The organism is Microbacterium aquilitoris, from assembly GCF_031932285.1.
Lineage (GTDB): Bacteria > Actinomycetota > Actinomycetes > Actinomycetales > Microbacteriaceae > Microbacterium > Microbacterium aquilitoris.
In genome coordinates this window covers 730,345-845,687 of the sequence record NZ_JAUZVT010000001.1, presented here as the reverse complement: position 1 = coordinate 845,687, position 115,343 = coordinate 730,345, and the positions used below count along the sequence as shown (strand labels likewise).

The 115,343-nt window shown below is 70.7% G+C and carries 96 protein-coding genes (2 of these 96 only partly in view); 39 read left to right on the top strand and 57 right to left on the bottom strand.

What is annotated here, in order from left to right:
- Positions 1 to 360, top strand: partial view of a cryptochrome/photolyase family protein gene (locus Q9S78_RS04040; RefSeq protein ID WP_311868986.1) — the 3' end only. The gene continues 1,005 nt to the left of window position 1, outside the view; 360 of the gene's 1,365 nt are visible here — the last part of the coding sequence; its start codon lies beyond the left edge, outside the window; its stop codon occupies positions 358 to 360.
- Between the two features lie 97 nt (positions 361 to 457).
- On the opposite strand, the gene Q9S78_RS04035 is transcribed toward Q9S78_RS04040, so the two are convergent.
- From Q9S78_RS04035 to Q9S78_RS04020, 4 genes are all read right to left on the bottom strand, one after another.
- Complete coding sequence (locus Q9S78_RS04035) at positions 458 to 1,795, bottom strand: ABC transporter substrate-binding protein (RefSeq protein WP_311868985.1); 1,338 nt, start codon at positions 1,793 to 1,795, stop codon at positions 458 to 460.
- A gap of 80 nt (positions 1,796 to 1,875) precedes the next feature.
- Positions 1,876 to 2,775 carry a carbohydrate ABC transporter permease gene (locus Q9S78_RS04030; protein ID WP_018185587.1) on the bottom strand — a complete coding sequence of 300 codons (900 nt, stop codon included), beginning with the start codon at positions 2,773 to 2,775 and terminating at the stop codon, positions 1,876 to 1,878.
- Complete coding sequence (locus Q9S78_RS04025; protein WP_311868984.1) at positions 2,772 to 3,707, bottom strand: carbohydrate ABC transporter permease; 936 nt, start codon at positions 3,705 to 3,707, stop codon at positions 2,772 to 2,774. The genes Q9S78_RS04030 and Q9S78_RS04025 overlap by 4 nt, the downstream gene beginning before the upstream one ends.
- A complete protein-coding gene (locus Q9S78_RS04020) occupies positions 3,704 to 5,719 on the bottom strand; it encodes a beta-galactosidase (protein ID WP_311868983.1) in 2,016 nt (671 codons plus the stop codon). Before Q9S78_RS04020 ends, Q9S78_RS04025 begins: the two co-directional genes overlap by 4 nt.
- Positions 5,720 to 5,940: 221 nt before the next feature.
- Here Q9S78_RS04020 and Q9S78_RS04015 point away from each other — a divergent pair, with 221 nt between their 5' ends.
- The 3 genes from Q9S78_RS04015 (at position 5,941) to Q9S78_RS04005 (ending at position 10,720) form a co-directional block, all read left to right on the top strand.
- Positions 5,941 to 6,975: a LacI family DNA-binding transcriptional regulator gene (locus Q9S78_RS04015; RefSeq protein ID WP_018185590.1), complete on the top strand. Its 1,035-nt coding sequence runs from the start codon at positions 5,941 to 5,943 to the stop codon at positions 6,973 to 6,975.
- A 165-nt stretch (positions 6,976 to 7,140) separates the two neighbouring features.
- The gene (locus Q9S78_RS04010; RefSeq protein WP_311868982.1) at positions 7,141 to 9,624 is read left to right on the top strand and encodes an alpha/beta hydrolase-fold protein; all 2,484 of its coding nucleotides are present in this window, start codon (positions 7,141 to 7,143) and stop codon (positions 9,622 to 9,624) included.
- Positions 9,625 to 9,676: 52 nt separating this feature from the next.
- Positions 9,677 to 10,720 carry an LLM class flavin-dependent oxidoreductase gene (locus tag Q9S78_RS04005; RefSeq protein WP_116228073.1) on the top strand — a complete coding sequence of 348 codons (1,044 nt, stop codon included), beginning with the start codon at positions 9,677 to 9,679 and terminating at the stop codon, positions 10,718 to 10,720.
- A gap of 25 nt (positions 10,721 to 10,745) precedes the next feature.
- Here Q9S78_RS04005 and pheA read toward each other — a convergent pair whose 3' ends face one another.
- Complete coding sequence (gene pheA / locus Q9S78_RS04000) at positions 10,746 to 11,708, bottom strand: prephenate dehydratase (protein WP_311868981.1); 963 nt, start codon at positions 11,706 to 11,708, stop codon at positions 10,746 to 10,748.
- The gene (locus Q9S78_RS03995; RefSeq protein ID WP_311868979.1) at positions 11,705 to 12,628 is read right to left on the bottom strand and encodes an EamA family transporter; all 924 of its coding nucleotides are present in this window, start codon (positions 12,626 to 12,628) and stop codon (positions 11,705 to 11,707) included. Before Q9S78_RS03995 ends, pheA begins: the two co-directional genes overlap by 4 nt.
- 73 nt (positions 12,629 to 12,701) lie before the next feature.
- Between Q9S78_RS03995 and Q9S78_RS03990 the strand changes: the two genes are divergently transcribed.
- From Q9S78_RS03990 to galE, 3 genes are all read left to right on the top strand, one after another.
- The gene (locus Q9S78_RS03990) at positions 12,702 to 13,637 is read left to right on the top strand and encodes a LysR family transcriptional regulator (protein WP_311868977.1); all 936 of its coding nucleotides are present in this window, start codon (positions 12,702 to 12,704) and stop codon (positions 13,635 to 13,637) included.
- A gap of 62 nt (positions 13,638 to 13,699) precedes the next feature.
- The gene (gene pgm / locus Q9S78_RS03985) at positions 13,700 to 15,340 is read left to right on the top strand and encodes a phosphoglucomutase (alpha-D-glucose-1,6-bisphosphate-dependent) (RefSeq protein WP_116228071.1); all 1,641 of its coding nucleotides are present in this window, start codon (positions 13,700 to 13,702) and stop codon (positions 15,338 to 15,340) included.
- Between the two features lie 62 nt (positions 15,341 to 15,402).
- Complete coding sequence (gene galE, locus Q9S78_RS03980) at positions 15,403 to 16,380, top strand: UDP-glucose 4-epimerase GalE (RefSeq protein ID WP_311868976.1); 978 nt, start codon at positions 15,403 to 15,405, stop codon at positions 16,378 to 16,380.
- A gap of 19 nt (positions 16,381 to 16,399) precedes the next feature.
- Here galE and Q9S78_RS03975 read toward each other — a convergent pair whose 3' ends face one another.
- Complete coding sequence (locus tag Q9S78_RS03975) at positions 16,400 to 17,338, bottom strand: LacI family DNA-binding transcriptional regulator (RefSeq protein WP_311869671.1); 939 nt, start codon at positions 17,336 to 17,338, stop codon at positions 16,400 to 16,402.
- Between the two features lie 121 nt (positions 17,339 to 17,459).
- Here Q9S78_RS03975 and galT point away from each other — a divergent pair, with 121 nt between their 5' ends.
- The 3 genes from galT (at position 17,460) to Q9S78_RS03960 (ending at position 21,567) form a co-directional block, all read left to right on the top strand.
- Entirely contained in the window at positions 17,460 to 18,650 is a 1,191-nt protein-coding gene (galT, locus tag Q9S78_RS03970; protein ID WP_018185598.1) for a galactose-1-phosphate uridylyltransferase, read from the top strand.
- Positions 18,647 to 19,825 carry a galactokinase gene (galK, locus tag Q9S78_RS03965; protein WP_311868974.1) on the top strand — a complete coding sequence of 393 codons (1,179 nt, stop codon included), beginning with the start codon at positions 18,647 to 18,649 and terminating at the stop codon, positions 19,823 to 19,825. Before galT ends, galK begins: the two co-directional genes overlap by 4 nt.
- Before the next feature lie 80 nt (positions 19,826 to 19,905).
- Entirely contained in the window at positions 19,906 to 21,567 is a 1,662-nt protein-coding gene (locus tag Q9S78_RS03960) for an ABC transporter ATP-binding protein (RefSeq protein ID WP_311868973.1), read from the top strand.
- 251 nt (positions 21,568 to 21,818) lie between these two features.
- Here Q9S78_RS03960 and Q9S78_RS03955 read toward each other — a convergent pair whose 3' ends face one another.
- From Q9S78_RS03955 to Q9S78_RS03945, 3 genes are all read right to left on the bottom strand, one after another.
- The gene (locus Q9S78_RS03955; protein WP_020097904.1) at positions 21,819 to 22,778 is read right to left on the bottom strand and encodes an ABC transporter permease; all 960 of its coding nucleotides are present in this window, start codon (positions 22,776 to 22,778) and stop codon (positions 21,819 to 21,821) included.
- Positions 22,775 to 23,779, bottom strand: a complete 1,005-nt coding sequence (locus Q9S78_RS03950; RefSeq protein ID WP_311868972.1) for an ABC transporter permease — start codon at positions 23,777 to 23,779, stop codon at positions 22,775 to 22,777. Before Q9S78_RS03950 ends, Q9S78_RS03955 begins: the two co-directional genes overlap by 4 nt.
- An 85-nt stretch (positions 23,780 to 23,864) precedes the next feature.
- Positions 23,865 to 25,535 carry an ABC transporter substrate-binding protein gene (locus Q9S78_RS03945; protein ID WP_311868970.1) on the bottom strand — a complete coding sequence of 557 codons (1,671 nt, stop codon included), beginning with the start codon at positions 25,533 to 25,535 and terminating at the stop codon, positions 23,865 to 23,867.
- 148 nt (positions 25,536 to 25,683) lie between these two features.
- Here Q9S78_RS03945 and Q9S78_RS03940 point away from each other — a divergent pair, with 148 nt between their 5' ends.
- From Q9S78_RS03940 to Q9S78_RS03930, 3 genes are all read left to right on the top strand, one after another.
- Complete coding sequence (locus Q9S78_RS03940; RefSeq protein WP_311868968.1) at positions 25,684 to 26,547, top strand: spermidine synthase; 864 nt, start codon at positions 25,684 to 25,686, stop codon at positions 26,545 to 26,547.
- An 88-nt stretch (positions 26,548 to 26,635) separates the two neighbouring features.
- Positions 26,636 to 27,163 (top strand): hypothetical protein, encoded by a 528-nt coding sequence (locus tag Q9S78_RS03935; protein ID WP_018185606.1) that lies wholly within the window; start codon positions 26,636 to 26,638, stop codon positions 27,161 to 27,163.
- A gap of 43 nt (positions 27,164 to 27,206) precedes the next feature.
- The gene (locus Q9S78_RS03930; RefSeq protein WP_018185607.1) at positions 27,207 to 27,695 is read left to right on the top strand and encodes a SprT-like domain-containing protein; all 489 of its coding nucleotides are present in this window, start codon (positions 27,207 to 27,209) and stop codon (positions 27,693 to 27,695) included.
- Here the strand turns inward: Q9S78_RS03930 and Q9S78_RS03925 are convergent.
- Both Q9S78_RS03925 and Q9S78_RS03920 read right to left on the bottom strand, forming a co-directional pair.
- A complete protein-coding gene (locus Q9S78_RS03925; RefSeq protein ID WP_311868966.1) occupies positions 27,682 to 28,341 on the bottom strand; it encodes a 2-phosphosulfolactate phosphatase in 660 nt (219 codons plus the stop codon). The two genes, Q9S78_RS03930 and Q9S78_RS03925, sit on opposite strands and share 14 nt — an antisense overlap.
- Complete coding sequence (locus Q9S78_RS03920) at positions 28,338 to 30,797, bottom strand: glycoside hydrolase family 3 protein (protein ID WP_311868965.1); 2,460 nt, start codon at positions 30,795 to 30,797, stop codon at positions 28,338 to 28,340. The genes Q9S78_RS03925 and Q9S78_RS03920 overlap by 4 nt, the downstream gene beginning before the upstream one ends.
- 91 nt (positions 30,798 to 30,888) lie before the next feature.
- On the opposite strand from Q9S78_RS03920, the gene Q9S78_RS03915 reads away from it, so the two are divergent.
- The gene (locus tag Q9S78_RS03915; protein WP_311868964.1) at positions 30,889 to 31,395 is read left to right on the top strand and encodes a hypothetical protein; all 507 of its coding nucleotides are present in this window, start codon (positions 30,889 to 30,891) and stop codon (positions 31,393 to 31,395) included.
- A gap of 55 nt (positions 31,396 to 31,450) precedes the next feature.
- On the opposite strand, the gene Q9S78_RS03910 is transcribed toward Q9S78_RS03915, so the two are convergent.
- From Q9S78_RS03910 to Q9S78_RS03885, 6 genes are all read right to left on the bottom strand, one after another.
- Positions 31,451 to 32,917 (bottom strand): FtsX-like permease family protein, encoded by a 1,467-nt coding sequence (locus tag Q9S78_RS03910; protein ID WP_311868961.1) that lies wholly within the window; start codon positions 32,915 to 32,917, stop codon positions 31,451 to 31,453.
- A complete protein-coding gene (locus tag Q9S78_RS03905; RefSeq protein WP_311868959.1) occupies positions 32,914 to 33,675 on the bottom strand; it encodes an ABC transporter ATP-binding protein in 762 nt (253 codons plus the stop codon). Before Q9S78_RS03905 ends, Q9S78_RS03910 begins: the two co-directional genes overlap by 4 nt.
- A gap of 89 nt (positions 33,676 to 33,764) precedes the next feature.
- Positions 33,765 to 34,406 (bottom strand): response regulator, encoded by a 642-nt coding sequence (locus Q9S78_RS03900; protein WP_311868958.1) that lies wholly within the window; start codon positions 34,404 to 34,406, stop codon positions 33,765 to 33,767.
- Positions 34,403 to 35,602, bottom strand: coding sequence for a histidine kinase (locus Q9S78_RS03895; protein ID WP_311868955.1), 1,200 nt, complete (start codon positions 35,600 to 35,602; stop codon positions 34,403 to 34,405). Before Q9S78_RS03895 ends, Q9S78_RS03900 begins: the two co-directional genes overlap by 4 nt.
- 58 nt (positions 35,603 to 35,660) lie before the next feature.
- Positions 35,661 to 36,602 carry a diacylglycerol/lipid kinase family protein gene (locus Q9S78_RS03890; RefSeq protein ID WP_116228059.1) on the bottom strand — a complete coding sequence of 314 codons (942 nt, stop codon included), beginning with the start codon at positions 36,600 to 36,602 and terminating at the stop codon, positions 35,661 to 35,663.
- 82 nt (positions 36,603 to 36,684) lie between these two features.
- Entirely contained in the window at positions 36,685 to 37,143 is a 459-nt protein-coding gene (locus Q9S78_RS03885; RefSeq protein ID WP_311868952.1) for an Lrp/AsnC family transcriptional regulator, read from the bottom strand.
- A 129-nt stretch (positions 37,144 to 37,272) separates the two neighbouring features.
- Here Q9S78_RS03885 and Q9S78_RS03880 point away from each other — a divergent pair, with 129 nt between their 5' ends.
- Positions 37,273 to 38,685 (top strand): DUF6421 family protein, encoded by a 1,413-nt coding sequence (locus Q9S78_RS03880; RefSeq protein WP_311868951.1) that lies wholly within the window; start codon positions 37,273 to 37,275, stop codon positions 38,683 to 38,685.
- Between the two features lie 68 nt (positions 38,686 to 38,753).
- Here the strand turns inward: Q9S78_RS03880 and Q9S78_RS03875 are convergent, their stop codons facing one another.
- Positions 38,754 to 40,175, bottom strand: coding sequence for an MFS transporter (locus Q9S78_RS03875; RefSeq protein ID WP_311868949.1), 1,422 nt, complete (start codon positions 40,173 to 40,175; stop codon positions 38,754 to 38,756).
- Between the two features lie 65 nt (positions 40,176 to 40,240).
- Between Q9S78_RS03875 and Q9S78_RS03870 the strand changes: the two genes are divergently transcribed.
- Entirely contained in the window at positions 40,241 to 41,308 is a 1,068-nt protein-coding gene (locus Q9S78_RS03870) for a threonine aldolase family protein (RefSeq protein WP_020097891.1), read from the top strand.
- Positions 41,309 to 41,326: 18 nt separating this feature from the next.
- Here Q9S78_RS03870 and Q9S78_RS03865 read toward each other — a convergent pair whose 3' ends face one another.
- Complete coding sequence (locus Q9S78_RS03865) at positions 41,327 to 41,953, bottom strand: NUDIX hydrolase family protein (RefSeq protein WP_020097890.1); 627 nt, start codon at positions 41,951 to 41,953, stop codon at positions 41,327 to 41,329.
- Between the two features lie 84 nt (positions 41,954 to 42,037).
- Here Q9S78_RS03865 and Q9S78_RS03860 point away from each other — a divergent pair, with 84 nt between their 5' ends.
- Positions 42,038 to 42,697: an alpha/beta hydrolase gene (locus tag Q9S78_RS03860; protein WP_311868947.1), complete on the top strand. Its 660-nt coding sequence runs from the start codon at positions 42,038 to 42,040 to the stop codon at positions 42,695 to 42,697.
- Positions 42,698 to 42,700: 3 nt separating this feature from the next.
- On the opposite strand, the gene Q9S78_RS03855 is transcribed toward Q9S78_RS03860, so the two are convergent.
- Entirely contained in the window at positions 42,701 to 43,786 is a 1,086-nt protein-coding gene (locus Q9S78_RS03855) for a PucR family transcriptional regulator (protein WP_311858806.1), read from the bottom strand.
- Positions 43,787 to 43,958: 172 nt separating this feature from the next.
- Between Q9S78_RS03855 and codB the strand changes: the two genes are divergently transcribed.
- The 5 genes from codB to Q9S78_RS03830 all read left to right on the top strand — a co-directional run bounded on the left by codB (position 43,959) and on the right by Q9S78_RS03830 (position 54,351).
- Positions 43,959 to 45,302 carry a cytosine permease gene (gene codB / locus Q9S78_RS03850; protein WP_311858804.1) on the top strand — a complete coding sequence of 448 codons (1,344 nt, stop codon included), beginning with the start codon at positions 43,959 to 43,961 and terminating at the stop codon, positions 45,300 to 45,302.
- Positions 45,299 to 46,834, top strand: a complete 1,536-nt coding sequence (locus tag Q9S78_RS03845; protein ID WP_311868945.1) for an amidohydrolase family protein — start codon at positions 45,299 to 45,301, stop codon at positions 46,832 to 46,834. The genes codB and Q9S78_RS03845 overlap by 4 nt, the downstream gene beginning before the upstream one ends.
- Before the next feature lie 305 nt (positions 46,835 to 47,139).
- Entirely contained in the window at positions 47,140 to 48,816 is a 1,677-nt protein-coding gene (locus Q9S78_RS03840) for an ABC-F family ATP-binding cassette domain-containing protein (RefSeq protein ID WP_311868944.1), read from the top strand.
- A gap of 59 nt (positions 48,817 to 48,875) precedes the next feature.
- On the top strand, positions 48,876 to 53,585 hold the full coding sequence (locus tag Q9S78_RS03835; RefSeq protein WP_311868941.1) for an ATP-dependent helicase: 4,710 nt from the start codon (positions 48,876 to 48,878) through the stop codon (positions 53,583 to 53,585).
- Positions 53,578 to 54,351, top strand: a complete 774-nt coding sequence (locus Q9S78_RS03830) for a DNA-formamidopyrimidine glycosylase family protein (protein WP_116228053.1) — start codon at positions 53,578 to 53,580, stop codon at positions 54,349 to 54,351. The genes Q9S78_RS03835 and Q9S78_RS03830 overlap by 8 nt, the downstream gene beginning before the upstream one ends.
- 12 nt (positions 54,352 to 54,363) lie before the next feature.
- Here Q9S78_RS03830 and Q9S78_RS03825 read toward each other — a convergent pair whose 3' ends face one another.
- Positions 54,364 to 54,663, bottom strand: coding sequence for a putative quinol monooxygenase (locus Q9S78_RS03825; RefSeq protein ID WP_231370926.1), 300 nt, complete (start codon positions 54,661 to 54,663; stop codon positions 54,364 to 54,366).
- Positions 54,663 to 55,310, bottom strand: a complete 648-nt coding sequence (locus Q9S78_RS03820) for a YitT family protein (RefSeq protein WP_376716534.1) — start codon at positions 55,308 to 55,310, stop codon at positions 54,663 to 54,665. The genes Q9S78_RS03825 and Q9S78_RS03820 overlap by 1 nt, the downstream gene beginning before the upstream one ends.
- A gap of 114 nt (positions 55,311 to 55,424) precedes the next feature.
- Between Q9S78_RS03820 and Q9S78_RS03815 the strand changes: the two genes are divergently transcribed.
- The 4 genes from Q9S78_RS03815 (at position 55,425) to Q9S78_RS03800 (ending at position 57,985) form a co-directional block, all read left to right on the top strand.
- Positions 55,425 to 55,832 carry a UDP-3-O-(3-hydroxymyristoyl)glucosamine N-acyltransferase gene (locus Q9S78_RS03815; RefSeq protein WP_018185630.1) on the top strand — a complete coding sequence of 136 codons (408 nt, stop codon included), beginning with the start codon at positions 55,425 to 55,427 and terminating at the stop codon, positions 55,830 to 55,832.
- A 78-nt stretch (positions 55,833 to 55,910) separates the two neighbouring features.
- Positions 55,911 to 56,423, top strand: coding sequence for a thermonuclease family protein (locus Q9S78_RS03810; protein WP_311868939.1), 513 nt, complete (start codon positions 55,911 to 55,913; stop codon positions 56,421 to 56,423).
- 59 nt (positions 56,424 to 56,482) lie between these two features.
- On the top strand, positions 56,483 to 57,217 hold the full coding sequence (locus tag Q9S78_RS03805; protein ID WP_311868937.1) for a LysR family substrate-binding domain-containing protein: 735 nt from the start codon (positions 56,483 to 56,485) through the stop codon (positions 57,215 to 57,217).
- 42 nt (positions 57,218 to 57,259) lie between these two features.
- Positions 57,260 to 57,985, top strand: a complete 726-nt coding sequence (locus Q9S78_RS03800; protein WP_311868936.1) for a glutamine amidotransferase-related protein — start codon at positions 57,260 to 57,262, stop codon at positions 57,983 to 57,985.
- 4 nt (positions 57,986 to 57,989) lie between these two features.
- On the opposite strand, the gene Q9S78_RS03795 is transcribed toward Q9S78_RS03800, so the two are convergent.
- Positions 57,990 to 58,811, bottom strand: coding sequence for a TspO-related membrane protein (locus tag Q9S78_RS03795; RefSeq protein ID WP_512699417.1), 822 nt, complete (start codon positions 58,809 to 58,811; stop codon positions 57,990 to 57,992).
- A gap of 196 nt (positions 58,812 to 59,007) precedes the next feature.
- Between Q9S78_RS03795 and Q9S78_RS03790 the strand changes: the two genes are divergently transcribed.
- On the top strand, positions 59,008 to 60,330 hold the full coding sequence (locus Q9S78_RS03790) for an HNH endonuclease signature motif containing protein (protein ID WP_311868935.1): 1,323 nt from the start codon (positions 59,008 to 59,010) through the stop codon (positions 60,328 to 60,330).
- 153 nt (positions 60,331 to 60,483) lie between these two features.
- Here Q9S78_RS03790 and treZ read toward each other — a convergent pair whose 3' ends face one another.
- From treZ to Q9S78_RS03760, 6 genes are all read right to left on the bottom strand, one after another.
- The gene (gene treZ / locus Q9S78_RS03785; protein ID WP_311868933.1) at positions 60,484 to 62,202 is read right to left on the bottom strand and encodes a malto-oligosyltrehalose trehalohydrolase; all 1,719 of its coding nucleotides are present in this window, start codon (positions 62,200 to 62,202) and stop codon (positions 60,484 to 60,486) included.
- The gene (gene treY, locus Q9S78_RS03780) at positions 62,199 to 64,547 is read right to left on the bottom strand and encodes a malto-oligosyltrehalose synthase (RefSeq protein WP_311868931.1); all 2,349 of its coding nucleotides are present in this window, start codon (positions 64,545 to 64,547) and stop codon (positions 62,199 to 62,201) included. The genes treZ and treY overlap by 4 nt, the downstream gene beginning before the upstream one ends.
- The gene (gene glgX / locus Q9S78_RS03775) at positions 64,544 to 66,754 is read right to left on the bottom strand and encodes a glycogen debranching protein GlgX (RefSeq protein ID WP_311868928.1); all 2,211 of its coding nucleotides are present in this window, start codon (positions 66,752 to 66,754) and stop codon (positions 64,544 to 64,546) included. The genes treY and glgX overlap by 4 nt, the downstream gene beginning before the upstream one ends.
- Before the next feature lie 69 nt (positions 66,755 to 66,823).
- Positions 66,824 to 67,297 (bottom strand): glutaminase, encoded by a 474-nt coding sequence (locus tag Q9S78_RS03770; protein WP_311868926.1) that lies wholly within the window; start codon positions 67,295 to 67,297, stop codon positions 66,824 to 66,826.
- A gap of 2 nt (positions 67,298 to 67,299) precedes the next feature.
- Complete coding sequence (locus Q9S78_RS03765) at positions 67,300 to 67,983, bottom strand: GTP pyrophosphokinase (RefSeq protein ID WP_311868925.1); 684 nt, start codon at positions 67,981 to 67,983, stop codon at positions 67,300 to 67,302.
- A gap of 47 nt (positions 67,984 to 68,030) precedes the next feature.
- Entirely contained in the window at positions 68,031 to 69,095 is a 1,065-nt protein-coding gene (locus Q9S78_RS03760) for a LacI family DNA-binding transcriptional regulator (protein WP_376716533.1), read from the bottom strand.
- A gap of 95 nt (positions 69,096 to 69,190) precedes the next feature.
- Between Q9S78_RS03760 and Q9S78_RS03755 the strand changes: the two genes are divergently transcribed.
- From Q9S78_RS03755 to Q9S78_RS03740, 4 genes are read left to right on the top strand one after another with little or no spacing between them, the layout of a single operon-like run.
- Complete coding sequence (locus tag Q9S78_RS03755) at positions 69,191 to 70,480, top strand: ABC transporter substrate-binding protein (RefSeq protein WP_028497456.1); 1,290 nt, start codon at positions 69,191 to 69,193, stop codon at positions 70,478 to 70,480.
- A gap of 2 nt (positions 70,481 to 70,482) precedes the next feature.
- The gene (locus Q9S78_RS03750; RefSeq protein ID WP_020097873.1) at positions 70,483 to 71,496 is read left to right on the top strand and encodes a carbohydrate ABC transporter permease; all 1,014 of its coding nucleotides are present in this window, start codon (positions 70,483 to 70,485) and stop codon (positions 71,494 to 71,496) included.
- Positions 71,497 to 71,504: 8 nt separating this feature from the next.
- Entirely contained in the window at positions 71,505 to 72,380 is an 876-nt protein-coding gene (locus Q9S78_RS03745; RefSeq protein WP_020097872.1) for a carbohydrate ABC transporter permease, read from the top strand.
- A gap of 1 nt (position 72,381) precedes the next feature.
- On the top strand, positions 72,382 to 74,685 hold the full coding sequence (locus Q9S78_RS03740; protein WP_311868921.1) for a beta-xylosidase/alpha-l-arabinosidase: 2,304 nt from the start codon (positions 72,382 to 72,384) through the stop codon (positions 74,683 to 74,685).
- On the opposite strand, the gene Q9S78_RS03735 is transcribed toward Q9S78_RS03740, so the two are convergent.
- Genes Q9S78_RS03735 through Q9S78_RS03725 form a run of 3 tightly spaced genes read right to left on the bottom strand, consistent with a single transcriptional unit; the run spans position 74,669 to position 81,413 of the window.
- Positions 74,669 to 77,122, bottom strand: coding sequence for a glycoside hydrolase family 3 C-terminal domain-containing protein (locus Q9S78_RS03735; RefSeq protein WP_311858774.1), 2,454 nt, complete (start codon positions 77,120 to 77,122; stop codon positions 74,669 to 74,671). The two genes, Q9S78_RS03740 and Q9S78_RS03735, sit on opposite strands and share 17 nt — an antisense overlap.
- Positions 77,119 to 79,407 carry an alpha-xylosidase gene (gene yicI, locus Q9S78_RS03730; RefSeq protein ID WP_311858773.1) on the bottom strand — a complete coding sequence of 763 codons (2,289 nt, stop codon included), beginning with the start codon at positions 79,405 to 79,407 and terminating at the stop codon, positions 77,119 to 77,121. The genes Q9S78_RS03735 and yicI overlap by 4 nt, the downstream gene beginning before the upstream one ends.
- The gene (locus tag Q9S78_RS03725; protein WP_311868918.1) at positions 79,404 to 81,413 is read right to left on the bottom strand and encodes a beta-galactosidase; all 2,010 of its coding nucleotides are present in this window, start codon (positions 81,411 to 81,413) and stop codon (positions 79,404 to 79,406) included. The genes yicI and Q9S78_RS03725 overlap by 4 nt, the downstream gene beginning before the upstream one ends.
- A gap of 181 nt (positions 81,414 to 81,594) precedes the next feature.
- Between Q9S78_RS03725 and Q9S78_RS03720 the strand changes: the two genes are divergently transcribed.
- Complete coding sequence (locus Q9S78_RS03720; protein WP_311858770.1) at positions 81,595 to 82,587, top strand: LacI family DNA-binding transcriptional regulator; 993 nt, start codon at positions 81,595 to 81,597, stop codon at positions 82,585 to 82,587.
- Between the two features lie 2 nt (positions 82,588 to 82,589).
- Complete coding sequence (locus tag Q9S78_RS03715) at positions 82,590 to 83,204, top strand: YesL family protein (RefSeq protein WP_018185650.1); 615 nt, start codon at positions 82,590 to 82,592, stop codon at positions 83,202 to 83,204.
- Between the two features lie 58 nt (positions 83,205 to 83,262).
- Here Q9S78_RS03715 and Q9S78_RS03710 read toward each other — a convergent pair whose 3' ends face one another.
- The 7 genes from Q9S78_RS03710 to xylA form a co-directional block, all read right to left on the bottom strand.
- Entirely contained in the window at positions 83,263 to 85,014 is a 1,752-nt protein-coding gene (locus Q9S78_RS03710; protein WP_116228036.1) for a type 2 periplasmic-binding domain-containing protein, read from the bottom strand.
- Positions 85,015 to 85,051: 37 nt separating this feature from the next.
- A complete protein-coding gene (locus Q9S78_RS03705) occupies positions 85,052 to 85,987 on the bottom strand; it encodes a carbohydrate ABC transporter permease (RefSeq protein WP_020097866.1) in 936 nt (311 codons plus the stop codon).
- 17 nt (positions 85,988 to 86,004) lie between these two features.
- On the bottom strand, positions 86,005 to 86,988 hold the full coding sequence (locus tag Q9S78_RS03700; RefSeq protein ID WP_311858764.1) for an ABC transporter permease: 984 nt from the start codon (positions 86,986 to 86,988) through the stop codon (positions 86,005 to 86,007).
- A 203-nt stretch (positions 86,989 to 87,191) separates the two neighbouring features.
- Positions 87,192 to 88,295, bottom strand: coding sequence for a Gfo/Idh/MocA family protein (locus Q9S78_RS03695; protein WP_311868917.1), 1,104 nt, complete (start codon positions 88,293 to 88,295; stop codon positions 87,192 to 87,194).
- Positions 88,274 to 88,972: a ThuA domain-containing protein gene (locus Q9S78_RS03690; RefSeq protein WP_311858761.1), complete on the bottom strand. Its 699-nt coding sequence runs from the start codon at positions 88,970 to 88,972 to the stop codon at positions 88,274 to 88,276. The genes Q9S78_RS03695 and Q9S78_RS03690 overlap by 22 nt, the downstream gene beginning before the upstream one ends.
- Positions 88,969 to 90,369, bottom strand: coding sequence for a xylulokinase (gene xylB / locus Q9S78_RS03685; RefSeq protein WP_311858760.1), 1,401 nt, complete (start codon positions 90,367 to 90,369; stop codon positions 88,969 to 88,971). The genes Q9S78_RS03690 and xylB overlap by 4 nt, the downstream gene beginning before the upstream one ends.
- Before the next feature lies 1 nt (position 90,370).
- Positions 90,371 to 91,558, bottom strand: coding sequence for a xylose isomerase (xylA, locus tag Q9S78_RS03680; protein WP_020097861.1), 1,188 nt, complete (start codon positions 91,556 to 91,558; stop codon positions 90,371 to 90,373).
- Positions 91,559 to 91,645: 87 nt separating this feature from the next.
- Between xylA and Q9S78_RS03675 the strand changes: the two genes are divergently transcribed.
- On the top strand, positions 91,646 to 92,827 hold the full coding sequence (locus Q9S78_RS03675) for an ROK family protein (RefSeq protein ID WP_311868916.1): 1,182 nt from the start codon (positions 91,646 to 91,648) through the stop codon (positions 92,825 to 92,827).
- A gap of 252 nt (positions 92,828 to 93,079) precedes the next feature.
- Here Q9S78_RS03675 and Q9S78_RS03670 read toward each other — a convergent pair whose 3' ends face one another.
- The 8 genes from Q9S78_RS03670 to Q9S78_RS03635 form a co-directional block, all read right to left on the bottom strand.
- Complete coding sequence (locus tag Q9S78_RS03670; RefSeq protein WP_311868914.1) at positions 93,080 to 93,526, bottom strand: GNAT family N-acetyltransferase; 447 nt, start codon at positions 93,524 to 93,526, stop codon at positions 93,080 to 93,082.
- A gap of 2 nt (positions 93,527 to 93,528) precedes the next feature.
- Positions 93,529 to 94,224, bottom strand: a complete 696-nt coding sequence (locus Q9S78_RS03665; RefSeq protein ID WP_020097858.1) for an SDR family oxidoreductase — start codon at positions 94,222 to 94,224, stop codon at positions 93,529 to 93,531.
- 27 nt (positions 94,225 to 94,251) lie between these two features.
- Entirely contained in the window at positions 94,252 to 94,827 is a 576-nt protein-coding gene (locus Q9S78_RS03660) for a TetR/AcrR family transcriptional regulator (protein ID WP_020097857.1), read from the bottom strand.
- Complete coding sequence (locus Q9S78_RS03655) at positions 94,824 to 95,615, bottom strand: HpcH/HpaI aldolase/citrate lyase family protein (RefSeq protein WP_311858756.1); 792 nt, start codon at positions 95,613 to 95,615, stop codon at positions 94,824 to 94,826. Before Q9S78_RS03655 ends, Q9S78_RS03660 begins: the two co-directional genes overlap by 4 nt.
- Entirely contained in the window at positions 95,612 to 96,103 is a 492-nt protein-coding gene (locus tag Q9S78_RS03650; RefSeq protein WP_020097855.1) for a MaoC family dehydratase, read from the bottom strand. The genes Q9S78_RS03655 and Q9S78_RS03650 overlap by 4 nt, the downstream gene beginning before the upstream one ends.
- On the bottom strand, positions 96,100 to 98,064 hold the full coding sequence (locus tag Q9S78_RS03645) for an acetyl/propionyl/methylcrotonyl-CoA carboxylase subunit alpha (protein WP_311858755.1): 1,965 nt from the start codon (positions 98,062 to 98,064) through the stop codon (positions 96,100 to 96,102). Before Q9S78_RS03645 ends, Q9S78_RS03650 begins: the two co-directional genes overlap by 4 nt.
- Positions 98,064 to 99,626 carry a carboxyl transferase domain-containing protein gene (locus Q9S78_RS03640; RefSeq protein ID WP_311858754.1) on the bottom strand — a complete coding sequence of 521 codons (1,563 nt, stop codon included), beginning with the start codon at positions 99,624 to 99,626 and terminating at the stop codon, positions 98,064 to 98,066. The genes Q9S78_RS03645 and Q9S78_RS03640 overlap by 1 nt, the downstream gene beginning before the upstream one ends.
- Before the next feature lie 90 nt (positions 99,627 to 99,716).
- Positions 99,717 to 100,112 (bottom strand): SRPBCC family protein, encoded by a 396-nt coding sequence (locus Q9S78_RS03635; protein WP_311858753.1) that lies wholly within the window; start codon positions 100,110 to 100,112, stop codon positions 99,717 to 99,719.
- Positions 100,113 to 100,170: 58 nt separating this feature from the next.
- Between Q9S78_RS03635 and Q9S78_RS03630 the strand changes: the two genes are divergently transcribed.
- Positions 100,171 to 100,761 carry a nitroreductase family protein gene (locus Q9S78_RS03630; RefSeq protein WP_311858752.1) on the top strand — a complete coding sequence of 197 codons (591 nt, stop codon included), beginning with the start codon at positions 100,171 to 100,173 and terminating at the stop codon, positions 100,759 to 100,761.
- Between the two features lie 3 nt (positions 100,762 to 100,764).
- Here Q9S78_RS03630 and Q9S78_RS03625 read toward each other — a convergent pair whose 3' ends face one another.
- Both Q9S78_RS03625 and Q9S78_RS03620 read right to left on the bottom strand, forming a co-directional pair.
- Positions 100,765 to 101,871, bottom strand: coding sequence for a fatty acid desaturase family protein (locus Q9S78_RS03625; protein ID WP_311859581.1), 1,107 nt, complete (start codon positions 101,869 to 101,871; stop codon positions 100,765 to 100,767).
- A gap of 209 nt (positions 101,872 to 102,080) precedes the next feature.
- Entirely contained in the window at positions 102,081 to 102,620 is a 540-nt protein-coding gene (locus Q9S78_RS03620; RefSeq protein WP_116228020.1) for a YaeQ family protein, read from the bottom strand.
- 86 nt (positions 102,621 to 102,706) lie between these two features.
- Here Q9S78_RS03620 and Q9S78_RS03615 point away from each other — a divergent pair, with 86 nt between their 5' ends.
- Complete coding sequence (locus Q9S78_RS03615; RefSeq protein WP_116228019.1) at positions 102,707 to 103,078, top strand: hypothetical protein; 372 nt, start codon at positions 102,707 to 102,709, stop codon at positions 103,076 to 103,078.
- Entirely contained in the window at positions 103,078 to 103,881 is an 804-nt protein-coding gene (locus Q9S78_RS03610; protein ID WP_311858750.1) for a hypothetical protein, read from the top strand. Before Q9S78_RS03615 ends, Q9S78_RS03610 begins: the two co-directional genes overlap by 1 nt.
- On the opposite strand, the gene Q9S78_RS03605 is transcribed toward Q9S78_RS03610, so the two are convergent.
- On the bottom strand, positions 103,842 to 104,663 hold the full coding sequence (locus tag Q9S78_RS03605; RefSeq protein WP_311868911.1) for a methyltransferase family protein: 822 nt from the start codon (positions 104,661 to 104,663) through the stop codon (positions 103,842 to 103,844). The two genes, Q9S78_RS03610 and Q9S78_RS03605, sit on opposite strands and share 40 nt — an antisense overlap.
- Positions 104,664 to 104,785: 122 nt before the next feature.
- On the bottom strand, positions 104,786 to 105,088 hold the full coding sequence (locus Q9S78_RS03600) for a DUF1540 domain-containing protein (RefSeq protein WP_018185675.1): 303 nt from the start codon (positions 105,086 to 105,088) through the stop codon (positions 104,786 to 104,788).
- Positions 105,089 to 105,440: 352 nt separating this feature from the next.
- Between Q9S78_RS03600 and Q9S78_RS03595 the strand changes: the two genes are divergently transcribed.
- Positions 105,441 to 107,903, top strand: coding sequence for a helix-turn-helix transcriptional regulator (locus Q9S78_RS03595; protein WP_116228016.1), 2,463 nt, complete (start codon positions 105,441 to 105,443; stop codon positions 107,901 to 107,903).
- Between the two features lie 230 nt (positions 107,904 to 108,133).
- Here the strand turns inward: Q9S78_RS03595 and Q9S78_RS03590 are convergent, their stop codons facing one another.
- Positions 108,134 to 109,882, bottom strand: coding sequence for a DUF4012 domain-containing protein (locus Q9S78_RS03590; RefSeq protein ID WP_020097844.1), 1,749 nt, complete (start codon positions 109,880 to 109,882; stop codon positions 108,134 to 108,136).
- Entirely contained in the window at positions 109,879 to 110,550 is a 672-nt protein-coding gene (locus Q9S78_RS03585) for an LPXTG cell wall anchor domain-containing protein (protein WP_116228015.1), read from the bottom strand. Before Q9S78_RS03585 ends, Q9S78_RS03590 begins: the two co-directional genes overlap by 4 nt.
- Before the next feature lie 743 nt (positions 110,551 to 111,293).
- On the opposite strand from Q9S78_RS03585, the gene Q9S78_RS03580 reads away from it, so the two are divergent.
- The gene (locus Q9S78_RS03580) at positions 111,294 to 112,043 is read left to right on the top strand and encodes a WecB/TagA/CpsF family glycosyltransferase (protein ID WP_311858743.1); all 750 of its coding nucleotides are present in this window, start codon (positions 111,294 to 111,296) and stop codon (positions 112,041 to 112,043) included.
- A gap of 156 nt (positions 112,044 to 112,199) precedes the next feature.
- Here the strand turns inward: Q9S78_RS03580 and Q9S78_RS03575 are convergent, their stop codons facing one another.
- The 3 genes from Q9S78_RS03575 to Q9S78_RS03565 form a co-directional block, all read right to left on the bottom strand.
- Positions 112,200 to 113,378, bottom strand: a complete 1,179-nt coding sequence (locus Q9S78_RS03575) for a DegT/DnrJ/EryC1/StrS family aminotransferase (RefSeq protein WP_311868908.1) — start codon at positions 113,376 to 113,378, stop codon at positions 112,200 to 112,202.
- 63 nt (positions 113,379 to 113,441) lie between these two features.
- Positions 113,442 to 114,506, bottom strand: a complete 1,065-nt coding sequence (locus Q9S78_RS03570) for a Gfo/Idh/MocA family protein (protein WP_020097840.1) — start codon at positions 114,504 to 114,506, stop codon at positions 113,442 to 113,444.
- Positions 114,507 to 115,030: 524 nt separating this feature from the next.
- A protein-coding gene (locus tag Q9S78_RS03565; RefSeq protein ID WP_311868906.1) for a glycosyltransferase family 2 protein crosses the window boundary here: on the bottom strand, positions 115,031 to 115,343 show its 3' end. Its footprint extends 956 nt past the window's final position; the window shows 313 of its 1,269 coding nt (coding positions 957-1,269); its start codon lies off the right edge, out of view; its stop codon occupies positions 115,031 to 115,033.

The following is a 115,343-nucleotide window of genomic DNA, read 5'->3' as shown; positions in this document are numbered from 1 at the left end:
ATGCACAACCGCGTGCGGATGATCACGGCATCCTTCCTCATCAAGAACCTGATGATCGACTGGCGCCGCGGCGAGGAGTGGTTCTGGGACTGCCTCGTCGACGCCGACGGGGCGAGCAACACGTTCAACTGGCAGTGGGTCGCCGGCTCCGGCGCGGACGCCGCACCGTACTTCCGCGTCTTCAACCCCGAACTGCAGGCCGACAAGTTCGACAAGACCCGCGAGTACATCGGGCGGTGGGCCCCCGAGTACACGGATGCCGACGGCCAGCCGCCCATGCCGATGGTCGATCTGAAGGCGACGCGGCAGAACGCGCTCGCCGCCTACGAGAAGGTCAAGCAGGTCTCGCGACAGGAGTGATCCCTCGCACACACGACCGCGCCGCGGATCGGAGCCCGGAGGCCCGACCCGCGGCGCGGATGCGTGGTGTCAGTGAATGACGGGTGTCAGGGAGTGATCACTCGGAGACGGGGATGGACTGCGCCTTGAGGGCGTCGACCGTCTTGGTCTGCGCGGACTCGAGCGCCTCGAGCAGCGTTCCCTGGCCGCTGGCGGCCTTCTGGAAGCCGTCGGACACGTCGGCGTACGTCTGCGTCATGGTCGGGCCCCACACGAAGTCGGGGTTGACCTCGGAGGCAGCCTGGGCGAAGACGTCGTAGATCTTCTGTCCGCCGTAGAACTCCACACCCTCCTGCAGCGAGGGGAGCTTCAGACCCTCGGTGGTGGCGGGGTAGATGTTCGCCGACTTGTTGAGAGCCGTGAGCGCCTCTTCGGACGTGTTCAGCCACAGCGCGAACTTCGCAGCCTCGTACGGGTGCTCGGTGCCCTTGAAGACGGCGACGGACGAACCGCCCCAGTTACCGGAGGCCTTCTCGCCTGCAGCCCACTGCGGAGAGGGAGCGACCGACCACTTGCCGGCGGTGTCAGGAGCACCGGACGAGATGGAGTTGGCGCCCCACACGGCCGAGTTCCAGCTCCATACCTTGCCCGAGTTGTAGGCGTTGTTCCACTCCTCGGTCCAGGCCGGGTAGGTGGACACGAGGTCCTCGTCGATCAGGTCCTGCCAGTAGTCGGCAACCTTCTTGGACTCGTCGCCCGTCAGGTTCACCTTCCACTCCTGGCCGTCGTTGGCGAACCAGTCGCCACCGGTCTGCCAAACGAGGCCGGCGAACTGGTTGATGTCGGCGGTCGAGAAGTTGGTGATGTAACCACCGGTCTTGCGGACCTCCTTGGCGGCTTCCTTGTACTCATCCCACGTCGTCGGAACGGCGATGTTGTTCTGCTCGAACAGGTCCGAGCGGTAGAACAGCGCCATGGGGCCCGAGTCCTGTGGGATGCCGTAGACGCCGTCGGAGCCGAGGGTGACCTGGTTCCAGGTCCACGGGATGAACTCGTCCTTCGCGGCGACGACGTCCTCGCACGCGGACAGGTCCTCGAGACCGTCCTGCACGCGGAAGCTCGACAGCGCGTCGTACTCGATCTGGCCGAGGTCGGGGGCGTTACCTGCCTCGAGCTGGCTGAAGAAGCTCGCGTACGTGCCGGAGTTGCCGTTGGGGCCCGTCTGGACCTTGACCTGGATGTCGGGGTTCTCGTCGTTCCACATCTTCGCGGCGTCCTCGATGCCCGGGATCCACGACGTGAAGTCGAGGGTCACCTTGCCGTCGGAGGGGGCGCACGCGGCAGGGTCTGCTGCCCCGTCGCCGCTGCCGCCACCGTTGCCGCCGGCGCAGCCGGCAAGGGTGAACGCAGTGAGCAGTGCGACGCCGGCGACGACTGCCTTCTTGGTGTGCTGCATGGGATTTCCAATCTGATCGTTGATCGGGTGACAGGTGGTGGTACTGCAGGGATGCCGAGGGGTCCGCCCGCGGCAGGAGCTCACTTCACGGAACCGGTGCCGAGTCCGTTGCGCCAGAAGCGCTGAAGCAAGAGGAAAGCGATGATGAGCGGCACGATCGACAGGAAGGCGCCGACCAGGACGTAGGTGCGCAGCTCGGGGATCTGGTTGAGCTGCGTGTTCCACGTGTAAAGCCCGTAGGTGACCGGGAACAGGTCCTGGCTGCGGAGCATGATCAGCGGCAGGAAGAAGTTGTTCCAGATGGACACGAACTGGAAGAGGAACACCGTCACGAGAGCCGGCGCCATGAGCCGCGTCGAAACCGTGAAGAACGTGCGGACCTCACCCGAACCGTCGAGGCGCGCGGCCTCGATGAGCTCGTCGGGCACCGACGACGAGGCGTAGATGCGCGCGAGGTAGACGCCGAAGGGACTCACGATGCTCGGCAGGAGGACCGCCCAGAACGTGTTGGTCAGATTCACCTGGCTGAACAGCAGGAACAGCGGCAGCGCGAGCGCGGTCGCCGGGACGAGGACGCCACCGAGGACGATGTTGAAGAACGCCTCACGACCACGGAACCGGTACTTGCCGAGGGCGTATCCCGCCATGCCGGCGAACACGGTCGCCAGCAGAGCGCCGAGACCCGCGTACCCCAGGCTGTTGAGCAGCCAGCGGAAGTAGATGCCGTTGTTGTAGGAGATCAGGTCGCCGATGTTGGCGAACAGGTTCCAGTCGGCGAACCACAGGGGGTTGGTCGTCAGCAGCTGACCGCGGTCCTTCGAGGAGGCGATGAACAGCCACCAGATGGGCACGAGGAAGTAGAGCGTGAAGATGCCCATGATGAGCAGGGCCGCGCCGCGCGAGAGGATCGACTCCCGCGGACCCCGGCTCTTCGGCAGGTCTGTCGCCAGGGCGCCGTTGGTACGGGTGAGGAGGCTCATTGCTCGGCCTTCCGCTGGGTGAGCTTCAAGAACGCGAACGACAGGACGCACGTGGCGAGGGCCAGCACGACCGAGAAGGCCGCCGCGAGGTACGGGTTCGGCACCGAGCTGGTCGCGTAGATCGTCATGTTCGGCGTGAAGGTGGAGGAGACCGCCGTGCTGAACGAACGGAACACCTGAGGTTCGGCGAGCAGCTGCAGCGTTCCGATGATCGAGAACACGGCCGTGAGGATGATAGCGGGCGCCACCATGGGGATCTTGATCGACCAGGCGATGCGGACCTGCCCGGCACCGTCGAGGCGCGCGGCCTCGTAGACCTCGGCGGGGATCGCGAGCAGGGCCGAGTAGATGATGAGCATGTTGTAGCCCACGAAGACCCACGTCACGACGTTGGCGATCGACCACAGCACCATGTCGGGCGAGAGGAAGTCGACCGAGTTCGTGAGGCCGGTGAACGGCGACAGGTTCGGCGAGTACAGGAAGCCCCACATGATCGCCGCGATGACGCCGGGAACGGCGTAGGGGGCGAAGAAGGCGAGACGGAAGAACCGCTTGCCCTTGAGGACCGGCGAGTCCAGCAGCAGCGCGAACAGCAGCGCGAGGCCGAGCATGACCGGCACCTGCACGACGCCGAACAGCAGCACCCGGCCGACCGACTCCCAGAACGGCGCGTTCTGGAACACCTGGATGTACTGCGTCAGTCCGCCGAACACCTCGGTGGGCTCGCCGTAGAGACCGTCGCGCTGGACGACCAGTAGCGACTGCCAGATGGCGTAGCCGATCGGCAGCAGGTAGAAGAGGGCGAAGAGGATGCCGAACGGTCCCAGGAAGACCGCGATCGCCCCCTTGTGCGGGGTCTTGGCCCGCGGGATCCGCTTCGCGCGCGGCGGCTTCGCCGTCGAACGCGTCACGAGGACTTCCGTGGCGGTCATACGGCCGCCTCCTCTCTGATGATGCGCACCGCGCCGGCGGGCACGATGGCGCGACCGGCGACGGACGTGCCGGTCACGAGGTCCACACCGTCGGAGTCGACGTGGACGTCGGTCTCGCCGTGATTGATCACGAAGAGATAGGACGCGAGCTCGCCGCGTCGGCGGACGATCTCGAGATCGCGCGTACGGGGCTCGACGACGGCGGCAGGAGCGACTCCGGCCTCGTCGGCGAGGCGCGCGACGAGGTCACGGTAGTCGGCTTCGCTGGGAAGAGTCGCGAGGTACCAGGCCGCACCCTCACCCGAGGCGTTGCGGGTGAGCGCCGGCATTCCGGCGGCGGGACCGTCGGTGAAGGATGCCTGGACCTCGGCGGTGGTGGTGCGGGACCGCTCGGACCACAGCCGCGCGGTCGACCCGTCGCTCAGGGTCAGCGCCGCTTCCGGGGCGACGGGGGCGAACTCCTCGATGTGGAGGCCGATCGCCTCGCGGAGGGGTCCGGCGTAGCCGCCGGTGTAGACGCGGTCGTTCTCGTCGACGATCGCCGTCGAGAAGGTGATGAGTGCGGTGCCGCCGTCGGCGATCCACGAGGTGAGGACCGCGGCATCCGCTTCGGTCATGAGGTGAAGGCCCGGGACGACGACGAAGCGGTAGTCCGACAGGTCGGCTCCGGGGGCCACCACGTCGACGGTGAGCCCGTTCGCGTGGAGGGCGCGGTGCGCCGCGTGCACCTGGTCGAGGTAGCCGAACGCCTGGCTCGGGCGGGTCTCGCTCTGGGTCGCCCACCAGGACTCCCACGAGAAGAGGAAGGCGACGTCGGACACGACGCGGGAGCCGGCGACCTCGCCGAGGCGCTCGACAATGCCGCCGAGTTCGACGACCTCGCGCCAGACGGCGGAGTCGGTGCCGGCGTGGGGAAGCATCGCGGAGTGGAACTTCTCGCTGCCCTGCACCGAGGCACGCCACTGGAAGAAGCAGACCCCGTCGGCGCCGCGTGCGACGTGGGTGAGGGAGTTGCGGATCATCTCGCCCGGAGCCTTGGGCTTGTTGAGCGGCTGCCAGTTGACGGCGCCGGTCGAGTGCTCCATGAGGAGCCACGGCGACCCCTGCGCGAGACCGCGGGAGAGATCGGCGGCGAAGGCGAGCTCGGACCGGGGGTCGCCGAGGCGATGGTCGAGGTAGTGGTCGTTCGCGATGATGTCCATCTCGGCCGCCCACGACCAGTAGTCGAGGTTCTCGATGTGCGCGGTGACCATGAAGTTCGTCGTGATCGCGACATCGCTGTGCGCACGGATGGCGTCGGCCTCGGCGCGGTAGTGAGCCAGGAGGGCGTCGCTGCTGAAACGGTGGTAGTCGAGGACCTGGCCGGGGTTGCGGCTGGAGAGCGTTGCCTTCGGGGTGAGGATCTCGTCCCACTCGTAGTAGGTCTGGCTCCAGAACGCGGTCCCCCATGCGCGGTTGACCTCGGCGACCGTGCCGTAGCGCGCCTGCAACCACTCGCGGAAGGCCGCGGCGCTCTCGTCGCAGTGGCAGAGCGCGTTGTGGCAGCCGAGCTCGTTCGACACGTGCCAGAGCGCGACGGCCGGGTGCGATCCGTAGCGCGCCGCGACGGCGTCGACGAGGGCGAGGGCGGCCTCGCGGTAGACGGGCGAGCTCGGGCACCACGCCTGGCGTCCACCGGGGTAGCGGCGCGTCCCGTCCTCGACGACGGGCAGGATCTCGGGGTGGGCGGTCGTCAGCCATGCGGGGGTGGAAGCGGTGCCGGTGCCGAGGTTGATCCGGATGCCGGCGGCGTGGAGGCGCCCGATGATGTCGTCGAGACGGGCGAAGTCGTGCTCGCCGGCGCGCGGCTCGATGTGCGCCCAGCCGAAGATGTTGATGGCGACCAAGTCGACACCGGCTTCGCGCATCAGCGCGATGTCCTCGTCCCAGACGTCCGGCGTCCACTGTTCGGGGTTGTAGTCACAACCGAACGCGATGCCGTCGTGCGCGAAGGGGCGGGCGGGGGCCGACATGTTCTCCTCAGATCCTGTGAACGTGCACAGGTCTGCACGGTGTTCCTCCGCGTTGAGGCTCTGTGAACGTGTACAGAGTAGGCAGACGCGATTCGGATGTCAACACGACCCCGCAGGGCGCCTGGGTTCCCGGGAATCCCGGGGATCACGGGCATCCGTACCCTCGGCGGGCGGCGCGGCGGTGCGTGTGAGCCGTGTGTGCGTGCACATACGATGAACGTGTGAGCAGCGACCGCACGGATGTCATCGGCCGACGTCGGCGTGCGACCGTGAAGGACGTCGCCAACGAGGCGGGTGTCTCCCGAGGGACCGTCAGCCGGGTTCTCAACGGACAGCCGTACGTCTCGGACGAGGCGCGCGAGGCCATCGAAGCCGCGATCGCGAAGGTCGGATTCGTCCCCAACCGGGCCGCGCGCAGCCTCGTCATGCAGAGCTCGCAGGCCATCGGACTGATCGTCCACGAGCCGCACTCACTCTTCGTCGAAGACCCCAACATCGGCTCGATCCTGCTCGGCGCGAACGCGGCGCTGTCGGAGGCCGACTACCAGCTGTCGTTCATGATCGCCGACACCACCCGCGACATCGAGCGACTCGCGCGCTATCTGAGCGGCGGACTGATCGACGGCGTCATCATCGTCTCGGCGCGCGTCGGCGACCCGATCACACGGGCGATCGCCGACCTGGGCCTGCCCGCCGCATTCGTCGGCCACCCGCGCGACATCGGCGACGCGGCCTACGTGGCCATCGACAACCGGGGCGCGGCACGCGAGATCACGCGCCGACTGATGGACACCGGTCGTTCGCGGATCGGGATGATCGCGTCGGCCCTCGACCGCGACTCGGGTTCCGACCGCCTGGCGGGTTTCGTCGACGCCCTCGGCAGCCGCTTCGACCCGCAGCTCGTGGAGCCGGTGCCGCTGTACTCGTACTCGGACGGACAGGCGGGCATGCGTGCGCTGCTCGAACGTGCACCCGACATCGACGGCGTCTTCGCCTCGAGCGACGCCGTCGCCGCGGGCGCGATGGACGTCCTACAGGCCGCCGGTCGCGTCATCCCCGACGACGTCGGCATCGTCGGGTTCGACGACAGCTCGTGGGCGTTGCGCTGCGATCCCCCGCTGTCCACCGTGCATCAGCCGGCTGACGAGCTCGGACGCGCCGCGGCGGAATCCGTCCTCCGTCAGCTCCGCGGCGAGGACCCCGGCAACGGCGGGCGTGTCCTCGACTGCCCCGTGGTCTGGCGCGACTCAGCCTGACCGGCGTGCACGTATGCGCATGAGGCGCGCATCGCGTTGACATCGCCGACGTGACGGTGCGACTCTCTGTGTGCACGTTCACAGCATTCCCATCGTTGATTCCGTGAACGTGCACAGTCACAGCCGGGCAGAGACGCCCGGCATCCCACAAGGAAGTAGGAGTCCGTGCATTCTCACGTTCCGCGGCGGCGCCTGGCCGCCGTCACCGCAGTGGCCGCGGTCGCGGCATCCCTCTGCATCGCCGTTCCCGCTTCGGCGGCGACGCCGGTGGCGACCGCCGTCGCGGCAGCCAGCGATGCTCCCGCCTCCGCCGGTTCGACCGTCTCGCTCGACCTCGCCGGCACCTGGAAGTTCGCGAAGGGGGACGACCCGTCCTACGCGTCGCCGGAGTTCGACGACGCGGCCTGGCAAAACATCACCGTCCCCGGCGACGGCACGCCCTTCGACGACTACGACGGCTTCGCCTGGTACCGGCTCGACTTCACCCTCCCCGCGGACGCCTCGGGGACGAACCTCGTCGCCTCGCTCGGGTTCCTCGACGACGTCGACGAAGCCTTCCTCAACGGACAGCGCATCGGCGGCTCGGGCACGATGCCGCCGGCTGCCAGCAGCCAGTGGTTCGAGAAGCGTCTCTACCCCGTTCCGGCCGACGCACCGAACTTCGGCGGCGAGAACACCCTCGCGGTGCGCCTGTACGACATGAACGGCGGCGGCGGCTGGTACGAAGGACCCGTCGGGATCTACTCGAAGGATGCCGTCCGCGCGAACGTCTACGGCATCACCGGGCCCCGCGCCTCGGCCGCGCAGTCGGCCGCCGTGGCGGATGTCCTCGAGGCACAGAAGACCGCTCTCGCGGCCGGCGATGTCGACGCGTACCTGAAGACGCTCGACAAGAGCTACTTCCACGACGGCCGGTCGAAGGACCGGCGCGCCCGCGAGCTGCGCGACTGGATGAAGGAGTCGGGCTCCCTCACCCTCACCGACAGCGAGGTCGAGGTCGTCACCGGTGAGGACGGCGCCCTCGTCGTCGACACCAACCGGACGATCACGGGCACGCGTGACGGCGAGCCGTACACCTTCCAGCCGGCATCTCAGCAGTTCCTCCACATCGACGGGACCACGCTCCGCGAGACCGGCAACGATTCCCGGTTCTTCCGCGAGACGGTGGATTCCGACCTCGAGGGTCAGCCGCGCGAGTTCGCGACCTACCTGCCCCCGTCCTACCTGAGCGAGCCGAACCGCGAATACCCGGTCGTCTACCTGCTGCACGGCATCAACGGCGGCAGCCGCGAGTGGGAGCCGCGCGACATCGACGACGTCCTCGACGGACTGTGGAAGCAGGGTCTCGCCGAATCGATCGTCATCATGCCCGACGGCGAATCGCTCTGGTACTCCGACCAGCCGAACGGCGGCACGCCGTGGCGCAGCATGTTCCTCACCGAGATGGTGCCCCTCGTCGACAAGGAGTACCGCACCCTCGAAGGCCGCGATTTCCGCGCCCTCACCGGCGTCTCGATGGGTGGCTTCGGCGCCTGGTCGCTCGGCCTCTCGAACCCGGGGATGTTCTCCTCCATCGCGTCGCACATCGGCTCGCTGAGCTACTCCGGCTCGGCTCTGCCCACCCCACTGAAGCAGGCCGGCGACATGACCACGAAGCAGCTGAAGAAGTTCGACTTCTACTTCGACGCGTGCGAGTTCGACGAGTACCGCTTCGACGACGCCGCGCGCTCGATGAACACGATCCTCACCGACAAGGGCGTGCCCCACACGTGGGCCGTCTACCCCGAGGGACGTCACAACGACGCCTGCTGGATGCCGCACCTGAAGGACTCGTTCGGCATGCACTCGACGCACTTCCGCGAGGCGGGCCTGCGCGAGGACTACGTGAAGCCCGTGATCAGCGCCCCGGCATCCACCACCGTCCGCTTCGGATCGACGTTCGACGCCCTCGCCGGCGTGACCGCGCGCGACGAGGTCGACGGCGACCTGACGGCTTCGCTGAAGGTCCGCGGCACGGTCGACACGAAGAAGCTCGGCACGTACACCCTCCGCTACACGGTGGAGGATGCCGCCGGCAACCGCGCCCGCGTCGACCGAACCGTCACCGTGGCACCCGTCACCCTGACGGTCGGCACCCCGACCATCGGCGGCACCACGACCGTGGGCTCCACCCTCTCCGCGAAGCCGGGCGCGTGGACGAAGGGCACGGCCTTCTCGTACCAGTGGATGCGGGACGGTGCGCCGATCAGGGGCGCCGTCACCGCGACGCACCGCCTGACGGCATCCGACCTGCGGGCTCGCATCTCGGTGCGGGTCACGGGAACGCTGACCGGCTACACGACGGCCGCGAAGACGTCGGCCGCGACCGTCAAGATCACCGCGGGCGCTCTGCGGGCAGCGACCCCGACGATCACCGGCGCCGCGAAGGTCGGCGCGACCCTGACGGCGCGCACCGGCACCTGGACCGAGGGCACGCGGCTCTCGTACCAGTGGCTGAACGACGGCACGGTAATCCGCGGGGCGACGGCGGCGACCTACCGAGTGACCTCCGCCGACCGCGGCGACGCGATCTCGGTGCGGGTGACCGGCAGCCTCGGCGGATACGAATCGTCGAGCCGCACGTCGAAGACGGTGCGGATCGCCCGCTGAGTCCACCGCGGCGCGGAATGCGCCGCCCCCGGCCGGGGTTGCAGTTCTCGATATGAGCACTGCGACCCCGGCCCTTTCCGTTCTCGACCTCGTCCCCGTCCGCACGGGACAGACCAGCAGCCAGGCGATCACCGCCTCGATCGCGCTGGCGCAGCGCGCCGACGACCTCGGCTATCAGCGCTACTGGTTCGCGGAGCACCACAACATGCCGGCCGTCGCCTCGACGACGCCGCCCGTGCTCATCGCCGCGACCGCTGCCCGCACGCGCCGCATCCGGGTCGGGTCGGGTGGCGTCATGCTCCCCAACCACTCCCCACTCGTCGTCGCCGAGCAGTTCGCGGCGCTCGAAGCCCTCGCACCGGGACGCATCGACCTCGGCATCGGACGGGCGCCCGGCTCCGACCCGGTGATCACGCAGCTGCTGCGCCAGTCGGGCACCACGAGCGACGTCGAGCGCTTCCCGAACCACGTCACCGACATCCGCTCGCTCGTCTCGTCCGAGGGTGCGACGCTGCGGTTCACCTCGGGCGGGACCTACGACGTGCACGCGACGCCCGCCTCGACGAGCGCGCCCGAGGTGTGGCTGCTCGGATCGAGCGACTACTCCGCGCAGCTGGCGGCCGGGATGGGCCTGCCGTACGTCTTCGCCAACCACTTCTCGGGCGACGGGCTCGAGCGCGCGCTCGACCTGTACCGGGGCCAGTTCCAGCCGTCCGAGACGCTGTCGGCGCCCCGGACCTTCGTCACGGCCAACGCCGTCGTCGCCGACACCGACGAGCAGGCCCGCGCCGCGGCCCTGCCGCAGGCCCGCATGATGGCGCGCCTGCGCGGCGGCAAGCCGCTCACGGCGCTCGAGACCGTCGAGCAGGCCGCAGCGGCTGAGGCATCCGACGGCCTGGCCGCACCCGTCTTCGACGCGATGATGTCGCGCTGGTTCGTCGGAACCGGCCAGGACGTGCGTGCGCGCCTCGCCGAGTTCGCCGCCCGCCACGGCGTCGACGAGGTCATGGTGTCGCCCGTCGCCGGTGCGACCGACGCCGAGCCGATGGACGCCGCGCCGTCCCGCATCCGGACCCTGGAGCTCCTCGCCGCTTGAGCCTCTCGCCGCGGGCGGGGCGGGGTCAGGCCCCGGGCTCGCCCGAGACGAGGCCACGCAGCCAGTCGCGGGCCTCGACGAACACCTCGTCGGAGTACCGCTCGGGGTAGCGGACGATCGCGCGGTCGGCGCGCGGATATGAGCCGAGGTACAGCACGCGGGGCGAGAAGCGCCGGAGCCCGAGGAGGGCATCGGCCATGCGCTCGTCCTCGATGTGCCCGTCGGCGTCGATGACGAATCGGTAGCGACCGAGCTCGTCCCCGATGGGGCGCGACGCGAGCAGCGACAGGTTGATCCCCCGCGTCGCGAACTGCTCGAGCAGCTCGAGCAGGGCACCCGGGTGGTCCTCCGGCAGCTCGACGATGAGCGACGTCTTGTCGGCACCGGTCGGCGCGGGCGGCGGCGCGGTGCGGCTCACGAGCACGAACCGCGTGACGGCGTGGGCGTTGTCGCCGATCTTGTCGGCCAGCAGCTCGAGGTCGTGGAGCTTCAGGATGCCGGGAGGGGCGATCGCGGCATCCGCGGTGATCGTGCCCTCGACGACGCCGACGGCCGCTGCGACGTTGCTGGCCGCCGGGATGTGCGAGTGCTCGGGAAGGGTCCCCGTCAGCCACGTGAGGCACTGCGCGTAGGCGACCGGGTGGGCGGCGATGACCGACACGTCCTCGAGCCGGACGCCAGGCTTCGCGACCAGCACGAACTCGACGGGGACGAGGTACTCCCCCACGATCCGCAGGCCCGGAACCGTCGCGAGGGCGTCCTGCGTCGTCGAGACGCCGCCGTCGACCGAGTTCTCGATGGCGATCATCGCGGCATCCGATCGCCCGTCGATGACGTCAGCGAGTGCTTCGCCGACGTTGCGGACGGGACGCCAGTTCTGGTCGCGGGCCTCGGGGACCTGCGCGAGGGCGGCCTCGGTGAAGGTTCCGGCGGGGCCGAGGAAGCTGTACGTGCGACGGGTGGGGGCGGCCAGGGGCTCGGATGTCACGCGGACAGCCTAGTGGGCACCTCCATGGGCACGACCTCCCGCGGCTGACCCTGGCGACGACGGATGCCGCTGACCAGCACGCCCGCGACGAGCAGGGCTCCGCCCACCACCTCCCCGACGCTCGGCGCCTCGCCCAGAAGCAGCGCGGCGGCGGCCATCGCGACGACGGGGGCGAGCAGGATCCACGGCACGACGGCCGCCGACGGGTTGCGGCCGAGCAGTCCGTTGAACACCGCGTAGGCGAACAGGGTGCACAGACCTGCCGTGTAGAGGGTGGAGATCACGGCCTGCGGGCCGATGGCAGCGAGCCCGGCACCGATCGCGACGGGCCCGTCGATGACGAACGACAGGGCGAGCGCGGGGATCGGCACGACGAGCGACGACCAGACCGTCAGCGAGAGCGTGCCGCCGCGGCCGACACCGGTGACGACGCCGGCGCGTCGCGAGATGACATTGCCGACGGCCCACGACAGCGCAGCGGCGAGCGCGAGGCAGACGGCGAGGACGGGGGCGTCGCCGCCGCGGAAGAGAGCCACGATCGCGAGGCCGACGACGCCGAGACCCACGCCGACGACCTGCATGACGGAGGGGCGCTCACGCAGCGCGATCGCGGCGATCACGATCGTGAAGACGGCCTGCGCCTGCAGGAGGAGTGCAGCGAGCCCGGGGCTCAGCCCGAGGGCGAGCGACGTGTAGAGCAGGGCGAACTGGCCGAGGCTCATGAACAGGCCGATGCCGATGATGACGCGCCACCCGGTCCGGGGCCTCGGCACCACGAGGACGGCGAGCGCGACGACGGCGAACCGGATCGCGGCGAACAGCAGGGGCGGGATGCCGCTCATCCCCCAGTCGATGACGACGAAGTTGAGCCCCCACAGCGAGGCGACGAGGGCGGCGAGGAGCATGTCACGGCGGGTCACAGGACCAGTCGACCGCACGGCATCCATGAAGGACAAGCGATCATTCCGCGCCCAGAATCGGTAGCATCGCTTCATGATCGATCTGGAGGCCGTCATCTCGCTGCGCGCCGTGGCGACGGAGGGCAGTGTCGCCGCCGCGGCCGCGGCGCTCGGCTTCACCCCGTCGGCGGTCTCGCAGCAGATCAAGCGGCTCGAACGCGACACCGGTGTTCCGCTACTCGAGCGCGTCGGCCGCGGCGTCGTCCTCACCGAGTCCGCGACGCGTCTCGTCGTCTCGGCGACGCCGATCCTCGCCGACCTCGAGCGGGTGCGCGCCGACCTCCACGGCGCCGGTGAACCCGACCGGGTCGCCGGCGAGATCCGTATCGGGGCCTTCTCGACGGTCGTGCGCGGCGTCATGGTGCCTCTGCTGGCGGACCTCGGCCGGCGGCATCCCGACCTGCGCCTCCCCCTGCGCGAGAGTGAGCCCTGGGAGACGGTCGCCCTCGTCGCGTCGGGCCAGCGGGACCTCGGCATCGTGCACCGCTGGGGGAATGTGGCTCTCGCGATCCCCGACCACCTCGTCGAGGTTCCGCTGTTCACCGACGTCGCCGACGTGATCCTCCACCGCGACCACCCGCTCGCGGCCCGTGCCGAACTGCGGCCCGAGGAGATCGGCGGCGAACCGTGGGTCGCGACGTTCGAGTCGACCATCTGCCGTCAGTGGCTGCGCCGCCTGTTCGACGGCGTGGGTGGAGCGCCGAGGATCGTGCACGAGTCGATGGAGTTCGAGAACCACCTCGAGATCGCCCGCGCGGGCATCGCCGTCGCACTGGTCCCGCGACTGGGGCGCCCGCCGCTCGGGCCGGACCTCGTCGCGATCCCCACCGTCTCGCCCGAGTCGATCCGCGAGGTGTCGGCGATCCACCGGCGGACGATGGCGGACTCGCCGGCCCTCCGGACCGTGCTCGACGAACTGGCCGAGCACGCCGCGGGTATCACGACCGACGCGGGACGCCTGCCAGCCTGAGCAGCCGGTGCGGATCCGCGACACGCAGGCGCCGTCGCCGCGTTCCCTGGCAGACTGGGCGGATGAGCCGCGCAGGACAGCCCGCCGAATCCTCTGATCTCATCGATGTGGACGCGCTGATCAACGCGTACTACGACCTGAAGCCCGACCCCGCCGTCGCCGCCCAACGGGTCGCGTTCGGCACGAGCGGCCATCGCGGCTCCTCACTGTCGCGCAGCTTCAACGAGGTCCACATCCTCGCCACGACGCAGGCCATCGTCGACTACCGCGCCGCGCAGGGCATCTCCGGTCCTCTCTTCCTCGGTCGCGACACGCACGGACTCTCGCTGCCCGCGGAGCACACCGCGATCGAGGTCCTCGTCGCGAACGGCGTCGACGTGCGCGTCGACAGCCGCGACTCCTGGGTGCCGACGCCGGCCCTCAGCCACGCGATCCTCACCTACAACCGGGGACGGGACGAGGCGGATGCCGGCCGTGCCGACGGCATCGTCGTCACCCCCTCGCACAACCCGCCGCGCGACGGCGGGTTCAAGTACAACCCGCCGCACGGCGGCCCGGCCGACACCGACGCGACCGGCTGGATCGCCGACCGCGCGAACGAGCTCATCGAGGCGGGCCTCGAGGGCGTCAAGCGGGTCCGCCACGCGGACATCGACGACTCGACCCTCGGCGAGTACGACTTCCGCGAGGGCTACGTCGCCGACCTCGCCTCGATCATCGACGTCGAGGCGATCGCCCGCGCGGGCGTCCGGATCGGCGCCGACCCGCTCGGCGGCGCCTCGGTCGAGTACTGGGCCCTCATCGGCGAGCGCTACGGCCTCGACCTGACGGTCGTGAACCCCGAGGTCGACCCGACGTGGAAGTTCATGACGCTCGACTGGGACGAGAAGATCCGCATGGATCCGTCCTCGCCCTCGGCGATGGCCTCCCTCGTCGCCCGCCGCGACGAGTTCGACATCCTGACGGGCAACGACGCCGACGCCGACCGCCACGGCATCGTCACGCCCGACGCCGGCCTCATGAACCCGAACCACTTCCTCGCCGTCGCGATCGACTACCTGTACGCGCACCGCGAGGGGTGGCCGCAGGATGCCTCGATCGGCAAGACCCTCGTCTCCTCGATGATCATCGACCGCGTCGCCGCGTCCCTCGGTCGGACCCTTCTTGAAGTCCCCGTCGGGTTCAAGTGGTTCGTCCCGGGGCTCCTCGACGGCTCCGTCGCCTTCGGCGGCGAGGAGTCGGCCGGCGCCTCGTTCCTCCGGAAGGACGGCACGGTCTGGACGACCGACAAGGACGGCATCCTGCTGTGCCTGCTCGCCGCCGAGATCCTCGCAGTCACGGGCAAGACCCCCTCGCAGCGCTACGCCGAGCTCGAGGCCGAGTTCGGGGCATCCGCTTATCAGCGCGTCGACGCCCCCGCCTCTCCCGAGCAGAAGGCCGCGCTGTCGAAGCTGTCGGGCGACGCCGTGTCGGCGCGCGAACTCGCCGGCGACCCGGTGACCGCGAAGCTGTCGCACGCACCGGGCAACGGTGCCGCGATCGGCGGCCTCAAGGTGCAGACCGAGTTCGCTTGGTTCGCCGCGCGCCCCTCGGGCACCGAGGACGTGTACAAGCTCTACGCCGAGAGCCTGAAGGGCCCCGAGCACCTCGCGCAGGTGCAGGAGGAGGCTCGGAAGGTCGTCGCCGCAGCGCTGGGTTCGTGAGGCCCGCGGCGCTGGGTTCCTGACGTCCGGTCGGCCGGTCCCGCGCCAGTAGGCTCGGGATCATGAGTTGGCTCGTCACCGGAGGCGCCGGGTACATCGGCGCGCACATCGTCCGCGCTCTCGCCGAGGCGGGTCTCGACCCGGTCGTCCTCGACGACCTCTCGAGCGGGGACGCCTCGTTCGTCCCCGAGGGAGTGCCCTTCGTCCAGGGCACGATCCTCGACCGCGAGCTCGTCGCGAACACCCTGCGCGAGCACGGCGCCGAGGGTGTCATCCACGTCGCCGGCTTCAAGTACGCGGGTGTCTCGGTGCAGCGCCCCCTCCACACCTACGAGCAGAACGTCGAGGGCACGCGTGTCGTCCTCGCGGCGATGGCGGATGCCGGTGTCTCGAACATCGTCTTCTCCTCCAGCGCCGCCGTGTACGGCACCCCCGACGTGGCGCTCGTGACCGAGGATCTGCCCAAGCGTCCCGCCTCGCCCTACGGGGAGTCGAAGCTCATCGGCGAGTGGCTCCTCGCCGCGCAGGGCGTCGCCACGGCGGCGTCCGATTCGCCCCTGCGCCACACGGCGCTGCGGTACTTCAACGTCGTCGGCTCGGGAGACCCGTCCGTGTACGACATGAGCCCGCACAACCTGTTCCCGATCGTGTTCGAGATGCTCATCGAGGGGAAGACGCCGCGCATCAACGGCGACGACTACGACACCCCCGACGGCACGAACGTCCGCGACTACGTCCACGTGTCGGACATCGCCGCAGCGCACGTCGTCGCCGCTCAGCGCCTGAGCGCCGGCGAGCCGGTCGAGCCGGCCTACAACCTGGGGTCGCAGAACGGTCTGTCGGTCCGCGAGATCATGGATGCCGTCGCCCGCGTCACCGGCATCGACTTCACACCCGAGATCGCCCCCCGCCGCGCCGGCGACCCCGACCGCATCGTCGCCATCGGCGAGCTCGCCGCCCGCGACCTGGACTGGCAGATGCGCTACACCCTCGACGAGATGGTGCAGAGCGGCTGGGAAGCCCGCCGCAACGCGGGCTGACCGCGCCCGGTCGCCCGCGTCAGCCCGATGCGCGGGCGATGAGCGTGGTCGGGACGACGGTCCGCGTCGCGGGCGCGCCGTCCAGCGTCGCCGCCAGGGCGGCGACGGCGGCCTCGCCGAGGGCGTCGAAGTCCTGGCGGACGGTCGTGAGCGGCGGACGGTAGTCGGCGGCATCCGCCACATCGTCGAACCCGATGACGGCGACGTCGTCGCGACCGGCCTCCGCGAGCGCGCGCAGCACTCCGAGCGCCATCTGGTCGTTCGCGGCGAAGACGGCGTCCACGGCGGGATCCGCCGCGAGCGCCCGGCCCGCCGCGTGACCGGATGCCGCGCCCCAGTCCCCCCGCAGCGGTTCGGGCACGCGCGCACCGTCGTGCGCCGCGCGCCAGCCGCGCTCGCGTTCGTCCGCCGCGAAGGAGCCCGCGGGGCCGGCGACGTGCGCGATCGTGCGACGCCCGGCATCCCGCAACCGTCGGGTGGCCGCCTCGGCGCCTCCCGCGTGATCGGACTGGACCGTCGCGAACCCTCCCCCGGGCGAGTCGACCGCGACGAGGGCGAGACCCTCGGGCCGCGTGACGCCCTCGGCGATCGCCGTCGCCTCGTTGAGCACGATCGCACCGTCGACGCCGAGGTCGTGCAGGCGGTCGAACGCGGCGGCGATGTCGGCGGGCCCGGGGAGGGCGACGAGGGTGACCGCGAGTTCGCGACGGGCGGCGGCGGATGCCACGGCCTCGAGCATCCGCGAGTTGCCGACGGTCGCGAGGGTCGCCACGATCACGCCGATCGTGCCCGAGCGCCCGGTGCGCAGGGTCCGCGCGGCGCGGTGGGGTCGATAGCCGAGGTCCGCCATCGCGGCCTCGACGCGGGTGCGGGTCTCGGGGTCGACGCGCGGGCTGCCGTTGACGACGCGTGAGACGGTCTGCCCCGAGACGCCGGCAGCCGCGGCCACGTCGGCCATTGAGACGCGTCGCTGCACGGCATCCCCTCCCGCCCCGGATCTCGCTCCCGCGAATGCGTGCTGAACTCCGGAGGCTCGCGTGATGTTGACGATAACATAGCCGTTCCGCTACCGTGTTGACGTGAACACACCGGAGAACGGCACGCCGACGCACGCCCCCGCCGAGACGAGTGACCTCGGCGCCGGCGTCGTCAAGCGCAGCACCCGTCTGGCCGACGGCCGCGAGCTGATCTACTTCGACGATCCCGGGACGACCCTCGGCGCCGACCGCGCCGTCGACACCCGTGACCTGGGTGGGCGGCCCGAGACCGCCACGATGCGGCAGGACATCCTCACCGGCGACTGGGTCTCGGTCGCCGCGAACCGGCAGAACCGCGCGTTCCTGCCGCCCGCCGAGCTCGACCCGCTGGCCCCGCAGACCGACACGAACCCTTCCGAGATCCCCTCGGTGTACGACGTCGCCGTCTTCGAGAACAAGTCGCCGTCATTCGGGCCCGCCCTCGCCGAGGCCACGGACGACGTGCCCGCGGCGATCGACCCGCCGCGCGGCCTCGACGACCTCACGCACCTCGGCCTCGGCCGCACCCGCACGAGCGTCGGCCGCACCGAGGTCGTCTGCTTCTCCCCCGAGCGCACCGGCTCGTTCGGCACGCAGTCCGTGACACGTGCTCGCACCGTCATCGAGGCGTGGGCCGACCGCACCGCGGCCCTCTCGGCCCTCCCCGGCATCGAGCAGGTCTTCCCGTTCGAGAACCGCGGCGAGGCCATCGGCGTGACCCTGCAGCACCCGCACGGGCAGATCTACGCCTACCCCTACGTCACGCCCCGGACGACCCGCCTGCTCGACTCGATCGATCGGACCGCCCCCGATCTGTTCCAGCGCATCCTCGAGTTCGAGCAGGCCGGGCCCCGCGTCCTCCTCCGCGGCGAGCACTGGACCGCGTTCGTGCCGTTCGCCGCCCGCTGGCCGCTCGAGATCCACATGCTCCCGCACCGCCACGTCGCCGACTTCGCCGGCCTGACCGGCGAAGAGAAGGACGAACTCGCCCCGCTGTACCTGCGCCTGCTGCGCGGGGTCGACGCGCTCTACGAGTCCGAGACGCCCTACATCGCCGCCTGGCACCAGGCGCCCGTCCACGTCGGCCGTGACACCGTGCGCCTCAGCCTGCAGCTGACGAGCCCGCGTCGCGCCGCCGACAAGCTCAAGTTCCTCGCCGGATCCGAAGCCGCCATGGGCGCCTGGATCGGCGACGTCCCCCCGGAGGACGCCGCCGCGCGCCTCCGCACCGCCATCGAAGGAGTCACGCTGTGACCGCTGCCGACGAGGCCCAGGGCCTCTTCTCCACTCTCACCGGCTCGGCGCCCGTCGGCCTCTGGTCGGCGCCCGGTCGCGTCAACCTGATCGGCGAGCACACCGACTACAACGACGGCTTCGTCTTCCCGTTCGCGACGCCGCACCGCACGCACGTCGCGCTCGGCCGCCGCACGGACGGCCGCATCCGCGTCGTGTCGACCTTCGACGAGACGCCGGTCGAGGTCGACCTCGCCGATCTCGACGCGCTCTTCCCCGCGCGCCGCGACGAGGTCGTCGAGTGGGCCCGCTATCCGCTCGGAGTCGCGTGGGCGCTGCTGCAGGCGACCGGGACGGATGCGGCATCCGTCACCGGTATCGACCTCGCGTTCGCCTCGGACGTCCCCGTCGGCGCCGGCCTCTCGTCGTCCGCGGCCATCGAGGGCGCGACGGGTTCGGCCCTGAACGACGTGTGGGAGCTCGGCCTCGACCGCATCGCCCTCGCGCAGGCTGGACGCCGCGCCGAGAACGAGGCCGTCGGCGCCCCGACCGGGATCATGGACCAGATGGCGTCGATGCTCGGGGAGACGGATGCCGGCACCTTCCTCGACTGCCGGAGCCTCGACGCCCAGGTGGTAGAACTCGGCTTCGACGCCGCCGGACTCGAGCTCATGGTGATCGACACCCGCGTCGCCCACGCCCACTCGACGGGCGGCTACGGCGAGCGCCGCGCGGCGTGCGAGCGCGGCGCCGAGGCGATGAACGTCCCGGCGCTCCGCGACGTGCGGGTCGACCAGCTGCCCCGCGTCGAGGAGCTCGTCGACGAGAACACCTACCGCCGCGTGCGGCACGTCGTCACCGAGAACCAGCGCGTGCTCGACACCGTCCGCACCCTGCGCGAGCAGGGACCGCGCGCGATCGGCGACCTGCTCTACGCCTCGCACGCCTCGATGCGCGACGACTTCGAGATCTCGGTGCCCGAGCTCGACCTCGCCGTCGAGACCGCGCGCGAGAACGGTGCCGTCGGCGCCCGCATGACCGGCGGCGGATTCGGCGGCTCGGCGATCGCCCTCATCGACCGTGATGCCGTGCCCACCGTGCGCGAGGCGATGCTGGCGGCCTTCGCCGCCGCGGGCCACGTCGAGCCGCACGTCTTCACGGTCCGGCCCTCCGAGGGCGCACGCCACGACGGCTGAACACCCCCGGGTCGTTACGGCTGGGTAAAGCCGGGCGATCCACCCGTGCGCAGGCGGCGGGCGGAGGGCAGGATGGGGGAATGCCCTTCCAGACCTCCCCCGCCGCCGGCGCGCCCCTCCTGCAGGTCCGCGACCTCGCCGTCGAGTTCCAGACCATCGACGGTTCCGTGCGGGCGGTCGAGGGCGTCGACCTCGACCTCGCCGCCGGTGAGACCGTCGCGATCGTCGGCGAGTCCGGCTCGGGCAAGTCGACGACGGCGATGGCCGTGATCGGGCTGCTCGCCGGCAACGGCCGCATCGCGGAGGGCAGCATCCGCCTCGACGGCCAGGAGCTCGTCGACGCTTCCGAGTCGACGATGCGCGGCGTCCGCGGCGGCCAGATCGGGCTCGTCCCGCAGGACCCGATGTCGAACCTCAACCCGACGTCGAGGATCGGCACGCAGGTCGCCGAGACGCTGCTCGCCCACGGTCTGGCCACCAAGAAGGACGTCGACCGCAAGGTCGTCGAGACCCTCGCCGCCGCGGGTCTCCCGAACGCCGAGGACCGCGCGAAGCAGTACCCGCACGAGTTCTCGGGCGGCATGCGCCAGCGCGCACTCATCGCGATCGGCCTCGCCTGCAACCCGCGCCTGCTCATCGCCGACGAGCCCACGAGCGCGCTCGATGTGACGGTTCAGAAGACGATCCTCGACCAGCTCGGGCGTATGACCACCGAGCTCGGCACGTCGGTCCTCCTCATCACGCACGATCTCGGGCTGGCTGCTGAGCGCGCCGCCCGCGTCGTCGTCATGCACCGCGGACGCATCGTCGAGCAGGGTCCGGCCAGGCAGATCCTCGAGGACCCGCAGCATCCCTACACGCAGTCCCTCGTGCAGGCGGCGCCATCGGTCGCCGTCGCGCGGTTGCGTCCCGAGGCCTTCACCGCGCCGACTCCGGATGCCGCGCCCAAGCCGGTCGACAACATCGTCGAGGTCGAGGGGCTCACCAAGCTCTACAACGTCCGCGGTCAGAAGGAGGACTTCGCCGCGGTCAAGGACGTGTCATTCTCGATCCCGCGCGGCGAGACCGTCGCGATCGTCGGCGAGTCCGGCTCGGGCAAGACGACGACGGCGCGGATGCTGCTGAAGGTCGTGGACCCCACGGAGGGTGTCATCCGCTACGACGGCACGGACGTGGCATCCCTCAAGGGACGTCAGCTGCGCGAGTTCCGCCAGAAGGTGCAGCCGATCTTCCAGGACCCGTACTCGTCGCTGAACCCCATGTTCACGATCGAGCGCATCGTCCAGGAGCCGCTCGACTTCTACCACCGGGGGTCGGCGAAGGACCGTGCGGCCCGGGTGCGGAAGCTCCTCGACGACGTCGCCCTACCCGAATCGGCGCTGCGTCGGTACCCGTCGGAGCTCTCGGGCGGTCAGCGTCAGCGCGTCGCGATCGCGCGCGCCCTCGCGCTCTCGCCCGAGCTCATCGTCTGCGACGAGCCGGTGTCGGCGCTCGACGTGCTCGTGCAGGACCAGATCCTGACCCTGCTCCGCGACCTGCAGACCGAGTACGGCCTCAGCTACCTCTTCATCTCGCACGACCTCGCCGTCGTGCGCCTCATCAGCGACTACGTCTGCGTGATGAAGGACGGGGCGCTCGTCGAGGCCGCCTCGAGCGAGGAGATCTTCACCAACCCGCGCGACCCGTACACGCGCAACCTGCTCTCTTCGATCCCCGGCAACGAGCTCGACATCGCCGTCTGACCCGCCGAGGCGGGGCCCGTCCACGTTCCGTATTCAGTCCCCGCACCACCGCGCGCCAGCCGCGGGCCCGGAATCGCGCAGTGGGCGCCCCGGTGGCTCGTCGTAGGGACTGAATACGGCACACCGTCCCGCCCGCCCCGCTCACGGACCGGCGGCGTTGCCCAACCAGCCCGCGCCGTATCCCGCGACCAGCGCGACGACCACGACGACGAGCAGCACGATCACGACGAGGAGCACCCGCCGGTTCACGGTCAGCGCCCGCGGGTGCGCGGGTCCATGGCCTCGCGCAGCGCCTCGCCGAACAGCGTGAAGCCGAGCGCGGTGATGGCGATGCAGATGCCGGGCAGGAACGCGAGCCACGGCGCGATGGCGAGTTCGGCCTGCGCGTAGGTGAGCATGCGTCCCCACTCCGCTGTCTCGGGGCGCCCGCCGCCGAGGCCGAGGAACGACAGCGCCGCCGCGTCGATGACGGCCGTCGCGAGCGACAGCGTGCCCTGAACGATGACCGGCCCGACCGCGTTCGGGAGGACGTGAGTCATGGTGATGCGTCCGCGGCCGAGGCCGAGGGTCTGCGCCGAGAGGACGTAGTCGGCCGAGCGCTGCTGCAGCATCGAGGCGCGCAGCAGGCGCGCGAAGATCGGCACCTGCGCGACACCGATGGCGATCATGACCGAGTTCTGGTTCTGGCCGAGGATCGCGGCGATCGAGACCGCCAGCAGCAGGCTCGGCACCGACAGCAGGATGTCGACGAGGCGCATGATGACGTTGTCGACCCAGCCGCCGAACGTGCCGGCGACGAGGCCCAGCAGCATCCCGCCGATGAGACCGTAGGCCGTCGACACGACGCCGATGAGGAGGGATGCCTGGGCTCCCCAGATGAGCTTCGACACCACGTCGCCGCCGAAGCGGTCGAGGCCGAGCGGGAACGCGGCGATCTCACCGGGCCCGGGGATGTACGTCGGGGTGATGTCCCGTGCGCCGGGGAGGTCGGTCTCGGGGTACGGCGCGAGCACGGGAGCGAGGAGGGCGACCACGACGAACAGCAGAACGATCGCCAGGCCCACCCACGCGGTGGGGCTTCGTCGCAGGCGGCGGAAGACGTCGTGCCAGAAGCCGCCGCGCGGGGCGCCGCCGGTGCCCGCCGTGAGCACGGCGACGGTGGAGTCATCAGCGGCGCTGCCGCCGGCTGCGGGGGGAAGGACGGTGCTCATGAGACCCTCACTCTCGGGTCGATCAGGCTGTACGAGACGTCGACGAGCAGGTTGATGAGCGCGTAGACGATCGCGATGAAGATAATGAAGCCCTGCAGGACGGCGAAGTCGCGGTTGAAGATCGCGCCGGAGAGGAACGATCCGATCCCCGGGAACGCGAACACGGTCTCGGTGAGGATCGCGCCCGAGAGCAGCAGGCCCGCCTGCAGGCCGATCGTCGTGATGACGGGGAGCATGGCGTTCCGCAGGATGAACCGGTTGCGCAGCAGCGACCCCGGCACGCCCTTCGCTTTTCCGGTGCGGACGTAGTCTGCGTTCTGCACTTCGAGGACGGATGCCCGGGTGATGCGCACGATGATCGCGAGAGGGATCGTGCCGAGCGCGATGGCCGGCAGGATCATGTGCAGGATCGCGTCCCACGCGGCGTCGAATTCGCCGGTGATCAGCCCGTCGAGCACGTAGAAGTTCGTGTAGTGGGTGGCTTCGATGCGGGGGTCCTGGCGGCCGTCGGACGGGAGCCAGCCGAGCTGGACCGCGAACACGTACTTGAGGATGAAGGCCAGGAAGAACACCGGGACGACGATCCCCAGAAGGCTGAAGACGACGGCGGTGCTGTCGGCGGCCTTGCCGTGACGCCGCGCGGCCCAGTAGCCGAGGGGCACACCGACGCCGACGGCGATGATGAGCGCCGCGACCGAGAGTTCGATCGTCGCCGGGAACCGGCGGAGGAACTCGTCGAGCACCGGCTGGCTGGTGCGCAGCGAGGTGCCGAAGTCGCCCGAGAGCAGTCGCCCGATCCAGGTGAAGTACTGCTCGATCAGAGGACGGTTGAAGCCGTAGAGCTCGTTGATCCGAGCGACGGCTTCGGGGGTGGCCTTCTCGCCCAGGAGTGCCTGGGCGGGACCGCCGGGAAGTGTTCGGACCCACCAGAAGAGCAGGATGCTCAGACCGAGGAGGGTGGGGATCAGCAGCAGGAGCCTTTTGCCGATGGTTCGCAGCACGGGTGTCGCTTTCGTGGAGGTCGGTGCGGGGCGGGAGGTCATCCCGCCCCGCACCGGTCAGACGGCCGGAGCCGCCTCGATCGGCTTACTTCGTGAGGACGATCTGGTTGAACACCTCGTCGTTCACGGGGCTCGCCGGGTAGCTCTCGACGCGCGGGTCGAAGGCCAGCGTGGGAGCCGGGTGGGCCAGCGGGACGCCGGGGATGAACTTCGCGACCTCTTCGTTGATCTCCGAGTAGAGCTTCGTCTGCTCGTCGAGGTCCGCGATGCCGCGGGCATCGGTGAGGTCCTTGAAGAGCTGGGGGTTGTCGAAGCCCCACTCCGCCGACTTCTGACCGAAGAAGACGCCCAGGAAGTTGTCGGTGTCGTTGTAGTCACCGGTCCAGCCGAGCAGGTGGATGCCGTGATCCGTGCCGCCCGTGATGAGGTCGAGGTACTCGCCCCACTCGTTCGACTTCGGCGTGGCCTCGACTCCGACGGCCTTCAGCTGCGACGACAGGACCGTGAAGATCTGCTCGGGGTCCGGCATGTAGGGACGCGAGACGTTGACCGGGTAGTTGAAGGTCAGCTTCAGTGGGTTGGCCTCGGTGTAGCCGGCTTCTGCGAGGAGCGCCTTGGCCTTCTCGGGGTCGTAGTCGTACGTCGTGACGTCGGCGTTCCAGCCGTTCACACTCGGCGGCATGAACTGCGTCGCCTTCTCGGTGCCCTCGGGGAGGACCTGCGAGATGAGCGCGTCCTTGTCGACGGCGTATGAGAGCGCCTCGCGGACCTTGGGGTCCTGCAGTTCCTTGACCGCCTGGTTGAAGGCGAGGTACAGGATCGTGAAGGGCGGGCGCGAGACCATCGTGAAGCCGGCGTCATCGAGCGCACCGGTATCGGCGGGTCCGACGAGGTCGTAACCGTCGATCGAGCCGGACTCGAGGGCCTGGCGGCGCGCGGTCGGGTCGTCGATCGTACGGAAGATGATCTTGTCGATCTGGCCCTTGTCGCCCCAGTAGTCGGCGTAGGAGCTCAGGGTGACCTGCTCGCCGCGCGACCACTCGTCGAACTTGTAGGGGCCGGTGCCGACCGGGTGTCCGGTGGCGTACTCGCTCAGGGTCGGAGCCTCGGCGGTACCGCCGACCTCGTCGGCCTTGAAGTCGGCGAGCGCCTTCGGCGACTGCATCCCGAACGCGGGCAGCGACAGCGCGGCGACGAACCCGGCGAAGGGCTTCTTGAGCGTCACGGTGACCGAGGAGTCACCATCGGGGGCGCACGAGTCGTACACGGCCGAGTCGGGGCTCGAGGCGTAGCCCTTGAAGAGCTTGTTGTAGTAGTAGCCGAGCGCCTCGCTGGCGGCCAGGCCCTCCCAGTTGTACCAACGGTCGAAGTTGTAGCAGACGGCCTCGGCGTTGAACGGGGTGCCGTCCTGGAACGTGACGTCCTTCTTGAGCTCGAACGTGTAGCTCAGCGCGTCGTCCGACGTCTCCCACGACTCGGCGAGGAGCGGGGCGGGGTCGGCCGTGCCGGGCTTGGTGCCCACGAGGCCCTCGAAGATCTGGCGCGAGACACGGAACGTCTCGCCGTCCTGGGCGAAGGCGGGGTCGAGGCTCGCGGGATCCGACGACGCCGCGAAGACGAACGTGCCGTCGACGTCCGCGGGTCCTTCCGCGTTGTCGTCGCCGCCGCGCTGACTGGCGCACGCGCTGAGCGCGAGCGCACCGATGGCGAGCGTCGCGGCGGCCGCGAACACCCGCTTCCGGGAAATGGGGAGCATTGCTGTGCACCTTCCGATGGGGCTCGTCGGCGGCGCGCGAGGAGGCGGCGCTGCCGAAGGGATGCGGCTGACGCTACCGTCCACACTGCCGGTAAGCGGTTACAGCTGTATCTCGATCGTGTTTCTTCCTCCGGGCTACCGTAGTCGGATGGCCCGTTCTCGCGCCCCCCTCGACCCGCCTGTCGCCAGACTGTCCGACGGGAGGCAGGCGCGCATCATCCCCGGCCGGTTCGCGGGCGGCTGGGAGCTCGTCGTCGAGACCACCCCGCAGTCGCACGTCGATCTCGACGATCCGTCGCACCTCCACTTCGAGTACGTCGCCCGCATGGGCGCCGTGATCGACCAGATCGGGATGCCGGGGGAACCCCTCACCGCGGTGCACCTCGGCGCGGGCGCCATGACCCTCCCCCGCTACGTCGAGCACACCCGACCGGGGTCGCGGCAGCAGGTCATCGAACTCGAGCAGGCGCTCGTCGACCTCGTGCGCGAGCACCTGCCGCTGCCGCGCACGGGCCAGCTGCGCGTGCGGATCGGCGACGCGCGCGACGTCGCGGGACGCCTCCCCCCGGGCATCGTCGGCAAGGCGGACCTCGTCGTCTCGGACGTGTTCGCGGGGGCGCAGACGCCCGCCCACATCACGAGCGTCGAGTACTACCGGATCCTTGCGGGGCTGCTCGCGCCGACCGGCATCCTGCTCGTCAACATCGCCGACGGCAGCGGCCTCGCCTTCGCCCGCCGTCAGGTCGCGACCGTGCGCTCGGTCCTCGAGCACGTCGTGATCCTCGCCGAGGTGGGAACGCTCAAGAGCGGCCGGTTCGGGAACATCGTCATCGCGGCGTCGCCCTCCGAGCTGCCGATGGAGTGGCTGCCGCGTCTGATGGCGGCCGGTCCCCACCCCGCGAAGGTCGCCCACGGCGCCGAGCTCGAGACGTTCGCGCGCGATGCGCGGATCATGACGGATGCCGATTCGACCCCGTCGCCGGCGCCCGCGGCATCCGTCTTCGATCGCTGAGCGCACGACGCACGGCGCGCCCTCAGCCCATTCCGGGCCAGGCGCGGCGACACTGGAGACACACGTCGCGGGGTCGGAAGGAACAGCTGTGGGCTTCATCAAGGGATACGACCCGGAGACTCTCCGAGAGATCGTCGACCTCGACGAATGCCAGACCCGGCTCACCGAACTCGGCGACCAGCGGAGTCTGGCCGCCATGCTCGAGAAGGTCTGGCTGCTGAAGGTGCTGGGCCGCCTCGACGAGGCGCTCGTCGTCTCGGAGGAGTCGGTGCGCCTCGCCCGGATGGCGGGCACCCGCAAGGACCTGCTGCGCGCCCGGATGCTGCACGCCACCGTCCAGCAGTTCCGCGGCGCATACGCCGCGGCGATCCACGAGCTGAACACGTGCGTCGAGGAGGCCGAGGGGCAGGGGTGGTCGGCGGTCGCCGCTTTCGGCTGCCAGCACCGCGGCAAGGTCCACTTCGACGCGCACGACGACGCCGCGGCGCGCGCCGACTTCAAGAAGGCGCTCTTCCTGCGGCAAGAGGCGGGTGCTCCCGAGGATCAGCTCGAGTCGACGCTGCTCGCCATCGACGCCGTCGACCGACGTCGCAACAGCACGACGGTCGCCGGCTGAGGCCATCGGCCCGAGTGTCGTACCTGCGTCCTATCGTGCTGGCATGAGCGACCTCATCGACGTGCGCCGCGAGGCGGAGTCACTGCTGCGGCAGCTGCTCGACGACTCGTGGAGCTTCGCGTACGACAACGCCAAACGCCGTGCCGGCGCGTGCGACTATCTGCGCAAGCGCATCACGCTCTCGCGCTATCTCGCCGCCCGGTACGACGCCGAGACCAACCGCCAGACGATCCTGCACGAGATCGCCCACGCGATCGCGGGCTCGGCCGCGGGGCACGGCGCGGAGTGGAAGCGCGTCGCGCGGTCGCTCGGCTACACGGGCGGCGTCACCCACCGCGGCGAGACGGCCACGGAGCTCGCGCCCTGGGTCGGCGTGTGTCCCGCCGGACACGTCGCGTACCGTCACCGCAAGGCGACACGGGCGACCTCGTGCGCGCGGTGCGCGCCGACGTTCGATGAGCGCCACCTGATCACCTGGCGACGGCGCGAGATCACCGCCGCGACCCGGCGCGAGGCCCTCACTCCGCGTTGATCGCCTCGTAGGCGCGCCACACGCCGTCATGGAGGACGGGGACCGTCTCATCGGCGTCATGGACCGCGGCGGCGAGCACCTCGTCGCGACGACCGGCGTCGAGGAGCTCCTGTCCCGAGCCGCTCGCCGTGAGGAGGTGGCGGACCGCGGATCGCAGACCCCGGAACGCCTCGGATGCCGCTGCGGCCTCCGGCGAGGAGTGGTCGAGGCCGATCGCCTCGAGCGCCGCGAAGACCGCCCCGGCACCGAGCTGATCCTCTACGGAGAAGCGCAGGACCGCGGCATCCCCCGGCCCGTTCAGCTCGCCGGCGGCGATGATACTCACGCTCGTGCGGGCCGCGCGGCGGTTCTGCTCGGCGAGCACCGCCTTTGCGACGGCGGTGGCATTGCGCAGGCTCCCGAGGAACACGACGGCGCCCGTCGCCGCGGCAGCCGAGGCGACGGCCGCGCCGTTGCGCGACACGGCGTGGGCGGCCTCGTCGTGGGCCACCGTCTCGCCGCCCGCGACCCGCGCCGACACCGTCGACGAGAACCTCAGCACGTCGACGACGACGACGACGTCCGCGGGCGCGAGACGGGTCAGCCCGTCCCGCCCCCAGTCGAAGCGCAGCTGGTAGCGGGACTGATCGAACGGGCTCGCGGTCATCCCTCCAGCGTACGAGCGTCGACGATCGGCTTCAGCGAGATGACGAGACCGAGGACGTTCCGGGCCGTCCGCTGGAGTTCACCGCGGGTGATCCCGCCCTCACGGGCGAGGGAGTCGAGGATCGTCGTGTCAGCCTGCGCCTGAGGCGCGGCATCCCGTTTCACACCGCCCGGCATGAGGACGTCGACCTGCGCACGGACGCGGTAGGCGTTGTCCTCGAGGGCGGGGAAGTCGGGGTCGACGGCGTTCTCGATCCACCAGTCGGTGATGACGACCCCCTCGTAGCCCCACTCGTCCCGGAGGACGACCGTGGCGAGGTCGTGGTGATAGTGCGCCCAGACGCCGTTGATCTGGTTGTAGGACGTCATGATCGTGCGGGGAGCGGCCTCGCGGACGCAGATCTCGAACCCGCGCAGATAGATTTCGCGGAGCGCCCGCTCGGAGACGCGCGAGTCGTTACGGGTGCGGTTGGTCTCCTGGTTGTTCGCGGCGAAGTGCTTGGGGCACGCCGACAGTCCCGTGCTCTGCACCCCGCGCACGACCGCCGCGGCGATCCGTCCGGTGACGACCGGGTCCTCGCTGAAGTACTCGAAGTTGCGGCCGCACAGCGGGTCGCGATGGATGTTCATTCCCGGGCTCAGCAGGACGTCGGAGCCCTTCCGGAGCATCTCCTGTCCGTGCAGTGCGGCGAGCTCCTCGATGAGGGCCGTGTTCCACGTCGACGCGAGCGCCGTTCCCGAGGGGAGCAGCGACGCGTACGCCGACAGACGGATGCCGCTCGGCCCGTCGGTCGTCGTGACGGGCGACACGCCCTTCGCGCGCAGCGACGCCGAGACCCCGCCGAGCACACCCGCATTGCCGGGAGCACCCAGCGGGCTGTCCATCGTGACGTCGCCGCGGGCGAGGAACGAGAGCTCCTCGTCGGTGAGCTGTGCGACGAAGTCGTCGAGGGATGCCGCGCCGCGTGCGACGTCGGCGAGGTCGATGCCCCGGTCCCCGGTCGGCGCGAGCTCGGCCGGCAGCGATCCGAGCACCCGCTCGGCGCGCGCGACGGTGCGCGTGGGGACGGGCTCGCGCGAGGCGACGGCGGAACCGTCGTCGCCGCGACGCTGGACGAGCCGATCGAACGCGTGGGCGGGCGCGGCGACCTCGGTGGCGTGCCGCACGACCTGCGTCTCGGGCACCTCGAACGCGGCGACCTCCGCCGCACGGCGCACGTCGGTCCCGACGAAGACGGGATACGCACCGGCCTCGAGGACCCACGCGCTCCGGTGCCCTGTCGCCCCGCCGTCGTCGTACGACGCGAGGTCGTCGAGGTGCACGTCGAGGCGCACCGTCTCGCTCTCGCCGGGGGCGAGCAGACGCGTCTTGGCGAAGGCCGCGAGGTGACGTGCCGGCTTGCCGAGGGCACCGTCGGGCGCCCCGGTGTAGACCTGCACGACCTCCTTGCCGGCTCGGTCGCCGGTGTTGGTGACGACGACCTCGAGGCGGAGGGCCGCGGCATCCGTCGTCGCCTCGGTCGTCAGCTCGAACGTCGTGTAGGACAGCCCGTGCCCGAAGGGGAACAGCACCCGGTCGGGGGCGAAGGTCTCGAAGTAGCGGTAGCCGACGAAGACGTCCTCGGCGTAGACGTTGACGTCGAGATGGCCGAAGTTGGGTGCGCTCGGGTAGTCCTCGTAGCTGCGTGCGATCGTGTCGGTGAGCTTGCCGCTCGGCGCCTGCTCGCCCGCGAGCACACCGGCGACGGCGCGAGCGCCCTCCATGCCGCCCTGCCACGCGAACAGGACCGCGCCGATCCGGTCGCCGTAGTCCGCGACCCACGACAGGTCCATGACGTTGCCCGCGTCGACGACGACGACGGTCCGCGAGAAGTGCGCCGTGACGGTGTCGAGGAGCGTCCTCTCGTCGGCGGTGAGGTAGTAGCTGCCGGGCTCGAGGATGCTGTCGCGCGCTTCGCCGGCGGCGCGACCGATCGCGACGACGGCCGTGTCCGCGCGGGATGCCGCGGCTGCGACATCCGCCGCGTCGATCGCCATCTCGGGGAAGTGGTGCGGCCACTCGCCCCACGTGGCGGCGAAGGCGGGGCGATTCGCGGCGGACCACGTCGAGTACCGCGTCGCGAGCTCGTCGTCGACGCGGACACCGGCGTCGCGGAGACCGGCCAGCAGGTTCCAGATGTAGGGCACCTTCACGTCGCCGCCCGAGCCGTAGCCGACGGCGAACCAGTCGATCTGAACACGGCCGAAGACGGCGACCGGGCGCTTCCCCAGCGGAAGCGTGCCGTCGTTCGTCAGGAGGACGACGCCTTCGGCGGCGGCGACCCGGGCCTTCTCGGCGAGGGCCGGATCGAGCGTCGGATCGGTGTCGAGCAGCATCGAGGAGATCTGCGCGACCGACTCGACGGGGGCCAGGGTGTGCGAGCGGTCGCCGGATTCGATGGCGGGTTCGAGAGGCATAGCGGTCTTTCCGAGGGGTCGACGATGACGCCGAGAGAGTGGGAGCGCTCCCAACGTATCGAGTGCCGCGGAGGAATGCGAGAGTGGTCCGATGCGGATCCTCTTGAAGCTCGAACTCGACTGCACCGCGGATGCCGCCTGGCGAGCCCTCCACTCGCCTCGTGCGGTCACCGAGCTCTACGGCCCGCTGCTCGCGATGGCGCCGATGGCCGGCGAGCTCCCGACCTCGTTCGAGCCGGGGACCGACGTGCCGGTCGAGATGCGCGCCCTCGGGATCATCCCCGCCGGCCAGCAGCTCATCCACGCGAGCGACCGGTACACCGAGGACACGAACGGTCCGGTGCGGATCTTCCGCGACAGCGGCATCCCGCTGACCGGTGCGCTCGCCGCCCTCGACGTCTGGGACCACCAGATGGCGGTGAGCCCGCTGCCGGGTGATCCCGCGCGGACGCTCTGGCGCGATCGCCTCACGATCGGCGGAGCCGCGGCCCTGCCGCTGTGGCCCGTCCTGTGGGCGGCGTGGCAGTACCGCGGCATGCGCCTGCGCTCACTCGCACCGACGTGGTCGTACGAGCCGCCCGCCGCCGAGGACCACTGACGACGGATGCGTCCCTCCGCGCGGCCCGGGCGGGTCGCGCGGAGGGACGACGGGGTCACTCGGCGAGCGCCTCGACGGGTGCCGTCCGAGTCGCGATGCGCGTCGGTGCGACGGCGGCGCCGAGCGTGAGGGCGGCGGTCGCGACGATCACGATCACCACCGGGATCAGCGGGATGGCCGGGGCGACGAAGGTCGGCGACATCCACAACGGCGGCATGGCGACCGACCCGAGCAGCGACTGCGCCGCGACCCAGCCGTAGAGAACGCCCAGCACGAGACCGAACAGAAGCGCGGTCACCGTGACGTGCGCCGCCTCGATGAGCACCATGCGGCGGATCTGCGCCGACGTGAGACCGAGCGCCCGCAGCAGGCCGAGTTCGCGCTTGCGCTGCACGATGCCGATGGTGAGGAGGTTCACGAGACCGACGGCGGCGATCACCGCGCTGACGGCGACGAGGCACATCATGACCGTCGAGAAGGTGTCGATCATCTCGTTGAAGGCCGCATCCGGCTCTCCACCGCTCGACGCCGCGACGAGGGATTTGACCGACTCCGCTGCGACGGCGAACATCACGACGAGCGCGACGCCCATGACGACGCCGATGGCCATGCGACTCGATCGCTCCGGGTAGCGGACGGCGTTCTCCGCGGCCAGCCGCGCAGTGACCGACGTCCCGAACAGACGCCCCGTCGCCTTCAGGAGCGGCGGCATGACCGACACCGCACTGATCGAGACCGCGGTGAAGGAGAACAGGCCGCCGAAGAAGGCGACCAGCACGCCGACGGGGTTGAGGAGACCGATCAGGATGCCGCCGACGAGGAGTACCACCCCGATGACACCGAGAACGATGGCGCCCGTCTTGCGGCCGCGGGCTCCGGCGATCTCGTCTCGGGAGCGCTCGACCGAGCCGCCCAGCGCTTCGAGCGGGGTGACCGTGAGGACCCGCCGCGATCCCGACCACGCCGCGGTCCACGTCGTCAGCACCACGGCCACCGCCGGGATGACGAGGACGGCCTGGACCGGTGACCAGTCGGAGGTCGCGTCGAGCGCGCCATCGAGCAGGGGAAGGGCGAGGACGACCGCGGGCGTCGTCGTGACGAGACCGACGACTGCTCCGATCGCGCCGACGATGAGCCCCTGCGTCGCCACCTCGCGGCGCTGGGAGCGAGCCGTCGCTCCGATCAGACGCATCAAGGCGATCCGGCGGGTGCGTCCCGCGATGATCGTCGAGAAGGTGTTGGCGGTCACGATGGCGCCGACGTAGACCGCGACGGCGAGCAGGATCCCGCTCAGCAGCGCGAGGACGGCAACCATGGTGCCGGAGCCGCCGTATTCCGCGTTCGAGCTGAACGCCTGGGAGATGTACCCGGTCGCCGACAGGAGCACGACACCGAAGGCCGTCGAGATGGCCGAGACGAGGATCGTCGCGCCCATGCCGCGCTCGCGCAGCCACGCGAACCGCGACGTCCGTGCGGGTTCGGGGACGATCGTGTGCACGGCGGACGGGGCGAGGGCGGTCACGCGGACACCTCGGTGCTGAGCATGTGAGCGGAGATCTGCTCGGCGCTCTGACGGGGCTTGTCGGCGACGATGCGCCCGTCGCCGAGGAACAGCACGCGGTCGGCGTACGACGCGGCCACGGGGTCGTGGGTGACCATGGCGATCGACTGACCGTGCTCGCGACTGGCGGCGGCGAGGAGGGACAGCACCTCGCGACCCGACCGCGAGTCGAGGTTGCCCGTGGGCTCGTCGGCGAAGACGAGGTCGGGCGCCGTCGCGAGGGCGCGGGCGATCGCGACGCGCTGCTGCTGGCCGCCCGACAGTTGGTGCGGACGGTGGCGCAGGCGCGGCCCGAGGCCGAGGGTCGCGACGAGGCCGTCGATGCGCGTCGTCTCCTGGGACGTGGGACGCCGGCCATCGAGGTCGAAGGGCAGCAGGATGTTGCCGATCGCGTCGAGGGTCGGGACGAGGTTGAACGACTGGAAGACGAAGCCGACCCGCCGGCGGCGGAGGATGGTCAGCTCGACGTCCGAGAGCCCGGTGATCTCGGTGTCGCCGATCCAGACCGAGCCGGAGGCCGGCGCATCGAGGCCGGCCATGATGTGCATGAGCGTCGACTTGCCCGAGCCCGACGGGCCCATGATGGCGGTGAACTCGCCACGACGGATGCCGACGGTGACGTCGTCGAGCGCGCGGACGGCGTTCTCGCCGCCGCCGTAGGTCTTCGTGAGGTTCTGGACGCGGGCGGCGAGGCCCATCTCGGTGGTCGTGATCTGCATGTCTCCGACGCTACGGAGCACCCCCGGGGCGCCGCGTCGGCCGCTCGTCGCGACCGTCTACATCGGAAGGATGACGGTGCGTGCGCCGATCAGGCGAGGCCGTGCTCGAAGGCGAAGACCACCAGCTGCACGCGGTCGCGGAGCGACAGCTTCGCGAGGATGCGCGAGACGTGGGTCTTCACGGTCGCCTCCGAGAGGAACTCCCGCGCGGCGATCTCGGCGTTCGAGAGCCCGCGGGCCGCGAGCGCGAAGATCTCGCGCTCGCGGTCGGTGAGCTCGCCGAACGTCGCCGGGACGGCGCGGACGGGTTCGTTCAGCTGCGCGAAGAGCTTGCGGGTCGCGGCCGCCGCGATGACCGACGATCCCGCGTGCACCGTGCGGATGGCGGCGAGCAGGAACTCGGGATCGGCGTCCTTCAGGAGGAACCCGCTCGCTCCGCGCTGGATGGCGCGGGCCGCGGCCTCGTCGAGGTCGAAGGTCGTCAGCATGACCACCTTCGGCGGATCGGCGTCGGCCAGCAGGGCCTCGGTCGCGGCGAGCCCGTCCATCACCGGCATCCGGATGTCCATGAGGACGACGTCGGGGCGCGTCTGGCGGACGACCTCGATCGCCTGCGCACCGTCGGAGGCCTCCCCCACGACCTCGAGGTCGGGTTGCGAGGCGACGACCATGCGGATGCCGGCGCGGAACAGGGACTGATCGTCGACGAGGACGACGCGGATGACGCTCACCGAGCGCTCCTCTCGAGGGGGTCGGGGTTCTCGGACGCGGCTCTGGTCGGCAGGGACGCCTCGACGGTGAAGACGCCGTCTGCGGCCGCGGCATCCAATCGACCGCCGATCAGCTGCGCGCGCTCGCGCATGCCGATCAGGCCGTGTCCGCCGGTGCGGCGTTCCGCTCCGTCGGGGACGGGAGCGACGTCGTTGCGGACGCGCAGGTCGACGCAGTCGGGGTGCCACGCCAGCGAGACGTCCACACCGGTGGGGGTGCCGTGGCGGAGGGCGTTCGTGAGCGCCTCCTGCAGGATGCGGTAGACCGACAGCTGCACGGATGCCGCGACCTCGCCGCGCGGCGCGGGGTCGACGTCCACGCGCAGCTCGACGCCTGCCGCTCGCACCTGGGCGTAGAGCTGCTCGAGGTCGGCGAGCGTCGGCTGCGGGCCCTCCGCCTGGGAATGGCGGAGCTGCGTGAGGAGCAGGCGCACGTCCGAGAGGGCGGAGCGCGCCGTCGACGAGATCGTGCCGAGCGCCGCGGCCTGAGCCTCGGGATCGGAGGCTGCCGCGTACCGCGCGCCGTCCGACTGCGCGATGATGACCGCGAGCGAGTGGGCGACGATGTCGTGCATGTCGCGGGCGATGCGCGTGCGCTCCTGCTCGGCGACCGTCTGCTCCTCGGCGCGTGACTGCGCCGCACGGTTGGCGCGGGCGCGCATCGCCGTGCGGACGAGCGCACCGGCCGTCCACGAGAGCCCCAGTGCGAACAGTGCCGCGAGCAGGACGAAGATCAGCGTCGGGACGTCGGAGAGCGCTCCGCTCCCGACGAACGCCCATCGGAAGAGGTAGACCGTGATGGTGCCGGAGCCGACGACGACAGACGCGAGACCGAGCCAGAACACCAGCCGGGACCCGTAGGTCGCGGTGGCGAAGAGGACGGCGAAAATCGCGATGTCGGCGAACCCGGGACCGCGACCGAACCCCATCTGCACGATGGCCCCGAGCCAGGCGACACCCAGGGCGAGGCCGGGCGAGTAGCGGCGGAGTCCGAGCGCGCCGGCCATGAGCAGCACGACCGGGATCGCCGACACCGGGCCGATGTCGTAGGACGAGCTGGTCGATGTGTTCAGCTCATAGGGCAGGGACACCAGCGCGAAGAGCACCGCGATGGCCGCGTCGACAGCAGCCTGGTAGGGGCGGAGCGGACGGAACACCCTTGAACGCTACGCGGTCGGGGTGGGACGGGGCATCCGACTCGGGATGTATCCGGCCCTACCGGGCGGGCAGGTAGACCCGGAGTCCGTCGCCGACGGCGCGTACCCGCAGACGGAAGCCGTCCTCTCCGACCTCTTCGAGCTCGCCGTCGTGCACCCAGATGTCGGGGGCGCTGCCGGCGCGGACCTCGATCTCGAAGTCCTCGTCGAGGATCCGTTCGATGTCGGATGCCGGGGGCATCACCCGGAGCGCGCGGAGGACCGCGACGGTCTTCTCGCCGAACGCGAGCGAGGCGATGGCGCGGGCGCGCGTGCCGCGGGCGTGGTGCACGCGGACGTCGATGACCGGCTCGTCGAGCGTGGCGCGCTGCATCGTGGCGATGCGGTCGGGGTCGTTGGGGCCGACGCCGGCGAACACCGACCAAACCGAGGCGCGTCGGCCGCCTCGCACGACGTCGACCGCGTGGGCGCCGTGCATCTCGCGCCAGGCGGCGACGGCACCGCCCCACCACTTGCCGAGGCTGGTGCGGCGTTCACGCTCGGCCAGGAACTCGGGGTACGCCCCGAGCGAGACGGCGTTCAGCACCGTGATCGGTTCTCCGTCGTCCACCGAGGCCTCGGCGACGGCGACGGGTCGGACGTTCGCCGCCGCGTAGGCGTCGAGCCCGGCGTCGACGTCGGGGATGCCGACCGACCGCGCGAAGTGGTTGAAGGTGCCGTTCGGGAGGACGAGGAGGGTCAGGTCGTGCCGGCGCGCGAGGTGCGCCGCCCGAGAGACCGAACCGTCACCGCCGAGGATCGCCAGCACGCTCGGCGGGTTCTCGCCGGCCATCGCGTCGGCCACGACGTCGTCGAGGGTCTCGCTCTCGCCGAGTTCGCGCACGGTCGCACCCGGCATCCGCCTGCGGACGTCCGGGACGCGGTCGGGGCGGCCGAGCGAGGCGCCGGAGCGACTGTTCGCGACGACGAGGACCTCGCCGCCGATGGGGGTGTCGGTCATGCCTCCCACGGTATGCAGGGCGAGGCGGGGCCGCCTCCCCTTGACACGTCCTCGGGCTGACGCGTCCCTCGGGCGCGGGCGTTCAGGCGGGTGAGATCGGGCGGTGCTCGAAGAAGGTCTGCAGGACGACGGTCGTGCGGGTGTTCACCGCGGCTGCGGCGCGGATGTCGCGGATCAACCTCTCGAGGTCGCGCGGCGTCGCGACGCGCACGAACAGCATGTAGGCCGCGTCGCCCGCGATCGAGTGGCACGCCTCGATCTCGTCGAGGTGCGCGATGAGCTCGGGAGCGTTGTCGGGCTGAGCGGGATCGAGCGGCGTGATCTCGACGAAGGCGGCGAGCGGCTTGCCCGCGACCTCAGGGTCGATGACCGCGCGGTATCCGGAGATCAGGCCGCGGGCCTCGAGCCGGCGGACGCGCGCCTGCGTGGCAGACACCGACAGCCCCGCGACGGCGGAGAGTTCCGCGAGCGTCGCGCGGGCGTTGCCCGACAGTGCGGCGATGATCGCGGAATCGGCGGAGTCTGTCTCGTCTGCGGGCACGCCTCGACGGTACCGCAGCGGTACCGCAGCCGCCTTGCACACGCGATCCTTACGGCCTTAGGCTGGAATCACAGGAATTCTTCCCGCCATTGCGCACTGAAGCCGTGAGGAACCGATAGGAGGTCCACCATGAGCACCGTCACCACCGCGTCGACGATCATCGGAATGCCCGAGGTCGTCGAGGACGCCCGCCGGGCCGAGACCTCCTCCGCCTGGGCGCTGCTGCGGGATGCCGCGACCGCCCTCCAGGATCTGCAGATCACCGACGGGTCTGTGCCCGACGCCGCCGACCACGATGCCGCCCGCGCGCACGTCGAGGCGATCACGGCCGGCATCCGCGCCCTCTCCCCCGCCTTCCCGCACGATGCCGCCTATCTCGAGGCGAGCGTCGCGGACTTCGACCGCTGGGTCTCGGAGGGCCTCGGCGTCCCGGACTTCCTCGATTCGCTCATGGCGTTCCAGCCGCAGGAGAACCGCATCGACGGCCTGCGACACCTCGTCGTGTTCCCGATGTACACGCAGAACGGCACCCGCGACCGCAAGGTCGAGGCCGTCCTCGTCGAGACGATCTGGCCGGAGTTCATCGCCGAACTCGAGCAGACGTACACGAACCGTCTGTTCGTCTCCTTCCGCCTGCTGGACTTCACGCCCGGGTACGACACGAACTCGGCCGTCCTCTTCCCCGAGACAGTCGCGATGCGCGAAGTCCCGACCTTCACGTGGGGCGCGATCTTCCAGGACCGCGAGGCCGCACGCTACCGGCGCGTCGTGCGCGCGGCATCCGAGATCACCCGTCTCGACCTGCCCGAGGCCGCCGCTCGCCTGCTCGACGACCAGCGTCTGGCCGAGAAGACGTTCGTCATGTGGGACCTCATCCACGACCGCACCCACATGCGCGGTGACCTGCCGTTCGATCCGTTCATGATCAAGCAGCGGATGCCGTTCTTCCTGTACTCGCTCGAAGAGCTCCGCTGCGACCTGACCGCCTTCCGCGAGTGCGTGGCGATCGAGAAGGACCTGTCGGCGAAGGCACAGCTGACGGATGCCGAGGGCGAGAGGCTCGAGCACGCCGGCCTCGTGCAGTACGCCGTGCTGTTCGACCGCATTTTCCGCTTCGCGATCACCGGCACCCGGGTCCGCAACTACGACGGCCTGGGCGGGCAGCTGCTGTTCGCCTGGCTGCACCAGCGCGGCGTCCTGCACTGGACCGACACATCGCTCGCGTTCGAGTGGGACCGCGTCGCCGACGCCGTCATCGCCCTGAGCGACGCGATCGACCGGCTCTACTGGGAGTCGATCGACCGCCCCAAGGTCGCGCACTGGCTCGCCGCCTACGACCTGGTCCGTCAGACCGTCACGCCCCACCCCGCGTCGCAGTGGGCCCGCGGACTGTCCGACGAGATCCTCGCCGGCCCGCCGAAGGGGTACACCGACGCGGTCCTCGACGACGAGTTCCCGCTGTCGATGTTCTTCGAGGCGCTCGAGAAGAAGATGCGCCCCGTCATCGCCGGCGTCGCCGGCATCCGCGCCACCGACGCCTGACGCCGGAACGCCACTTCGGCGCCTGGGCTCTCTGGGGGGCTCGGGCGCCGAAGCCGGTTCCGGCGCCGTCAGTCGCCCGCGACGCCTCCCGCCGCTTCGCGCGACGACGACGGGATGCCGGGTGCCGGGGGCGCCGCATCCGCTTCGGCCGTCTCGGGCGCCTCGCGGTACTCGGCCGACAGCGTCCGGTACGACCGGGTGAGGAACGCGGCGAGCGAGGCGGCGACCATGATGAGTCCGCCGACGAGGAAGATGAGCGCGATGCCCCGCATCTCGCCCTCGCCGAGAAGCCAGGACCACGCCCGCTCACCCTCGTCGGTGCGGAAGTACGGGATGATCCAGAACTCCGCGATCGGGGCGATCGCGAACGAGGTGATCGGGCCGGTCGAGACCTCCAGCGCGGTCGCCGCGCCGAAGACCCGGCCCTGACGCTCGAAGGGGACGACCTTCTGGATGACCGTCTGTTCGGCGGACTCGATCACGGGCACGAGGGTCATGTAGGCCCAGATGCCGACCGCGTAGAGCCACCACCATTCGCGCAGCGTGAAGACCGCACCGAGTAGACCCATCACCGCCACGGCGAGCAGGAGCGTGCGGATGGGGTTCTTGCCGAGCCCCTTCGCGGCGACGATGCCACCGCCGATGAGGAAGCCGGTCGCCGTGACCGCGAGGACGACACCCCAGATCTTCACATCGAAGAGCTCGAGCCCGTAGGGATCCATCAGCGCCATGTAGAGGCCGCCGATGAGGTTGTTGAACGTCGAGAAGAGGATCAGTGCGAAGAGTCCCGGAACGGCGCGGATCGCGGCGGCCGCGCCGCGGATGTCGAGGATCTTCGACCCGGGATCGGGAGTCGGTGCGTCCTCGGGGATGCGCACGAACAGCAGGTGGATGAGTGGCACCGCGGTGAAGGCAATCGCGACGGCGAGCGTCCACCCCATGCCCACCAGTCCGATCGCGAGGCCCGACAGCGCGCTCGTCACGATGAAGGCGATGCCCTGCACGGTCCCCACGAGGCCGTTGGCATTCGCGTGGCGCTCGGTCGGGACGAGCAGGGTCACCGTCGTCGACAGGGCGATGTTGCGCAGATTCTCGACGACGGCGCCGGCCAGGATGATGCCCGAGAATAGCCAGAACCACGGTCCGCGGAGGTCGAGGATCGCCGACTCGGGCTGCGACACGTAGATCGCGCCGGCCGCGAGGAACGCGACGAGGGTGAACACCCCCGAGAAGACCATGACGGCGTGCTTGCGGAAGCGGTCGACGAGCGTGCCGAAGACCATGCCGAAGATCGCCAGCAGCAGCATGTAGGCGCCGCCGATGATGCCCGTGGCGAGCACCGACTCGGTCTCGAGGTACACCCAGAAGGTGAGCGCGAACCACAGGAAGCTCGTCGTGACGTTCGCGACGGCCGTGTTCACCAGGACGTGCAGGAACGTGCGCATCCCGCCCGGAGGGACGGTGCGCGGCGACGGCGTCGCTCCACTCATGCGGTGAGGGTATCGCCGGGGTCGGACACGGGGAAGAGCACCTCCGCGCGACCTAGGCTTAAGAGGTGACGACGCTCCACGACCCGATGATCCGCTCCTTCGCCAGCGACAACTACTCGGGGGTCCACCCCGAGGTTCTCGCGGCCATCGCCGCCGCCAACGACGGCCATCAGATCGCCTACGGCGAGGACGTGTACACCGCGCGTCTGCAGGAGGTCTTCGCGCACCACTTCGGCGAGGGGTCGCAGGCGTTCCCCGTCTTCAACGGCACCGGCGCGAACGTGACGGGACTGCAGTCGATGCTCCCCCGCTGGGGCGCTGTGGTCGCGGCATCCACCGCCCACATCAACGTCGACGAGGGCGGCGCTCCCGAGAAGGTCGCCGGCATCAAGATCCTGAACGTCCCGACCGACGACGGCAAGCTGACCCCCGAGCTCGTCGACATGGAGGCCTGGGGCTGGGGCGATGAGCACCGTGCGCAGCCGCTCGTCGTCTCGATCACGCAGTCCACCGAGCTCGGCACCCTCTACACGCCCGACGAGATCCGCGCCCTCGCCGACCACGCCCACTCGCGCGGCATGCGTCTGCACCTCGACGGCGCACGACTGTCGAACGCCGCTGCGGCGCTCGACCTGCCGATCCGCGCCTTCACGAAGGATGCCGGTGTCGACCTCGTCAGCGCCGGCGGCACGAAGAACGGCGCGCTCGCGGCCGAAGCGATCGTCGTGCTCGACCCGGCGGCATCCCAGGGTCTCCCCTACCTGCGCAAGCTCAACATGCAGCTCTCGTCGAAGATGCGCTTCGTCTCGGCCCAGCTGATCGCGCTGTACGAAGGCGACCTGTACCTGCGGAACGCCCGTCACGCCAATGCCATGGCGGCGCGACTGCGCGCGGCCGTCGAGGCGGGGCTGGCCGACGGATCGATCGACGGGGTGCGCTTCAGCCAGCCGACGCAGGCGAACGGCGTCTTCGCGATCCTTCCCGACGGCGTCGCCGAGAAGCTCCGTGAGTCGTTCCGCTTCTACGACTGGGATGCCTCGAAGAACGAGGTCCGCTGGATGTGCTCGTTCGACACGACGGAGTCCGACGTCGACGCCTTCGTCGCGGCGCTGTCGCGCCTGACCCGCGGCTGAGGTCGCGGCAAGCGCGGGTCAGCGCAGGGCGCCGACCGAGGCGAGGGCCTGCCGCACGAGCGTCGAGCGGCCGCCCTCCATCTCGGCCGCGAGCGCGTCGGACGAGGCCTCTTCGGGCGACATCCAGGTGACCTCGAGCGCGTCCTGACGCGGCTCGCACGTTCCGGTCACGGGCACGACGAACGCGAGCGAGACGGCGTGCTGCCGGTCGTCGTGGAAGGCGCTGACACCGGGGATCGGGAAGTACTCCGCGACGGTGAACGGCGCGGGCTGCGGCGGCAGCATCGGGAACGCCATCGGTCCGAGGTCGTTCTCGAGGTGGCGGAACAGCGCGTCGCGCACGGTCTCGCCGTAGCGGACGCGGCCCGACACGATGGTGCGGGAGATCTCGCCCATCGGCGTCGCCCGCAGCAGGATGCCGACCTCGGTCACCGCGCCCATACCGTCCAGACGCACCGGGACGGCCTCGACGTAGAGCATCGGCAGCCGGCGTCGCGCCTCGGCGAGCTCGACGTCGCTCAGCCACGCGGGGTTGCCCGCGGAACCCGGACGGCCCATCGACGACCCGAGCCCGCGAAGCGGATCGCTCCCGCTTCCCTCGTCGTCACGCTCGTTCGGGTCGGGGTCGGGAGTGCGGACGGCCATGCCTCCATGTATACCCGAGCGGATGCCGCGGCGCCCCGTGTCGGACGTGTCACCCGTGTCAGGGGCCTGGGGCAGGATGGACGCATGGTGGCCGCCTCCCCGCTCGATCCCGACGCCGTCCTGTGGTCCGCGCCTGTCGAGGAGCGCGGCGATCGGCCGCTGCTGGTGCTTCTGCACGGCTACGGGTCGAACGAGGCGGACCTCTTCGGCCTCACGCCGCACCTTCCCGAGGAGTTCGTGGCGGCAGCGGTCCGCGCGCCGCTCGCCCCGCGCTTCCCGATGCCCGGGTACTCCTGGTTCACGATCGACGGCGTCGAGAGCCGCGACCACGACGAGGTGCTCGCGAGCGCCGAGGCGGTCTGGGACTGGGTCGACGAGGTGCGGGGGGATGCGGCATCCGTCGGTCTTCTCGGCTTCTCGCAGGGCGGCGTCATCGCGTTGCAGATGTTGCGGATGCGGCCGCAGGGCGCCGCCTTCGCCGTGAACCTCGCCGGCTACGCGTTCCCCGAACCTCACGCTGGTGACTCCGAGCTCGCCGAGGTGCGTCCGCCGGTGTTCTGGGGGCGCGGCGCGCGCGACGAGGTCATCCCGCCGCGTTTCGTCGACCACACGGCGCAGTGGCTGCCGGGGCACGTCGACCTCAGCGGACGCGTCTACCCCGACCTCGCGCACAGCGTGTCGGCAGAGGAGCTCGGCGACGTGCGGGTGTTCCTCGAAAAGCAGCTGGCCGCACCGAAGAGCTGAGACTCAGCTCCGCGCGGCGAGCGCGACGAGGAAGGCCGCACGACCGCGCGTGTCGAGGGGGCTCATGCCCGTGAGCGCCTCGATGCGACCGACGCGCTTTCGCACGGTGTTCACGTGGACGAACAGCTCTTCGGCGGTCGACTGCACCGAGCCGTCGTGATGGCAGAGACGCTCGAGGGTCTCGACGAGTCCGGTGCGGTGTCGCGCGTCGTAATCGACGACGGGCGCGAGCAGCCGGTCGCGGAACGGTGCGAGCTGCTCGGGCGTGAGGCGTTCGATCAGCCCGTCCCACGTCGCGAGATCCCTCGGACCGCGCGGAGCACCATGACGGGACGCGAGGGATGCCGCGGCCACCGCTTCGCGGAGCGCACCGGCGAGCGCGCCGAGCTCGGCGGGTCCGCTCCAACCGACGTCGTCACCCAGCAGGTCCGCGGGCGGCGGTCCCGGCTGGGTCGCCGGGACGATCGCGATCGAATGTCCGCCCGTCGTCCCGACGAGGGACCGCCCGCCGGGGCGGAGGACGCGTCCGCGGGCGGCGAGGATCCACACGCCGGGCACCTCGCCCAGCGCCCCCTCGAGGGGTTCGCGGAGGACGATCGAGCTCGCGTGGCCACGGCGGACCATGTCGAAGATCGCCCCCACCGACTCGCGGGCGAGTTCCTCGGCATCGTGACGCTGCTGCTCGTGCGCGATGCGGCGGGTGATCTCGAGGAAGGGGACGTCCGGGGGCACCGAGAGCACGGCGAGCCCCGCCTCGTTCGCCGCCTCGATGAGAGCCGGGGGGACGGTGGACTCCACCACACCGAGCGCGTACCCGATCGCGGCGGGGCGCGTGCGCCGCACCGACGCGACGAACGCGCGCTGCGCCGCGGCATCCCGCATCGAGATGCCTGACGTCAGCACGAGCTCGCCGCCGCGCAGGTACGGCGAGGGGTCGAGCAGATCGGTCGGGAGCCCCCACCGGACCGTGCGGTCCAGCCCCACCGGCTCGCCGACGAGGTCCACCCGCGGCTGTCCCCAGTGGATGAGGTCGGACACCCGCAGGACGTCGACGTCCGCGGAGGTGAGGCGCGGGTCGGCGGTGGGCACGCCGTCACGCTACGACCGGCCCGTTTCCCTGCGATGACACGGCGATTTCGGGCAGGTGGAGATTCCCACACCGACGGCCCCGGCCCCCTGTCACCGGGTCCACTCTTCGGGGCCGCGCAACGGTACCGAAACACGGAGCGCGTTCGATGTGACCACTCGGAAAGGAGTGTTCATGACCTCGACCACAGCGGCATCCGCCGCCCCGGAGCGCGTCGACCGCGACTACCCGCTCGGCCGCGTCCCCCAGAGCGCCCGGCAGGGATGGTTCGCCATCCTCGTCGTCGTCGCCGGCTTCATCTTCTTCACCCCCACGATGGTCACCGGCGGCCAGGTCGCCGGTGCGTTCGGCTTCGCCGCCTTCGTCGGCCTCGCCGCCGTCGCCTCGGTGGTGCTCGCCCTCTACATCGCCACGCTCGGCGCCACGAGCGCCGCGACGGGACTCTCGACGGTCCTCCTCGCCCGTCTGGCGCTCGGCCGCGTGGGCGGCAAGTGGGCCTCGATCGTCCTCGGCGGCACCCAGGTCGGCTGGTACGGAATCACGGTCGGAATCTTCGCCGACCTGCTCGCCTCGGCGATGGGATGGGATGTCTCGTGGCCGCTGGCGATCTTCGGCGGCCTGCTGATGGCCACCACCGCGTACTGGGGCTTCAAGGGCATCGAGATCCTGTCATGGGTCTCGGTCCCCCTCATGTTCGCGCTCTGCATCTGGATCACCGTCGTCTCCGTCGACGAGGTGGGCGGGTGGACCGAGATGTTCGCGACGACCGGTGACGGCTCGCTCTCGCCGGGTCTGGCCCTCACGATGATGATCGGCACGTTCATCTCCGGCGGCACCCAGGTGGGCAACTGGACCCGTTTCGCGAAGAGCCCGCGCACGGCGTTCCTCATCTGCCTCGGCGTCCTCCTCGTCATCGAGACGGCCATGCTCGTCTTCGGGGGCATCGGCGCGATCGCGTTCGGCGAATCCGACTTCACCGCCCTGTTGTTCACCATGGGGCTCGCTCTCATGGGCGTGCTGCTCCTGACCTTCAACCTCTGGACCACGAACGACAACACCGCGTACGCCTTCGGCGTCGCGGGCGCCGAGCTCGCGAACCGCAACGACAAGAGGCCGTTCATCGTGATCGGCGTGATCGTCGGCATCGCCCTCGCCGTCACCGGTGTCGCGAACGCGCTGACCGGATTCCTCGTCACCCTCGGCACCGTCATCCCTCCGCTGGGCGGCGTCATCATCGGCACCTACCTCTTCGTCTGGCGTCGCCGCGACCCCGGCACCGATGTGACCCGTGTGGGCGCGTTCGTCTGGCCCGGTGTCATCGCCTACCTGCTCGGTACGGCGGCCGCCGCGTTCGGCGCGTTCACCGGCATCGGCAGCCCCGCCGTGCAGGGGATCATCGTGGCGATCGTCGCCGCGCCCGTCTGCCACGCCCTCGCGCGCCGCTCCGGGACCACACCAACGGATGCCGGGCGCCCGGACGAGGCATCCGCCCCCACCGCGAGCGAGGTCGACGCATGACCGGCACGCTCATCCGCGGCGCCCAGGTCATCACGATGGACCCCGCGACGGGCTCAACCCCGGTCGCACGCGACCTTCGGATCGAGGACGGCGTGTTCACCGAGATCGGCTTCGAGCTCGAGGCACGTCCCGGGGACGAGGTGATCGACGCCGCGGGGCTGCTGGTCACCCCCGGCTTCGTGAACGCCCACACGCATTCGTGGGAGTACCTCTACAAGGGTCGTTACGACAACATGCCCCTCGAGCTCTGGATGCTCTACGCGTATCCGATCCTGGGCGGGACGCCGACGAGTCCCGACATCGTGCGCCTGCGGACCCTCATGTTCGCGATGGAGTCGATGAAGAACGGCGTCACGACCCTCGTCGACGATGTGCTCGAGACCCCGGGCCAGGACCTCGACCAGCTCGCCGCCGTCGCGGGGGCGTACGAGAGCATCGGCATCCGGGCCAACGTGTCGGGGCACGTCATCAACCGCCCCTTCGTGGACACGCTCCCCTTCGTGACCGACTGGCTGCCGGACGACCTCGTCCGGCAGGTGCGGGCGCAGCCGGTGCTGACAGCGGACGGATACCTCGATTACTCGCGGACCGCGTTCGAGCGCCACCACGGGACGGCGGGAGGTCGAATCCGCTACATGTTGGCCCCCTCCGGTCCGCAGCGATGCACGGACGACCTGCTCGTCGGCGCCACCGAGCTGGCAGCGGAGTTCGACGCCGAGGTGCACATCCACGTCCTCGAGACGAAGACCCAGGCGGTGACGGGCGACGAGCTCGACGGCGGTCAGACCCTCGTCGAGCACCTCGACGGGATCGGCGCGATGAGCGAGCGGACGACGTTCGCCCACGGCATCTGGGTGACCGACGACGACATCGAGCGCATCGCGCGGCGTGGGACGTCCGTCTCGCACAACGCGATCTCGAACCTGAAGCTCGGCTCGGGCGTGCTGCCCTGGCGGCGGTACCACGACGCCGGCGTGAACCTCGGTCTCGGCACCGACGGCTGCTCCTCGAGCGATACCCCGCGGCTCATCGAGGTCATGAAGACCGCGGCCCTCCTGCACAAGGTGACCGAGCCCGACATCGCCCGCTGGTCGACCGTCGACGAGGTCCTCCGCGCCGCGACGATCGGCGGTGCGCGAAGCGCCGTCCTCGACCGGTCCGTCGGCTCGATCGAAGTCGGCAAGCGCGCGGACCTCGTGATGTTCGACACCGAGACGCTCGCCTTCCTGCCGACGAACAAGCTCGAGAACCACCTCGTCTACAGCGAGAACGGCTCCTCCATCGTCCGCGTGATGGTCGACGGGGTCACCACCGTCGAGAACGGCCGGCTCACGCTCGTCGACGAGGACGCTGTGATCGCGGCGTTCCGCGCCGAGATGCCCGGCATCCGCGAGGAACAGGACCGTCTCGATCGCGTGAACGACGCGTTCGCCCCGGCCTTCTCGCGCATGTACGAGGAGGCAGCCGGTCGTCCGACCGCCGTCAACCGGTGGACGGGCGATGAGCGGACCTGGGTGCGCCAGAGCGTGTGACCCCGTACCGGTGAGCGGATGCCGGCCTCTGGCATCCGCTCACCGACGTGGCTAGCATGGTGGACGTCCTGTCCCGAGTGTGAGGAAGAGCCGTTGAAGGTTGTCGACGCGATCGCGCTGTGATCCCGCGCTGACCCGTCGACCCTCCCCGAGGACGATTCGACGGTCCGCCCGGTGATCTATTCACCGACCGGCGCGGACCGTCATCCTTCGACCGCAGCACATCGTGCTGCCCGGCCGCACCGAGCGCTGCGGACCGGTCCGTCGACGCAGACGTCCGCGCACCCCTCACAGGGAGGCGCCTCATGCCCACCACACTCACCTCCGCGGTCACCCTCGACCGCGTCACCTTCGCCTGGCCCGACGGCACCGCCCTGCTCAGCGAGGTCACCGGAGCCTTCGGCGGCGGCCGCACCGGCCTCGTCGGCCGGAACGGGTCCGGCAAGTCCACGCTGCTGAAACTGATCGCCGGGACCCTCGCACCGGCATTCGGCTCGATCACCACAGCGGGGCGGGTCGACCTGCTGCCGCAACAGCTGACGCTCGACACCGGACGCCGCGTCGCGGACCTGCTCGGGATCGGCGAGGTCCTGGGCGCCGTGCGGGCGATCGAGCACGGCGACGTCGACGAGCGCCACTTCGACACGGTCGGCGACGACTGGGACGTCGAGGCGCGGGCGACCGCTGCCCTCGCCGAGGTCGGGCTGCCGAAAGGCGCCCTCGACCGAGCGATCGGTGAGCTCTCGGGCGGCGAGGCGGTCCTGGCGGCCCTCGTCGGCGTCCGGCTCCGCGGGGCCGAGATCGCCCTGCTCGACGAGCCGACGAACAACCTCGACCGCGACGCGCGAGCCCGCGTGCACGATCTCGTGCGGACCTGGCGCGGCACGCTCATCGTGGTGAGCCACGACACGGCGCTGCTCGAGGAGCTCGACGACACCGCCGAGCTCTACGGCTCGGAGCTGTCGGTGTTCGGCGGACCGTACTCAGCCTGGAAGGCGTGGCTCGACACCGAGCAGTCCGCCGCCGCCCAGGCCGAGACGACGGCCCGGCAGGTACTGAAGCGGGAGAAGCGAGACAGGCAGCAGATCGAATCGGCGATCGCCACGCGCGATGCGCACGGCAAGAAGCTCGCCGCGCGGAAGGCGGCACCGAAGATCGTGCTGGGCGCCATGAAACGCTCCGCGCAGGTGACGGCGGGCAAGCTCCGCGTCGAGGCGAACGAGAAGGTGGATGCCGCGCGTGCCGCGGTCGACACCGCCGGGCGTCGCGTGCGCGACGACGACACGGTCCGCATCGACCTGCCCGATCCGGACGTCGGCACGGGCCGCCGCATCGCGACGATCGGCGACGGCGAGCGCTCCTGGATCATCCAGGGACCGGAGCGGGTGGCGCTCATCGGGCCGAACGGCGCGGGCAAGACGACGCTGCTCGAACGGCTCGTCGCGTCGGCCGGGGCGGCGCCTCATGTGCCGAGTGCAGGTTCAGCTGACGGCGGCGGGCCGAAACCGGGGTCGGATGCCGCATCCACCCTGCACTCGGCACCGTCGGACGCCCGCGCCGAGGCGCACACCGACCGGATCGGCTACCTGTCGCAGCGGGTGGACGGGCTCGAGGAGGATGCCGCGGTGCTGGCGAACATCCGCGCCGCGGCACCCGGCGTCGGTGACGTCGAGCTGAGGAACCGCCTCGCTCGGTTCCTCATCCGCGGCGATACGGTGCACCGGCCCGTGTCGGCGCTCTCGGGCGGCGAGCGGTTCCGGGTGGCTCTGGCGCGTCTGCTGCTCGCCGACCCGCCGCCGCACCTGCTGGTGCTCGACGAGCCGACGAACAACCTCGACCTCGACACGGTCGACCAGCTCGTCGAGGCTCTGTCGGCCTACCGGGGAGCGGTCCTCGTCGTCAGTCACGACGACGCGTTCCTCAGCCGGGTCGGCGCCGACCTGACGCTGGAACTCCGGGAGGGTCGGATGACGGAGGTCTGACGACCGGGCCGGGGCGCAAGCCCCGGCCCGGTGTCGGTGGTCCGCGCGATGATGGAACCATGGCGGAAGTCCTCGAGCGGTTCAGCCCTGCGACGCAGGACTGGTTCCGCAGCGCCTTCCACGCGCCCACGGCTGCGCAGGCCGGCGCCTGGCAGGCGATCTCCGCCGGCAAGCACGCGCTCGTGGTCGCCCCGACCGGCTCGGGCAAGACGCTGTCGGCGTTCCTCTGGGCGCTCGACCGCATCTTCCGCGACCGTGTGGCCGAGAAGCCCGCGGCCGACGACGAGAAGCCCGCCCGAGGCAGGAAGAAGCGGGCGGATGCCGCGCCTCCCCGCACGCGCGTCCTCTACGTCTCGCCGCTCAAGGCGCTCGGCGTCGACGTCGAGCGCAACCTCCGCTCCCCGCTGGTGGGCATCGGGCAGTCGGCCCGTCGTCTCGGCATGCCCGCGCCCGATGTGACCGTGGGTGTCCGCTCCGGCGACACGCCTTCCGGGGACCGTCGGCGCCTGCTCGCCGACCCGCCGGACATCCTCATCACGACGCCCGAGTCGCTGTATCTGATGCTGACCTCGCAGGCAGCCGAGACGCTTCGCGGCATCCACACCGTCATCGTCGACGAGGTCCACGCCGTCGCGGCGACCAAGCGCGGCGCCCACCTCGCCGTGAGCCTCGAACGCCTCGACGCCCTGCTCGAGACCCCGGCGCAGCGCATCGGCCTCTCGGCGACGGTCCGCCCGATCGATGAGGTGGCCCGGTTCCTCGGCGGAGCGGCTCCGGTCGACATCGTGGCACCCAAGGCGACGAAGGCCTTCGATCTGTCCGTCGTCGTGCCGATCGACGACCTCACGAACCCGCCGCCCCCACCCGGTGCACCCGAGGAGGAGGCGCCGGTCGCCGTCGATCCGGACGACGACGGGGATGGGGATGGGGGCAATTGGTACACGCCGCCGCAGTCGTCGGAGATGGCCGGATCGGTCTGGCCGCACGTCGAGGAGGCGATCGTCGACCGCATCCTCGCCCACCGGTCCACCATCGTCTTCTCGAACTCGCGCCGCCTCGCGGAGCGCCTGACGGGACGACTCAACGAGATCTACGCCGAGCGGGTCGGCATCGACGTGCCGGATCCGACCGTGCCAGCCGCCGTGATGGCGCAGGCGGGCGCGTCAGCCGGGGTCGAGGCGATCCTCGCGAAGGCGCACCACGGCTCGGTGTCGAAGGAGCAGCGCGCGCAGGTCGAGGACGAGCTGAAGTCCGGGGCGCTCCGCTGCGTCGTCGCGACGAGCAGCCTCGAGCTCGGCATCGACATGGGCGCCGTCGACCTCGTGATCCAGGTCGAGGCGCCGCCCTCGGCGGCATCCGGTCTGCAGCGCGTCGGTCGCGCCGGTCACCAGGTCGGCGAGGTCAGCCGCGCCGCGCTCTTCCCCAAGCACCGCGGCGACGTGCTGCACACGGCCGTCGTGACCGAGCGGATGCTGGCGGGGCAGATCGAGGCGATCTCGGTGCCGCAGAATCCGCTCGACATCCTCGCCCAGCACACGATCGCCGCCTCCGCCGTGGCCGTGCTCGACGTCGAGGGCTGGTTCGAGACCGTCAAACGCTCGGCCCCGTTCCGCTCCCTCCCCCGCTCGGCCTACGAAGCGACACTCGACCTGCTCGCCGGCCGCTACCCGTCCGATGCCTTCGCCGAACTGCGTCCCCGCGTCGTCTGGGATCGGGATGCCGGGACCATCACCGGCCGGCCGGGTGCGCAGCGCATCGCGGTCACCAGCGGCGGCACGATCCCCGACCGGGGACTGTTCGGCGTCTTCATCTCGGGTGAGGCGCGCAACGCCCGTGTCGGCGAGCTCGACGAGGAGATGGTCTACGAGTCCCGCGTGGGTGACGTGTTCACCCTCGGCACGACGAGTTGGCGCATCGTCGAGATCACCCACGACCGGGTGAACGTCCTCCCCGCCTACGGGCAACCGGGCAAGCTTCCGTTCTGGCACGGCGACGGTCTCGGTAGACCCGCCGAGCTCGGCGAGGCCCTCGGCAAGTTCTCCCGCGAGCTCTCGACGGCGAAGCCCGAGAAGGCGATCGCGCGGCTGCGGGAATCCGGCCTCGACGACAACGCGATCGGCAACCTGCTCGCCTACATCGGCGAGCAGCGCGAGGCGACGGGCAGCCTTCCGACCGACAAGACCCTGACCGTCGAACGCTCCCGCGACGAAGTCGGCGACTGGCGCGTCATCCTGCATTCCCCGTACGGCATGCACGTGCACGCACCGTGGGCGCTGGCCGTCAACGCGCGGATCCGCGAGCGTCTCGGCGTCGAGGGTGCCGCGGTCGCGAGCGACGACGGGATCATCGCCCGCGTGCCCGACACGGATGCCGAGCCGCCCGGAGCCGAGCTGTTCGTCTTCGACGCGGACGAACTCGAACAACTCGTCACCTCGGAGGTCGGCGGGTCCGCACTGTTCGCCTCGCGGTTCCGCGAATGCGCGGCTCGGGCACTCCTGCTCCCCCGCCTCAACCCGAACAAGCGATCGCCCCTGTGGCAACAGCGCCAGCGTTCCGCGCAACTGCTCGAGGTCGCCAAGGAGCACCCGACCTTCCCGATCATCCTCGAGACCCTCCGCGAGGTCCTGCAGGACGTCTACGACCTCCCGGCCCTGCTGCGGATCGCACGGAGCATCGCGGACCGCCGCATCCGTCTCGTCGAGACGACGACGAGCTCTCCGTCGCCGTACGCGCGCGACCTGCTGTTCGGATATGTCGGCGCGTTCATGTACGAGGGCGACTCGCCCCTCGCCGAGCGCCGAGCGGCAGCGCTGTCGGTCGATCCTGCCCTGCTGAGCGAGCTGCTCGGCAAGATCGAGATGCGCGAGCTGCTCGACCCCGGCGTCATCGAACAGTACGAACGCGAACTCCAGCGACTCGACCCGACGAGGCGCGTACGCGGCGTCGAGGGCGTCGCCGACCTCCTGCGGCTGCTCGGTCCGCTCTCGGTAGCCGAGGTGGCAGAACGCCTCGAGGGCGCGGCGACGGACCCGGACGCGCCCGCTCTAGCAGCGACCGAAACCGATTCCGCGGCTCTGCTCGACGAACTCGTCGACACCCGCCGCGCCATCCGCGTCACGTTCGGCGGCGTCGCGCGCGTCGCCGGCATCGAGGATGCGGGCCGCCTGCGCGACGCCCTCGGCGCGGCACTGCCCGTCGGCATCCCGACGGCCTTCCTCGAACCCGTCGCCGATCCGCTCGCCGACCTCGTCGCGCGGTACGCCCGCACGCACGGACCGTTCCGGACCTCCGACGTCGCGACGCGCCTCGGCGTGGGCGGCGCCGTCGCCCGTCAGACACTGCAGCGGCTCGAAGCGCAGGGCCGGCTCGCGAGCGGGTTCTTCCTGCCCGCGGACTCCGCACACCCGGACGACCTCGAGTGGTGCGACAGCGAGGTGCTGCGCCGCATCCGGATGCGTTCGCTCGCCGCGATCCGCGGCAGCGTCGAACCCGTCGAGCCCGAGGCGCTGGGGCGTTTCCTGCCCGTCTGGCAGCACCTGACGCGTCCGCTCGAAGGGGTCGACGGGGTGCTCGCCGTGGTCGAGCAGCTCGCCGGTGTCCCGCTCCCGGCAAGCGCGTGGGAATCACTCATCCTGCCGTCGCGCGTGCGGAATTACTCCCCCGCCCTGCTCGACGAACTGACGGCGACCGGCGAGGTGCTCTGGTCGGGTCACGGTTCTCTGCCCGGACGCGACGGCTGGATCGCGCTGCACCCCGCGGATGCCGCGACGCTCACGCTGCAGATCCCCGAAGACGAGGTGACGCCGTTCGAGCAGTCGCTCCTCGACGCGCTCGGCGCCGGCGGCGCTTACTTCGCCGGTCAGCTGGTCGGCATGGTCGAGGCGCCGAACGAGCAGTCCGTCATCGACGCGCTCTGGAACCTGACCTGGTCGGGGCGCGTCACGAACGACACGTTCGCGCCCGTCCGAGGGCTCCTCGCCGGCGGATCGCAAGCGCACCGGGTGACGCGGCGGACACCCCGCACCCGCATGTTCCGCGGGACGCCGATCGCCGCCGCGGCGCGGCCCGCACCGCAGCGCCCGGCCATGGTCGGCGGCCGCTGGTCGCTGCTGCCCGTCCCCGATGACGATGCGACCCTGCGGGCGACCGCGACGGCGGGCATGCTCCTCGAGCGCTACGGCGTCGTCACCCGCGGCTCGGTCCAGGCCGAGGGGGTCCCGGGCGGCTTCGCGCAGGTGTACCGGATCCTGGCGGGATTCGAGGATGCCGGGCACTGCCGGCGCGGCTACTTCGTCGAGAAGCTGGGGGCCGCCCAGTTCGCGACCTCGGCGACCGTCGACCGGCTCCGCGAGTTCGCGTCGGTGCCCGAGCCCGCACCGCTCACCGCGCGGACGCTCGCCGCCACCGATCCTGCCAACCCCTACGGCGCGGCGCTGAACTGGCCGTCGATCGAGGGAGTGAACCACCGCCCCGGCCGCAAAGCCGGCGGACTGGTCGTGCTGGTCGACGGCACCCTCGTGCTCTACCTCGAGCGCGGCGGGCGCACCGCGCTCGCCTTCACCGACGACGAGGACGTCCTGGTCGCCGCCGCGCGCAGCCTTGTCGAGACCTCGCGCGCCCGTGGCCTCGACACCCTCACGATCGAGCAGGTGAGCGGTGCGTTCGTTTACACGACCGCCGCCGGCCGCGCCCTCCGCGACGCCGGTTTCGTCGAGTCGCCCAAGGGCCTCACCCTGCGGCGCGGCTCACGGGAGCCTCAGCGTGCCTGAGGGCGACACCGTCTTCCGTGCCGCGCGGAAGCTGCACGAGGCGCTCGCGGGCCACGAGGTCACGCGATTCGAGGTGCGTGTGCCGCGGAGCGCCACGGTCGACCTGCGCGGTGAGACGGTGCGCGAGGTCGTGCCGCGCGGCAAGCACCTGCTCATGCGCATCGGGGCGCAGACCCTGCACTCCCACCTCAAGATGGAGGGCCGCTGGCACGTCTACAGGCCGGGCCAGAAGTGGCGCGCCCCCGCGTTCCAGGCCCGCGCGATCGTCGGCACGAGACCCGCGGATGCCGTCGGCTTCGAGCTCGCGATGGTCGAGGTCCTGCCGACCGCCGAGGAGGACCGCGTGGTCGGGCACCTCGGGCCCGATCCGCTCTCCGCCGACTGGGACGCGGCGCAGGCGGTGGCGAACGTCGCAGCCGACGAGCGTGCGATCCACGTGGCGCTCCTCGATCAGCGGAACGTCGCCGGGTTCGGCAACGAGTACGCGAACGAGCTGCTGTTCGTGCGCGGCGTCCGTCCCACCGCACTCGCGACGGAGGTCGACGTCGCGGGTCTCATCGACACGGGTGTGCGGATGATCCGCGCGAACCGGGATCGACAGGGGCGCACGTTCACGGGCGACAACCGCCCGGGGAAGCAGACGTGGGTCTACGGACGCGGCGGCAAGCCGTGCCGACGCTGCGGCACGCTCATCGAGGGATCGGAGCTCGGGGCGCGTGCGACGAGCGAGCGGATCGTGTTCTGGTGCCCCGTCTGCCAGCCGTGACCGGCCGACCGGTCATTCGTCCGGCGTGAGTCCCTCGACGCGGTAACGGCGTTCGATCCCCGCCGTCGCGCGACCCCATTCGCTGTCCGCGGCGCGTCGCTGGTGCTCCCGGAACGTGGACGCATCGGTCCAGAGCTCCTCGACCGACCACGCACGACCGCCGCCGAGCGGTGTGATCTCGAACAGCAGGCAGCCGTCCTCGGCCCGCGTGCGCTCGATGTGCGCGTCGAGGTGGCGCCGCACGGCATCCGCTTCGTCCTTCGTCGCGCAGATCATCCTGCCCGACAGGCGTACTCCTCCGATGTCGACCATCAGTGACCGATGTACCGGCCGGGCCGGTGGTTCAGAGCGAGGACGAGGTTCAGCACGACGGCCCCCGCCGCGCTGAGCAGAACGAACTGCCAGGGGACGACCAGGAGGGCGAGCAGGATGACGAGGACATCGAAGACCATCATGGTCCACCCCACGCGGATTCCGGTCGCATCCTGGATCACGAGGGCGACGACGTTGATCCCACCGAGGCTCGCGCCGTGCCGGAAGACGATCAGCAGGCCGATCCCGGCGAGGAGGTTGCCGGCGATGGTCCCGAAGATCGGGTCGATCCTGTCGATGAGGAACAGCTGCTCGATGAGGACGGAGAACCCGGAGACCGCCCCGATGCACACCAGGGTGCGGAGGGCGAAGTTCCATCCGCGCTTCCAGACCGCCAGGACGCCGAAGGGCAGGTTGACGACGGCGAACAGTGCCGCGAACGGCCAGTCGAGCGCATAGTTCAGCAGCAGGGACAGGCCCGCGGTGCCGCCGGTGACGGCCATGCTCATGTGCAGCAGGAACAATCCCAGGGAAACGGTGAACGTTCCGGTCGCGAGTCCGACGATGTCGTCGAGCCAGGTGTGCGGAGCGGCCTTCTCCTCGAAGACGAGCGACGGGCCCGTCTCGGGGGCGGCGGGGTCGGCCATCTCTTCGTGCGCTGTCACCGAATCAGGTTACCCAGCCGCGGTCAACCCCGTGATTTCGGTTGCCATTCGGGAATGAAATGCCCTGTGGGACGTTGTATCCGTCAAGGAGGACCCGTGGGCAAGAACTACATCGACATCGAGAACGACCGAGGCGAGACGCTGCGCTACCGCAAGCACGCCAACGGACGTGGCTTGATCGCGAACGGAGCCAAGGTGCACCCGAGCGCGATCGTCGAAGCAGGAAGCTACGTCGAACCCGGGGCGCAGATCGCCGCAGGCGCCCGCATCGGACGCGGAGTGTGGATCGAACCGGAGGCCGTCATCGGCCCGAACGCAGAGATCGCACCCCACGCGCACATCGGACCCGGAGCAGCCATCGGTGCCGGCGCGAAGATCGGCGTCCGCTGCTTCGTCGGCGCCGGAGCGCGCGTCGCACCGGAGTCCCTCATCGGCGACGACGAGAGCATCCCCGAAGGCGAGCGCGTCGCGACCGACCGTCGTGGTCTCCGCCTGGCGGCCTGACCCCCCCCACACGTCTGCAAGGCCCGATCCCTCTCCAGGGGTCGGGCCTTCGTCTGTGGCTGGGGTTAGCCTCGGCGCATGACCACCCCGCGCCGCTCGACCCGCGCCGTCGTCGCGGGGTTCGTCGGTGCGCTCCTGCTGGCGGGGATCTGGGTCGCGGCATCCGCTCTGCGCGGGTCGACGGGTGAGGGGATGCCGGCGGGAGCCGACGTGATCACGGTGCAGCGCGTGGTCGACGGCGACACCCTCGTGACTGCGGACGGTACTCGAGTCCGTCTGATCGGCATCGACGCTCCCGAGGCGCATCCCGAACCGGAATGCGGAGCGGATGCCGCGACCGCCCGGCTGCGTGACCTCGCACCCGAGGGCGCCCGCCTCCGGGCCGTCGCCGACCGGGAGGACCTCGACCGGTACGACCGCGAACTCCGCTACCTGTGGACCGCGGACGGGACGTTCGTCAACGAGGCGCTCGTGGCGGAGGGCCACGCTGCGACGCTCCGCATCGCACCGAACACCCGCTACGCGAAGCGGTTCGCCGCTGCCGAGTCCGCCGCTCGGGCCGAGGGCGCCGGACGATGGGGCACCTGCTGAGCCGCGGCGTCCCCGTGGCATCCCGAAGCGTCCCGAGGCGCGCGGCTACGCTGGCAGGCATGGCGACACGCGGCGGACCCCAGCGCAAGGGCGGCCGTCCGACGCCGGGGAAGGGCCGCGCGGGGGGCGCCAAACCGACTCCGAAGCCCACGCCGAAGCGGAAGCCGGCCCCCGCACCGGCCGCGCCGGTACCCGCACCGCCGTCCGGCCCGTTCCGCCTCGGCGCGATCCCGGGGGCGACGCCGGGCAAGTGGATCGACATCTGGAAGACCCGGATGCCGCGCAACCCGCTCGAGCTCGTCCCCCTCACGGTCGCGGAGCAACACGCGGCGTTCGCGCGGGGCGATGTGGATGCGGCGATCGTCCGGCTGCCGATCGACCGCGACGGTCTGAACGTCATCCCGCTCTACGAGGAGACGACGGTCGTGGTGTGCGCTACCGACTCCGCTCTGACGGCGGCGGACGAGCTGACCGCGGAAGACCTTCTCGGCGAGGTCCGCATCGTGCCGGGCGACGACGTCCTGTCCTTCGATGTCGCGGGGACCGCGGAGCCGCGATTCGCGGCGCCGGCCACGACGGGCGAGGCGGTCGAGATCGTGGCCACCGGCGTCGCGATCGTCCTCGTGCCCATGTCGCTCGCCCGACTGCACCACCGCAAGGACGTGACGTTCCGGCCGCTCGCGGAGGCCCCGGCATCCGCCGTCGCACTCGCCTGGCCCGCCGAGGGGGCGACCGAGCTGGTCGACACATTCGTGGGGATCGTCCGGGGGCGCACCTCGAACTCCTCGCGCTGACGCACGGCGTTCGGCCCCGGACCGGGCATTTAGACTCGAGGAATGGCTCCGCTCGTCTATCTGTGCGTTCGCCCGCAGGTGGATGCCGCGGACGGCGAGTACGCGTCGTTCCACCAGGCGATGAGCGTCGGCGAGTCCGGCCTCGAGCGCTGGAACCTCGTCGACGACGACCTGCCCGCCGACGCGTTCGAACGCTGGCGCGGCTTCGTGGTCGGCGGCAGCCCGTTCAACACGACGGATGCCGACGACACCAAGTCCGCGGAGCAGGTGCGGATCGAGGCGGGGCTGCAGGCCGTGGCCCGGACTGCCGTGGCGGGGCGGACGACCGCGCTGTTCACGTGCTTCGGGATCGGTGTCGCCTCACGCGCCCTCGGCGGCGAGGTAACGCGGGAGTACCCGGAGGGGACGGGGCCCACCGGCATCCGTCTCACTGATGCGGGTCGGCAGGATCTCCTGTTCGGCGGGCTGGAGGCCGAGTTCACCGCCCTGACGGCGCACAAGGAGGCCATCGAGCGGCTGCCCGAGGGCGCCGTGCTCCTCGCGACGAACGACGAGTGCCCCGTGCAGGCGTTCCGGATCGGCGACCGGCTGTACGCGACGCAGTTCCACCCCGAGCCGACCGGCGTCGCGTTCACCGAGCGGATGACGATCTACCGCAACCACGGCTACTTCGACGCGGACGAGTACGACACCGTCGCCGCGGTCGTGCTCGCGGCCGATCTCGACGAGCCGCAGCGGCTGCTGCGCCGATTCGCCGAGATCTTCTGACCGCTCAGCTGCGCGCGAGCGAGAGTTCCCCGCGACGTCCGCGTGCCCAGAGCACGAGAGGGACGATCACGACGATCGCGGCGGCGATCCACGCCGTGATCGCGATCGGGGTGGACTGAGGTTCGGTCGCGAACCGGCCGATGCCGATCCACAGCAGTCCCCACGCCGAAGCGAGCGCCGGTGCGAGGCGTCCGCCGGTGCGGATCGCGCTCGCGGCGGCGATCAGGACGACCACGATGATGACGGCGATCCCCCACGCGGTGGCGGCGTCGCCCCACGACGTCGGCGCGACCTCAGCGGTCAGCCAGGCGGTCGTGTTCGCGACGGTGGCGAGCGTGACCCAGCCCAGGTGCAGTCCGACGGTGACGTCGGTGAAGAACGTCTCGGCGAACGTGCGCGGCGGATTGAGCACCAGGATGCGGATGGTCCAGCCCAGCGCGACGAGCAGGGCGACGATCGTCAGGACGGTGACGAGGAGCGTCGTGTACTGGGCGGCCAGCAGCCAGAGCCCGTTGAGGACGGCCGTGAGGGCGATCGGGTAGCCGACCTTGCGCTGGCGGTCACTGCCGCGCTGCGACGGGAGTGCCTGCCAGATCGTGTACGCGATCATGAACAGGTAGATGACGCTCCAGATCGAGAAGGCCTGGGCCGCGGGAGCGAGCACCGTGGAGGTCGCCGAGAGCGCGCCGTTCTGCAGGTCCTGAACCGGAGTCCCGCCGAGGACGCCGGCCCCGAACAGGGCGGCGATCAGCATGAACGTCACCGCCGAGATCACGACGATCTGGCGGGTGAGATCCGACGAACGGGATGCGGTGGGGCTCATCATGCCGTCACGGTACGTCCCCGTGGCGCGCGGCGGCGACCTCTTGACAGGCTTCGAGCGGGGCTTGAGGGGGGTGAAGGTCGGGTGCGTCGGGTGTCGATTAGCGAGTGAGAGGTTCCTCATTTTGGATCTGTTCGCGGCGCCTGAGTTCCGCAGTTTTCGGGGTCTCGATGTCGGAGGCTGGTGCGATAGTTCAGGTATGACAGAAGCGATGGAAACCCCTGGTGGCGATGCGTATCTCGCCGCCATTGCGGGCATCGTTGCGGACGTCGAGGACGTGGAGCGGCGGATGGCCGCGGTGCAGATCGCGCAGCTCCGTACGCTCGCTGCTGCGGGCCGACTGGCGGAGGAACAGGGCGCGCCCCCGAACGCGAAAGTGACCCTGCACGACATGGTGCTGCGGTCGATCGCCGCAGAGATCGGCGGAGCGATGCGCACGACCGACCGCACGGTGCAGCGTCGGATCGGGGAGGCTCGGATGACGATCGAAGGATTCCCGGCGGCCGTGGCCGCGTGGGAAGCCGGGCGGATCGTGCAGGGTCACGTGAGGGCGATCGTCGACGCGGGGGTGAACCTGCCGGCACAGTTGTGGGCGGAGTTCGAGAAGGTCGCGATCGAACGCTGCGAAGGTGAGACGCCGAACCGGGTTCGAGGTGAACTCGAGATCCTCGCGCACCGGATGCACCCGCGGTCGTTCGCGGAACGACACGAGGAAGCTGCGGCGAGGCGGTGCGTCCGGTTGGTCCCGGGACGGGATGGGATGTCAGATTTGATCGCGACCCTGCCGACCGTGATTGCGGAGGGGATCCACGACCGGCTCACCCAGCAGGCGCGGGCGATCGTCGACACCCGGGCGGAGCGCGCTGGCGCCGAGAAGGCCGACGTTGTGGCGACGGACGCGCGCTCGACCGATCAGGTCCGCGCGGACGTGTTCGCGGATTTGCTCCTCGCGGGAACGCCGGCGTTGGATGACACGCGCGATACGACGGCCGGGCCGCTCAGCGCGATCCGCGCACGCGTGCAAGTGCTCCTACCCGCGGCGACACTGACCGGTGTCGACGATGGCCCGTGCGACCTGACCGGCCGCTCGCCCATCGACCCGGCGACCGCCCGCACACTCGCCGGTGCGACGCACGTGTGGGAGCGCCTGTTTCACGACCCCACCACCGGAGTCACCGTCGCCACAGACTCCTACCGTGTCCCGTCCGGGATGCGACGGTTCCTGCAAGCCCGGGATCAGCACTGCCGGTTTCCGGGATGCCGGGTCGCCGCGATCCGGTGCGAGGTCGACCACACGCACGACCACGCCCTCGGCGGCAAGACGGAACTGTCCAACCTCGCGCATCTCTGCCAGAGGCACCATTCGATGAAGCAGTTCACCGCGTGGCGGGTCCGACTACTGAGGGGTGGAGTCCTGGAATGGACCTCACCCCTCGGCAGGATCTACCGCGAAGACGCACCCACACCGGCCGTCGCCTTCACCCCTGCCGCCACACATCCCGGAGACCCGGCACCCTTCTGACCCGACACAGGCCTGAACCGGGGCCGATCCTGCGCGCGCTGCGCCACGCAGAACACCGCGCCACAGCCCCAGCCGATGAGCGACCCCCGGCATCCCACTTCCCCTGTCGCGGACGGCGAGCGCGCACGGCGCGTCGCGACAGGGGAACGTGGACTACGCCCCGACGACGACCGCGGACTCCGGGGCCACGACAAGCCGCTCGCCGGCCGACGTCGGCTCGACGGACGCGATCCAGACGTCGCCGCCGGCGACCTCCCACGGCTCGGACGACAGGTTCACGAGAACCCGCGCCGCGCCGCGGTGCAGAACGTACCGGGGACCCGTCGAGGTGGTCTGCACCGCGGCATCCCGCCCACCGGGACCCGGGTGGGTCAGCTCGGGCCGCGAGCGCCGCAGATCGGCCAACTGCCGGTAGAGATCCAGCAGCCGCGCGTGATCGCCCTGCGACACCTCGGACCAGTCCAGCTTCGACCGCTCGAACGTCGCGGGGTCGTTGGGGTGCGGCACGATGCTCTCGTCCCAGCCCATCTTCACGAACTCCGCGATCCGGCCCTTCGCCGTCGCCTCGGCGAGTTCCGGCTCGGGGTGCGAGGTGAAGAACTGCCACGGCGTCGACGCACCCCACTCCTCGCCCATGAACAGCATCGGCGTCCCGGGCGCGGTCAGCGTCAGCACGGCGGCGACCGCGAGCCGATCGGCCGACAGCGTCGCCGTCAACCGGTCTCCCGCCGCGCGGTTGCCGATCTGATCGTGATCCTGCGCGTACGTCACGAGGCGCCAGGATGCCGACTCGTCGGGCACGGGCTTGCCGTGATCCCGCTCGCGGAACGACGAGTAGGTGCCGTTGTGGAAGAAGCCCTCCGTCCACACCTTCGGCAGCGCCTCGGGGTCGGCGAAGTCCTCGTAGTAGCCGACCGCCTCGCCGGTCAGTGCGACGTGCACGGCGTGATGCCAGTCATCCGACCACTGCGCCGTCAGGCCGTACCCGCCGGCCTCGCGCGGCAGGAACATCACCGGATCGTTCAGGTCGCTCTCGGCGATCAGCGTGAGCGGCCGCCCGACGTGCGCGCTCAGCGCGTCGGTCCGCTCCGCGATCTCCTGCAGGATGTGCACCGGCTGCTCCCCGGACTCGTGCAGCGCGTGCACGGCGTCCAGCCGCAGACCGTCGACGTGGAAGTCCCGCATCCACATCAGCGCGTTGTCGACGATGAACGACCGCACGGCCGCCTCGTCGAGGTTGAGGCTGTCGCCCCACGTGTTCCGCGACCCGTCGCGCAGGTACGGACCGTACTCGGGCAGGTAGTTCCCGCTCGGCCCCAGGTGGTTGTAGACGACGTCCTGGATCACCGCGAGGCCCGCCGCGTGCGCGGCATCCACGAAGCGCTGATACGCGGCCGGACCGCCGTACGTCTCCTGCACGGCGTACCAGAGCACGCCGTCGTAGCCCCAGTTGTGGGTGCCGTTGAAGGCGTTCACCGGCAGCAGCTCGATGTGCGTCACGCCGATGTCGATCAGGTGGCCGAACCGGGCGATCGCGGCATCCAGCGTCCCTTCGGGCGTGAACGTCCCGAGATGCAGCTCGTAGATCAGCCCGCCGGCAAGCTGCCGGCCGGTCCACGCCTCATCCGTCCACGGGAAGGATGCCGGGTCCACCCACGCCGACGCGTCGTGGACGCCTCGCGGCTGCCGCCGCGACCGCGGGTCGGGACGGAGGTCGCCGCCGTCACCGAGGACGAAGCCGTACTCGTCGCCGTCCGCCAGCGCGACGTCGGTGCGCCACCAGCCGTCACCGGCGGCGGTCAGCGCGACGTCGTCCGCATCGGGGCGGCGCAGCCGCACCCGCTCGACGCGCGGAGCCCAGACCTCGATCACGATGCGTCCCCTTCGATGACGTCCGCCGGCGCGAGCAGCGCGACGGGGTAGGTGTCCAGCAGGTCGGCGAGCCGCAGACGACCGCCCTCGAACCGGCGCCCGGTCAGCACGTCGACCGTCGGGCCGACGTGCGTCATCACCTCGGTGTCGCCCCAGCCGCCGCGAGCGGCGAGCCCGGCCGGCAACCGCGTCGCCACCGCCACGACGCCGCCGCGGTCGAAGGCGACCGCGTGGTCTGCGGCCTCCCCCGCGACCGTCATCGGCGTGTACCGCGTGAACAGCTCCGGATGGTCGCGCTTCAGCCGCAGGGCACGCGACACCACGAGCAGCTTCGCCGCGCCCGACGTGTCGACCGGCGGCATCCACCCCTCGTCGAGACGTGCGAGCAGGCGCCGGCGTTCCGCGAAGTCGACCTCGCGACGGTTGTCGGGGTCGACGAGCGAGTGGTCCCACAGCTCGGTGCCCTGGTAAACGTCCGGGACGCCCGGGCCGGCCAACTGCAGCAGCTTCAGCGAGAGCGAGTTCGACCGGCCGAGCGGCGTGATCTCGTCCACGAAGCCCTCGACGATCGCCCGCGCATCGCCGAAGGCGGCATCGACGAGGTCGTGCATCTTCTCTTCGAAGGCCTCATCAGGGTCCGACCAGGTCGTGCTGTTCCCCGCTTCGCGCGACGCCTTCTCGGCGTACGCGTGCAGGCGCTCTCGCGATGCGGGCCACGCGCCGACGATCGCCTGCCACAGCAGGTTGTCGAACGGGCCGTCACCGGTCGAGGCGACCTGGCGCAGCTGGCCGAGGACCTCGGCCCACCGCTCCGGCATCTCGGCCAGCACGGACAGGCGCGTCCGGACGTCCTCGCTGCGCTTCGTGTCGTGCGTCGACAGCGACGTCATCGCCGCCGGCCACGAAGCCTGACGACGAGCGGATGCCGCATGGAACCCGTCGACGTCGACCGCGAACTCGGTCGGGTCGCCGCCCACCTCGGTGAGCGTGCCGAGCCGGGTCCAGCGGTAGAACGTCGTGTCCTCGACGCCCTTCGCCATGACGGGACCGGTCGACTGCATGAACCGCCTCGTGAACTCGCTGTCGGGGCCGGCCGTCAGGCGCGCCGCGATCGTCTCGAACGCGTCGCCCAGCTCGGGACGGCGCGACGAGGCCAGCGCGACCGCCTCATCGACCTCTTCGACGCCGGCGGGAAGGTAGGCGCGGTACACCGGGAACGCCGCGAGCAGCTCGGCGAGCGCGTCGAGCCACTGCTCGTCGGACGCGCCGTTCCGCTCACCGGCGGGGACGAGCGCCGCGAGCCGGAGCACCTCGGCGTGCAAGCCGTCGGTCGCCCACGCGAGCTTGGCCTCGTGCATCATGTCGGCGTAGTCGGCTGCCGCACCGTCTCGCAGCTGCGTGTCGAGCAAGGTGAGGCCCTGCTCGCCGGACGGGTCGACGAGCACGCGGTCGAGGACCGCCATCGCGTCGTATCCGGTCGTGCCCTCGGTCGCCCACCACGACGGCAGGTCCTCGCCGTGCTCGAGGATCTTCTCCACCAGCACGTACGCGCCATCCGTGGCATCCGCCAACAGGTCGAGGTACCCGCCCGGGTCGGCGAGGCCGTCCGGGTGGTCGACCCGCAGACCGTCGGCGAGACCCTCGTCGATCCAGCGCACGATCTCGACGTGGCTCGCGTCGAACACGGCCGGGTCCTCGACGCGGACGCCCGCGAGCGTCGTCACGGCGAAGAAGCGACGGTAGTTGAGTTCCGCGTCACCGCGGCGCCAGAACAGCAGCTCGTAGTGCTGCGCCGCGAGGACGTCGCGGACGTCCCCCTCGCCGGTGCCGTCCGCGAGCGGGAACTCGTGGTCGAAGTACCGGACGACGCCCGCCTCGGCGTCGATCGTGATCTCGCCCGCCTCGACGGCGGCATCGAGCTCCGACCCGAGCACGGGCAGCCGCAGCCGTCCGCCGAGCGCCCAGTTCACGTCGAACGCCGCCGCGTGGGGCGACGCCTGTCCCTGGCGCAGGACGTCCCACCACCACGGGTTCTGCCGCGGATCCGCGACGCCCTGGTGGTTCGGAACGATGTCGATCAGGATGCCGAGCCCCGCCGCGCGCGCCGCGGCGGCAAACCGCGACAGCCCCTCGGGGCCGCCGCGCTCGGGGTCGACGACCGTCGGGTCCACGACGTCGTAGCCGTGGTCCGATCCGCTCGTCGCGGCCAGGATCGGCGACAGGTAGGCCCAGTCCACACCGAGGTCACGCAGGTAGTCGGTCAGCTCGGCTGCGGCATCCAGATCGAATCCGGCCCGGATCTGCAGCCGATAGGTGGACAGCGGAGCCTTCTGAACGTCGGTCATGAGTGCGGAAGCTCGCTCTGCTGCGACTGCGCGGGGACGTCGATCGCCCCGGTCATCGCGGAAAGGGACGCGGCCACCGATGAATCGACTTCGACCGTCTCCTGCTCGTGGTCGCGCAGGACGACGAGCGCCCGACCTCCGACCGTGACCGTGCCGCCGGGGTCGACGATCGGGATCTCGTCCACGCCGCCGGCGGTGTCGACGATGACCTCCCAGCGCGGGCTGGCGGTCGCCGTGGGGATGGTGAAGTCGATCGCCTGGTCGCTCGCGTTGAAGAACACGAAGAAGTGGCGGTCGTGGATCTCCTCGCCGCGGCGGTCGCGCTCGCGGATGCCGTCACCGTTGAGGAAGACGCCCACGGCGCGGCCGAAGCCAGAATCCCAATCCTCGGGCTGCATCGCCGAACCGTCCGGACGGATCCACGCGATGTCGGGGAGCGGTGCTCCCTCCTCGCGCCGCACCGGACGCCCGTCGAAGAACCGCCGCCGCCGGAACGTCGGGTGGTCGCGGCGCAGTCGCGCGAGCACCGAGGTGAACTCGATGAGGGGCTGGTCGATCGCCGTCCAGTCGATCCAGGTGAGCTCGTTGTCCTGCGCGTAGCCGTTGTTGTTGCCGTGCTGCGAGCGACCGAGCTCGTCGCCATGGGAGATCATCGGCACGCCCTGGCTCAGCAGCATCGTCGCGAGGAAGTTGCGCTGCTGACGTGCGCGCACCCGCAGGATGTCGGGGTCGTCCGTGGGGCCTTCGACGCCGTGGTTGTACGAACGGTTGTGCGATTCGCCGTCGTTGTTGTCCTCACCGTTGGCCTCGTTGTGCTTCTCGTTGTACGAGACGAGGTCGCGCAGGGTGAACCCGTCGTGAGCGGTGACGAAGTTGATGGATGCCACCGGCCACCGGCCGTCCTGCTCGTAGAGGTCGGCGGACCCGGTGAGGCGCAGCGCGAACTCGCCGAGCGTCGACGGCTCGCCGCGCCAGAAGTCGCGGACCGTGTCGCGGTACTTGCCGTTCCACTCCGTCCACTGCGGCGGGAAGTTGCCGACCTGGTAGCCGCCCGGGCCGATGTCCCACGGCTCGGCGATCAGCTTCACCTGACTGACGATCGGGTCCTGCTGCACGAGCTCGAAGAACGCCGACAGCCGGTCGACGTCGTAGAACTCGCGTGCCAGGGTCGAGGCGAGGTCGAAGCGGAAGCCGTCGACGTGCATCTCGAGCACCCAGTAGCGGAGCGAATCCATGATGAGCTGCAGCGTGTGCGGGTTGCCGACGTTGAGGCTGTTGCCCGTCCCGGTGTAGTCCGTGTAGTACCGCTTGTCGTCGTCCTCGAGCCGGTAGTAGGCGAGGTTGTCGATGCCGCGCATCGAGAGCGTCGGACCCATGTGGTTGCCCTCGGCGGTGTGGTTGTACACGACGTCGAGGATGACCTCGATGCCCGCGGCGTGGAGCGCGCGCACCATCGCCTTGAACTCCTGCACCTGCTGGCCGACGCCGCCCGCAGCCGAGTAGGTGTTCTGCGGCGCGAAGAAGGCGATCGTGTTGTAACCCCAGTAGTTGGAGAGGTCCTTCTCCTGGAGCGTCGAGTCGTTCACGAACTGGTGCACCGGCATGAGCTCGAGCGCCGTGACGCCGATCTTCTTGAGGTGCTCGATGATCACCGGATGCGCGATGGCACTGTAGGTGCCGCGGATGTCCTCGGGGATGTCGGGGTGCGTCATCGTGAGGCCCTTCACATGGGCTTCGTAGATCACGCTCTCGGCGTACGGCGTCTTCGGCTGGCGGTCACCCTGCCAGTCGAAGTACGGGTTGACGACGACGCCCTTCATCATGGCCGCGGCGGAGTCGTCGTCGTTGGTCGAGTCGGGGTCGCCGAACGTGTAGCTGAAGACGGACTGGTCCCATTCGACCTGACCGTCCACGGCCTTCGCGTACGGGTCGAGGAGAAGCTTGTTCGGGTTGAACCGCTGACCGTTCTCGGGGTCGTAGGGCCCGTGCACGCGGTAGCCGTAGCGCTGCCCCGGCTGCACCGACGGCAGGTAGGCGTGCCAGACGAACGCGTCGACGTCGATGAGTTCGACGCGCGTCTCCTCGCCGCTCTCGTCGAACAGGCAGAGCTCGACCTTCTCGGCGCACTCGCTGAACAGGGCGAAGTTCGTCCCATTACCGTCGAAGGTCGCTCCCAGAGGGTAAGCGGAACCGGGCCAAACCTGCATGCGGACTCCTGTGATAGGTGGAATGCCACAGTACCCAGGCAGTATTTCCGACCCCGGGCCCTTGACAGGTCAGCGCAGGGACAGCATGTCTGCCAGATAGTCCGCGAGCGGCCTCGGCGGACCGGTGTGGCTCCACGCGATGTGCGGCACGCCGCCCTGCAGCGACAGGATGCCGGAGCCCTCGCCGCGGTCGACGGCGGCGGCATCCATCTCGGTCCACCCCAGGTGGAGTACCTCGCCCTCGGCGAACCCGCCCCGGAACGCGGCCGCGGCCCGCTCCGACCGCGCGCGCTGCGCCTCGGCGGTGTACCCGCGGATCGCGTCGTGCCGCGCGCGCAGCACCTCGCCGGTCGCGAAGACGCGGTCCTCGCCGATCAGCAGCGCCCCGATGTGCCAGGCATCCGTCACCGGGACGATCCGCGGGGCCCGTCCGATGCCCAGGATGCGGCGGTTCGCCACCCACTCCCCCAGCCGCTCCCGCGGCGACCCTTCGAGGCGCTCGCGCGCCGCCTGCAGCAGACCGCCGGTCGTGTGCGCCGCCACCGTCAGACGAGGTGCGCCGGCGCGGAGGATCCGGCGCCGCGGATCTGCTGGTGGAGGCGCGTCATGCGGGCGTCCAGCTCGGCGGCGGCGTCCGCGGCATCCTTCAACTGCCCCAGCAGGTGATCGGGCACCTGGCGTTCGTACTTGTAGTAGATCTTGTGCTCGAGGCTCGCCCAGAAGTCCATGGCGATCGTCCGGAACTGCACCTCGACGGGCACGTCGACGCGTCCCGTCGACAGGTAGACCGGCACCTCGAGGATCGCGTGCAGGCTCTTGTAGCCGTTTCCCTTCGGGGTCGCGATGTAGTCCTCGACCTCGCGGACGGTGATGTCGTCCTGCGCGGTCAGCAGGTCGAACAGGCGATACACGTCGTTCACGAAACTGCAGGTGATGCGGATGCCGGCGACGTCGGTGATGTGTGCGCGCACGGACTCGAAATCAGGGTCGATGCCGCGGCGCTGGATCTTCTCGACGATGCTATCGGGCGACTTCACGCGGCTCGAGACGTGCTCGATCGGGTTGTAGTCGTGCATCTCGTGGAACTCCTCGCGGAGGATCGAGATCTTCGTCTCGATCTCCTGCAGGCCGAACCGGTACTCCATGAGGAAGCGCTGGAACTCATCGCGCATGCTCCGAAGAGAGGAGGCGGACACCGTGATCTGCTGCTCATCGAGCGGAGTGGACATGAGGCGACGCTATCGGGAACCACTCCGAGCGCGCTGGGAAGGATGCCTCAGTCCGCTCCGGGCGGCGCCGTGGTCGCCCGGGGGACGAGCGCCGTCGGCAGGCGCAGGTGCGTCGCTGCGGGGACGCCGCCGCCCATGAACTCCAGCAGCATCGTCACGGCCTCGGCGCCCAGGCGCTGCATCGGCTGGCGGACGGTCGACAGCGCGGGCACCGACTGCGAGGCATCCGGGACGTCGTCGAACCCGATCACCGAGAGGTCGTCGGGCACGGACAGGCCGTGCTCGTGCGCGACGCGGATGACGGTCAGCGCCGAGATGTCGTTGGCGGCGAACACCGCCGTGGGACGGTCGGCCCGGCGCAGCAGCCGGGTGGCCGCTTCGCGCGCGATGTCCTCCACGTAGCGTCCGACTCCGACGAGGTCGGGGTCGAACGGGATGCGGGCGTCTTCGAGCGCCCGCCGGTAGCCGCCCTCGCGCAGCATCGAGGAGCGGAGGTCGGGGCGACCGGCGACGAACCCGATGCGGCGGTGTCCGAGCGAGACGAGGTAGGCGACGGCGTGACGGGCGCCGGCGAAGCTGTCGGACTCGACGGTGGGGAGGTCGGCCGGCCCCGTGTGCGGGTCGATCGCGACGACGGGGACCTCCGCCGTGACGTTCACGACCGTGGGGGTGACCATGATCACCCCGTCGACGAGCGTGCCGCTCAACCGGCTCAGCGAGCGCCGCTCCCAGCCTTCGCTCGACACGGCCCGCGATCCGCTGTAGGCGAGGAGATCCAGCCGCGAGTCGCGCAGAGCCGCGCCGACTCCTTTGAGCACCTCGGCGGAGAACGGCTCGAAGTCCGCGACGAGGACGCCGACGACACCGGTCTGGCGTGCGCGCATACTGCTCGCGACGAGGCTCGATTCGTAGCCCAGCTGCTCGACGGCGGTGAGCACGCGCTGCACGGTCGAGGGGGCGACGCCGTACCGTCCGTTCACCGCCTTGGAGACCGTCGCGACCGAGACACCGGCCGCGGCGGCGACGTCGTGGATCGTGGCGCGGCTTCGCATGCGTCGAAGCGTAGCCCCATGGAAAACATTTTCGAAAACGTTTGACGTGGACGGCAACAATTCCGACACTGGTGACCGAACCCCCGGCACGCACCGCCGGGACCACCCGCACCTCGATGACCGAGCGTGCACTCAATGAGGAGATTGGTGATCACATGAGGACCAGAAGGATCATGGCGGGGCTCGCGGCGGTGGCCGCGGCGACTCTCGCTCTCAGCGCCTGTTCGGGCGACAACGGCGGCGGCAGTGGGGACGGCACCGTCGAGATGACGCTGTGGCAGAACTCGACCACCGGCCCCGGTCAGCAGTTCTGGAAGGACGCGATCGCGGCCTTCGAGAAGGAGAACACCGGCGTCACGATCAAGATGCAGTCCGTCCAGAACGAGGACATGGACGGCAAGCTGCAGACCGCTCTCAATGCGGGCGACCCGCCCGACATCTTCCTCCAGCGCGGCGGCGGCAAGATGACCGCGATGGTGAACGCCGGCCAGCTGATGGACCTGACCGACCGCATCTCGGACGACATCCGCGGCGAGATCTCCGAGGGCTCGTTCGCCGCCGAGACCTACCAGGACAAGGTCTGGGCGATGCCCCTCTCGGTCCTCCCCGGGGGCTTCTTCTACAGCCAGGACGCCTTCGACGAGGCGGGGATCTCCGAGACCCCCGCGACGATCGACGAGCTCAAGAGTTCCGTCGAGTCGCTGAAGGGCACCGGCATCGCACCCATCGCCCTCGGCGCGAAGGACGCCTGGCCCGCCGCCCACTGGTACTACTTCTTCGCCATCCGCGAGTGCAGCCCGAAGGTGATCGAGGAGACCGGCGACTCGAAGGACTTCAGCGACGAGTGCTGGACCCGCGCCGCCGAGGACCTCACGGACTTCGCCGCGATCAAGCCCTTCAACGAAGGCTTCCTCACCACGGCCGCCCAGCAGGGCGCCGGCAGCTCGGCCGGCCTCGTCGCGAACCGCAAGGCCGCGATGGAGCTCATGGGCGCTTGGGACCCGGGTGTGATCGCCTCGCTGACGCCGGACGAGAAGCCCCTCCCCGACCTGGCCTGGTTCCCCTTCCCCGAGATCTCGGGCGGCGACGGTGAGCCCGGATCGATGATGGGTGGCGTCGACGGTTACTCGTGCTCCGCACAGGCCCCGAAGGAGTGCGCCGACTTCCTCAACTTCATCGCCGGCTCGGAGCAGCAGACGAAGTACTACGAGGCGTTCCAGTCGCCGCCGGTCAACTCGGTCGCGCAGAAGTCGGTGACCGAGCCCTACCTGCAGCAGATCCTCGAGGCGTACAACAGCGCCCCGTTCGTCTCGCAGTGGCTCGACACCGTCCTCGGCCAGAACGTCGGCAACGCGCTGAACGTCGCCGTCGTCGACATGCTCGCCGGTGGCAGCGACCCGCAGAAGTTCATCGCAGCCGTCAACGCCGCGGGCGCGCAGGGCTGACCATGACCGTTCGCGAGATGTCCGTCTCGGACGCCACCGGTCTCGCGGCGCACGCCGGGGGTGGCGACACGCCGCCCCCGGCTCGGCCGCGGTCCCGCCGCCGGCGGGGCCTCGGCTGGTCGGGGCGACTGGAGGTCCTCCTCCTCGCCGGACCCGCCGTGATCTTCTTCGTCGGGTTCGTCATCCTGCCGGTCCTGATGGCCGCCTATTACGGCTTCTTCCGCTGGTCGGGCTTCGGGCCCGCCACCGACTTCGTCGGGCTGAAGAACTACATCACGATCTTCAGCGACCCCAACTTCCAGAGCGCACTGCTGCACAACGCCTTCATCGTCGTCATGTCGCTGGTGCTGCAGGGACCCATCGCGATCCTCTTGGCGCTCCTGCTCAACCGCAAGATGCGGGGGCAGTCCGTCATCCGCATCCTCATCTTCGTGCCGTACGTCATCGCCGAGGTCGTCGTCGGCACCGGGTTCAGCCTGCTGCTGTCGACCAACGGCGCCGCCAACGGGATGCTGGACAAGCTCGGCCTGGGCGGCCTGACCCAGGACTGGCTGGCCGACCCGTCGATCGCGATCTGGACGCTCATGGCGATCCTCACGTGGAAGTACGTCGGCTTCGCCGTCATCCTCTTCCTCGCGGGACTCCAGGGCATCCCCGAAGAGCTGTACGAGGCGGCCGCCATCGACGGCGCGTCCTACTGGCAGATCCAGCGTCAGATCGCCCTGCCGCTGCTCGCACCGACCCTGCGCATCTGGGCGTTCCTGTCGATCATCGGCGCCCTGCAGCTGTTCGACCTCGTCTACATCATCTGGGGCCAGTACGTCTCGTCGGTCGCCGGCACCAACACGATGGCGATCTACATGGTCGTCACCGGCCGCAACGCCGGGAACTTCGGCTACGGCAATGCGGTCGCGGTCGTCATCTTCGTCATCTCGCTCATCGTCGCGCTGTTCTACCAGCGCTTCGTGCTCCGCCGTGACACGGCGGGCGCCATCACAGAGAGGGGCGTGCAGTGAGCGCCACCATGACCCTCGTCACGGCACCGCCGGCCGAGCCGCGCCTGCGCCGCGCGCCCAAGCCGAAGCTGCCGTGGGGTTCGCCCGTCGTCTACTTCGTCGCCCTCGCGGTCATCGCGCTCATGCTCGGCCCGGTGATCTACATCATCATCGGCGGGTTCCGCTCGAACTCCGCGATCACGGTCGACCCGGCCGGGTTCCCCGACCCGTGGAACATCGACAACTACGTCGGCGTCATCACGAGCGGCCAGTTCTGGGGCCAGGTCGGCAACTCGACCTTCGTGGCCCTCGCCACCACGATCGGCGCGGTCGCCCTCGGCATCGCCGCCAGCTACGTGATCGCCCGGTACAGCTTCAAGGGACGCGGGTTCCTCTACGCCCTGTTCGCCTCGGGCCTCATGTTCCCCATCACCGTCGCGATCACGCCGCTGTACATCGTGATCCGCTCGCTCGGGCTCATGAACACCCTGCCGGGCATCATCCTCCCGCAGATCGCGTTCGCCCTGCCGACGACGATCATCATCCTCGTCCCGTTCCTGCGGGCGATCCCCGACGAGATCCAGGAAGCCGCGTCGATCGACGGCTGCAGCCGCCTCGGGTTCTTCTGGCGCATGGTGCTGCCGCTCGCCGTGCCGGGTGTGATCACCGTCGGCATCCTCGCCTTCATCGGCAGCTGGAACGCGTACCTCCTGCCCCTGTTCATCCTCAACAACGAGTCGCAGTTCACCCTCCCGCTGGGCGTGCAGGCGTTCTCGTCGCAGTACTCCGTCGACACGGCGCGCGTGCTCGCGTTCACCTCGCTGTCGATGCTCCCCGCACTGCTGTTCTTCAGCCTGTTCGAGCGGCGCATCGTCGGCGGTCTCACCGGAGCCGTGAAGGGCTGACATGACCGTTCCCCACCCGCAGGCCTCGGCCCGCGTGCACGATCTGCTCGCGCAGATGACCCTCGAAGAGAAGGCCGCGCAGCTCGTCGGCTACTGGGTCGACCAGGGCGGCGAGGTCGTCGCTCCCCTGGCCGACGAGATGGTGACGACGACGAAGTACGCGGATGCCACGGCTCATGGCCTCGGCCATCTCACCCGTGTCTACGGCACGCGTCCGGTCGACCCGGTCGAGCGGGCGGCCTGGCTCTGGGAGGAGCAACGGCGTCTGCGCGCCGAGACCCGGCTCGGGATCCCCGCGATCGTCCACGAGGAGTGCCTGACTGGCCTCGCCGCGTGGAAGGCGGCGACGTATCCGACGCCGCTCGCGTGGGGCGCTTCGTTCGATCCGGAACTGGTCGCCGAGATGGGCGCCGCGATCGGCGACTCGATGCGCGAACTGGGCATCCATCAGGGGCTCGCGCCCGTGCTCGACGTCATCCGCGACCCTCGCTGGGGACGCGTCGACGAGTGCATCGGCGAAGACCCGTACCTCGTCGGGACCGTGGGGACGGCCTATGTGCGAGGCGTCCAGTCGGCGGGGGTCGATGCGACCCTCAAGCACTTCGTCGGGTACTCCGCATCACAGGCGGCGCGCAACCACGCCCCCGTGCACGCCGGCCCCCGCGAGGTCGCCGACGTCCTGCTGCCGCCGTTCGAGATGGCGATCCGCGACGGCGGCGCGGCATCCGTCATGAACTCGTACGCCGAGATCGACGGCGAACCCGTCGCGGCGAGCGCGCACTACCTCGACGAGGTGCTGCGCGGCCGGCTCGGATTCTCGGGCCCGGTCGTGTCGGACTACTTCTCGGTCGCCTTCCTGCAGACCACCCACGGGGTCGCCGGCGACCTCGGCGAAGCGGCCGAGCTCGCCCTCCGCGCCGGCATCGACGTCGAACTGCCGACGGGTGACGCGTTCGCCGCGCCGATGCTCGAGCGCATCCGCTCGGGTGAGATGGATGCCGCACTGCTGGATGCCGCCGTGCTCCGCGTCCTCGCGCAGAAGGAGCGCCTCGGCCTGCTCGACGAGACGTTCGAGACGCCGCCGGCCGCGGTCGACCTCGACGGCGCCCGCCACCGCGATCTGGCGCGCAGGCTCGCGGCCGAGTCGGTCGTGCTCGTGAGCAACGACGGGACGCTGCCGGCGGCATCCGCTCGTCGCATCGCCCTCATCGGGCCGAACGCCGACTCGGCGGAGGCGCTCATGGGCTGCTACTCGTTCGTCAACCACGTGCTCGCGCACCACCCGGGGACGCCGCACGGGATCGACCTGCCGACCGTTCGCGACGCCTTCGTCGCCGAGTACCCCGACGCCGAGATCGCCTACGCCCGCGGTTGCGGTGTGGAGGACGACGACGACTCGGCTATCGGCGATGCCGTGGACGCGGCGGCGGCGGCCGAGCTCGCCGTCGTGGTCGTCGGCGACCGCGCCGGCCTCTTCGGACGCGGCACCGTCGGCGAGGGCAACGACGTCGACGATCTCGAACTGCCCGGCCTGCAGCGGCAGCTCGTCGAACGCGTCGTCGCGACGGGCACTCCCGTCGTCCTCGTGATCCTCTCGGGCCGTCCGTACGCGATCGGGTGGGCGCTCGACGGCGAACGCCGCGTCGCCGCCGCTTTGCAGTCGTTCTTCCCCGGCGAAGAGGGCGCGGACCCGATCGCCGGCATCGTCTCGGGACGACTCTCGCCCTCGGGCAGGCTCCCCGTGACCCTGCCGCGGTCGGCCGGCGCGCAGCCCTACAGCTACCTGCACCCGCGGCTCGGAGGACCGATCGACGTGACGAGCGCCGACCCGACCCCGGTGCGCCCGTTCGGGCACGGGCTGACCTACACGACGTTCGCCCACGAGCACCTGCAGGCGTCCGCGTCGGTCGCGGCGGGCGACACCCTCGAGGTCTCGGTCGTCGCCCGCAACACCGGCGAGCGCGCCGGTGCCGATGTCGTCCAGCTCTACGCGCACGACCCGGTCGCGAGCCTCACGCGCCCCGTCGCACAACTGATGGCCTACCACCGGGTCGACCTCGGCCCGGGTGAGAGCGCGCGCGTCGTGTTCTCGCTGCCGACGGCGCGCTTCGCGTTCACGGGGCGCGACGGCCGCCGTGTCGTCGAGCCGGGACGGATCGACCTCTGGGTCGGCTCGTCGTGCGAGGACCGTGAGAGCGTCACCGCCATCGAGGTGACCGGCGAGCACGTCGTCACGCACGACGACGCCCGGATCGTCCCGGTGCGCGTCGTGGCGGACGCCGAGCTCGTCAGTCCCGGACGGTGAGGGTCGTGCTCACGTCGAGGGCGTCGGCCGACGGTCCCGCCGCGAGGCGGTAGTCCCCCGCTTGCACCCGCAGCGCCTCGCCGTCCCAGACGGCGAGGCGCTCGACCGTGAAGCGCACCTTTGCCGTCCGCGCCTCGCCCGGCTCGATGCGCACGCGGGCGTACCCGAGCAGCAGCCGCCGCGGTGCCGCGATCGGCAGCTCAGGGGCGACGGCGTAGAGCTGCACGAGCTCCTCCACCGCGCGCTCCGACCGGTTCGCGACCCGGACGCTCGCGGTGACGACCTGCTCGTCGTCCCGAGGATCGAGGGCGGGATGCCGCAGGGTGGGCGCGGGCGCCGTCACCGTTCCGGCATCCACCTCGACGGCCTCGTAGGCGACGTCGCCATAGCCGAGCCCGTGTCCGAACGCGAAGGCGTACGGGTCGGGCTGGTGCCGGTAGGTCGCCTGCTGGCGTCGGGTGTCGTAGTCGAAGAGGTCGCCCGCCTGGTCCGGGTGTGCCGGCCACGACTGCGCGAGGCGCCCGGCGGGCTCGCGGTCGCCGCTCAGGACGTCGAGCAGACCGTGGCCGAGCTCCTGCCCCGCGTGACTCGACCAGACGACGGTCGCCGCGTCGGCGGCATCCGCGAGGACGTACGGGAAGCTCGAGACGATCGTCAGCACAGAGCGCGGGTTGGCGGAGCGCGCGGCCCGCCAGAGGTCCGTCGCCGCGGTCGGCAGCAGCAGGTGGAGACGGTCGGCGGTCTCGCGACCCGACAGGTGGGGGTCGTTGCCGACGGCGACGAGGACGACGTCGGCCGCCGCGGCCGCGCGCGCCACCTCGTCCAGACCGCGCGTCACCGTCTCGACCTCGAAGCGCGCGGCGTCGTCGAGGGTGACGCCCTCGGCCACGAGCAGACCCACGTCGCGGACGACGCGCACCCACCGGCCCGAGCCGAGGTGCAGCAGCGACCACGAGCCGTCCTCGTGCACGTGCCGGCGGAAGCTCTCCTGCACGACCCAGCCGCCGACGCGCTCGGCATCGGCCCGCATCGGCCAGGCACCGCCCGTCAGCAGGCGCCCGCTCGCGTGGGAACGGAGGGTCAGGATGCCGTCGCCCCAGTCCGTGACGTCGAACAGGCTCGCGTCGGTCCGAGCGTCGAGGATCGCGTCGACGGTACCGTCCGCCGCTGCGGCGACGTAACCGGACGGAGCACGGAGGACGACGGTGTCGGCGCCGGTCACGACCTCGACCGCGGCCGTCGGGTAGCGGTCGCGCACGCCCTGCGCGATGCCGACCGCGTAGGGCGGCGTACCGGAGTACCAGTCGGTGAGGACGACATCCGCCATCGGCCCGACGACGGAGACCGACGCGGGCTCGGCGAACGGCAGAACCCCGGCGTCGTTCCGCAGCAGCACGACCTGACGGGCGACCGCCTCGCGGGCGAGCTCGCGCGCGGCGGGCGTGTCGATCTCGTCCGGGCCGATCGCGGCGTACGGGTCGTCGTCACCGTCGAACTCGCCGGTGCGGAGGCGCATATCGAGGAGTCGCAGGACAGCGGCATCCACGTCCTCGTCCGTCAGCAGACCCTGCGCGAGCGCGCCGCGGACGGCCTCGAGGCTCGGCGCCGAGTCGGGGCCGTCGTCGGTGAACGAGTCCATGCCGCTGCGCACGAGGGCGGCGGCGCCGTGCACTTTGTCGGGCTGCGCGCGCTGGATCGAGACGAGGAAGCTCGGCGCCCCGGCATCCGACACGACCGCAATGGACTCGTCGCTCCAGCTGCGAGCCTCGGCCACCAGCTCGGGTTGCGTGTGCGCAGGCACCCCGTTCACCCGGTTGTAGGCGAGCATCATGCTGCCGGCGACCTTCTGCTCGATCGCCGGACGGAACGCCGGCAGCTCCTCTTCGTGGAGTGTGCGCGGCGACATCTCGGACGACGTCGCGGACCGGTCGGTCTCGTTGCTGTAAGCGAGGAAGTGCTTGAGCGAGGGCACCGTCTTCCAGACCCGCGGGTGGTCGCCGCGGAGCCCCCGGCTGTACGCCGCACCGAGCTGGCCCGTGTAGTGCGGGTCCTCGGAATACCCCTCCTCGTTGCGCCCCCATGCCGGATGCCGGAGCGTGTTGACGACCGGCGCCCACACGTTGAGGTCGACGTCCGCCCCCGACGCGCGCTTGGCTCGGACCTCGGTCGCGACGAGGTCGCCCACGCGCCTCACCAGCTCGGGATCCCACGTCGCCGCGAGGCCGACGGGCTGCGGGAAGACCGTCGCCACACCCACCCACGCGAGCCCGTGAAGGGCCTCGCATCCGGTGTGGAACGGGCGGATGCCGAGGCGCTCCACCGCCGGCATGGCCTGGTGGAGCATCGCGACGCGCTCCTCCGGGGTCAGCCGCTCGAGCAGGTCGCGGGAGCGCTCGGCCAGCGGCACATCGATCCGGCGGAAGGCGTCGACCGTCATCCGGCGACCTCCACCTCGGCCTCGAGCGAGACCGCCCCGGCACCGACGACCGACGCCGTCCGGTCGCCGACCTGCAGGCTCCACGGCGCACGCGCGTCCGACGACTCGGCGGTGATCCGCCCGCCCTCGCGACGCACCCGGAACACCGTCGCGGCAGCCCCGTCGTGCCCCGGGACGACCGTCTCGCCGTCGTACCCGTCGGGTAGCTCGAAGCAGCGCAGCGTCACGCCGTCGGCCCAGTCGTAGTCCGGCCGGTCCTCGCGCGCTCCCCACGGCAGAACCGTGCCCGGCCGCACCCGCAGCGGGACGGACTCGTAGCCGTGACGCTCGGTCTGCCATGTGCGGCCGTCCACCGCGTCACCGGTCAGGAGCGAAGTCCACCGCCCCTCGGGCAGGTAGTACTCGACGCTCCCGTCCTCGGTGAACACGGGGGCGACCATGAGGGAGTCGCCCAGCATGTACTGGACGTCGGCGTCGTGCGTCGACCGGTCGCCCGGGAACTCGAGCACGAGCGGACGCATCATCGGGATGCCGGCGGTGTGCGCCTCCTCCGCGATCCGGGCCAGATACGGCATGAGGCGCAGCTTCAGCGTCGTGAACCGGCGCGTCACCTCGACCGCCTCGTCGTCGAACGCCCATGGCACCCGCACCGAGCCCGAACCGTGCAGGCGGGAGTGCGAGGAGAGCAGTCCGAACGCGAGCCAACGCTTGAAGACACCGGCATCCGGCGTGCCCTCGAAGCCGCCGATGTCGTGACTCCAGTATCCGAACCCGCTCATCGCGAGCGACAGGCCGCCGCGCAGGGTCTCGGCCATCGACAGGAGCGTCGAGTCGTTGTCGCCGCCCCAGTGCACGGGGAACTGCTGGCCGCCCGCCGTCGCCGAGCGGGCGTAGAGGACCGCCTCGCCGACGCCGCGCTCCTCCTCGAGCACCCGGAAGACGATCTCGTTGTAAAGCTGCGGGTAGTAGTTGTGCATCCGCTGCGGGTCGGAGCCGTCGTGCCAGACGACGCCGTCGACCGGGATCCGCTCGCCGAAGTCGGTCTTGAAGCTGTCGGCGCCCTGCCGCACGAGACGGCGCAGGTGCTCGGCGTACCACTCGGCCGCCTCGGGGTTGGTGAAGTCCACGATCGCCATCCCGGCCTGCCACATGTCCCACTGCCAGACGTCGCCCTCCGTCGTCTTCAGCAGGAACCCGCGCTCCGCGGCCTCGGCGAAGATGGCGGAACGCTGCGCGATGTAGGGATTGATCCACAGCGAGACCCTGAGGCCGCGCTCGCGCAGCCTCGCGAGCTGGCCGTCGGGGTCGGGGAACATGCGCGGATCCCACGTGAAGTCGGTCCACTGGAACTCCCGCATCCAGAAGCAGTCGAAGTGGAACACCGACAGCGGCAGGTCGCGCGCGGCCATCCCGTCGACGAACTCGGTCACACTGGCCTCGTCGTACGCGGCGGTGAAGGACGTCGTCAGCCACAGCCCGAACGACCACGCCGGCACGCGGGCAGGACGCCCCGTGAGCGCCGTGTAGCGCCGCAGCACGTCCTTGGGCTCGGGCCCGGCGATCACGTAGTAGTCGAGCGTCTCGCCCGGCACCGAGAACTGCACGCGCGAATTGATCTCGGACCCGACCTCGAACGACACCGCGTCGGGGCTGTCGACGAAGACGCCGTACCCGCGACTCGTCAGGTAGAACGGCACCGACTTGTACGCCTGCTCGCTCGACGTGCCGCCGTCCGCATTCCACGTGTCGATCGACTGGCCGTTCTTCGTGAAGGCGCCGAAGCGTTCGCCGAACCCGTAGACGCGCTCGCCCGGCTCGATCGAGAGCTGCTGGTGCACCCACGTGCCATCCGGACCCGTCATGTGGCCGATCGAGCGCGGCAGCGCGGTCGTCAGCACACGGTCACCCTGCTCGAACGCGACGCGCCACGCCCCCTCGCGCGACACACGGACGCGGAGGTCACCGGCATCCAGCACGCCCTCGGCGTCGTCGACCGTCACGGTCGGCGTGTAGCCCTCCTCCCCCGTCACGGCGAAGTCGGGACCGCGGTGACGCCCGCCGGCGTGCCGCTGCACCCGCACCTTTATGACCCCGGGGGCCGGCGCCGAGAACGTCGTCGTGATCATCGGCCGGTTGAGCGTGTCGCCCCGGTGCCGGATGGCGGCGGTCGGCGCGAAGACGGTAAGGCTGCCGGCCTCGGCGTCGGCACGCATGTCGTCCACGGCGCTCGCGTACAGACCGGTCACTCCCGGCCTCATGAGCCAGTAGCCGTCGGTGAACTTCATGTCCTTCGCCTTTCTGTCACGACTCGCGCGTCCCCCCTCGGAACCGTCACGTGGTCGTCGATCTCGTCATCCGTCAGCAGGTCGGTCCAGGCTCCGGAGAGCGGGATCGTCACGTCGTCGTCGCCGCGGTTCAGCAGGAAGAGCGCGTCGCCGCGCCGCACGACCTCGACCTCCGCGGGCGGCACGCCGATGGCACCGGCGACGCCCGCGGCATCCAGCGCGTCACCGAGGACCGCGTCGAGCAGGTCGTCCGCGAGGACGGCGCCGACGTACCAGGCCGTCCCGTTCCGCGTCACGACCGGGCGCCCCGCGAGGTCGCCCGACGCGAACGTCGCCACGACCTCGGCGCCGTCGGTGCGGAGCTTCTCGCCGAGGGTGTGGGCGACGGATGCCGCCCACCGCCCGTCAGCCGACGCGACGGCGACGCCGTCGTCGGGGAGCCCGACCCACTCCTCGCCGCTGACCCCGAGGATGTCGCGGAGCAGCACGGGCGAGCGACCCGTGAGGATGTGCCCGCGCTCGTCGGCGACGCCGCTGAACGGCCCGACCACGACCTGCGCACCGCGCGAGGCGGCGTCGGTCAGGCGCGCGGCGTCGTCCGGCCGCAGGACGTACCCGTGCGGCAGGAGCACGACGTCGTAGGCGCTGAGGTCGGCGCCGAAGGGCACGACGTCGACGGGGATGCCGCGCCGCCACAGCGGGCGGTACCAGCGACGCATCTGCTCGAGACCGTCGAAGCGGGCCGTCGGCCGGGCGGGTTCGTCCGACGCCCACCACGACGGCCAGTCGAAGAGCACCGCGGTGCGCGCGGCGACGCGGCCGCCCACGACGGGCCGGAGTCGCTGCAGCTCGCGCCCCTGGCGGCAGACGCCCTCGAAGACCTCGGTGTCGGCACCGGCGTGGGGCAGCATCGCGGAGTGGAAGCGTTCGGCGCCGGCCGTGGACTGCCGCCACTGGAAGAAGCAGATTCCGTCGGCACCGCGCGCGACGGCCTGCAGCGTGTCGAGGCGCGCCCGCGCGGGCGTCTTCGGGAGGTTGTGCGGACGCCACTGGACGGCGCTGATCGCCTGCTCCATCAGCACCCACGGCCGGCCGTCGCCGAGTCCGCGCATGAGGTCCTGCACGAAGGCCATGTCGAGCGGGCTGTCGGGGTCTGCGGGGTCCGGGTACTGATCGTCGCTCACGACGTCGACGTCGTCCGCCCACGACCAGTAGTCCACGTGCGCGAAGGCGCCCATGAAATTCGTCGTGATGGGCTGGGTGGCGCCGGCGCCCCGGATGGTGTCGCGGAGCTCGCGGTAGCAGTCGCGCAGCTCGTCGGAGGTGAACCGGCGGAAGTCCAGCGACTGCGTCGGATTGATGAGGTACGGCGCGCGCCGGGGCGGCAGGATCTCGGCGACGTCCGAGTACCGCTGCGCCCAGAACGCGGTGCCCCACGCCCGGTTGATCTCCTCGATCGATCCGTACCGGCGCAGCAGCCACTCCCGGAAGGCGCGCGCCGCCTCGTCGCCGTGATCGATCTGGCCGTACTCGTTGCCGACGTGCCACATCCGGACGGCGGGATGCCGCGCGTACCGCGCCGCGAGGTCCGCCGTGATCGCGCGCGCCGCCTCGCGGTAGACGCGCGAGGACGGTGAGAACTGGTTGCGCGATCCGGCGACGAGGCGCACGCCGTCGCGGTCGACCGGCAGGGTCTCGGGATGCCGGATCCCGAGCCACGGCGGCGGCGAGGCCACGGGGGTCGCGAGGTCGACGGCGATCCCGCCGGCGTGGAGCAGGTCGAGGACCTCGTCGAGCCACGCGAACTCGCGGGCCCCGGGGCTCGGCTCGAGCTCCGCCCAGCTGAAGACACCGACGGTGACGAGGTTCACCCCCGCGCGCTGCATGAGGGCGATGTCCTCGCGCCAGACCTCGGGCGACCACTGCTCGGGGTTGTAGTCCCCACCGAAGAGGATGCCGCGCTCGGCCGACAGCGTCGCGAAGGCCGAGGAGGAGGCAGAGGTCATGACCGGGCGGGCCTTTCAGCGAATGTGGACGACAGTGTCGAAGCGCTTCAACGATCTCAACCTATACTAGCGATCACGACCGTGTCCATCGGTCGGCAGGGCAGCGTTCGAGGCGTCAGACGAGCCGATACGCTCGATCCATCCGCGCGTCGAAGCCGATGCCGTCGGAGAAGGAGGGTCCATGACCACGATCGCCGACGTGGCTCAGGCCGCGGGAGTCTCGATCTCGACGGTCTCGTACGTGATGAGCGGCAAACGCACCATCTCGCAGGAGACGCGGGAACGCGTCGAGCAGGCGATGGCCGACCTCTCCTACAGCCCGCAGGCGAGCGCGCGCTCCCTCGCCTCGCGGTCGACGAGCATTCTGGGGTTGCAAGCCCCCATCCGCGCCGGCGTCGACGTCCACGTCGTCATGCAGATCGTCGCGGGAGCCCTCAAAGAGGCGCGCCTGCACCACCACGACATCCTGCTGCTCACGAGCGACGACGCCGCCGGTGTCGAACGCGCGGCGCGGGCGGGGATGGTCGACGGGGTGCTGATCCTCGACGTCGAGACGAGCGACCCCCGCGTGGGCTCGCTCGCCGACCTCAGCATCCCGAGCGTCCTCATCGGCCTCCCCGACACGGCCGACCAGCTGATCTGCGTCGACTTCGACTTCGAAGCCGCCGGACGCCTCGCCGCCGAGCGTCTCGCCGAGCGCGGCCACCGCACCGTCACCCTCCTCGGCGCTCCGCCCCAGGTGCAGGCACGACACACCTCGTACTCGGACCGCCTCACCCGCGGGTTCCTCTCCCGCAGCCGTGAGGTGGGACTCACCGCGACCGTGCTCCCCTGCCCCGCGGGTCCCGGCGCGACCGAGGTCGTCGATGCGCTGCTCGCCGGATCCCCCGAGACCACCGCGCTCTTCGTCCACAACGAGGCAGCCCTTCCCTTCATCGCCGCCCGCCTCTTGGCCTCGGCCTCCGCGGCGCCCATCGAGATCGTCGCCTTGAGCCCGGCCGAGCTCGCCCTCCATGTTCCGGGCGTGTCGGACGTCATCGACCTTCCCGCCGAAGAGCTCGGCGCGGCGGGTGCCCGCACGCTGCTCGCCGCGATCCGCGGTGAACGGTCGCCCGGGCCGGAACTCCTCACCCCGCGCTTCGCCCACTCGCCGGCGGAACCCGCGACGGTCTGATCATGAAGATCGACCCCGAGAACCGCGCCGTCCAGGGCTTGTCGTCGTTCCTCGAGTTCGTCGCCCTCAACATCCTGTTCCTGCTCTGCTGCGCACCCCTCGTCACGATCGGCGCGGCCACGAGCGCCCTGCTGGAGGTGACCCGACGCTACGCCGACGAGGAGGGCGGCCGTCCGCTGCGCGACTTCCTGCCCGCGCTGGCGCGGAACTTCCTGCCCGCGACCGGGCTCAGCCTCATCCTGTTGACGGCGAGCGTCGCGCTCGCCTTCAGCGGCGTGTTCTGGCTGTCGGCACCCGAGCCGCTCCTCACGGGCCTCGCCGCCCTGGCGTTCGCCGGAGCGGCCTACGCCGTCGCCGCGTTCGTCCACGCGATGGGTCTCGTCGCCGCGTACCGCGCCCCCTTCCGCCAGACGCTCAAGAACGCCGTGCTCCTCCCGGCAGCGGAGCCGCTGCGGACCCTCGCGCTCCTCGTGATCCCCGTGACCGTCGTATGCCTCGTCATCGTCTTCCCTCCCACGATGTTCCTCGTGGCCACGATCGGATTCTCCGTCGGTGCCTACGGCTGCGCGTTCCTCTTCCGGAGCATCTACCGCCGCCGCTCCGGAACCGCCGCCTGAGTCGCAAGGGAAAGGCCCCGCCGGATCACCGACGGGGCCTTTCCTGCGTGCGGGGCGGTCAGCCGCCGAACTCCGCCGAGACCGCCTTGCGGGCGGCATCCTGCGATTCGGCGTTGGCCATGTCGACCTCGAGGACCTTGTCGTAGCCGAGGCCCTTCGCGGTCTCCTGCATCGATGACAGCAGCGAGTCGAACTGCGCATCGCTCTCGGCGAAGACCATCTGCCACGAGGTCTGGACGATCGTCGCCTTGACCTGGTTGCGGAGCGTCTCGATCTCGGAGGAATCGGTCGGCGCGGTGAAGCTGGCGCCGGCGCCGACCATGAGCTGGTCGTTGCCCTGCAGGTAGTCCATCGTCGTCGGAGCGCCCATCTTGGCCGCCCAGTCGTCGGTGAGCGAATTGCTCGTCTCGGCCTGGTAGCTCGGCCACATCTTGTAGCTGTACGGGAAGCCGGTGTTCGGGTCGGTGTCGATCGGCAGCACGGCGCTGATGTTCAGCTGCGATGCACCGTCGATGTAGCTGCCGCCACCCCACTCGGCCGGGACCTCGGCGTCACCCTCGAAGAAGATCTTGTGACCGAGCTCGGTGAGCGCTGGCTCCTTGTCGGCGTTGAGCTCCCACGTGAGCCCCTCGGGGCCGGCGGCACCCTGCGTCTGGCTGTTGTTGGCCAGGGCACCCTCGGGCGAGAAGAGCCAGTCGACGAACGCCGCGATGCGCTCGGGGTCCTCGGCCTTCGAGCCGATCGCGAACACCTGCTTGCCGCCGTACGCCTCGGCGCCGTACGAGAAGATGTCCATGTCGTCCATCGGCGCCATCATGAAGCCGCGGCCCGCATCGACGTTCTTGTCGGTGTTGTAGGCGGCCTGTCCGAGCCACGGCCAGAACGAGAAGAGCACCTGGCCGTTCTGGTACTTGTTCCAGAGGGTGTCGTAGTTCTGCGTGGTCGAGTCGGGATCGAGGATGCCGAGTTCGTTCGCCTCGTGGAAGAAACGCAGCGCGCGCACGTACTGCCCGTCCTCGTCGAGGATGCCCTGAAACTCGGACCCGTCGCCCTTGGCGAGGGCGAAGCCGACCTCGTCGAAGCCGTAGTAGGTGGTCGGCTGCTTGGCGTTGTTCAGCATGTTGCCGTCCCAGTCCTTGAACAGCGAGACCGCGTAGGTCTTCTGCCCGTTGGGAGCGGTGGGCTCGGCATCCTGCATCTTCTTCAGCACCGGGAGGAGGTCTTCGAGCGTGCTGATCTCGGGGTAGCCGGCCTGCTTGTAGAGGTCCCAGCGCAGGTAGGGACCGAACGTCGGGTCGAGACCCTCGGAGGGCTCGGTGGGCTTCAGCGAGGAGACCTGCGACGGGAAGGCGTACGTGCCGTCGGCGCCCTCGTTGATCTTGTCGACGGCGGCGTCGAACCGGCCGACGTTCTTCATGGCCGGGTAGAAGCTCGCCGAGTCGAGGAGCAGACCGCCCTCGCGGAGCTCCTCGAGCCGCTGGCCCTTGTCGGTGATGATGAGGTCGCCGAGGTCGCCCGCCGTGACGCGGGTGTTGAAGAGGGTGTCGCCGCCGCCCGCGACATTGGGGGCGATGATGTTCAGCTTCATGTTGAACTTCTTCTCGACGAGGTCGCCGAACCACCCCTCCTGCATCCCCATGTAGTTGGCGAGGCCGTCGAAGACGTCGATCGTGATGGGCTCGTCCCACGAGGTCGGGAACGCGGTGATCTCCTCGCGTTTCTCGGTGGGCGCGGGGCCGGTGCAGGCGCTCAGCAGCCCGACCGTCGCCAGAGCGGCGACGGCGCCGATGGCCTTGCGTGATAGCTTCATTGCTTTCCTCTCGGTGGTGTGACCGTGATGGTCGGGTTCAGCCCTTGACCGCGCCGAGCATGATGCCCTTGACGAAGAAGCGCTGGAACAGCGGGTAGACGAAGATGATGGGCAGGATGACGATGACCGAGATCGTCATCCGGATCGAGGTCGGCGTCTGACTCGTGGCCGCGTCGACGATCGAGCTGATGTTGCCGCCGTTCTGCATGGCCTGAGCCAGGCTGTTGGCTTGGTTGATGAACATGTAGAGCAGGTACTGCAGCGTGTAGAGGCTCTGGTCGGTGATGTAGATCAAGGTGTCCTGGAAGCTGTTCCACTGCGCCACGGCCGAGAAGATGGCCACGGTCGCGAGGATCGGCGTCATGTTCGGCAGGTACACCCGGAAGAAGACCTGCAGGATGTTCGCGCCGTCCATCTCGGCGGCCTCCTGCAGTTCGGTGGGCATCGCCTCGACGTAGGTCTTCACGAGGATGATGAAGAACGGCTGCACGACGAACGGCAGCACGTAGACCCAGAAGTTGTTGGTCAGCCCGAGGTTCCGGATGACGATGAACACCGGGATGAGGCCCGCGCTGAAGTACATCGTGATGATGACGAAGCGGTACCAGAACCGGCGTCCCCACATGCGACTCTGCGTGAACATGAAGCCGAGGAAGGCCGAGGCGAGCACCGCGGCGACCGTACCGAGGACGGTGCGGCCGACGGAGACGATCGCGGCCTGCGTGAGTCCGCCGAGCTGGAAGACCTGCTCGTAGTTGGAGAGGTGGATGCCGGTGGGCAGCCACCGGACCTGGCCGAGTGCGGCGAGGTCGTTCGAGCTGACCGAGTTGATGATCAGGTAGTAGAACGGGTAGGCGCAGACGAACGCGAGCGCCAGGAACACCGAGTAGTTGACGATCGCGAAGACGACGCGGCCGGAGAGATCGGCGTCGCGCCGGACGACGCGGCGGCGGGTGGGAGTCGTGGTGACCATGATCGGGGGCTCCTGACTCAGACGATGGATTCGCCGCGCACGCGCTTGGCGATGCCGTTGACGGTGAACAGGAGGATCACGGAGATGAGGCTCTTCAACATGCCGATCGCCGTCGCCATCGACAGGTTGTTGCCCGTCATGCCGATGTTGTAGACGTACAGGTCGAGGACCTGGATGTACTCCTTGTTGAAGGCGTTCTGGAAGACGAAGTACTGCTCCATGCCGTTGTTGAGCAGGTTCGCGATCGACAGCAGCAGCAGGACGAGGTAGGTCGGCATGAGCTGCGGCACCGTGATGTACCACATCTTCTGGAATCGCCCTGCGCCGTCGATCTCCGCCGACTCGTACAGCGACTGATCGATTCCGGCGATCGCGGCGAGGTAGATGATCGCTCCCCAGCCGAGGCCCTTCCAGACCGACCAGAGGGTCATCGTCAGCCAGACGTTCTGGTCGGTGTCGAGGAACTTCACCGGCGTGGTGATCAATCCGGCATCCGACAGGACGCCGTTGACGAGTCCCGAGCTCGAGAAGAGCGAGAAGGCGATCATGTAGACGAGCACCCACGAGATGAAGTTGGGGAGGGTCGTCAGCGTCTGGACGACGTTGCGGAACCAGGGGGCGCGGATCTCGTTGAGGAAGATCGCGAACGCGAGCGGCAGAACCGAGGTCGCGATGCCGAGGAAGCTGATCGCGAGCGTGTTGGCGAGCACCTGGCCGACCTGCGCGACCTGGGTCGGCGAGCTCACGAGCAGCTGGAACCACTGCAGCCCGACGAAGTCGCTGCCGGCGAGGCCGAGGGCGGGACGGTAGTCGAAGAGCGCGTAGATCCAGCCGTAGAGCGGGAAGTACGAGAAGAGGAAGACCAGCACCAGGAACGGGACGATGCACAGGAACATCCGGAACGAGCGACGGTTCTTCGACACCCGCCGCGCGGGGCGGGACGGCGTCTTCTCTTCGATCGTCGTGGCAGCGACCTCGGTGACGATCGCCTGCTGCGTCATCGGTCGCGCCGCTCTGGGCGCTCGGATATGTGCCGGGTCATCTCACTCCTTCGTGATCGAAGCGCTTCCGCGAATGGCCGTCGAACCGCTTCGATATGAAGATAACGCTCGACGGCGGACGCGTCAAACATCACGTTCCGGTCACGCGACGACGCCGCCCCGGCCGGAAGGCGGGGCGGCGTCGTCAGGGCGCAGAGCGGTGATCAGCCGGCGATGCGCGTCCAGTCCACGGCAGCGGTGAGCGGGACGAGGGTCGGCCGCTCCACCGTCGTGCCGACCTCGAGCCGTCGCCCCTCTGCGGAGGAGCGGAGGAGACTCTCCATGACGTCGAGCACGTGCAGCGCGAGCGCTCCGCCGGCTCGACCCGCCCCGCCGGAGGCGATGGCGTCGATCAACCCGATGCCCCGACCGGAGCCCTCGTAGCCGGCCGACGCCGGGACCGACCGCCAGCCGTCCTCACCGAGCGCCGCGAGGCGGACCTCGCCGTCGAACATGTTCGGATCGGGCACCGACAGCGACCCCCGCTCTCCGTGCACCTCGATCGGCGGGGCGGCCGTCCGGACGGCGTCGAAGCTCGTGACGACGGTCGACACCGCCCCGCCCGCGTGCTCGAGCAGCCCGCTCACGTGCGTGTCGACCTCGACCTCGATCCGCTCGCCGGCGTGCGGGCCCGTGGCGATCGTGCGCTCCGCACGAGCCCGGCGAGCGGCCCCGGTGACGGCGACGACCGGCCCCAGCAGGTGGACGAGGCTCGTCAGGTAGTACGGCCCCATGTCGAACAGTGGTCCCCCGCCGGGTGCGTAGTAGAACCCGGGAGCGGGATGCCACAGCTCGTGACCCGGCGACACCCACGTCGCGCTCGCCGCGACCGGCCGCCCGATCGCCCCGTCGTCGACGAGGCGGCGCGCGGTCTGGATGCCTGTGCCGAGCACCGTGTCGGGCGCCGCCGAGACGTGCACGCCGGCCGCGGCGGCGGCATCCATCACCGCACGTCCCTCGGCGACCGTCAGCGCCAGCGGCTTCTCGCCGTGGACCGACTTGCCGGCGGCGATCGCGGCGTGCGCGACCTCCGCGTGCGCGGCGGGGACGGTGAGGTTGAGGACCGTCTGCACCTCGGGGTCGGCCATCATCTCGTCGACCGTCAGCGCCCGCGCGCCCGGGATGCCCGCGGCGACCTCCGCCGTACGGTCCGGCCGCAGGTCGGCCACCGCGGCGATCCGGATCGCGGGACTCTGTGCGAAAAGGTCCAGGTACTGAGTCGAAATGACGCCGAGACCGACGATCCCTACGGCGTGCGGGCTGCCCACAGCAGTCCCCTTTCGACGATGGTGCGGACGTTCGGATCGGCGAGGATCTCGGGCGTGTGGCCGGGCGTCGCGACGAAGACGCGACCCCTGCCCCATAGCCGGGTCCAGACGGCGGGACTCACGATCGGCCGGTGCCAGGGGTGGTACTCCTGCGTCGGATGCGTCGTCGTCGCGAGGACGTCGATCAGGTCGTCGTGGAGCACCCAGTACTGCTCGGTGTGCAGCGTGAAGTCGTCGATGCCGGCTGTGATCTCGTGGCCGCGGCCCAGCTCGGTGATCCCGACCGTGTGATCGAGGTAGTTGTCGCGCTCGTCCCCCGGGCGGTCGTCGGGGTGACGCCCCGGATGGGTCGCGAACTGGCCCCCGACGAGCTGCAGGTAGTCGGAGCTGTTGCGATACGAATCCGCGATGCCGCCGTGCCAGCCGGCCAGCCCCGTCCCCGCCTCGACGGCCGCTCGGAGCCCCCGGAGCGCGTCGTCCGAGATGGACGACATCGTCACCGCCTGCACCACGAGGTCGACCCCCGCCATCCGCTCGGCGTCGGCGTAGACCTCGTTCGTCTCCTCGATCGCGACCTCGAAGCCGTTCTGCTCGAGGAACGGGACGAACATGTCCGTCGCGGCGATCGGGTGGTGGCCGTCCCACCCGCCGCGGACGATGAGCGCGCGACGGGTCACCGGGCCTCCTCCGCCCGCCGTGCGGCCACGGTGTCGTAGCGCTCGCGGACCTCCGGACGGGGGTCGGATGCCGCCTCCCGGTCCATCTCGACGGCCCACTCCGGCCACGCACCGGCCAGCGCCGCCGCCGCCTGACGCGCGGCGCCCTGCGCGACGTACTCACCCGGCGCGGGGACCGCCACCGGGACGTCGAACACCTGCGCGGCGACCGCGGCGACCGCCGCGTTCCGCGCCGCACCGCCGACGAGCAGCACGCGCTCGGCGGTGACTCCGAGACCCCGGATCGCATCGAGACCTGTCGCGAGACCCGCGAGCATGCCCTCGATCGCGGCGCGGGCGAGGTTCTCCCGCGTCGTGTTGACCAGCGAGAGCCCGTCGATCGACGCGCGCGCGGTCGGCAGGTTGGGCGTGCGCTCCCCCTCGAACCACGGCACGAGCACGACGCCGCCGGCGCCGGGTTCGGCCGCCGCGGCGAGCTCGGTGAGACCCTCGTGGTCCACCCCCAGCAGACGCGCGGTCGCATCGAGCACCCGCGCGGCGTTGAGGGTCGCAACGAGCGGCAGGAACCGTCCCGTGGCGTCCGCGAAGCCCGCGGCCGTGCCGGTCGGATCGATCGTCCTCGTGTCGCTGACGGCGAAGACCGTGCCCGACGTGCCGATCGACACGACGACGTCGCCCGCCGTCGCGCCGACCCCGAGGGCGGCCCCCGCGTTGTCGCCCGCACCGGGACCGACGCGGCGACCGCCGGCATCCGTGACCCACTCGAGGGGACCGAGCACACGCGGCAGGATCGCGTCGTGACCGAGCGCCGCGGCGAGCAGCTCGCGGTCGTACTCCCCCGACGCGGGGTCCCAGTAGCCGGTGCCGGAAGCGTCCGAGCGGTCGGTGACGAGCTCGTCGAGCGCCGGGTTCCCCGGGCCGAAGCCGCGCAGGCGCCACGTCAGCCAGTCGTGCGGCAACGCGACCGCGGCGACCCGGGCGGCGTTGTCGGGCTCCGCGTCGCGCAGCCATCGCAGCTTGGTGATCGTGAAGGACGCGACCGGCACGAGTCCCGTGCGCTGGGCGAGCTCGTCGGCGCCGAACTCGATCGTGAGATCGGATGCCGCCGGCCCCGAGCGCGTGTCGTTCCACAGCAGCGCGTCGCGCACCACCGCGCCCGATGCGTCGAGCGCGACCATGCCGTGCTGCTGGCCCCCGATCGACCACGCCGCGACGTCGTCGAGGCCCCCGGCATCCGCGATCGCGCTCTGCAGCGCCGACCACCACGCCTCGGGATCGACGGAGGTGCCGTCGGGGTGCGACGCACGACCGGAGCGGACGATCGCTCCGGTCGTGACGTCGACGATGACGACCTTGCAGGATTGCGTCGACGAGTCGACGCCCATCACGAAGGTCACGTCAGCGCGCGCCCAGCAGGTGCTCGGTCGCCAGCTGCTGCAGGCGGACGAACCCGGCGCCCTTGCCGCCGAGGTAGACGCTCGGGTCGAAGTCCTCGTAGGCCGAGCGGTCGGCGAGGAAGTCGTCGTAGCTCTCGCCCGGGTTCAGCGTCGGGGTCGACAGGTCGTCGACCTTCGCGGCGGCGAGCGCCTCCTGAACCTCGGGGTCGGCGCGGAACGCCTGCGCGCGCTCCTTGAGGAGGAGGTAGGTGCGCATGTTGGCGGCAGCCGACTCCCAGACGCCGGTCTCGTCCTCGGTGCGGCTCGGCTTGTAGTCGAAGTGACGCGGGCCGTCGTAGGCCGGGATGCCGCCGGGGCCGCCGTTCTCGAGCAGGTCGACGAGCGAGAACGCGTTGTGCAGGTCGCCGTGGCCGAAGACGAGATCCTGGTCGTACTTGATGCCGCGCTGGCCGTTGAGGTCGATGTGGAAGAGCTTGCCGTGGTACAGCGCCTGGGCGATGCCGGCGGTGAAGTTGAGACCCGCCATCTGCTCGTGGCCGACCTCGGGGTTCACGCCGAACAGCTCGGAACGCTCGAGCGAGTCGATGAACGCGATCGCGTGACCGAGCGTGGGCAGCAGGATGTCGCCCCGCGGCTCGTTCGGCTTCGGCTCGATCGCGAAGCGGATGTCGTAGCCCTTGTCGGTGACGTAGTCGCCGAGCAGGTTCACGGCCTCGCGATAGCGCTCGAGCGCCTGGCGGACGTCCTTGGCGGAGTCGTACTCCGCGCCCTCGCGGCCGCCCCACATGACGAAGGTCTTGGCGCCGAGCTCGGCACCGAGGTCGAGCTGACGGAACACCTTGCGGAGGGCGAAGCGACGCACGTCGCGGTCATTCGCGGTGAAGCCGCCGTCTTTGAAGACGGGCGCGCTGAACAGGTTGGTCGTGACCATCGGGACGATCATGCCGGTCGAGTCGAGGGCGCCCTTGAGGCGGTCGATCTCACGCTGGCGCTCGGCGTCGCTCGATCCGAAGGCGAACAGGTCGTCGTCGTGGAAGGTGAGACCGTACGCGCCGAGCTCGGCGAGCTTCTCGACCGCGTGGACGACGTCGAGCGGGTGACGGGTCGGGCCGCCGAACGGGTCGGTGCCGTTGTAGCCGACGGTCCACAGGCCGAAGCTGAACTTGTCTGCGGGGGTGGGGGTGACCATGACGCTCCTTCGCGAGCCGGACAAAATGTTGTTGTCAGCAACGTATACCAGGCGCGCCGCCGCGACAAACCCCTTCCGGTGACTATCGTGGGGTCCGTGACCGATCAGGGGCGAACCGTCGAATCCGTGCGGCGCGCGAACCTGGGCAGCATCCTCCGCATCGTGCACCGCGAGGGCCCGCAGTCGCGCGCCGCCCTCACCGAGTCGACCGGGCTCAACCGGTCGACCGTCGCCGATCTCGTCGGCTCGCTCGTGTCCTTCGGCCTCGTCGCCGAGCGCGCTCCCGACCCGTCGCGCCGGGTCGGCCGGCCCTCCCCCGTCGTCGCGGTGGACCCCGCCGTCGTCGCGATCGCCGTCAACCCCGAGGTCGATGCGCTCGAGATCGCCGCCGTCGGCCTCGACCGCGACATCCGCGCCGTCGTCGTCCTGCCGCAGGACCACCTCCTCACCCCGCAGGCGACCGCCGACCTCGTCGCGGAGCAGATCGCGAACTGGCGCCGCGGCGAGCTCGCGGGCTCCCGCATCCTGGGCGTCGGCCTCGCCGTCCCGGGGCTCGTCCGCATCGAGGACGGGCTCGTCCGCGACGCGCCCCACCTGGGCTGGGTCGACGTGCCCCTGCGAGACCTCGTCGCGGCGGCCACCGGCATCCCCGTCGTCGTCGGCAACGATGCGACCCTCGGCACCATCGCCGAGCATCTGTTCGGCGCCGCGCGCGGCATCGACCACGCGTTCTACCTCAACGGCGGTGCGAGCGGCATCGGCGGCGGGATCATCGTGAACGGGATGCCCGTGGTCGGCGCCGGCGGCTACGCCGGCGAGATCGGACAGAACCGCCCCGGCATCGCGACCCTCGCCGACCGCCGCGCCCGCGACGGGGTGCTTGAGGACGAGGTCAGCCGCGCACGCCTCCTGTCGGTCGTCGGCCTCGGCCGCGGCGACGACCGCGACCTCGGCGAGGCCCTCGCGGCGCGGATGGACACCCCGTCGGTCGCGGGAGAGGTCGATCGGCAGCGCCGCATCCTCGCCACCGCGCTGGCGAACGCGGTCAACGTCCTGAACCCCTCGGCGATCGTGCTGGGCGGGTTCCTCGCGGTGCTCGCGGACCTCGACGTCGATGCGCTCCTGCACGCCGTCCGCGCTCAGGCGATGCCGGCCTGCGGCGAGGATCTGCAGATCCTGCCGGCCGCCCTGGCCGAGCACCGCCTGCTCATCGGCGCCGCCGAGGCCGTCTTCGAAGGCGTGCTGGCGAACCCGCAGCCGGTCTCCTGACCCGCCGGTTCTCGCCGCGCGTGACGAGCACAGGACGAGAGGCCGCGGAGGCGTCACCGCCCCACCCGGATCGGGCACTCGACCTGCACTCGGCACATCACCGGCCTGCCGGGCGGAGCCTGTTCGATATTCAGTCCCGAGTGGTGCTGCGGGCTCCGGACTCCCGGAACGACGGCGCAGGGTCGCCCGCAGCTTGCGTCTCGGACTGAATACGGAACGTCGTCCGGGTCTCGTCTCCGGAGGCGGGCGCCGTCAGCCGCCGAGCCGCCAGGTGACGAACGGGATGCCGGTGACGCCGTCGCGCGTGCGGTCGGTCTCCCGCCAGCCGCGCGCGGCGTAGAAGGCCTTCGCCCGTGCGTTGCCGTCCCACACCTCGAGCTCGGCCGGGCGACCGCCGCGGATCTCGTCGAATCGCTCGTGGAGGGCCGACCCGACCCCGCGACCGAACAGCTCCGGCAGGACGTACAGGCTCACCAGTTCGAGGGTCTCCCCGAGCCGCACGTGCAGGAACCCCGTCAGCCCCTCGTCCTCGGCGACGACGGTGACCCGCCCGTCCTCAGCGACGAGTCGGCGCCACATCGGCTCGCGATCGCGCGCCGCGTCCGCCGGATCGAGGTGCTCGCCGTAGTACGCGGCGCGCGAGGCGACGTGGATCGCGGCGATCGCCGCGGCATCCTCGACGGTCGCCGCCCGAAGCATCGTCAGCGCGGGCCGGGCTTGACCGACAGGTCGGTGATGACGGCGTCGCGGGGCAGGTCGAGGGCGGTGAGGACGGCGGTGACGACGGATGCCGGCTGGATCCAGGCATCCGCGTCGTAGTCCTTGCCCTCCTGCGCGTGGACCTGCGCCTGCATGGGCGTGGCCGTCCGGCCGGGGTAGACGGTCGTGACGCGCACGCCGTGCTCCGCCTCTTCGCCGCGGAGCGCATCGGCGAGGGCCTTGAGCCCATGCTTCGACGCGGCGTACGCGGCCCACTGCGGGTGGGCGGTCAGTCCCGCACCGGAGTTGACGAACAGCACCTGCCCGCGCGCGGCGCGCACGCGCGGCAGCAGCAGCCGCGTGAGTTCGGCGGGCGCGACGAGGTTGACGGCGAGCTGGTCCTGCCACGACGACACCGTGAGGTCGGCGACGTGCCCGAGGTCGACGACGCCCGCCGCGTGCACGATCGCGTCGATCCCCTCGGGAAGATCGGATGCCGCGACCGCCGCCGCGAGCGATTCGGGCCGCGCGAGGTCGGCGACGATCGCGCCGGCGCCCGGGTACCGGGACTGCAGGTCGGCGGCCCGCGACGCGTCGCGCGCGACGAGGACGAGCCGGTCTCCGCGCTCGGTCAGACGCTCGGCCAGGAGCTGTCCGATGCCCGATCCGGCACCGGTGAGGACGATGGTGTGCGGCATCCCCTCATCCTGTCATCGCCGCCCGCGTCAGTCGTCGAGTAGCGCGCGACGGGCCATTCCGGCCAGGATGCCGCCCGCCCGCTCACCGCTCGGCGCGGCCGAGTGCGGGGTCGAGTTCAACAGTCCGAACGCGGCGAGCAGCCTGGTCTCGCGCTCGGCGTCGTCGAGGTCCGGCCGGAGCGCGGCGAACGGGCGATCCCACTCCTGGACATACTCGCGCTGCAGCCGCCGCACCCGCTGGTTGACGCCCACCGGCAGGTTCGCGAGCTCGCGATCCTGGACCCGGATGACGTCCGCGTCGCTCGTGGCGAAGTCGAGGTGGAAGGCGATGAGCGCCTCGAAGACCTCGCGCGCCTCACCCCCCGAGGCCGTCAGCGCGCGACCGCCCTCGAGCAGTCGTTCACTCGCATCGAGCAGCAGGTCGCACAGCAGCGCCTCCTTGCTCGCGAAGTGGCGGTAGAGGGCCGGCCCGCTCATACCGACGGCGTCGCCGAGGTCGCCGGTCGACACCGCCGCGAACCCCCGCTCGGCGAACAGCCGCGCGGCCGAGGTCATGAGCTCCGCGCGGCGGTTCGCCTTCTGCGTGGCCCGCCAGGTGGTCATCGCGACAGCGCCCGACGCGCCTGCCGCAGCACCGGCTCGTCGATCATCCGGCCGCGGAACCGGAACACCCCGGGCTGCCGCGTCGCCTCGTCGAGCACCGTCTCGGCCCACTCGAGCTCGTCGGGCGTCGCCGCGTAGGCACGCCGGATGACCTCGACCTGGGACGGATGGATGCAGGCGGTCGCCGCGAACCCCGAGGCCGCGGCATCCCGCGCCTCGTCCTCGAGCCCGGCGGTGTCGGCGATGTCGAGGTGGACCGCGTCGATGGCATCGATCCCGGCGGCGGCCGCTGCGATCAGCACGCGCGAACGGGCGTACCGCGCGACGTCGCGGTACCGGCCGTCGCCCGTGCGGCTGGAGCGCCCGCCGATCCCCGCGACGAGGTCTTCGGCCCCCCACATGAGCCCGTCGACGAGCGGATGCCGCGCGAGCGCGCCCGCGTTCTCGACCCCGCGCGGCGTCTCGCACAGGGCGATGACGCGGTACCCGTCGAGCGCGTCGACCTCGGCGGTCTCCTCGGCCTTCGCGAGCATCAGCCGCCGGAACGGAGTGCCGCGCAGCGCGTCGAGGTCGTGCGCCAGCTCCGGGGTCGGGGAAGGGTTCACGCGCACGATCACGCGCGCGGCGTCGACGTCCGCCGCCACGAGCGCCTCGCGGGCACTGGCTTTATCGGCCGGCGCGACGGCGTCCTCGAGGTCGAGGATCACGGCATCGGCGGCGGCGAGCGCCTTCGCGTACCGTTCGGGCCGGTCGGCGGGACAGAACAGCAGCGCAGGACCGAGGCTCATGCGGGCGTCCCCGGCGACATCCGCATCAGGGTCGATCGACGCGCGGTCGCGACGACCTGGTCGTGCTGGTTGCGCATCGTGTGCACGAACTCGACGACGCCCTGGCCCGGCCGCGAGCGCGACTCCCGCTTCGAGGCGACGACGGTCTCGGCGTAGAGCGTGTCGCCGTGGCGGACGGGCGCCGGGAAGCTCACCTCCGAGAACCCGAGGTTCGCGACGATCGTCCCCTGCGTGAGCTGCGCGACCGACAGCCCGACGAGGGTCGAGAGGGTGAACATGCTGTTGACCAGCCGGTCGCCGAACTCGGTCTGCTCCGACCACGCGGCATCCAGGTGCAGCGACTGCGTGTTCATGGTGAGGGTCGTGAACAGCACGTTGTCGGCCTCGGTCACGGTGCGGCCGGGGCTGTGGACGTAGACGGCGCCCTCCTCGAGCTCGTCGAAGTACAGTCCGCGCTGCACGATGCGCCGCGGGGTCTCCTCGCTCATGCGTCCTCCTCCGGGGTCGGGGTCACGATGGCCAGGGTCTGCCCGCGGCCGACGCTGTCGCCGGTCGCGACGCGCAACGCCACGGTGCCCGCGACCTCCGCCCTCACCACATGTTCCATCTTCATCGCTTCGACGACCACCACCGCGTCGCCGGCGGCGACCCCGGCCCCGTCGGCGACCGAGGTCATCACGACCACCCCGGGCATGGGCGAGACGAGTTCGGGCACGGCCGAGGCATCCGCGTCGCGGCGATGGTCGAGCCGCACGCGCCGCACCTCGTGCGCGCGTCCGCCCGCCGAGAGCCAGACGACGTCGCCGTCGACCGCCGCGACGAGCGAGACGCTCCGATCCCCGATGCGCACGACGACTCGGTCGCCGAGGGGACGGACGGATGCCGCGACCGCCGCGCCGTCGACGATCACCCCGTCGCCGACCAGCTCCACGTTCCGCTCCTCGCCGCCGGACGCGAGCCGGTACCGTCGCGGTGCGGGCGAGCCCAGGCGCCAGCCGTCCGCGCGCCGCCACGGACCGCCGGCGCGCGGGACCGCGGCATCCATCAGCAGCGCCGCCTCGGTGAGGACGTCGGCGGGATCGTCCGCGGCGAGGAGCCCGTCGAGCTCCCGGGCGATGAGTCCCGTGTCGAGGTCGCCGGCGGCGACGGCGGGCAGCTCGAGCAGCGCGCGCAGGAACGGCACGTTCGTCTCGAAGCCGAGCACGGCCGTGTCGCCCAGCGCCGCGACGAGCCGGCGCCGCGCCTCGTCACGGGTGGCGCCCGACGCGATGACCTTCGCGAGCATGGGGTCGTAGTCGACCGAGACGTCGAGTCCGTCGGCGAGCGCGCTGTCGACCCGGATGCCGGGGCCCGCCGGGTGTCGCACGGCCACCACGTGCCCGCCGGTCGGCAGGAAGCCGGCGACCGGATCCTCTGCGTAGACGCGCGCCTCGATGCTGTGACCCGTGAGTGTCACGTCGACCTGCGCGAACCCGAGCGGCTCCCCCGCCGCGATCCGCAGCTGCGCGGCGACGAGATCGATGCCGGTGATTTGCTCGGTGACGGGGTGCTCGACCTGCAGGCGGGTGTTCATCTCCATGAAGAAGAACTCGTCGGGGCGGTCGGCGGCGACGATGAACTCGACCGTCCCCGCGCCCCGGTAGTCGACACTCCGCGCCGTCTCGCACGCCGCCTGCCCGATCCGGGCCCGAGTCGTCTCGTCGAGAAGCGGCGACGGCGCCTCCTCGATGACCTTCTGGTGTCGGCGCTGCAGCGAGCACTCCCGCTCCCCCAGGTGCACGACGGTGCCGTGCGCGTCGGCGAGGACCTGCACCTCGATGTGCCGTGGGGTGTCGACGTAGCGCTCGAGGAACAGCGTGTCGTCGCCGAAGCTCGCGCCCGCCTCGCGTCGCGCCGCGGCGAGCGCCGCGGGAAGGCCCCCGGCATCCGTCACGACGTGCATGCCCTTGCCGCCACCGCCCGCGGAAGGCTTGACCAGCAGCGGATAGCCCACCTCGGGAGCGGCCGCGATCAGCTCGTCGTCGGTCATGCCGGCGCGAGCGACACCGGGAACGGTCGGCACGCCGCGAGCGTCGACGGCGTGCTTCGCGGCGATCTTGTCGCCCATCGTGCGGATCGCGGCCGCGGACGGTCCGATGAAGACGATCCCCGCCTGCTCGCACGCCGCCGCGAACGCGGTGTTCTCGGAGAGGAACCCGTACCCGGGGTGGATCGCCTCCGCCCCCGTGGCCCGGGCCGCGGCGATCACCGCGTCGATGTCGAGGTAGCTCTGCGCGGCGGGCGCGGGACCGAGGCGGACGGACTCGTCGGCCAGTGCGACGTGGCGGGCGCCGGCATCCGCGTCGCTGTAGACGGCGACCGAGCGGATGCCGAGCTCCCGCAGCGTGCGGATGACACGGCACGCGATCTCGCCGCGGTTCGCGATGAGGACTGTCGAGAACATGCGCATCACATCCGGAAGACGCCGTAGCCCGGCGCGTCGAAGGGGGCTCGGAGGCAGACGTCGAGGGCGAGACCGAGCGCGTCGCGGGTCTCGGCGGGGGCCAGGATGCCGTCGTCCCACAGGCGGGCCGTCGAGTAGTACGGGCTCCCCTGCTCCTCGTACTGCGCACGGATCGGCGCCTGGAACGCCGCCTCGTCCTCCGCCGACCACTCCCCGCCGCGCGCCTCGATCTGCTCGCGGCGGACGGTGGAGAGGACAGATGCCGCCTGTGGCCCGCCCATGACCGACACCCGCGCACCGGGCCAGAGCCACAGGAACCGCGGCGAGTAGGCACGGCCGCACATCGAATAGGTTCCGGCGCCGAACGAGCCGCCGACGACGACGGTGAGCTTGGGCACCGACGCGCACGCGACGGCGTTCACCATCTTCGCGCCGTGCTTGGCGATGCCGGCCGACTCGTACTCGCGGCCGACCATGAACCCGGTGATGTTCTGCAGGAACACGAGCGGGATGCCGCGCTGGTCGCACAGCTCGATGAAGTGGGCGCCCTTCAGCGCCGACTCCCCGAAGAGGACACCGTTGTTCGCGAGGATGCCGACGCGGTGTCCGTGCAGGCGGGCGAAGCCGGTGACGAGGGTTTCGCCGTACTCGCGCTTGAACTCGTGCCACGTACCGCCGTCGATGAGGCGGTGGACGATCTCGCGGGCGTCGTACGGCGTGGTGAGTTCGACCGGCACGACGTCGACGAGGGTGGCCGGATCTGAGGCGGGAGGGACCACGGGCTCGGGCTGCTCGCGCAGCGGTGCCGGGGCGGGGAGCGTCGCGACGATGTCGCGGACGATCTGCAGCGCGTGCTCATCGTTCTCTGCGAGGTGGTCGGTGACGCCCGAGACCTTGGTGTGGAGGTCGCCGCCGCCGAGATCCTCCGCCGACACGACCTCGCCGGTTGCGGCCTTCACGAGCGGCGGTCCGCCGAGGAAGATCGTCCCCTGGTTCCGGACGATGACCGTCTCGTCGCTCATCGCCGGCACGTAGGCGCCGCCGGCGGTGGACGACCCGAGGACCGCCGCGATCTGCGGGATGCCGTCCCGCGACATCCGCGCCTGGTTGTAGAAGATGCGCCCGAAGTGGTCGCGGTCGGGGAACACCTCGTCCTGCATGGGCAGGAACGCGCCACCGGAGTCGACGAGGTAGACGCACGGCAGGCGGTTCTCGGCGGCGATCTCCTGTGCTCGCAGGTGCTTCTTGACGGTGATCGGGTAGTACGTGCCGCCCTTCACCGTCGCGTCGTTCGCGACGACCATGACGTGCCGGCCGTGGATCAGCCCGACGCCGGCGACGACGCCTCCGGAGGGGCATTCGTCGTCGTACAGGTCGAGACCGGCGAGCGCACCGACCTCCAGGAAGGGGCTACCGACGTCGAGCAGGGTGTCGATGCGGTCGTGGGCGAGCAGCTTGCCGCGGGCGGTGTGCCGCTCGCGCGCCCGCTCGGGACCGCCGCGAGCTGCGTCGGCGCGACGCCGCTCGAGCTCGGCGACCAGGTCGGGATACGTCGTGGGGGCTGTCATCGTCGACGGCACCTCCGGGAGAGGGCTTCAGTTATCGATTGATAACTCAGTCGAAAGATAACACCGCGGCCCCGGCACGGGAAGGCCCGGTCAGCTCTCCATCACCGCCCGGAGCGTCTCGAGGTCGGCCTCGATCGCCGCGGCATCCTCAGCGAACTCCGCGTCTGTGACGCCATCACGGCGGAACAGCGTGAAGACCACCTCGCTGCCGGCATCGTTGCGCAGCACCCGCAGCGGGTTGTGCACGACCGTGCCGTCCGGAAGACGGACGTCGTGATCGAGCACGCCCGCTTCGACCGGCCCGACGAACGCGACCTCGATGTCCCCCAGGGGCGAGTCCGCGAGCCAGCGGCCCCCGTCGTTCCGGATGCCGGAGCTCAGCCCCGCCGCCCACCGCGGCAGGTTCGCGGGGTCTCCGGCGAACGCGACCACCTCGCGCGGTGGGCGCTCGATCGTGCGGGAGAGGTGATGGGCGGGCCAGGTCATGACCGGGACGCTACCCCGCCTCGGCGACACCCGCCTCGGAAGCGACGAGGATGGAGGGATGGCGACGTTCGACGATCCGGTCCTCGAGGCGATGGCGACGCGGCGGTCGCTCGCGAAAGTGGGGCCGGGTGCTCCGACCGACGACGAGCTGCGCGAGCTGCTCGCCGCAGTGACCCCTGTCGCGGACCACAAGGCCCTCCGCCCCTGGCGCCTGCTCGCGCTGCGCGGCGATGACCGCGCCCGCCTCGGCGACGCGCTCGACACCGCCGCCGGCACCACCCGTGAGCCCGGGGAGCGGAACACGAAGCCGTTCCGCGCCGACCTGCTGATCGCGGTCGTCGCGAGCCCGAAGGCGCACCCGGCCGTGCCCGTCTGGGAGCAGCACGCCACAGCCGCGGGCGCCGCGCACCTGCTCGAGCTCGCGCTCTGGCGGGCCGGATGGGGCGTCATGTGGCGAACAGGCCTCGCGGTCAACTCCCCCGAGGTGCGCGCGCTCCACGGTCTCGCCGACCACGAGCTGTTGATGGGCTGGCTCTACGTCGGGAGTGTCGACGCCGACCTCCGCGCCAGAATCGACGAAGCGCCGAGGAAGCGGCTCGATCCCGAACCGTTCCTCGGCGCTCTTCCCGCTGACGCGGGTGCCGTCTGAAGCTCAGCCCCGGCGGAACTCCGCCGTCATCGGGCAATCGAACGGGTCGCGGGCGGCGAGGCCCACGCGGTTCAGGTAGTCGATGACGATCGCATACGACCGGCCGAGGCTCGTCTCCGTGTACGGAACCCCGAGGGTCGCGCAGTGCTCGCGCACGATCTCGCGAGCCTTCGACAGGTGCGGGCGGGGCATGTTCGGGAACAGGTGGTGCTCCACCTGGTAGTTCAGACCGCCCATGAGCCAGGTGGCCCACCAGCCGCCGCGGATGTTGCGGGAGGTGCGCACCTGCTTGCTGAAGAAGTCGAGCTTCGCGTCGGGGGCGATGACCGGCATCCCCTTGTGGTTCGGGGCGAACGACGCACCCATGTACACGCCGAAGACGGCGAGCTGCACACCGACGAAGGCGAACGCCATGCCGAGGGGCAGCAGCAGGAACACCGGGACGAGGACGACGGCCAGTCGCAGGACGATCATGCCGATCTCCAGCCAGCGCGCCTTCACGTCCTTCTCGGTGAAGAGGAACTTCAGGCCGAGGAAGTGCAGGTTGAGGCCCTCGAGGGTGAGGAGGGGGAAGAACAGCCAGCCCTGACGCTTCGTGATCGCGCGGCGCAGGCCGCGAGCCGATGCGGCATCCGTCTCGATGAACGAAAGCGTGTCGATCTCGATGTCGGGGTCCTTGCCGACGCGGTTCGGGTTCGCGTGGTGACGCGTGTGCTTGCCGGTCCACCAGGCGTAGCTGATGCCGACGACACCGGCCGCGAGGATGCGCGCGAGGCGATCGTTGGCGGGACCGGAGCTCAGGATCTGCCGGTGCGCCGCCTCGTGAGCGAGGAAGGCCACCTGAGTAAAGATGATGCCGAGGGCCCCGGCGATGAGCAGCTGGAACCAGCTGTCACCGAGCAGGATGAATCCGGTCACTGCTCCGCCGAAGGCGAGCGTCAGCGCGACGCCGACCATCACGTAGAAGGCGTGGGTCCGGTGCAGCAACCCCGTCTCACGGACGATGCGCGAGACGTCGGTGAACGCTTTCGCCATCGGGGGGAACTCCGCTGTTCCGGCGTATGTCTGGCGGACGGGACCGAGACGCGACTCGGTGGCGGTTGAAGCGATGAAAGCACCTGCTCGAGATCGGGTGTCCGCTGCGACGGAGAGGAGCAATCAGCAGATGCCGATCACGTGAAGGCCACGCTACGGGGAGGCGCATCGCCGTAGCGGCATGCATCGGTGATCCCCACGGGACTGCCAGGGGCTGCACAGGCTGGCGCATCCCGCATCCCGCATCCCGCATCCCGCATCCCGCATCCCGTCGACCGGAGGTGTCAGCCGACCCGCTGCTCCGCGATGGCCGACGAGGTGGACCGGCCGTTGACGTCGAGATAGAGCTGCCGTTCGGTGACCGACACGGTGAGCGTGCTGCGCCGCTCCAGAGCGGAAGCGGCATCGTCCACGAAGTCGCGATCGAAGCTGTAGACCGGGATGTCGGCCGCGCGATGGATCGTCTTTCCCGCCCACGCCTGCGCCAGACGGTTCGGCTCGCGGTGGGTGTACACCGCGACCCGGTCAGCCGCCTTGCTGGCCGAGTGCAGACGCGCGGCATCCGGAGCACCGACATCGATCCACGCCGTCATCCGACCCGTCGCATCGCGGACCAGGACCGCGGGCTCGGCGGTCGCCGAGATGCCCTCGCTGAAGGCGATCCCCTCTTCGTACTCGAGGGCGTACGCGAGCACGCGGAGGAGGACGTTCGCCGCCGTCTCGGACGGATGCCGCGCGAGTCGCAGCGACAGTTCGTCGTAGACGCCGCGATCGACGTCGGCGAGGTGCACGGTGAACGTGTGCATCGTGGATCCGATGGCCATCCGTCGAGCCTAGGCGGGATGCCCTTCCCAGGTCGCACGGGTGATAATGGTCGCGTCCCATCCGGCGTTCCTCCAGGAGACTGCTCATGCCGTTCCACAGCAAGGAGATGCTCGAGCAGTGGCTCGGGGAGTTCGCCGCGCTGGGGTATCCCATCAGCGACCGGGTCAAGGTCATCCCGCAGGACGGGACCGACGGGCTCGACACGGGTCTCATCGCGCTCAACCTGCTCGACTCGATGACCCTCACCTACATCCAGCCCGAGCCTCTCGGGTCGATCCACTGGGGCATCACCTTCGAGGCGCGCGAGGTGGACCTCAAGCTGAACGCCAGTCGGACACTGGAGCTCTCGGGCGAGCTCGCGATGGTCTCGATGCTGTGCACCTTCCTGCAGACCAAGTCGCTGGCCGAGGTCGAGGCCGAGGCGGGATCCGTCGCCCCCGAGGCGCTCGGGCTCTGATGGACGACGGCCTGAGCGCAGAGCTGCGCGCGCTGCAGGCCAGAGCGTACGGGCCGGGCGGCGGCCTGGACGACGATCCCCCCGCGCGACGCCGGCTCGCCGAGCTCGAGACGCGCGCCCGCGACGAGAGACATCGCCCGCCCGTGGTCGACGGAGTTCCAGAAGCACCCCGACAGCAGACACCTCGACCGTCGGCGCCTCCCGCACCGACCGTTCCGGCCGCCGTCGCCGCCGACCTCCGCGCCGCACGAGCAACTACCGGCGCCGACGCGCGTCGGCGACGCCTGCTGGCGGGCCTCGCGTGGGCGGGATCCCTCGCGGCGGTCGCCACCCTCTCGGTCGGCATCACCGCGGCGGCGAGCTCCCCCACCCTGACGGCGGGGGCCACGAGCCCTGCCGGCGTCGAGGTCACCCACGTCACCTCGCTCCCCCTCGACGCGGAACGGGCGTGGCCCGAGGTCCTGAGCGCTCCGCCCGAGGACGGCCGCATCTACCGAGCACTCGCGGGCATGACACCGATCGTCGCCCACTACGACACCGGCGACGGCGTCAAGGCGCGGTGCCTGCAGATCCTGCCGGACGAAGCCTGGAGCGCCTCCCCCGAGGACGGGTGGTCGGGAGCCTGGTACACGAGCTGCGCAGCAGAGCCCTTCGCGCCGGCATCGAGCCTGGTGGTGTCGAGCACCACGCCGGCCGCCCTGCGCGAGAAGTTCGCCATCGGCACCCGTCTGCAGTTCGTGCTGGCCGACGACGCCGTCGAGGTCTACTCGGCGGAGGCCCCCGCCGGAGAAGCCGCGGGCTGATCGACCGCGACCGGTGTCAGACGCGGCACCCAGCACCGCACCCGCTCCCGGTATCGCAGAAACTCATCTCCGAACCGCGCCTCGAGGTCGCGCTCCTCGTGCGGGCGGATCGCCGCGTTCCACACGACGGAGCCGCAGGCGGCGTAGAGCACCACCAGCCACGACGAGAGCATCATCCCGACCGCGACGCCCTGTGCGATGCCCGCGACCGCCATCGGGTTGCGGACGAAACGGTAGGGGCCGCGGATCACGAGGCGCCGCGCCGTCGCGATCGGCAGCGGCGTGCCCTCACCCTGCGTCGACATCACGGCGCCGGACCACAACCCGACGGCACTCGCAACGATGAACAGGGCGACACCGGCGCCACACGCCCCGGCAGGTATCGGCACGTGCAGCATCCATCTCGTCTCGACCCAGACGATGACCGCGGGAACGACTCCGAGCGCCAGGCCCCAGAACACGACGATCTGCAGGGCCGTCGCTCCGACGTGGCGACGCACCGCCGCTCCCGGCGACGCGGGGCGGATGCGGAACGGCCCCACCATGAGCCAGTGCGTGGGAAGGGACCCGCGGACGATGACGGTGGCGGCGAGAACGGATGCCGCGGCCGCCGCGGTCATGAGGACGGCACCCCATCCCGCCTCCGTCGTCGCCACCGCGAAGAGCGCGAGGAAGACGGTGACGAGCAGCGTCCAGCCCGTGGCGATGACGGCTGCTGCGCGGATCCCCGTCGCCGCGAGCGCCGAGGCGATCACGAAGAGAGGGATGTCGAGGCTCGCCATCACGAAGGGATCGATGCTCCCCAGCGTGGCTTCACGGACGACGGGGACCGTGAAGACGGCGACCCACCAGAGCGCGCCGCCCGCCGCTTGGACCGCGAAGTAGGCGCGCGCGAGGGCGGGTGTCAGGCGGCCTGGTACGTGAGGCAGTCGGCCGACTCCGCTCCGGGTCCCACGCGCACCGTCGCGGCGGTGCACTCGAGCGACGAGTTGAAGACGCACTCGGCGCGCTGGCAGGCGCCGACGTGACTGACGACCTTGTCGAGGCCGCCCTTCGTGCCGAGGGGGATGAACGTGGCGCACTCGGCGTCACCGGGCGTCCCACCGATGGTCACCGCGGCGGCGTGGCAGTGCGAGTGGTCGTTGTACGAGCAGCCGAGGGCATTGCACTCGGACACGCGGGGCAGGTCGTCGAGAGTGGTGCTCATGAGAGCCTCCTTCAGTGGTCGTGACTCGAGAGTACGCGCCGACCCCCGCGGTTCGGACAGCCTAAGTTCAGCCTTTTCTCCCCGGTCAGGCGAGGAAAATTGGGTTAGGTGAGCCTGACCTACACACGGCGCCGCGAGCCTTCCACTCGGCGACCCTGATACCACACACTCCACTGTTTTCACATTCCGCCCCGCGCGGAGTGGGGGCGGTGGTAGATTTCGCACAACCTCGCCGTAGGCGGGAAACCCCGGGTCGGACCCGAATCTGGGCTCGGGTGCACGGGTGAGCGGTGTGACGCCGGAACATCGTCGACGGGTGTCTGCTCGTTCCGTCCAGGGGAAGGGGAACGCGATGGCACTGGCTGCGATGTCCGCCGGTCTTCCGCCTTCCCTTCTGCTGTGGCCGCAACTCGCCTTGACCCACGTCGAAGAGGAACTGAGCTCGGAGAACCGCCCCGCCCGTCTCGTGGTGGTCGGCCCCGCGGGTTCCGACAAGAGCCCCCTCCTCGACGAGATATCCCGACGGGTCTCGCACGTCGAGGACACCCTCTTCGTCGACGATGCGCACCTCCTGACCGATGACCAGATCCGTGTCCTCGACCGGCACCTCGACGACCCGGGCGCGGGACTCGTCGTCAGCTGCCGCCCGTGGCCGTGGACACCGGCGCTGACGGCACTGATCCGACGCATCGAGCAGTCCAGACCGGCTCTGGCTGTGGGGCAGGTCGACACCGAAGACGTCGTCCGCGCCGTCGAGCAGGCCGGCCGGTCGATCGACCCGGGGTGCATCGGAGCGATCGTCCGGATGGCGGCATCCGTGACCTGGCTCGTCAAGCAGGCACTCGCCGCGCACGGTGACGGCTACTGCCGCGACCCTTCGCACGAGCGCGTCATCCGCGCCGTCGGAGAGGTGATCGCGCTGCGCCTCGACACGCTCGAGCCACCCGTCGCCGCCGTCGTCCGCCGCGCGAGCCTCGGCGGCGACGAAGATCTGCCAGCAGCGACAGACGACGCAGTGGCGGCCGCGCTCGCCGTCGGACATGCCGAAGGACTCCTGCTTCGCGGAGGTCGCCCCGTGCCGATCGTCCGGACGACCGTCACCCGGACGACGCCTGTCGCCCAGTTGATCGACCTGCTCGACACGTCGTCGATCCCGTCGCTGGATGCCGAGGTGGCATCGTCGCTCGGCGGCCACGTCGACGCGCGTCTGGCCCGGGTCCTCCAGGCTCACGCGGACCAGGCCGCGACCTACGACTTCGCCCGAGCCACGGAACTCTACGACGCGGCGCTCGCCGCTGGGGCGGATCCGAACCGCATCGCGCTCAGGAAGGCGCGGATGGCGTGGGACCGAGGCGACATCGACGAGGCCGCCTCCCTCGTCGACGCCGTCGCCCTGTCGGCGGAGGGCGACGATCACAGCGAAGCGCTCCGCATCCTCGGCTCGGCGTGGAGTGCGCGCGGATTCCTTCGCGCGAGCGCCATGACCTACCGCGCCCAGCCCGGTCACGACTTCCTTCTCTACGCACACGGGGCCCTGGCTTCGTTCGGCATAGGCGACCCCGGTCCGCTGCTCGACGCGGTCGAACGACTGAACGCGGGTACCGGAGGCGTCCCGACGACGCTGAGGGTGGCGCACGCCAAGCTGATGCGGGGCCTGGCCGCGTCGCTCACCTGGCCGGCTGGCGGCGCGTTCGACGAACTCATCCGCGCGAGCGAGACCTACGGGGATTCCGGGGAGCGCGGCCCGGTGCCCGAGCTGCCAGCCGTGATCGCCGCGATCGGCGCCATCAACCTCGGCGAACTGCAGACCGCTGCGAACATCCTCGGCGATGCGCTCATGGACGACCACGGCGGCCCGTGGGCGCGCTCGCGGCTGCTGCTCTGGGCCGCGTGGGTCGCCGTGCACCGGCAGCATCCCGAGGAGTCGGCCGCCCGGTTGGCGGATGTGGATGCCTCGTTCCTCCCCTTGAGCAGTCGCGAGATCCTCGTCCGCGACGCCGTCATGCTCGCCCACGTGCGACGGTACGGTTCGCTCGACGAGCTGCGCGCCCTGTGGATGCGGGTGCGGGATGACGTCCGTCACGTAGAACCGGACCTCTTCCTCCTCCACCCCCTGCGCGAGTTCATCGAGACCGCTCCGGTGTTCGACGACTCCGAGCGGGTGGCACCCGCACTCGAGACGCTGACCGGGATCCTCCACGGCCTCGGGGACCCGCTGATGTGGTCGGTGCCCCTGACGTGGTCCTCTTTCCAGCGAGCGATGCTCGCGCGGGACCCGCACGGGCAGGCGCAGACGGTGCGGACGCTCTCCGCCGTCGCGCGCGGGTCGCGACTTGCGGGGGCCCTGTCGGCGGCAGCCACCGAGTGGTCGCGCAACCGGGTCGACGAGGGCGCCGCTGAACGCATCGAAGAGGTCGCGTCGCGCATGGCGGAGATGGGCCTCGGGTGGGAGGGCGCGCGCCTGGCCGTCACCCTGTCGGAGCGCTCGCGCGATCGCCGAACGGGGATCCGACTCGCTGCGTTCGCTCGGACGCTCCACCCGAGCGCGGCACCAGGGAGCGCGACCAACGACGTGGCTCTCGGCGACAGCGGCCTGCTGAGCGCGCGCGAGCGTGAGGTGGCGGGCCTCGTCCTTCGCGGCATGACCTACGCCGAGATCGGCGAGGCCATCTTCATCTCGCCGCGCACCGCCGAGCACCACATCGCACGCATCCGGCGCCGGATCGGCGCCACCTCGCGTACCGACCTGATCGCCAAACTCCAAGCGATCGTCGGCGCCGAGGACGGCGGCACGGACAACACCGAAGGCCGCTGACGAACGCCCGTGAAAGGGCGGACCCCCTCGGGCCAGTTCAGTGGGGACTGCGGCGGGAGGGGGTCCGCGAAGCCATCCGGGATGCCAGAGACGGACACGTTTGGGGACAATGCGCGTCAAGACCGCTTGGGGAACGGCCCGGCAACCGTAGGGGGATGGCGCTTCAATGCTAGAGGAAAGCGCTCTTCCCGAATAGACATTCGCGAGATCTTGAGGTGCGAGGCCTCACCTCAAGCGGCGGGACACCCGATATCCGACGAGGCGACGTCGACCCGCTTCAGCAACGGAGTGTGGAGGAGCTCGGGTGTCGCCGCGCCGGACGGGACGTCCGGTCCGGCGATGAATCGGAACGTCAGGACGTGCGATCCCCCCGGTGCGAGGTCGACCCGACGGGTGACGAGGACACGGCCGTCCTCCCTGGCATCGACGGATGCCGCGGCTGCGCCGTCGAGCGTCACCCCACCCGCGAACCATCCCGGCGGCGTGACGACCGTGACCGTCGGGGCGATGTCGCCTGCCGCGGCACCGTAGAACCCGCCCCCGGTGACGCTGACGGGCAACGTCTCGGCATCCCGTTTCGTCAGCGTGCTGCCGAGGGACACCTCCACCTCCACCTCGCGGAGACCGTCGGCGCGACACACCCCCGAGCGCGTCGCGAGTCCCACCGTCAGGTACGGGGTGAGCTTGCCGCCCGTCGCATCGTTGAAGTAGGCGGCGAAGGCGTTCGGGCCGGCGGCGTCCTGTCGCGCGAGCGGGCCGGCCAGCGCGGTTCGGGCGAGGACCTTCTGCTCGTCGGGGTGACGACTCCAGACCGAGATCCGCCCCTCCTCGACCGCTCCCGCGAGGCCGGGGATCATCGCGGCGGGACGGGCCCGTTCGGTGAGGGCCGTGAACACGGCGGCCGCGGCGTCCGAGAACAGACGTCCCTGGGCGTCCTGGTCGAGCGTCCGGTAGGGCTCGACGAGCAGTCTGTCGATGACGTTCTTCTGGTCGAGGACGCCGGCAGACGTCTCGACCGGACCGATGGCGCCGAGGATCGCGGAGAGGACGACGGGGTCCATCGAGACGACGACGTCCGGTGCCGTCTCGCCCGACTTCTGCCACCACGCCGACGCGAGCTGAGCCGTCACCCGGAAGTCCGCGGTCATCGACGTGTTCTGCACGTAGCGGCCGATCCCGTCACCCAGGGATCGCACCTCCGCGGCGGGCACCGCCGTCAGTGGGGATGCCGCCGGCGAGAACTGCGAGGAGTCGCGCTGCGCCCCGAGCGTGAGGATGCCGTCGTGGGCTCGGAGCTCGAGGAAGGTCCCCGTGATTCCGCCCCCGGTACGCAGTTCCGCGGTGTTCTGCAGGACGACCAGGATGCGCCGGTCGCCCTCGGCACCGAGGATCGTCGGCACCAGGTCGGCCGCCTGCGCCGCACCGTCCGTCAGCGGCTGGATGTCGTCGAGGGCGTCGACGACACGGCCGACACCGTTCGCCAGCTGCGGGAAGAGGGCGTTCCGGTCGATGTCGGCGAGATCCTCCGCGACATCGTCGCGCGCCGCCGCCGCGCGGGTGAGGGCCGGAGCTGCGTGTCGCAGGACGCGGACCGCTCCCGCGGCGTCGGCGCCCTCGAGGCCGCGTGCCGTGTCGAGGACGGCGGGAGCGACGTCGTCCGCCACATCGACGATCGCGGTCGCCGCGCGTCGCGCCGCGGAGAGGTTCGGTCCGATTCCGGGGAGCGCCTCCGCCGCGTACCAGACCGGGTCGTCCGGGATCTCGTGCGAGATACCGTCGACGAGCCGGTCGGCCGCGGCCTCCGCGCCGTCGATGTCGCCCGAGCCGACGGCCTTCACCGCGATGGCGGCGTCATCCCCTGCAACATCAAGCGCCTCCTTGAGATCCCATGCCGAGCGACCGACGTGCACGGCCGCGGCAGCGGTCCCGATGAGGAGGAGGGCGCCGGCGACCAGGATCAGTCGACGGCGCCTTCTCACGACTCGACCCGGCGGCGACGACGCGCGACGAGGAGGACACCGGCGACCACGGCAGCGGCTCCGCCCACGGCCGCGGCGACGGGCCACTGTCCGCCCGTCTGCGCCAGCCCGCGGGAGACGCTTCCCGACGCGACGCCGACCGGCGTCGCACAGTCGTCGGAGTAGCCCGGGTAGGCGAGCGGAACATCGATACGCTCGCCCCCGACCCGCAGCTGAGCCGTCACGTCGCCCGTGGTCCACGCGGCGGCATCGTTGCGGGGCTCCCACTGGTCGCCGGAACGCACCCAGCCGGGTAGAGCCTCGACGGTGCCGTCGCCAGAGACCTCGACGCCGGGCCACAGGATGCTGCCGGAGCCTTCACCCGCGGCATCCACCGGCAGCGGGACGGCGATCTCCTGCCCGTCCCCCCGGATCACGAGTTCGGCGGTCGGCGTCGAGGTCGCAGCGGTCGAGAGGCTGCGCGCACTCGCCGTCGCCGCGACGCGCACGATCGAGTAGTCGATCGTCGGCGCCTCATCGACGCACAGTGCCTGCACGACTGATCCGTCGAGTCCGCCGTCGGGCGGACTGCTCGGGACGTACGATCCGTCCGCGGCGTACGCCGGCGTCGAGCCGGCCCCTGCGATGACGGCGACCACGATCGTGGCACGCCAGATGTTCCCCCACATAACAGCCTCCCCAAAGGCATTCGAGCCTGCGCCTCAGGTGGGCGCGCTCGATGTACAGGCGTCACGCTATCGCTGATCCGCCCGACGGACCTCCCGTGTTTGCCTCCCCGAACCCCTAATCGGATCCCCTACTTGTCCCCCGTTTGGGGGACAACAGATTAGGTTTGTCCCCCTATTGGTGGACGGGCGACTCGGCTGTAGCGTTCCGATATCGCCGCCGTAGAGGCTTTGGGGAGTTGACACGGCACAAGGCGGCAGCAGAGGAAGTGGGGGCGAGCTTGGGGGCCGTAACCATGTCTGCCTGGGCTCTTCGTACGCCTTCGTTAGCGCAACGGACACGTACGAAGAGCCCTCATCCCACGCATCGTGAGGGGCGACGCGTGGTCGGTCGCTGAGCGACCAGGGGGAGAGAGCGCGGTGACCGAGGGGTTCGGCTCACCGCGCAGACGCCGACGGGGACCGGCGTCAATAACGGGGACAGCGGATCGGATCCGCATTGGGGGCACAGGTCTGGGACCTGGTCGATGTTGGGGGGACGGAACGTTCATGGGGACAGAACGGAATACGGGGGCGCGCCGACTGCGTCGCGCACTCGACGCAGGACAGCACTGCGCGACACGCGTGTCGGCGCGGCGCACGCGGCGGGCCGCCTGATGGCCGTGCGCGCGGTGACGTCGCCGATACGCACCCTTCGCCTGCGCGGCCCGCTCGCCGCCCCGCAGGTCGTTCCGCGGCCCTCGCCGATGGGGCCACCGACTGTCCGCATCGCGGGCACCGACGTCCACCTCACCGATGCGCAGGGCGCGTGCGACGTGATCGCCGACACCATCCACGATCGACGGCTCTCGCCGCTCGCGGTCGTCCCGGCGACACTCGACCACCCGCACCACGAGGCGTCGGATGCCAGCGGCATCCGACATCTGACTCTCATCGACGACGGACACGTCGCCGCACGAGCGAAGCGCGCGACCGGAGCGGAGTGGCCGCGGCTGGACGGAGGCGACCTGATCGGTGACGTCCTGACCCGCGCGAGTGCCGAGCGGTGGCGCGTAGCGGTCGTGGGGGGTTCTCCGGACGTGCGCGAGACGCTCCACCGACGGGTGATGGCCGAATGGCCCGGTGTCGCACTCATCGGCCACTGGACGCCGACCCGGGAGCAGGTCTCGTCACCGGGCGCGTCCGCGGAGATCGCGGAGCAGCTCCGGCACACCGACACGGACCTCGTGATCGTCTGCGTCGGCAGGGCCACGCAGGAGGAGTGGATCGACACCTACGGGCATGCCACGGGTGCGCGTGTGCTCCTGGCTGCCGACACGGTGATGGATTTTCTGACAGGTCGAGCCGTGCACGCCCCCCGGTGGGTGGGGCGAGCCGGACTCGAGAAGATGTGGCGGCTCATGCTCGAGCCGAAGCGATCAGCGACGCGGGACCTCATCGAGGAACCGCAGGCCTCTCTGGCCGACCGCCGATCCTCGGCTCACCACGATGCATGAACCGTCACCCGCACGCGGGCACGGCCGGACCTCCCCCCGTCCGTCCGTGCCCGCCTGATGGATCGATGACGATACGTCCGACTCGGGCGTGAGCCGGCACCCCGGTCGCGATCACGCGACGCCGGGGCTCGACTCCTCAGCGGAGGATGCCGCCGGTCAGTGACCGATCTCCGCCGCCGTCACGACCGCACGCTGAGCCTGGACCAGGGTCGCGATGATGCGGCCCTGCTCGGCATCCGTGAGCGCGTGATGGACGGGGAGGACGAGCGTGCCGTCGGTCAGCCGAGCCGTTCCGGGCAGGCCCTCCGGAGGAGTCAGCGATCGGTACGGCGCCTGACGGTGCGCGGCCCGGGTGCCGCGTCGAGCGGACACCCCCGCCTCACGGAGCGCCTCGATCACCCGGTCGCGGTCAAGCGGGTACTCTCCTCCGACCTCGACCCAGAGGTCATGCGCGTTGCCTTCGCCCCACGCAGGATCGGCGACGAGGCGAAGTCCGGCGACGCCCGCGAGCTCCCGCCGGTAACGGTCGGCGATCTCGCGCCGCCGGCGGAGGATCTCGGGCAGCCTGGCGAGCTGTACGAGGCCCACGGCGGCCTGCAGATCGGTCATCCGACAGTCCCAGCCCACCTCCGCATACTCCTCGGCCCGCGGCAGCAGCAGACCGTCGCCCCCGGACGCCGCGTCGGCGGCGTGTTCGCGGAGGCGCTTCGCCCGCGCGGCCCACCGGGCGTGCGTGGTCGTGAGCATGCCGCCCTCGCCGGTGGTGAGGATGGATCGGTCGCTGAACGACCACGCCGTGAGCTCTGCCGTCGCGCCGACCGGCTGCGCGCGGTACGTCGAGCCCGCCGCGCACGCGGCGTCCTCGATCACGACGATTCCGAAGGGATCCGTCACGGAGCGGATGTCGTCCAGGTCGACGGGTACGCCCGCATGGTCGACGACGACCACCGCCGTCGTCGTCGGGGTGAGCGCGCGGTCGACCGTGGCCCCCGTGACAGTGCCGGTGTACGGGTTGACATCGGCGAACACGGGGGTCGCTCCGACGTGCCGGACGGCGTTCACCGTGGCGATGAACGCCAGCGACGGGACGACCACGTCATCGCCGGGCCGCACGCCGGCCACGACCAGCGCCAGCTGCAGCGCGGCGCTCCCGCTCGAGACGGCCGCAGCGTAGGGCGCCCGCATGACGCGGGCGAACTCCTCCTCGAACCGGGCGACCACCCGTCCCTCCGCGATCCACCCTGCGGCGACGACGCGGGCCACCGCCTCGGCCTCTTGCGGGCCGAGGCAGGGGACCAGAACCTCGATCTGGGACTCAGCCACGGTCGGCCGCATCCCGCACCGGACTCATTCCCCGAGCCCGGTCGGCGAGAGGGATGCCGGGCGCCGGGGAGGTCGTCACGCGGCGACTCCGGCCGAGCGGCGCGCATGCCGCAGAGGCTGCGGGACGCCGTACGCTGCGAGGCTGCCGGCGGCCGCGTCGAGGATCGACAGCACCCGCAGCCCCGCCGCGCCGCTCGTGCGCGGCGTTCGCTTCTCGCGGATGGCGGCGGCGAACTCCGAGACCACCGTCCCGAGGGCCTCGCGCTCCTCGACGGCCTGTGCGCGGATGCCTCCGATGCGGAAGCTGGTCGCGGCGCGACGATCCTGCGCGGTGGCTCGAGAGATCGACGAGACATCGACACCCGGGTCGTAGACGCTGAGGCGCTGCTGCGGGTCGAGGTCGTCCCACACGAGGGTGTGGCGCGTTCCGCCGATCACCATGCGACGCGTGCGGGTGGGGCTCAGCCAGTTGACGTGGACGTGCGCCATCGCTCCCCCGTCGAGCGGCATCGTGAGATGGCCGATGCACGATTTGCCGGTGTTCATCGGGTCGGAGCCGTGCGCCGCCACCGATGTCGCCTGCAGGCCGTCCGGCAGGATGAAGTCCATGATCGACAGTTCGTGAGGCGCGAGGTCCCAGAACACGTCGACGTCGGGCTGCGTGAGGCCGAAGTTGATGCGGACGCTGTCGACGAACAGGATGTCGCCGAGCTCACCTCCGGCGATCAGCTCACGCATCTTCATCACCGCCGGCGTGTAGCACTGCGTGTGGTCGACCATGAGGACGAGACCTCGCTCGGATGCCCGGCGCACCATCTCGGTGCCCCGTTTCTGCGTGTCGGCCAGGGGCTTCTCGACCATGACGTGCTTGCCGGCGTCGAGAGCCGCCATGGCGATGGCATGGTGCGCGGCGGCCGGCGTCGCGATGGCGATCGCGTCGATGAGCGGGTCGGCGAGCACCGACTCGATCTCCGCCGTGACCGGCGCCCCTCCCACCGCATCAGCCACCCGGCGGGCGCGGTCGATGTCGACGTCGCAGATGGCCGCAAGGTTCCACTCCCGGCTCGCGCGCAGATTGCGCGCCAGCTGCGGCCCCCAGTACCCCGCGCCGATGACGGCGATGTTCAGTCTTCTGCTCACGTGTGTCCCCCCACATTTCCCCATGTCGTACACGCTCCCCAAGAGCGTCCCGCGGCGCGTCACGCCGCCGCCCGGACGGCGCCGTCGCCGGTGCCATCTCGATGTCGTGTCGCAGCGCGCCGTCGGGCACTCACTGCGGAGTCGTGCGCCGGCGCGCGCGTCGCATCAGGTCCGGCCGCCGACAGCTGCTTTTCGGAGCCGTCCGCCCATCGGATGGGAACGAGGGCGCGCGCGATAGCGCGGCCGATCGGCGCGTCGATGCGCGCACGGCTCGTCGCCGATGCGACGACTGTCCCCACTGTCCCCATGCTCTTCCCCAGTCGCGCACACCCCGAGCGAGAGATGTGTGCGTTAGACCGGCGCCGGCGACGATCCCATTCGTCGCCGGTGTGCACGCCTCCCCAGGCGGGCACGACCGGTGTCCCCGTCGATATGAAACCAGACCCGGGCCGTGGGCACAACACGATCCGTCACACGGATGCCGAAGACCCCGTCGACACGCGACGCGGAAGGACCTCGGCGACTCAGCCCCACCCGCCGAGGTAGGCGGCGACGTCGGGCTCGCCGACCAGGAGCCGGACCCCGTCGACGCGCTCCGACGCGCGGGGGAACAGGTCATCCCGGCCCCACCTCTCCTCCCGGGCGGCGGCACGCGACGATCGGATGCGGAGGAGCACAGTGCCGTCGTCGGCGCGAACGGTGACGACGCCCAGCCCGTCTCGGGCGATGCTGTCGACGAGGTCGCCGAGAATCCGATCGACGCGCACGGGCCGGACGATCTCGACGTGCACACGCACGCGGTCCAGGCGCCCTCGGGCCTCGGCGAGGGCGGCGGCG

What these genes read in the sequence shown, in the direction of transcription:
- Q9S78_RS04035 (WP_311868985.1), bottom strand. Translation starts at nt 1,795, where the DNA reads ATGCAGCACACCAAGAAGGCAGTCGTCGCCGGCGTCGCACTGCTCACT.
- Q9S78_RS04030 (WP_018185587.1), bottom strand. Translation starts at nt 2,775, where the DNA reads ATGAGCCTCCTCACCCGTACCAACGGCGCCCTGGCGACAGACCTGCCG.
- Q9S78_RS04025 (WP_311868984.1), bottom strand. Translation starts at nt 3,707, where the DNA reads ATGACCGCCACGGAAGTCCTCGTGACGCGTTCGACGGCGAAGCCGCCG.
- Q9S78_RS04020 (WP_311868983.1), bottom strand. Translation starts at nt 5,719, where the DNA reads ATGTCGGCCCCCGCCCGCCCCTTCGCGCACGACGGCATCGCGTTCGGT.
- Q9S78_RS04005 (WP_116228073.1), top strand. Translation starts at nt 9,677, where the DNA reads ATGAGCACTGCGACCCCGGCCCTTTCCGTTCTCGACCTCGTCCCCGTC.
- Q9S78_RS03990 (WP_311868977.1), top strand. Translation starts at nt 12,702, where the DNA reads ATGATCGATCTGGAGGCCGTCATCTCGCTGCGCGCCGTGGCGACGGAG.
- pgm (WP_116228071.1), top strand. Translation starts at nt 13,700, where the DNA reads ATGAGCCGCGCAGGACAGCCCGCCGAATCCTCTGATCTCATCGATGTG.
- galE (WP_311868976.1), top strand. Translation starts at nt 15,403, where the DNA reads ATGAGTTGGCTCGTCACCGGAGGCGCCGGGTACATCGGCGCGCACATC.
- Q9S78_RS03975 (WP_311869671.1), bottom strand. Translation starts at nt 17,338, where the DNA reads ATGGCCGACGTGGCCGCGGCTGCCGGCGTCTCGGGGCAGACCGTCTCA.
- Q9S78_RS03960 (WP_311868973.1), top strand. Translation starts at nt 19,906, where the DNA reads ATGCCCTTCCAGACCTCCCCCGCCGCCGGCGCGCCCCTCCTGCAGGTC.
- Q9S78_RS03955 (WP_020097904.1), bottom strand. Translation starts at nt 22,778, where the DNA reads ATGAGCACCGTCCTTCCCCCCGCAGCCGGCGGCAGCGCCGCTGATGAC.
- Q9S78_RS03945 (WP_311868970.1), bottom strand. Translation starts at nt 25,535, where the DNA reads ATGCTCCCCATTTCCCGGAAGCGGGTGTTCGCGGCCGCCGCGACGCTC.
- Q9S78_RS03940 (WP_311868968.1), top strand. Translation starts at nt 25,684, where the DNA reads ATGGCCCGTTCTCGCGCCCCCCTCGACCCGCCTGTCGCCAGACTGTCC.
- Q9S78_RS03930 (WP_018185607.1), top strand. Translation starts at nt 27,207, where the DNA reads ATGAGCGACCTCATCGACGTGCGCCGCGAGGCGGAGTCACTGCTGCGG.
- Q9S78_RS03925 (WP_311868966.1), bottom strand. Translation starts at nt 28,341, where the DNA reads ATGACCGCGAGCCCGTTCGATCAGTCCCGCTACCAGCTGCGCTTCGAC.
- Q9S78_RS03920 (WP_311868965.1), bottom strand. Translation starts at nt 30,797, where the DNA reads ATGCCTCTCGAACCCGCCATCGAATCCGGCGACCGCTCGCACACCCTG.
- Q9S78_RS03915 (WP_311868964.1), top strand. Translation starts at nt 30,889, where the DNA reads ATGCGGATCCTCTTGAAGCTCGAACTCGACTGCACCGCGGATGCCGCC.
- Q9S78_RS03905 (WP_311868959.1), bottom strand. Translation starts at nt 33,675, where the DNA reads ATGCAGATCACGACCACCGAGATGGGCCTCGCCGCCCGCGTCCAGAAC.
- Q9S78_RS03890 (WP_116228059.1), bottom strand. Translation starts at nt 36,602, where the DNA reads ATGACCGACACCCCCATCGGCGGCGAGGTCCTCGTCGTCGCGAACAGT.
- Q9S78_RS03880 (WP_311868951.1), top strand. Translation starts at nt 37,273, where the DNA reads ATGAGCACCGTCACCACCGCGTCGACGATCATCGGAATGCCCGAGGTC.
- Q9S78_RS03875 (WP_311868949.1), bottom strand. Translation starts at nt 40,175, where the DNA reads ATGAGTGGAGCGACGCCGTCGCCGCGCACCGTCCCTCCGGGCGGGATG.
- Q9S78_RS03865 (WP_020097890.1), bottom strand. Translation starts at nt 41,953, where the DNA reads ATGGCCGTCCGCACTCCCGACCCCGACCCGAACGAGCGTGACGACGAG.
- Q9S78_RS03860 (WP_311868947.1), top strand. Translation starts at nt 42,038, where the DNA reads ATGGTGGCCGCCTCCCCGCTCGATCCCGACGCCGTCCTGTGGTCCGCG.
- codB (WP_311858804.1), top strand. Translation starts at nt 43,959, where the DNA reads ATGACCTCGACCACAGCGGCATCCGCCGCCCCGGAGCGCGTCGACCGC.
- Q9S78_RS03845 (WP_311868945.1), top strand. Translation starts at nt 45,299, where the DNA reads ATGACCGGCACGCTCATCCGCGGCGCCCAGGTCATCACGATGGACCCC.
- Q9S78_RS03840 (WP_311868944.1), top strand. Translation starts at nt 47,140, where the DNA reads ATGCCCACCACACTCACCTCCGCGGTCACCCTCGACCGCGTCACCTTC.
- Q9S78_RS03835 (WP_311868941.1), top strand. Translation starts at nt 48,876, where the DNA reads ATGGCGGAAGTCCTCGAGCGGTTCAGCCCTGCGACGCAGGACTGGTTC.
- Q9S78_RS03825 (WP_231370926.1), bottom strand. Translation starts at nt 54,663, where the DNA reads ATGGTCGACATCGGAGGAGTACGCCTGTCGGGCAGGATGATCTGCGCG.
- Q9S78_RS03820 (WP_376716534.1), bottom strand. Translation starts at nt 55,310, where the DNA reads ATGGCCGACCCCGCCGCCCCCGAGACGGGCCCGTCGCTCGTCTTCGAG.
- Q9S78_RS03810 (WP_311868939.1), top strand. Translation starts at nt 55,911, where the DNA reads ATGACCACCCCGCGCCGCTCGACCCGCGCCGTCGTCGCGGGGTTCGTC.
- Q9S78_RS03805 (WP_311868937.1), top strand. Translation starts at nt 56,483, where the DNA reads ATGGCGACACGCGGCGGACCCCAGCGCAAGGGCGGCCGTCCGACGCCG.
- Q9S78_RS03800 (WP_311868936.1), top strand. Translation starts at nt 57,260, where the DNA reads ATGGCTCCGCTCGTCTATCTGTGCGTTCGCCCGCAGGTGGATGCCGCG.
- Q9S78_RS03795 (WP_512699417.1), bottom strand. Translation starts at nt 58,811, where the DNA reads ATGATGAGCCCCACCGCATCCCGTTCGTCGGATCTCACCCGCCAGATC.
- Q9S78_RS03790 (WP_311868935.1), top strand. Translation starts at nt 59,008, where the DNA reads ATGACAGAAGCGATGGAAACCCCTGGTGGCGATGCGTATCTCGCCGCC.
- treY (WP_311868931.1), bottom strand. Translation starts at nt 64,547, where the DNA reads ATGACCGACGTTCAGAAGGCTCCGCTGTCCACCTATCGGCTGCAGATC.
- glgX (WP_311868928.1), bottom strand. Translation starts at nt 66,754, where the DNA reads ATGCAGGTTTGGCCCGGTTCCGCTTACCCTCTGGGAGCGACCTTCGAC.
- Q9S78_RS03765 (WP_311868925.1), bottom strand. Translation starts at nt 67,983, where the DNA reads ATGTCCACTCCGCTCGATGAGCAGCAGATCACGGTGTCCGCCTCCTCT.
- Q9S78_RS03755 (WP_028497456.1), top strand. Translation starts at nt 69,191, where the DNA reads ATGAGGACCAGAAGGATCATGGCGGGGCTCGCGGCGGTGGCCGCGGCG.
- Q9S78_RS03750 (WP_020097873.1), top strand. Translation starts at nt 70,483, where the DNA reads ATGACCGTTCGCGAGATGTCCGTCTCGGACGCCACCGGTCTCGCGGCG.
- Q9S78_RS03745 (WP_020097872.1), top strand. Translation starts at nt 71,505, where the DNA reads ATGACCCTCGTCACGGCACCGCCGGCCGAGCCGCGCCTGCGCCGCGCG.
- Q9S78_RS03740 (WP_311868921.1), top strand. Translation starts at nt 72,382, where the DNA reads ATGACCGTTCCCCACCCGCAGGCCTCGGCCCGCGTGCACGATCTGCTC.
- Q9S78_RS03735 (WP_311858774.1), bottom strand. Translation starts at nt 77,122, where the DNA reads ATGACGGTCGACGCCTTCCGCCGGATCGATGTGCCGCTGGCCGAGCGC.
- yicI (WP_311858773.1), bottom strand. Translation starts at nt 79,407, where the DNA reads ATGAAGTTCACCGACGGCTACTGGCTCATGAGGCCGGGAGTGACCGGT.
- Q9S78_RS03725 (WP_311868918.1), bottom strand. Translation starts at nt 81,413, where the DNA reads ATGACCTCTGCCTCCTCCTCGGCCTTCGCGACGCTGTCGGCCGAGCGC.
- Q9S78_RS03720 (WP_311858770.1), top strand. Translation starts at nt 81,595, where the DNA reads ATGACCACGATCGCCGACGTGGCTCAGGCCGCGGGAGTCTCGATCTCG.
- Q9S78_RS03715 (WP_018185650.1), top strand. Translation starts at nt 82,590, where the DNA reads ATGAAGATCGACCCCGAGAACCGCGCCGTCCAGGGCTTGTCGTCGTTC.
- Q9S78_RS03710 (WP_116228036.1), bottom strand. Translation starts at nt 85,014, where the DNA reads ATGAAGCTATCACGCAAGGCCATCGGCGCCGTCGCCGCTCTGGCGACG.
- Q9S78_RS03705 (WP_020097866.1), bottom strand. Translation starts at nt 85,987, where the DNA reads ATGGTCACCACGACTCCCACCCGCCGCCGCGTCGTCCGGCGCGACGCC.
- Q9S78_RS03700 (WP_311858764.1), bottom strand. Translation starts at nt 86,988, where the DNA reads ATGACGCAGCAGGCGATCGTCACCGAGGTCGCTGCCACGACGATCGAA.
- xylA (WP_020097861.1), bottom strand. Translation starts at nt 91,558, where the DNA reads ATGGTCACCCCCACCCCCGCAGACAAGTTCAGCTTCGGCCTGTGGACC.
- Q9S78_RS03670 (WP_311868914.1), bottom strand. Translation starts at nt 93,526, where the DNA reads ATGCTTCGGGCGGCGACCGTCGAGGATGCCGCGGCGATCGCCGCGATC.
- Q9S78_RS03665 (WP_020097858.1), bottom strand. Translation starts at nt 94,224, where the DNA reads ATGCCGCACACCATCGTCCTCACCGGTGCCGGATCGGGCATCGGACAG.
- Q9S78_RS03660 (WP_020097857.1), bottom strand. Translation starts at nt 94,827, where the DNA reads ATGACCACCTGGCGGGCCACGCAGAAGGCGAACCGCCGCGCGGAGCTC.
- Q9S78_RS03655 (WP_311858756.1), bottom strand. Translation starts at nt 95,615, where the DNA reads ATGAGCCTCGGTCCTGCGCTGCTGTTCTGTCCCGCCGACCGGCCCGAA.
- Q9S78_RS03650 (WP_020097855.1), bottom strand. Translation starts at nt 96,103, where the DNA reads ATGAGCGAGGAGACCCCGCGGCGCATCGTGCAGCGCGGACTGTACTTC.
- Q9S78_RS03645 (WP_311858755.1), bottom strand. Translation starts at nt 98,064, where the DNA reads ATGCGCATGTTCTCGACAGTCCTCATCGCGAACCGCGGCGAGATCGCG.
- Q9S78_RS03640 (WP_311858754.1), bottom strand. Translation starts at nt 99,626, where the DNA reads ATGACAGCCCCCACGACGTATCCCGACCTGGTCGCCGAGCTCGAGCGG.
- Q9S78_RS03635 (WP_311858753.1), bottom strand. Translation starts at nt 100,112, where the DNA reads ATGACCTGGCCCGCCCATCACCTCTCCCGCACGATCGAGCGCCCACCG.
- Q9S78_RS03630 (WP_311858752.1), top strand. Translation starts at nt 100,171, where the DNA reads ATGGCGACGTTCGACGATCCGGTCCTCGAGGCGATGGCGACGCGGCGG.
- Q9S78_RS03620 (WP_116228020.1), bottom strand. Translation starts at nt 102,620, where the DNA reads ATGGCCATCGGATCCACGATGCACACGTTCACCGTGCACCTCGCCGAC.
- Q9S78_RS03615 (WP_116228019.1), top strand. Translation starts at nt 102,707, where the DNA reads ATGCCGTTCCACAGCAAGGAGATGCTCGAGCAGTGGCTCGGGGAGTTC.
- Q9S78_RS03610 (WP_311858750.1), top strand. Translation starts at nt 103,078, where the DNA reads ATGGACGACGGCCTGAGCGCAGAGCTGCGCGCGCTGCAGGCCAGAGCG.
- Q9S78_RS03605 (WP_311868911.1), bottom strand. Translation starts at nt 104,663, where the DNA reads ATGGCGAGCCTCGACATCCCTCTCTTCGTGATCGCCTCGGCGCTCGCG.
- Q9S78_RS03600 (WP_018185675.1), bottom strand. Translation starts at nt 105,088, where the DNA reads ATGAGCACCACTCTCGACGACCTGCCCCGCGTGTCCGAGTGCAATGCC.
- Q9S78_RS03595 (WP_116228016.1), top strand. Translation starts at nt 105,441, where the DNA reads ATGGCACTGGCTGCGATGTCCGCCGGTCTTCCGCCTTCCCTTCTGCTG.
- Q9S78_RS03585 (WP_116228015.1), bottom strand. Translation starts at nt 110,550, where the DNA reads ATGTGGGGGAACATCTGGCGTGCCACGATCGTGGTCGCCGTCATCGCA.
- Q9S78_RS03580 (WP_311858743.1), top strand. Translation starts at nt 111,294, where the DNA reads ATGGGGCCACCGACTGTCCGCATCGCGGGCACCGACGTCCACCTCACC.
- Q9S78_RS03575 (WP_311868908.1), bottom strand. Translation starts at nt 113,378, where the DNA reads ATGCGGCCGACCGTGGCTGAGTCCCAGATCGAGGTTCTGGTCCCCTGC.